The sequence below is a fragment of the Luteibacter sp. genome (assembly GCF_036500425.1).
Classification (GTDB): Bacteria; Pseudomonadota; Gammaproteobacteria; order Xanthomonadales; family Rhodanobacteraceae; genus Luteibacter.
On sequence record NZ_DASYCB010000020.1, the window covers coordinates 114737 to 230079 of the forward strand.

General features: G+C 65.2%; 106 protein-coding genes and 1 riboswitch (2 of these 107 running past the window's edge). Of the genes, 52 read left to right on the forward strand and 54 right to left on the reverse strand.

All coding sequences use genetic code 11. From position 1 onward, the window contains the following. The 14 genes from rbsB to VGN46_RS04805 all read right to left on the reverse strand — a co-directional run. Positions 1–887: the 5' portion of a ribose ABC transporter substrate-binding protein RbsB gene (gene rbsB / locus VGN46_RS04740; RefSeq protein ID WP_331641170.1), read on the reverse strand. The gene continues 49 nt to the left of window position 1, outside the view; only the first 887 of its 936 coding nucleotides appear in the window; it begins with the start codon at positions 885–887; its stop codon lies off the left edge, out of view. 20 nt (positions 888–907) lie between these two features. Then, positions 908–1852, reverse strand: a complete 945-nt coding sequence (locus VGN46_RS04745) for an ABC transporter permease (RefSeq protein WP_331641172.1) — start codon at positions 1850–1852, stop codon at positions 908–910. 1 nt (position 1853) lies between these two features. Next, entirely contained in the window at positions 1854–3335 is a 1482-nt protein-coding gene (locus VGN46_RS04750) for a sugar ABC transporter ATP-binding protein (protein WP_331641174.1), read from the reverse strand. Next, on the reverse strand, positions 3335–3733 hold the full coding sequence (rbsD, locus tag VGN46_RS04755) for a D-ribose pyranase (RefSeq protein ID WP_331641176.1): 399 nt from the start codon (positions 3731–3733) through the stop codon (positions 3335–3337). The genes VGN46_RS04750 and rbsD overlap by 1 nt, the downstream gene beginning before the upstream one ends. Continuing rightward, complete coding sequence (gene rbsK, locus VGN46_RS04760) at positions 3730–4626, reverse strand: ribokinase (protein WP_331641178.1); 897 nt, start codon at positions 4624–4626, stop codon at positions 3730–3732. The genes rbsD and rbsK overlap by 4 nt, the downstream gene beginning before the upstream one ends. A gap of 90 nt (positions 4627–4716) precedes the next feature. Next, the gene (locus VGN46_RS04765; RefSeq protein ID WP_331641180.1) at positions 4717–5070 is read right to left on the reverse strand and encodes a DUF971 domain-containing protein; all 354 of its coding nucleotides are present in this window, start codon (positions 5068–5070) and stop codon (positions 4717–4719) included. An 88-nt stretch (positions 5071–5158) separates the two neighbouring features. Next, on the reverse strand, positions 5159–5776 hold the full coding sequence (locus VGN46_RS04770) for a hypothetical protein (RefSeq protein WP_331641182.1): 618 nt from the start codon (positions 5774–5776) through the stop codon (positions 5159–5161). A gap of 54 nt (positions 5777–5830) precedes the next feature. Beyond that, positions 5831–7171 carry an ATP-dependent protease ATPase subunit HslU gene (hslU, locus tag VGN46_RS04775; RefSeq protein ID WP_331641184.1) on the reverse strand — a complete coding sequence of 447 codons (1341 nt, stop codon included), beginning with the start codon at positions 7169–7171 and terminating at the stop codon, positions 5831–5833. 5 nt (positions 7172–7176) lie between these two features. After that, positions 7177–7710: an ATP-dependent protease subunit HslV gene (gene hslV / locus VGN46_RS04780; protein ID WP_414675220.1), complete on the reverse strand. Its 534-nt coding sequence runs from the start codon at positions 7708–7710 to the stop codon at positions 7177–7179. Between the two features lie 79 nt (positions 7711–7789). After that, the gene (locus VGN46_RS04785) at positions 7790–8701 is read right to left on the reverse strand and encodes a tyrosine recombinase XerC (RefSeq protein WP_331641188.1); all 912 of its coding nucleotides are present in this window, start codon (positions 8699–8701) and stop codon (positions 7790–7792) included. After that, positions 8698–9384 (reverse strand): DUF484 family protein, encoded by a 687-nt coding sequence (locus VGN46_RS04790; protein WP_331641190.1) that lies wholly within the window; start codon positions 9382–9384, stop codon positions 8698–8700. Before VGN46_RS04790 ends, VGN46_RS04785 begins: the two co-directional genes overlap by 4 nt. 58 nt (positions 9385–9442) lie before the next feature. Then, on the reverse strand, positions 9443–10270 hold the full coding sequence (dapF, locus tag VGN46_RS04795; protein WP_331641192.1) for a diaminopimelate epimerase: 828 nt from the start codon (positions 10268–10270) through the stop codon (positions 9443–9445). A gap of 7 nt (positions 10271–10277) precedes the next feature. Continuing rightward, positions 10278–10544 (reverse strand): LPS translocon maturation chaperone LptM, encoded by a 267-nt coding sequence (lptM, locus tag VGN46_RS04800; protein WP_331641194.1) that lies wholly within the window; start codon positions 10542–10544, stop codon positions 10278–10280. Positions 10545–10587: 43 nt separating this feature from the next. Then, positions 10588–11058, reverse strand: coding sequence for an N-acetyltransferase (locus tag VGN46_RS04805; protein ID WP_331641196.1), 471 nt, complete (start codon positions 11056–11058; stop codon positions 10588–10590). A 218-nt stretch (positions 11059–11276) separates the two neighbouring features. Here VGN46_RS04805 and VGN46_RS04810 point away from each other — a divergent pair, with 218 nt between their 5' ends. Then, positions 11277–12761 (forward strand): RimK family protein, encoded by a 1485-nt coding sequence (locus VGN46_RS04810; protein ID WP_331641198.1) that lies wholly within the window; start codon positions 11277–11279, stop codon positions 12759–12761. A 35-nt stretch (positions 12762–12796) separates the two neighbouring features. Here the strand turns inward: VGN46_RS04810 and VGN46_RS04815 are convergent, their stop codons facing one another. Then, entirely contained in the window at positions 12797–13039 is a 243-nt protein-coding gene (locus VGN46_RS04815; protein ID WP_331641200.1) for a hypothetical protein, read from the reverse strand. A gap of 120 nt (positions 13040–13159) precedes the next feature. Here VGN46_RS04815 and aroE point away from each other — a divergent pair, with 120 nt between their 5' ends. Both aroE and VGN46_RS04825 read left to right on the forward strand, forming a co-directional pair. Continuing rightward, positions 13160–13996, forward strand: a complete 837-nt coding sequence (gene aroE / locus VGN46_RS04820; RefSeq protein ID WP_331641202.1) for a shikimate dehydrogenase — start codon at positions 13160–13162, stop codon at positions 13994–13996. Continuing rightward, positions 13996–14256 (forward strand): YkgJ family cysteine cluster protein, encoded by a 261-nt coding sequence (locus VGN46_RS04825; protein ID WP_331641204.1) that lies wholly within the window; start codon positions 13996–13998, stop codon positions 14254–14256. The genes aroE and VGN46_RS04825 overlap by 1 nt, the downstream gene beginning before the upstream one ends. A 2-nt stretch (positions 14257–14258) precedes the next feature. On the opposite strand, the gene VGN46_RS04830 is transcribed toward VGN46_RS04825, so the two are convergent. The 3 genes from VGN46_RS04830 to VGN46_RS04840 all read right to left on the reverse strand — a co-directional run bounded on the left by VGN46_RS04830 (position 14259) and on the right by VGN46_RS04840 (position 15777). Next, positions 14259–14624, reverse strand: a complete 366-nt coding sequence (locus tag VGN46_RS04830) for a VOC family protein (protein WP_331641206.1) — start codon at positions 14622–14624, stop codon at positions 14259–14261. Positions 14625–14694: 70 nt separating this feature from the next. Continuing rightward, positions 14695–15309 (reverse strand): LysE family translocator, encoded by a 615-nt coding sequence (locus VGN46_RS04835; protein WP_331641208.1) that lies wholly within the window; start codon positions 15307–15309, stop codon positions 14695–14697. Positions 15310–15318: 9 nt separating this feature from the next. Then, entirely contained in the window at positions 15319–15777 is a 459-nt protein-coding gene (locus tag VGN46_RS04840) for a DUF4126 family protein (RefSeq protein WP_331641210.1), read from the reverse strand. Positions 15778–15972: 195 nt separating this feature from the next. Here VGN46_RS04840 and VGN46_RS04845 point away from each other — a divergent pair, with 195 nt between their 5' ends. The 9 genes from VGN46_RS04845 to VGN46_RS04885 all read left to right on the forward strand — a co-directional run bounded on the left by VGN46_RS04845 (position 15973) and on the right by VGN46_RS04885 (position 23141). Next, entirely contained in the window at positions 15973–16506 is a 534-nt protein-coding gene (locus VGN46_RS04845; RefSeq protein ID WP_331641212.1) for an energy transducer TonB, read from the forward strand. Positions 16507–16592: 86 nt separating this feature from the next. Continuing rightward, positions 16593–16880: a hypothetical protein gene (locus VGN46_RS04850; protein ID WP_331641214.1), complete on the forward strand. Its 288-nt coding sequence runs from the start codon at positions 16593–16595 to the stop codon at positions 16878–16880. A 108-nt stretch (positions 16881–16988) separates the two neighbouring features. Beyond that, positions 16989–17294, forward strand: coding sequence for a hypothetical protein (locus VGN46_RS04855; protein WP_331641216.1), 306 nt, complete (start codon positions 16989–16991; stop codon positions 17292–17294). A gap of 29 nt (positions 17295–17323) precedes the next feature. Continuing rightward, positions 17324–17866: a gamma carbonic anhydrase family protein gene (locus VGN46_RS04860; protein ID WP_331641218.1), complete on the forward strand. Its 543-nt coding sequence runs from the start codon at positions 17324–17326 to the stop codon at positions 17864–17866. A 121-nt stretch (positions 17867–17987) separates the two neighbouring features. Further along, entirely contained in the window at positions 17988–20036 is a 2049-nt protein-coding gene (locus VGN46_RS04865; protein WP_331641220.1) for a M3 family metallopeptidase, read from the forward strand. Between the two features lie 60 nt (positions 20037–20096). Beyond that, positions 20097–20864: an exodeoxyribonuclease III gene (gene xth, locus VGN46_RS04870; protein WP_331641222.1), complete on the forward strand. Its 768-nt coding sequence runs from the start codon at positions 20097–20099 to the stop codon at positions 20862–20864. Next, complete coding sequence (locus VGN46_RS04875; protein ID WP_331641224.1) at positions 20861–21532, forward strand: YecA family protein; 672 nt, start codon at positions 20861–20863, stop codon at positions 21530–21532. The genes xth and VGN46_RS04875 overlap by 4 nt, the downstream gene beginning before the upstream one ends. Positions 21533–21743: 211 nt before the next feature. Then, positions 21744–22574: a pirin family protein gene (locus VGN46_RS04880; RefSeq protein ID WP_331641226.1), complete on the forward strand. Its 831-nt coding sequence runs from the start codon at positions 21744–21746 to the stop codon at positions 22572–22574. A gap of 150 nt (positions 22575–22724) precedes the next feature. Next, positions 22725–23141 (forward strand): hypothetical protein, encoded by a 417-nt coding sequence (locus VGN46_RS04885; RefSeq protein ID WP_331641228.1) that lies wholly within the window; start codon positions 22725–22727, stop codon positions 23139–23141. Between the two features lie 65 nt (positions 23142–23206). Here VGN46_RS04885 and VGN46_RS04890 read toward each other — a convergent pair whose 3' ends face one another. From VGN46_RS04890 to VGN46_RS04930, 9 genes are all read right to left on the reverse strand, one after another. Beyond that, the gene (locus tag VGN46_RS04890; protein WP_331641230.1) at positions 23207–25939 is read right to left on the reverse strand and encodes a discoidin domain-containing protein; all 2733 of its coding nucleotides are present in this window, start codon (positions 25937–25939) and stop codon (positions 23207–23209) included. 153 nt (positions 25940–26092) lie between these two features. Then, on the reverse strand, positions 26093–26914 hold the full coding sequence (locus VGN46_RS04895; protein WP_331641232.1) for a carbohydrate ABC transporter permease: 822 nt from the start codon (positions 26912–26914) through the stop codon (positions 26093–26095). Beyond that, positions 26911–27789: a sugar ABC transporter permease gene (locus tag VGN46_RS04900; RefSeq protein ID WP_331641234.1), complete on the reverse strand. Its 879-nt coding sequence runs from the start codon at positions 27787–27789 to the stop codon at positions 26911–26913. Before VGN46_RS04900 ends, VGN46_RS04895 begins: the two co-directional genes overlap by 4 nt. Next, positions 27786–29072 carry a sugar ABC transporter substrate-binding protein gene (locus VGN46_RS04905; protein WP_414675221.1) on the reverse strand — a complete coding sequence of 429 codons (1287 nt, stop codon included), beginning with the start codon at positions 29070–29072 and terminating at the stop codon, positions 27786–27788. The genes VGN46_RS04900 and VGN46_RS04905 overlap by 4 nt, the downstream gene beginning before the upstream one ends. Next, positions 29069–30559: a glucoamylase family protein gene (locus VGN46_RS04910; RefSeq protein ID WP_414675222.1), complete on the reverse strand. Its 1491-nt coding sequence runs from the start codon at positions 30557–30559 to the stop codon at positions 29069–29071. Before VGN46_RS04910 ends, VGN46_RS04905 begins: the two co-directional genes overlap by 4 nt. A gap of 160 nt (positions 30560–30719) precedes the next feature. Next, positions 30720–32240, reverse strand: a complete 1521-nt coding sequence (locus tag VGN46_RS04915) for a tryptophan halogenase family protein (RefSeq protein WP_331641236.1) — start codon at positions 32238–32240, stop codon at positions 30720–30722. Between the two features lie 109 nt (positions 32241–32349). Continuing rightward, positions 32350–35373: a TonB-dependent receptor gene (locus VGN46_RS04920; RefSeq protein ID WP_331641238.1), complete on the reverse strand. Its 3024-nt coding sequence runs from the start codon at positions 35371–35373 to the stop codon at positions 32350–32352. Between the two features lie 231 nt (positions 35374–35604). Continuing rightward, positions 35605–36627 carry a LacI family DNA-binding transcriptional regulator gene (locus VGN46_RS04925; RefSeq protein ID WP_331641240.1) on the reverse strand — a complete coding sequence of 341 codons (1023 nt, stop codon included), beginning with the start codon at positions 36625–36627 and terminating at the stop codon, positions 35605–35607. A gap of 345 nt (positions 36628–36972) precedes the next feature. Next, positions 36973–37554, reverse strand: a complete 582-nt coding sequence (locus tag VGN46_RS04930; RefSeq protein WP_331641242.1) for a TetR/AcrR family transcriptional regulator — start codon at positions 37552–37554, stop codon at positions 36973–36975. A 92-nt stretch (positions 37555–37646) separates the two neighbouring features. Between VGN46_RS04930 and VGN46_RS04935 the strand changes: the two genes are divergently transcribed. Continuing rightward, positions 37647–38834 carry an MFS transporter gene (locus VGN46_RS04935; protein ID WP_331641244.1) on the forward strand — a complete coding sequence of 396 codons (1188 nt, stop codon included), beginning with the start codon at positions 37647–37649 and terminating at the stop codon, positions 38832–38834. An 18-nt stretch (positions 38835–38852) separates the two neighbouring features. Here the strand turns inward: VGN46_RS04935 and VGN46_RS04940 are convergent, their stop codons facing one another. The 5 genes from VGN46_RS04940 to VGN46_RS04960 are packed head-to-tail and all read right to left on the reverse strand — an operon-like array spanning position 38853 to position 42759. Beyond that, positions 38853–39779, reverse strand: a complete 927-nt coding sequence (locus tag VGN46_RS04940; protein WP_331641246.1) for a M14 family metallocarboxypeptidase — start codon at positions 39777–39779, stop codon at positions 38853–38855. A 52-nt stretch (positions 39780–39831) separates the two neighbouring features. Beyond that, positions 39832–40578, reverse strand: coding sequence for a GNAT family N-acetyltransferase (locus VGN46_RS04945; protein WP_331641248.1), 747 nt, complete (start codon positions 40576–40578; stop codon positions 39832–39834). A 16-nt stretch (positions 40579–40594) separates the two neighbouring features. After that, on the reverse strand, positions 40595–42223 hold the full coding sequence (locus VGN46_RS04950; protein WP_331641250.1) for a PepSY-associated TM helix domain-containing protein: 1629 nt from the start codon (positions 42221–42223) through the stop codon (positions 40595–40597). A gap of 3 nt (positions 42224–42226) precedes the next feature. Further along, complete coding sequence (locus VGN46_RS04955; RefSeq protein WP_331641252.1) at positions 42227–42490, reverse strand: hypothetical protein; 264 nt, start codon at positions 42488–42490, stop codon at positions 42227–42229. Next, positions 42490–42759, reverse strand: coding sequence for a hypothetical protein (locus tag VGN46_RS04960; RefSeq protein WP_331641254.1), 270 nt, complete (start codon positions 42757–42759; stop codon positions 42490–42492). Before VGN46_RS04960 ends, VGN46_RS04955 begins: the two co-directional genes overlap by 1 nt. A 355-nt stretch (positions 42760–43114) precedes the next feature. On the opposite strand from VGN46_RS04960, the gene VGN46_RS04965 reads away from it, so the two are divergent. From VGN46_RS04965 to VGN46_RS04995, 7 genes are all read left to right on the forward strand, one after another. Further along, positions 43115–43549 (forward strand): hypothetical protein, encoded by a 435-nt coding sequence (locus VGN46_RS04965; protein WP_331641256.1) that lies wholly within the window; start codon positions 43115–43117, stop codon positions 43547–43549. A 136-nt stretch (positions 43550–43685) separates the two neighbouring features. Next, entirely contained in the window at positions 43686–44315 is a 630-nt protein-coding gene (rsmG, locus tag VGN46_RS04970; protein ID WP_331641258.1) for a 16S rRNA (guanine(527)-N(7))-methyltransferase RsmG, read from the forward strand. 142 nt (positions 44316–44457) lie between these two features. Next, the gene (locus tag VGN46_RS04975) at positions 44458–45291 is read left to right on the forward strand and encodes a ParA family protein (RefSeq protein WP_331641260.1); all 834 of its coding nucleotides are present in this window, start codon (positions 44458–44460) and stop codon (positions 45289–45291) included. A 9-nt stretch (positions 45292–45300) separates the two neighbouring features. Beyond that, entirely contained in the window at positions 45301–46176 is an 876-nt protein-coding gene (locus VGN46_RS04980) for a ParB/RepB/Spo0J family partition protein (protein ID WP_331641262.1), read from the forward strand. 20 nt (positions 46177–46196) lie between these two features. Continuing rightward, a complete protein-coding gene (locus VGN46_RS04985) occupies positions 46197–46736 on the forward strand; it encodes a sigma-70 family RNA polymerase sigma factor (protein WP_331641264.1) in 540 nt (179 codons plus the stop codon). Next, entirely contained in the window at positions 46733–47461 is a 729-nt protein-coding gene (locus VGN46_RS04990; RefSeq protein ID WP_331641267.1) for a DUF3379 family protein, read from the forward strand. Before VGN46_RS04985 ends, VGN46_RS04990 begins: the two co-directional genes overlap by 4 nt. Before the next feature lie 104 nt (positions 47462–47565). Continuing rightward, positions 47566–48282, forward strand: coding sequence for a glycosyltransferase (locus VGN46_RS04995; RefSeq protein WP_331641269.1), 717 nt, complete (start codon positions 47566–47568; stop codon positions 48280–48282). A 79-nt stretch (positions 48283–48361) separates the two neighbouring features. Here the strand turns inward: VGN46_RS04995 and VGN46_RS05000 are convergent, their stop codons facing one another. Beyond that, a complete protein-coding gene (locus VGN46_RS05000; RefSeq protein ID WP_331641271.1) occupies positions 48362–49312 on the reverse strand; it encodes a patatin-like phospholipase family protein in 951 nt (316 codons plus the stop codon). A 16-nt stretch (positions 49313–49328) separates the two neighbouring features. After that, the gene (locus tag VGN46_RS05005; protein ID WP_331641273.1) at positions 49329–50321 is read right to left on the reverse strand and encodes a YafY family protein; all 993 of its coding nucleotides are present in this window, start codon (positions 50319–50321) and stop codon (positions 49329–49331) included. A 212-nt stretch (positions 50322–50533) separates the two neighbouring features. On the opposite strand from VGN46_RS05005, the gene VGN46_RS05010 reads away from it, so the two are divergent. Both VGN46_RS05010 and VGN46_RS05015 read left to right on the forward strand, forming a co-directional pair. Beyond that, positions 50534–51463 carry a hypothetical protein gene (locus tag VGN46_RS05010; protein WP_331641275.1) on the forward strand — a complete coding sequence of 310 codons (930 nt, stop codon included), beginning with the start codon at positions 50534–50536 and terminating at the stop codon, positions 51461–51463. An 84-nt stretch (positions 51464–51547) separates the two neighbouring features. Then, positions 51548–52405 (forward strand): DUF481 domain-containing protein, encoded by an 858-nt coding sequence (locus tag VGN46_RS05015; RefSeq protein WP_331641277.1) that lies wholly within the window; start codon positions 51548–51550, stop codon positions 52403–52405. A 143-nt stretch (positions 52406–52548) separates the two neighbouring features. Here the strand turns inward: VGN46_RS05015 and hemC are convergent, their stop codons facing one another. The 8 genes from hemC to VGN46_RS05055 form a co-directional block, all read right to left on the reverse strand. Then, on the reverse strand, positions 52549–53469 hold the full coding sequence (gene hemC, locus VGN46_RS05020) for a hydroxymethylbilane synthase (RefSeq protein ID WP_331641280.1): 921 nt from the start codon (positions 53467–53469) through the stop codon (positions 52549–52551). 85 nt (positions 53470–53554) lie between these two features. Further along, complete coding sequence (locus tag VGN46_RS05025) at positions 53555–54265, reverse strand: LytTR family DNA-binding domain-containing protein (protein WP_331641283.1); 711 nt, start codon at positions 54263–54265, stop codon at positions 53555–53557. Next, the gene (locus VGN46_RS05030) at positions 54243–55355 is read right to left on the reverse strand and encodes a sensor histidine kinase (protein ID WP_331641286.1); all 1113 of its coding nucleotides are present in this window, start codon (positions 55353–55355) and stop codon (positions 54243–54245) included. The genes VGN46_RS05025 and VGN46_RS05030 overlap by 23 nt, the downstream gene beginning before the upstream one ends. Further along, positions 55352–56020 (reverse strand): alpha/beta hydrolase, encoded by a 669-nt coding sequence (locus VGN46_RS05035; protein WP_331641288.1) that lies wholly within the window; start codon positions 56018–56020, stop codon positions 55352–55354. The genes VGN46_RS05030 and VGN46_RS05035 overlap by 4 nt, the downstream gene beginning before the upstream one ends. 55 nt (positions 56021–56075) lie before the next feature. After that, a complete protein-coding gene (locus VGN46_RS05040) occupies positions 56076–57176 on the reverse strand; it encodes a glutathionylspermidine synthase family protein (RefSeq protein WP_331641290.1) in 1101 nt (366 codons plus the stop codon). Continuing rightward, on the reverse strand, positions 57176–57688 hold the full coding sequence (locus VGN46_RS05045) for a hypothetical protein (protein WP_331641291.1): 513 nt from the start codon (positions 57686–57688) through the stop codon (positions 57176–57178). The genes VGN46_RS05040 and VGN46_RS05045 overlap by 1 nt, the downstream gene beginning before the upstream one ends. Before the next feature lie 10 nt (positions 57689–57698). After that, positions 57699–58103, reverse strand: a complete 405-nt coding sequence (locus VGN46_RS05050; protein WP_331641293.1) for a DUF350 domain-containing protein — start codon at positions 58101–58103, stop codon at positions 57699–57701. Between the two features lie 93 nt (positions 58104–58196). After that, positions 58197–60296, reverse strand: coding sequence for a prolyl oligopeptidase family serine peptidase (locus VGN46_RS05055; RefSeq protein ID WP_331641295.1), 2100 nt, complete (start codon positions 60294–60296; stop codon positions 58197–58199). 119 nt (positions 60297–60415) lie between these two features. Here VGN46_RS05055 and VGN46_RS05060 point away from each other — a divergent pair, with 119 nt between their 5' ends. From VGN46_RS05060 to VGN46_RS05105, 10 genes are all read left to right on the forward strand, one after another. Further along, a complete protein-coding gene (locus VGN46_RS05060; protein WP_331641297.1) occupies positions 60416–62818 on the forward strand; it encodes a S9 family peptidase in 2403 nt (800 codons plus the stop codon). A gap of 285 nt (positions 62819–63103) precedes the next feature. Then, positions 63104–63196, forward strand: coding sequence for a K(+)-transporting ATPase subunit F (kdpF, locus tag VGN46_RS05065; protein ID WP_331641299.1), 93 nt, complete (start codon positions 63104–63106; stop codon positions 63194–63196). Continuing rightward, the gene (kdpA, locus tag VGN46_RS05070) at positions 63193–64914 is read left to right on the forward strand and encodes a potassium-transporting ATPase subunit KdpA (RefSeq protein ID WP_331641301.1); all 1722 of its coding nucleotides are present in this window, start codon (positions 63193–63195) and stop codon (positions 64912–64914) included. The genes kdpF and kdpA overlap by 4 nt, the downstream gene beginning before the upstream one ends. A 3-nt stretch (positions 64915–64917) precedes the next feature. After that, positions 64918–66996 carry a potassium-transporting ATPase subunit KdpB gene (gene kdpB, locus VGN46_RS05075; protein ID WP_331641304.1) on the forward strand — a complete coding sequence of 693 codons (2079 nt, stop codon included), beginning with the start codon at positions 64918–64920 and terminating at the stop codon, positions 66994–66996. 12 nt (positions 66997–67008) lie between these two features. Then, complete coding sequence (locus tag VGN46_RS05080; protein ID WP_107913593.1) at positions 67009–67197, forward strand: hypothetical protein; 189 nt, start codon at positions 67009–67011, stop codon at positions 67195–67197. Between the two features lie 74 nt (positions 67198–67271). After that, positions 67272–68696 (forward strand): outer membrane beta-barrel protein, encoded by a 1425-nt coding sequence (locus tag VGN46_RS05085; RefSeq protein ID WP_331641308.1) that lies wholly within the window; start codon positions 67272–67274, stop codon positions 68694–68696. A 10-nt stretch (positions 68697–68706) separates the two neighbouring features. After that, positions 68707–69282, forward strand: a complete 576-nt coding sequence (gene kdpC / locus VGN46_RS05090) for a potassium-transporting ATPase subunit KdpC (RefSeq protein WP_331641310.1) — start codon at positions 68707–68709, stop codon at positions 69280–69282. A 157-nt stretch (positions 69283–69439) separates the two neighbouring features. Next, positions 69440–72100, forward strand: coding sequence for a sensor histidine kinase KdpD (locus tag VGN46_RS05095; protein WP_331641312.1), 2661 nt, complete (start codon positions 69440–69442; stop codon positions 72098–72100). Then, positions 72097–72795: a response regulator transcription factor gene (locus VGN46_RS05100; protein WP_331641314.1), complete on the forward strand. Its 699-nt coding sequence runs from the start codon at positions 72097–72099 to the stop codon at positions 72793–72795. The genes VGN46_RS05095 and VGN46_RS05100 overlap by 4 nt, the downstream gene beginning before the upstream one ends. 278 nt (positions 72796–73073) lie before the next feature. Next, entirely contained in the window at positions 73074–73469 is a 396-nt protein-coding gene (locus tag VGN46_RS05105) for a hypothetical protein (protein ID WP_331641316.1), read from the forward strand. Positions 73470–73550: 81 nt separating this feature from the next. On the opposite strand, the gene VGN46_RS05110 is transcribed toward VGN46_RS05105, so the two are convergent. Further along, a complete protein-coding gene (locus VGN46_RS05110; protein ID WP_331641318.1) occupies positions 73551–74351 on the reverse strand; it encodes a helix-turn-helix transcriptional regulator in 801 nt (266 codons plus the stop codon). 142 nt (positions 74352–74493) lie between these two features. Between VGN46_RS05110 and VGN46_RS05115 the strand changes: the two genes are divergently transcribed. The 5 genes from VGN46_RS05115 to VGN46_RS05135 all read left to right on the forward strand — a co-directional run bounded on the left by VGN46_RS05115 (position 74494) and on the right by VGN46_RS05135 (position 79532). Next, positions 74494–74736, forward strand: coding sequence for a hypothetical protein (locus tag VGN46_RS05115; RefSeq protein WP_107913586.1), 243 nt, complete (start codon positions 74494–74496; stop codon positions 74734–74736). 78 nt (positions 74737–74814) lie between these two features. Further along, positions 74815–75273, forward strand: coding sequence for a MarR family winged helix-turn-helix transcriptional regulator (locus VGN46_RS05120; RefSeq protein WP_107913585.1), 459 nt, complete (start codon positions 74815–74817; stop codon positions 75271–75273). 23 nt (positions 75274–75296) lie between these two features. Next, entirely contained in the window at positions 75297–76757 is a 1461-nt protein-coding gene (locus VGN46_RS05125) for an efflux transporter outer membrane subunit (RefSeq protein ID WP_331641321.1), read from the forward strand. A gap of 24 nt (positions 76758–76781) precedes the next feature. Beyond that, positions 76782–77993 carry an efflux RND transporter periplasmic adaptor subunit gene (locus tag VGN46_RS05130; protein ID WP_107913583.1) on the forward strand — a complete coding sequence of 404 codons (1212 nt, stop codon included), beginning with the start codon at positions 76782–76784 and terminating at the stop codon, positions 77991–77993. Between the two features lie 12 nt (positions 77994–78005). After that, positions 78006–79532: a DHA2 family efflux MFS transporter permease subunit gene (locus VGN46_RS05135; protein ID WP_107913582.1), complete on the forward strand. Its 1527-nt coding sequence runs from the start codon at positions 78006–78008 to the stop codon at positions 79530–79532. A 163-nt stretch (positions 79533–79695) separates the two neighbouring features. Here VGN46_RS05135 and VGN46_RS05140 read toward each other — a convergent pair whose 3' ends face one another. Continuing rightward, the gene (locus VGN46_RS05140; RefSeq protein WP_331641325.1) at positions 79696–80229 is read right to left on the reverse strand and encodes an acyloxyacyl hydrolase; all 534 of its coding nucleotides are present in this window, start codon (positions 80227–80229) and stop codon (positions 79696–79698) included. Between the two features lie 245 nt (positions 80230–80474). Between VGN46_RS05140 and VGN46_RS05145 the strand changes: the two genes are divergently transcribed. Together VGN46_RS05145 and VGN46_RS05150 are read left to right on the forward strand one after the other, a co-directional pair. Then, entirely contained in the window at positions 80475–83081 is a 2607-nt protein-coding gene (locus tag VGN46_RS05145; RefSeq protein ID WP_331641327.1) for an EAL domain-containing protein, read from the forward strand. 132 nt (positions 83082–83213) lie between these two features. Then, positions 83214–83987, forward strand: a complete 774-nt coding sequence (locus VGN46_RS05150) for a class III extradiol ring-cleavage dioxygenase (protein WP_331641329.1) — start codon at positions 83214–83216, stop codon at positions 83985–83987. Positions 83988–84114: 127 nt separating this feature from the next. Here VGN46_RS05150 and VGN46_RS05155 read toward each other — a convergent pair whose 3' ends face one another. Next, positions 84115–84891 carry an SDR family oxidoreductase gene (locus tag VGN46_RS05155; protein ID WP_331641331.1) on the reverse strand — a complete coding sequence of 259 codons (777 nt, stop codon included), beginning with the start codon at positions 84889–84891 and terminating at the stop codon, positions 84115–84117. A 110-nt stretch (positions 84892–85001) separates the two neighbouring features. Between VGN46_RS05155 and VGN46_RS05160 the strand changes: the two genes are divergently transcribed. From VGN46_RS05160 to VGN46_RS05170, 3 genes are read left to right on the forward strand one after another with little or no spacing between them, the layout of a single operon-like run. Then, positions 85002–85904, forward strand: a complete 903-nt coding sequence (locus VGN46_RS05160; protein WP_331641333.1) for a LysR family transcriptional regulator — start codon at positions 85002–85004, stop codon at positions 85902–85904. Positions 85905–85959: 55 nt separating this feature from the next. Then, positions 85960–86520: a DUF2239 family protein gene (locus tag VGN46_RS05165; RefSeq protein ID WP_107913577.1), complete on the forward strand. Its 561-nt coding sequence runs from the start codon at positions 85960–85962 to the stop codon at positions 86518–86520. Then, positions 86517–87929 carry an MATE family efflux transporter gene (locus tag VGN46_RS05170; protein ID WP_331641336.1) on the forward strand — a complete coding sequence of 471 codons (1413 nt, stop codon included), beginning with the start codon at positions 86517–86519 and terminating at the stop codon, positions 87927–87929. The genes VGN46_RS05165 and VGN46_RS05170 overlap by 4 nt, the downstream gene beginning before the upstream one ends. Positions 87930–88136: 207 nt before the next feature. On the opposite strand, the gene VGN46_RS05175 is transcribed toward VGN46_RS05170, so the two are convergent. From VGN46_RS05175 to VGN46_RS05195, 5 genes are all read right to left on the reverse strand, one after another. Then, positions 88137–91337, reverse strand: a complete 3201-nt coding sequence (locus tag VGN46_RS05175) for an efflux RND transporter permease subunit (RefSeq protein ID WP_331641338.1) — start codon at positions 91335–91337, stop codon at positions 88137–88139. A 243-nt stretch (positions 91338–91580) separates the two neighbouring features. Then, positions 91581–93464 (reverse strand): TonB-dependent receptor domain-containing protein, encoded by a 1884-nt coding sequence (locus VGN46_RS05180; protein ID WP_331641341.1) that lies wholly within the window; start codon positions 93462–93464, stop codon positions 91581–91583. A gap of 137 nt (positions 93465–93601) precedes the next feature. Next, positions 93602–93838, reverse strand: a riboswitch (cobalamin riboswitch). Positions 93839–93884: 46 nt separating this feature from the next. Beyond that, positions 93885–95030, reverse strand: a complete 1146-nt coding sequence (gene nagA / locus VGN46_RS05185; RefSeq protein WP_331641343.1) for an N-acetylglucosamine-6-phosphate deacetylase — start codon at positions 95028–95030, stop codon at positions 93885–93887. A gap of 18 nt (positions 95031–95048) precedes the next feature. Beyond that, a complete protein-coding gene (locus VGN46_RS05190) occupies positions 95049–96083 on the reverse strand; it encodes an SIS domain-containing protein (RefSeq protein ID WP_107913572.1) in 1035 nt (344 codons plus the stop codon). Positions 96084–96098: 15 nt separating this feature from the next. After that, positions 96099–96851: a GntR family transcriptional regulator gene (locus VGN46_RS05195; protein WP_046969563.1), complete on the reverse strand. Its 753-nt coding sequence runs from the start codon at positions 96849–96851 to the stop codon at positions 96099–96101. Positions 96852–97089: 238 nt separating this feature from the next. Here VGN46_RS05195 and zwf point away from each other — a divergent pair, with 238 nt between their 5' ends. The 5 genes from zwf (at position 97090) to VGN46_RS05220 (ending at position 102844) form a co-directional block, all read left to right on the forward strand. Continuing rightward, positions 97090–98562 carry a glucose-6-phosphate dehydrogenase gene (gene zwf / locus VGN46_RS05200; RefSeq protein WP_331641397.1) on the forward strand — a complete coding sequence of 491 codons (1473 nt, stop codon included), beginning with the start codon at positions 97090–97092 and terminating at the stop codon, positions 98560–98562. Beyond that, positions 98562–99263, forward strand: a complete 702-nt coding sequence (gene pgl, locus VGN46_RS05205; protein WP_331641350.1) for a 6-phosphogluconolactonase — start codon at positions 98562–98564, stop codon at positions 99261–99263. The genes zwf and pgl overlap by 1 nt, the downstream gene beginning before the upstream one ends. Positions 99264–99372: 109 nt before the next feature. Continuing rightward, positions 99373–101184, forward strand: coding sequence for a phosphogluconate dehydratase (gene edd / locus VGN46_RS05210; RefSeq protein ID WP_331641352.1), 1812 nt, complete (start codon positions 99373–99375; stop codon positions 101182–101184). Positions 101185–101203: 19 nt separating this feature from the next. Further along, positions 101204–101848 carry a bifunctional 4-hydroxy-2-oxoglutarate aldolase/2-dehydro-3-deoxy-phosphogluconate aldolase gene (gene eda, locus VGN46_RS05215; RefSeq protein WP_331641354.1) on the forward strand — a complete coding sequence of 215 codons (645 nt, stop codon included), beginning with the start codon at positions 101204–101206 and terminating at the stop codon, positions 101846–101848. A 153-nt stretch (positions 101849–102001) separates the two neighbouring features. Further along, on the forward strand, positions 102002–102844 hold the full coding sequence (locus VGN46_RS05220) for a DMT family transporter (protein ID WP_107913568.1): 843 nt from the start codon (positions 102002–102004) through the stop codon (positions 102842–102844). An 11-nt stretch (positions 102845–102855) separates the two neighbouring features. Here VGN46_RS05220 and VGN46_RS05225 read toward each other — a convergent pair whose 3' ends face one another. From VGN46_RS05225 to VGN46_RS05235, 3 genes are all read right to left on the reverse strand, one after another. After that, positions 102856–103518, reverse strand: coding sequence for an NYN domain-containing protein (locus VGN46_RS05225; protein ID WP_331641357.1), 663 nt, complete (start codon positions 103516–103518; stop codon positions 102856–102858). A 253-nt stretch (positions 103519–103771) separates the two neighbouring features. Next, the gene (locus VGN46_RS05230) at positions 103772–104800 is read right to left on the reverse strand and encodes a LacI family DNA-binding transcriptional regulator (RefSeq protein WP_107913566.1); all 1029 of its coding nucleotides are present in this window, start codon (positions 104798–104800) and stop codon (positions 103772–103774) included. 64 nt (positions 104801–104864) lie between these two features. Beyond that, positions 104865–106154 (reverse strand): sugar MFS transporter, encoded by a 1290-nt coding sequence (locus VGN46_RS05235; protein WP_107913565.1) that lies wholly within the window; start codon positions 106152–106154, stop codon positions 104865–104867. Positions 106155–106551: 397 nt separating this feature from the next. Between VGN46_RS05235 and glk the strand changes: the two genes are divergently transcribed. Beyond that, positions 106552–107577, forward strand: coding sequence for a glucokinase (glk, locus tag VGN46_RS05240; protein WP_414675223.1), 1026 nt, complete (start codon positions 106552–106554; stop codon positions 107575–107577). Positions 107578–107696: 119 nt separating this feature from the next. Beyond that, positions 107697–110429, forward strand: a complete 2733-nt coding sequence (locus VGN46_RS05245) for a TonB-dependent receptor (RefSeq protein WP_331641361.1) — start codon at positions 107697–107699, stop codon at positions 110427–110429. 617 nt (positions 110430–111046) lie between these two features. On the opposite strand, the gene radC is transcribed toward VGN46_RS05245, so the two are convergent. Further along, positions 111047–111742: a RadC family protein gene (gene radC / locus VGN46_RS05250; RefSeq protein WP_331641363.1), complete on the reverse strand. Its 696-nt coding sequence runs from the start codon at positions 111740–111742 to the stop codon at positions 111047–111049. 150 nt (positions 111743–111892) lie between these two features. Here radC and coaBC point away from each other — a divergent pair, with 150 nt between their 5' ends. The 3 genes from coaBC to VGN46_RS05265 form a co-directional block, all read left to right on the forward strand. Beyond that, positions 111893–113098 carry a bifunctional phosphopantothenoylcysteine decarboxylase/phosphopantothenate--cysteine ligase CoaBC gene (gene coaBC, locus VGN46_RS05255; RefSeq protein WP_331641365.1) on the forward strand — a complete coding sequence of 402 codons (1206 nt, stop codon included), beginning with the start codon at positions 111893–111895 and terminating at the stop codon, positions 113096–113098. Positions 113099–113101: 3 nt separating this feature from the next. After that, positions 113102–113557: a dUTP diphosphatase gene (dut, locus tag VGN46_RS05260; RefSeq protein WP_331641367.1), complete on the forward strand. Its 456-nt coding sequence runs from the start codon at positions 113102–113104 to the stop codon at positions 113555–113557. Between the two features lie 69 nt (positions 113558–113626). Further along, positions 113627–115343: the 5' portion of a phosphomannomutase/phosphoglucomutase gene (locus tag VGN46_RS05265; RefSeq protein WP_331641369.1), read on the forward strand. The gene runs 572 nt beyond the window's last position; only the first 1717 of its 2289 coding nucleotides appear in the window; the start codon lies at positions 113627–113629; the stop codon falls past the right edge of the window.

Here is a 115343-nt window from a genome sequence, read left to right on the forward strand (position 1 = left end):
GGCTGCTTGTCGATCAGCTTCTTCGCGGTCTCGATGCCGAGGCGGCCGATCTCTTCCGGCTGCTGGGCGACCGTGGCGGCCATGTTGCCATCCTGCACGGCCTTCTTGCCGTCCGGCGTGCCGTCGAAGCCGACGACCAGCACCTTCTTGCTCTTGCCGGCCAGGGCCTGCACCGCGCCGAGGGCCATCTCGTCGTTCTGCGCGAAGATGGCCTGGACGTCGCTGTTACCCTGCAGCAGGTTCTCGGAGACCGACAGGCCCTGCGCGCGGTCGAAGTTCGCTGGCTGCTGCGCGACGACCTTCATGCCGGTGGTGGCGATCTCGTCGTCAAAGCCCTTGCCGCGCTCGCGTGCCGCGGAGGTACCGGCCACACCCTGCAGTTCGATGATGTTGCCTTTGCCACCGAGCTGCTTGGCGAGGTAATCCGCGGCCATCTTGCCGCCGGCAATATTGTCGGAGGCGATATGCGAAGCGACTTCGGCGCCATCGACGCCGCGATCGAGCGTGATCACCGGGATATTCGCACGCTGCGCGGACTGCACTGCACCGGCGAGCGCTGAGGAATCCGTCGGGTTCAACAAGATCACCGAAACACGCTTCTGGATCAGGTCTTCGACGCTGGAGATCTGCCGCGCCGGATCATCCTGCGCGTCGACCACGACCAGCTGCACGCCAGCCGCGTCGGCCGCCTTCTGCGCGCCATCCTTCAGCTCAACGAAGAACGGGTTGTTCTGGGTGGACAGCGCGAGGCCGATCACCGCTTTGCCGCCCGCCGCGGCGCCGCCTGCGGTGGACGCTGCTGAAGGTGCAGATTCGCCCGGACCTTGCTGCGAGCACGCGGCAAGGAGGGTAGCCGCTGCCGCGGCGAGGAAAGTAAGTTTGCGCATGGTGTGTTCCCTCGTGGTGTTCACTGCCGCCTGTCGAGCAGGACGGCGATCAGGATGACGATGCCTTTAACCACCTGCTGGTAGAACGAGCTTACGCCCAGCAGGTTGAGGCCGTTGTTCAGGAATCCGATAAGCAGCGCACCGATCAGCGTGCCGAAGAGCCAGCCGCGACCGCCCGCCAGGCTGGTGCCCCCGAGCACGACGGCGGCGATCGCATCCAGCTCGTAGCCCTGGCCGGCCGTCGCCTGCGCCGAGTACAGGCGCGAAGTGAGCACGATGCCCGCAAAGGCGGAGAGCAAGCCGGAGAGGCCGTAGATCGCGACTTTCATCGGCGCGATACGCACGCCCGAAAGGCGGGCCGCTTCCTCGTTACCGCCGATGGCGACGAGGTGGCGGCCGAACACCGTGCCGCGCAGCAGGAATCCGCAGACGACGAAGGCGATGAACATCCAGATCACCGGCAGCGGGATCAGGTTGGCGATATAGCCGCCACCGATCAGCGCGAAGCCCGGGTTGCTCACCGGGATAGGGCTGCCCTGCGTGTACGAAAGCGTGAGGCCGCGCAACAGCGTGAGCGTACCCAGCGTGGCGATGAACGGCGCCACCTTGCCCCACGAGACCAACGCACCATTGACCATGCCAAGGATGAGGCCCAGGCCCAGGCCCGCGCCGGCGCTCAGCACGATGCCATGCCCCGCGGCCATGAGCCCCGCGGTAATCGCACCGGTGAAAGCGAGAATCGCACCGACGGAAAGATCGATGCCACCGGCGAGGATCACGAAGGTCATACCGAAGGCGATCAGCGCGTTGATCGAGACCTGGCGCAACACGGTGAGCAGGTTGCCCGTGGTGAGGAAGTCCGGGCTCATCACCGAAAGCACGATGAAGAGCAGCACAAGGCCGATCACCGATCCGAGGCGCTGGAGCAACGTGCTTGCCCGGCTCCAGTTCATTTGCAGGGTCATGTCACTTGCCTCCGGTCGCGGCGGTCATCACGGTCTCCTGGGTGGCGCCGTGGGCATCCAGCAGGGCGGTCGCGTTGCCCTCATGCATCACCAGGATACGGTCACTCATGGCGAGCACCTCCGGCAATTCCGACGAGATCATGAGGATGGCCACGCCCTGCTCCGCGAGTTGATTGATGATGTGATAAATCTCGGCTTTGCCGCCCACGTCCACGCCGCGAGTCGGTTCGTCGAGGATAAGCACGCGCGGCTTGAGGGCCAGCCACTTGGCCAGGACGACCTTCTGCTGATTGCCGCCCGATAGCGCACGCACATCCAGCTCCATGTCCCGCGTACGGATCTTCAGCGCGTCGATAAGGCTTGCGGTCTGCTTCTTCTCGGTGCCGCGATCGACCAGGCCGGCATGCGCGGGGACGCGCGGCAAGCTCACGTTTTCGCGCAGGCTCATGTCGAGCACGAGTCCCTGGGCCTTGCGATCTTCCGTGACGAAACCGAAACCGGCGTGGATCGCCTCGGTGGGCGTCTTCGGCGTCACCGCCTTGCCATCCAGGGTGACCTTGCCGGTCTCGAGCTTGTCCAGGCCAAACAGCAGGCGCGCCATCTCGGTGCGGCCCGCGCCCAGCAGGCCGGCCACGCCGAGCACTTCGCCCGCGTGTAGATCGAAGCTGATGTCCTTCACCATGCCGCCGCCGAGGTGTTCCACCTTCAGGCGAACATCGCCGATATGTGGCGTACGGACGGGATAGCGCGCATCGAGCGTGCGACCCACCATCATCTTCACCACTTCGTCGAAGGCGAGGCCTGGTACGTCGCGCGTACCGACGAACTGGCCATCGCGCAGGATCGAGATGCGATCGCACAGCGCGAAGATCTCTTCCATACGGTGGGAGACGTAGACGATGCCGGTGCCCTGCTCGCGCAGTTCGCGGATGAGCTTGAACAGCGTCGTCGTTTCGCTTTCGGTGAGCGCCGCCGTCGGCTCGTCCATGATCAGCACGCGGGCTTTCTGACCGAGCGCGCGGGCGATTTCCACCATCTGCTGCTGGCCCACGGAAAGTCGCTCGACGCGCGTGGTGGGGTCGAGCCGGGTCATACCGACGCGATCGAGCCACTCCTTCGCGCGGGTTTCCATGGCCTTGCGGTTGAGCAAGCCGAAGCGATGGACTTCGCGGCCGAGGAACAGGTTATCCGCGATGCTAAGCGCCGGGATGAGGTTCAGTTCCTGGTGGATGATCGCGATGCCGTACTTCTCGGCGTCGGCGGGCGAGTTAATCGAAGCGGCCTGGCCGTCGACTTCAATGGAGCCTTCATCGGGCGCGTAGATGCCCGTCAGGATCTTCATCAACGTGGACTTGCCGGCGCCGTTCTCGCCCATGAGCGCGTGCACTTCACCGGCGAGCAGCTCGAAATCCACGCCTTCGAGCACCTTCACCGGACCGAAGGCCTTGTGGATGTTGTGCATCCTGACCAGTGGCGCGGCCATCAGAAGGTCACGCCGGCGTGCAGGATGATGTTCGCGTAGGGCGAGGTCTCGCCGGTTCGAACGACGGCGACCGCGCGACGCGTGGCTGCCTTGAAATCGTCGTGGTGAAGTTCGTCGACCGGCACACCGCCCGATTCAAGCCGCGCTTTCAACGCGACCATGGCAGGGTTATGCGCGTGAATCTCGCTGGCGACGGTCGCATGCTCAACAGCGAGTTCAGCGAACACCGCATCGAACACGGTGGCAAACGCGGGCGTGCCGGGCAGCACGGCCAGGTCGATGCAGGGCACGCCATGCGGTACCGGCAGGCCGACATCGCCGATCACCAGGGTATCGGTGTGGCCCATGGCGGCGACGATACGATTCAGCTCTGCATGAAGCAGGCCGCTACGTTTCATGGATGGCTCTCCAGGAATGCCGTGACCTCATCAGCGCGCGGCATACCGCCCTGGGCGCCTAGCCGCGAGACGGCGATCGCCGCGGTCGCGCACGCTTTGCGCACGGCCACGTCGAGCCCTTCGGCGAGATACACCGCGAGGGCGGCATTGAACGTGTCTCCGGCGCCGGTGCTATCCACCGCGTCGACCTTGAAGCCGGCCTGGTGGCGCGGCTCGTCGTCCTTGTCACGGAACCATGCACCATCCTCGCCGCGGGTCAGCACGACCGGGCAGGGCGACTGGCGCATGAGTTCACGGAAATCGGTATCCGCCGATGCGCCGAGCACCATCGCAAGCTCATGCTGGTTCGGCGTGATGAAGCGAACGCGCTCCAGCCATGCGAGCGGCAGCTTCTGTGCGGGTGCGGGATTCAGGATGACCGGCACGCCCTCTTCGTGCGCGATACGCAGCGTGGCATCCACGGCATCGAGGGGAATTTCGAGTTGCACCAATACGGCGTCCGCGCTGCGGATCACCTCGCGCGCCGCTTCCACCTGCGCTGGCGTGACACGGCCATTGGCTGCAGGGATCACGACGATCGCGTTTTCGCCACCCGCGACCGTGATGCTGGCGGTACCGCTGCCGATGCCTTTAACACGCGTGACGTGGCTGACATCGATGCCTTCAGCTTTCAGGCCTTCATACAACGACTGGCCGAAGGCGTCGTCACCGACGTTGCCGACCATGGCCACCTGCGCGCCGAGCCGTGCGGCGGCGACGGCCTGGTTCGCACCTTTGCCGCCGGGAATGGTGAGGAAGCGATCACCGGTGATGGTCTCGCCTGGGCCGGCGAAGCGCGGGGCCAGGGTGACGAGATCCATATTGATGCTGCCGACGACAACAATTCGCGTCATGCCACGAAGCTCCGTTGGGGTGACCGGAATGGGGATGGCGCGCAAATATACGCCCTGGCTGCGCACGATGCTTTCATGCGCATGCTTTCATCAGCGGGAAAGGCCCTTGGCCTCGAGCTCGGTGAGGTAGGCAGGCCAGGCGCTGTCGTAGGCGCGGCCAAGGTCGTGCAAGGTGTCCCAGCCGAAGATGCCACTGGCGTGGCCATCGTCGAAGCGGATGAGGATGCCGTAGTGGCCGGTGGGTTCGATCGCCTCGATGCCCACGTTGCGCTTGCCCGATACCAGAACTTTCTGACCCTTGCCGTGGCCTTGCACCTCGGCGCTGGGTGAGTTCACCCGCAGGTATTCGTAGGGCAGGCGGAACTGCTCACCGTTATCGAAACTGACCTCGAGGACGCGCGAGGCCTGGTGCAGGGTGATATCGAGGGGGCGCGGGCGGTTCATTGGAGCCTTGGTGCGGGGGACCTGTAGGAGCGCGCTTGCGCGCGATGGGAGTTACGGCAGACCCATCGCGCGCAAGCGCGCTCCTACGTCAGGTTGCGTGGCCGACGCCGCCGCCGGTGCCCTGTTCCAGCGGCGGCGGATCGCCGGCCACGGCCAGGAGGGAGGTCGCGTAAGCGTCTTCCATGCTTACCGTGGAGACTTCATCCCAGCTGAAAAACGACGGCTCGCGCAGCCATTCCGCATCCGGGGTGATCTCCTGCATGTTGAAGCCATCGTCTTCGACGTTGATGAGGCGGCCGATGTAGCAGACCTCGGCCTCATCCTCGCTATCCACGTGCACGCCAATCACCGGCGCGTGCGCGGCGGCGGCTTTCACCACCTGGGTGATTTCGTCCAAGGGGAAGTCGGCCGGCGGCGTGGGCGTGATGCCCTTCAGCGCGAGCGCCTTCTCCAGGAAGATCGCGTGCTTGTCCGGGGCCTCGAATTCGGAGATGTCGCGGTGCCGCATGATGTACATGCCGTCGTAGCTGACACCGTCGCCGATGACCCACAAAAGGAAGTATTCGCGACCGACCCCGCCCACGTAGCCACAGAAGCTGCCGTGTTCGAGTTCGCCGCGCCAGATGCGAACGAGCTGGCCGCTGTCCTGCGCTTCACGCAAGGACGCCCGCTGGCCGTTCGTTTTGAGTTGGATAACCTTGCCCATAGTCGTCAGTAGTTTACCGGAGGGGAGGCCCTCCGGTGTTCAGAGGATGTAAGTTCAGAGGATGTAGCGGCTGAGATCTTCGTCCTGCACAAGCGATGAGAGGTTTTTATCGACATATTCGGCGTCGATCACATACTTTTCGCCGGATTTGTCAGCAGCCTCGAATGAGATTCGCTCCAGCAGGCGCTCCATCACCGTGTGCAGGCGGCGGGCACCGATGTTCTCGGTCCGCTCGTTCACCTGGAAGGCCACGTCGGCCAGGCGATCGATGCCGGTGTCCGTGAAGTCCAGGGTGACGCCCTCGGTATTGAGCAGCGCAACATATTGCTTGGTCAGCGCGTTGTTCGGCTCGCGCAGGATCCGCTTGAAATCGTCCACCGACAGGGCGTTCAGTTCGACCCGGATCGGCAGGCGACCCTGCAGTTCCGGGATCAGGTCGGACGGCTTGGCCAGCGAAAACGCACCGGAAGCGATGAACAGGACGTGGTCGGTCTTGATCGGGCCGTACTTGGTCGAGACGGTCGAACCTTCCACCAGCGGGAGCAGGTCGCGCTGCACGCCTTCGCGGCTCACGCCGGCGCCGCCCCACTCGGAGCGCTGGGCCACCTTGTCGATCTCGTCGATGAAGACGATACCGTTCTGCTCGGCGCTATCGACAGCGCGGGCGCGCAGCTCATCGTCATTCATCAGCTTGCCAGCCTCTTCCTCGACGAGGAGCGGCCGCGCCTGGCGGATGGTCATCTTGCGCTTCTGCGACTTCTGGCCGCCGAGGTTCTGGAACATCTTGCCCAGCTGCTGGCTCATCTCCTCCATGCCCGGTGGGGTCATGATCTCGACGCCCACGTTCGTGGCGAAATCGAGCTCGATCTCGCGATCGTCCAGCGCACCTTCGCGCAACTGCTTGCGCATCTTCTGGCGGGTCTCGCTGTCGATGGCCGGTGCGCTGGTACCGGTATCGTCCCAGCCCGTGGCCTGCTGGCGCCGTGGCAGCAGGGCGTCGAGCAGGCGATCCTCTGCGGCATCTTCGGCCTGGCTCTTGACCCGGGTCTTGGCCTGCTCACGGACCAGCTTGTACGAGACATCGGCCAGGTCGCGGACGATCGATTCCACGTCCTTGCCGACATAGCCGACCTCGGTGAACTTGGTGGCTTCCACCTTCACGAACGGCGCATTGGCCAGGGTGGCCAGGCGGCGGGCGATCTCGGTCTTGCCGACGCCAGTGGGGCCGATCATCAGGATGTTTTTCGGGGTGACCTCGTCGCGCATGCCCAGGTCGAGCTGCATGCGGCGCCACCGGTTGCGCAGGGCGATGGCCACGGCGCGCTTGGCATCCTGTTGGCCGACAATGAACCGGTCGAGTTCGTTGACGATTTCGCGGGGAGTCAGTTCGGACATCGGGCTCAGAGCTCTTCGATCGAAACGTTGTGGTTGGTATAGATGCAGATATCACCGGCGATCTTGAGCGCTTTTTCGGCGATTGTGCGTGCATCCATCTCGGTATTTTCCAGCAGGGCCAGCGCAGCGGACTGCGCATAGGGGCCGCCGGAACCGATGGCGATGAGGCCGTGCTCGGGATCAAGCACGTCGCCATTGCCGGAAATAATCAGCGAAGCGTCCTTGTCAGCCACGGCTAGCATGGCTTCCAGACGGCCGAGCCTGCGGTCGGTGCGCCATTCCTTGGCCATTTCCACGGCAGCGCGGGTGAGGTTGTAACCGTGCTTGACCAGCTTCTCCTCGAACAGCTCGAAGAGGGTGAAGGCGTCGGCCGTCGCGCCGGCGAACCCGGCGAGGACGTCGCCACGGCCCAGGCGGCGCACCTTGCGGGCGTTGGCCTTCATCACCGTATTGCCGAGCGTGACCTGGCCGTCGCTGCCGATGACGACCTTGTCGCCGCGGCGGACGCAGACGATGGTCGTTGCGTGCATCGATTCCATGGGGGATTCCTTGGGGGAGACCGCAAACATGGGGCCGCCTGGGCCAGTGACCAAGCCCGGCGACGCCGGGGCGGATGCCTCAGGGCTTCGTGGCCTTGCGCTTCGCCCGCGGGTGGGCGGCGTCATACACCTTGGCCAGATGCTGGAAGTCCAGGTGCGTGTAGATCTGGGTTGTGGCGATATCCGCATGGCCCAGCAGCTCTTGCACTGAGCGAAGGTCGCCCGAGGACTCCAGCATGTGGCTCGCGAAAGTGTGACGAAGCATGTGCGGGTGGACCCGCTTGGCGTGGCCGCTGGATAACTTGGCCAGCCGGGCCTGGATGGTGCGCGGGCTGATCGTTCCGCCATCCCGGCCCTTGAATACGGCCTGCTCCGGCGTGGCGCCGCCTAGCGCGGCGAGGCCATGCAAGGCCGCTACGGCGAACCGACCCACCGGAAGGATGCGGGTTTTGTTGCCCTTGCCGAGTACCCGGACCATGCCCTCGTCCAGGTCAAGGTCGCCCCAGTGCAGGCCGCAAAGCTCGGAGAGGCGCAGGCCGCTGGAATAAAACAGTTCCATCATGGCGCTGTCGCGGGGCGCCAGGGTGCCGCCCAGGTTGGTTTCCACCAGCTCCTTCGCCTCATCGGCGTCAAGCACCATGGGCAACTTGCGGCGGACCTTCGGCCCACGCACGGCCGCCGCCGGGTCGTGGGCAAGCTGGCCCTCGCGGCTCAGGTAGCGGAACAGGGTGCGACAGGCGGAAAGCAGCCGCTGAAGGCTGGCCGGCTGGAGGCCGTCGTCCTTGCCCTTGCCGCTGCCGCGGTGCGCGCGGGCGATCATCGTGCGCAGGCGCTCCGGGCTCAGCTCGTCGAATGAGCCAAGGCGCTCGGCCTCCATGAACGCGAGCAGTTTCTCAAGGTCGCGCCGGTAGGCGGCCAGCGTGTGCGCGGAAGGCGCCCGCTCGGCGGCGAAGTGGCGCAGGAAGGCCTCGACGGCCTCACGCGGGTTCACGCGGCCTTCCGGGCCCGTTCGATCGCCGAGCCGACGGTGGTGGAGATCATGTCGAGGAACAGCGTGCCCATGCCCGGGTGGAAGCGATCGGCATCGGCGCTGCCGATGGCCAGCAAGGCATCCGGGCCGATCCGCATCAGCGCGGCCGAGCGCACGTCGGGTGCGGCATCACCGAACAGTCGGTGCAGCTTGTCGGGAGCCAGGCGCCCCGCCACGGGATCGGCGTGTTGCAGGAACGAAGTGAATTCAGGGAGGCCCGCCGTGCCGCGCGGTTCGCGCAATAGCCAGGGCTCATCCGGCAAGCCAGCCAGGTCGCCGAAGAACACCAGGCGAACCCGCTCGGACTGGAAATCGTCAGTGAGGCGGCGTACGACGCTGCGTACGGTCTCTTCCATGCTGCCGGCGCCCAGCAAGGCCAGCATCAGGCCATGGACCCGGCGCATCAGGCCTTCGTTATCGCCGGCGATGGCTGCGAGGTCGCGCAGGCGCGTTTCCAGTTCGGCGTTCTTCTCGCGCAGCGTGCGCAGCTGGTGCACAGCCAGCGACGCCGCGGGGCCGTTGGCGCTGGGCAGGGTCAGCTCGTTGGCCAGCTCAGGGTAGTCCGCGAGGAACGTGGGATGCCGGCGCAGGTACGACGCTACGGTGGCTGGCTTGATGTCGCCGTCGATCGCGGTGTCGGTCATGGCGCGGGTGTCCTTCGAAATGCTTATGCGTCGAGTGTGCCGTGTTCGCGCGCCCGCGTCACACTTCGCCTTCGAACACGAAGGCCGCCGGGCCGGTCATCCACAACGTGTGGCCCGGGCCGTGCCATTCAATGCGCAGCGTGCCGCCGGGCAACTCGACCGCCACGACAGGTGCGGCGAGGCCCAGGGCCTGGGATACCGCGGCGGCGGCACAAGCGCCGGTGCCGCAGGCCTGGGTCCAGCCACTGCCGCGCTCGTGCACGCGCAACTTCAGCCGATCCACGGCCACGCGTTCCACGAAACCGATGTTCGCGCCCTGTGGGAAGATCGCGTGGCGGCTAAGCACGGGGCCCAGCGCGTCGACGCGGGGATCGGCGATGTCGTCGACGAACACCACGCCGTGCGGGTTGCCCATGGAGACGGCGCCGAAGCTCACTTCCTCGCTGCCGACACGCAGCGTGTAGGTGGCATGCGCGACATGATCGAGCGGGATATGGGCGGGATCGAAGTCGGGCTCGCCCATGTCGACGGTTACCATGCCCTCATCGAGCACGCGTACCACGACCGGGCCCGACGGGCTTTCCAGGCGAACCGGCACGTCGCGTTCGATGACGCCGTCGCGGTACAACCACGCGGCGACGCAGCGCACACCGTTGCCGCACTGGCCTGACGGCGTGCCGTCCGCATTCCAGATGCCGTAGTAGAACGCACAGGAAGGGTCCCGGGCCGGCTCGATGCTGATGAGCTGGTCGAAACCGACGCCGGTGTGACGATCGGCCAGCGACGTGATGCGGGCGGCATTCGGCACGCGCCCCGCATCTTCGCGCCAATCGACGATCACGAAGTCGTTTCCGATCCCGTGCATCTTGGTGAAGCGGGAGGGCATGCTGGCGTTACTGGTGGATGATCGGGTTGTACGGCGACATCGAGGTGCTCACCGGAGCCGGTGAATCGACCGTGGACGCCCGGGCCGGCTGCACCGCGGGGCTCGTGGCCTCTTGCAGCGACTGGCCCTGGTGGCCCTGCGGTGCGGCGGCGGGCTTCGTTGTGGTGCCGGGTGCCGGCGGGGGCGGCAGGAACAGGTCGCCCTTCTGGCCACAGCCTTCAAGGCTGGCAGCAGCGGCGCAGGCGAGGACGAGGGGCAGGATCAGTCGGCGCATGGGCGTCTTCCCGGAAACGGCGGCCAGTATAGCCCCGGGGGCATCAAAGCGCCTTCTCCAGGCGCAGGGCATCCCCGCCATCACCGTAGTACTTCACGTATTCCCCAATGCGGTGGTAGCCCATGCGCTCATACAAGCGAATCGCCACGCCGTTGTCTTTCCGCACTTCCAGGCGCAACGCGCGGCAGCCGCGCGCGCGGGCGGCGTCCTCGGCCGCCTCGATCAGTGCCGAACCGACGCCCTTGCCACGCGCCTGGGGTTTCGTGGCGATCGAATACAGCCGGGCCACGGAGGTGCCCTTGCGATAGAACACAACGGCGGTGCCGAGGAAGCGGCGGTGGTTTGCGCTGGCGACGAGCACCTGCGCGGTTTCGCTATCGAGATGCTTGCGGTACTGGGCGCGGCTCAGCCGGTCCGTGTCGAAGGTCGCTTCTTCGAGGGCGACCAGGTCATCGAGGTCGCTGACCTCGGCACGACGAACGCGTACCGCGGCGGTTACCGGGGGTGGACGCATGCGCTTTAAAGACTCCGGCGCGAGGGATGGGGGCGGGGCAAGCGCGGCACTGTAGACCCGTGGCGGCGACGGATCAATGACTTTTTCCTAAATCCCGCGCGAAAGTCCCTGCACCCTGCCTTGTGTGCCGCGACGTCGCGGAACACACTGCGCCACCGGCGAACATCCGGCCCCGGGCGGGGTCGATGCAAAGGTATCCGCCGTGGAATCGAGGTCACATGAGCCGGCTTGTCATCGTCGTGGAAAAAGCCTCGGACTGGGGCTCGTATTACCCCTCCGCCGATGTCGTCAGCGCCATGGATTACCTCCGCGAGCCGGTCGGTAGCGACGACGAGCGCACCCACGTCATCAACCTGTGCCGTAGCTACAAGTACCTGGGTACGGGGTACTACGTCTCGCTGCTGGCCGAGGCGCGCGGGCACAAGGTGATTCCTTCCGTCCGCACGGTGAACGATTTGCGCCGCCGTTCGCTCTATGGCCTGCAGATCGACGACCTCAACGAGAAGCTCGAGAACTTCCTGCCCGCCGGGGGACGCGACACCACCGACTTTGGCGTGCTGATGTATTTCGGCGAAACCGCCTTCCCCGACCTGCAAGATCTTGCGAGACAGATCTTCGACCACTTCCCCTGCCCGCTCATGCGCATCGAATTCGAGCGCGAGCGCATCTGGCAGATCTCGGCGGTGAAGCCGGTGGGGCTGCATACCCTGGACGACGCGCAGGAAGACGCGTTCGCCGCCGCTTTGGAGAAGTTCTCGCGGAAGATCTGGCGACGCCCGCGCGCACGAAAGCAGTACCGCTATGACATCGCGATGCTGGTCGATCCGAATGAGGCTATGCCGCCATCGAACAAGAAGGCGCTGAAGCAGTTCATCGAAGCCGGCAAGCACCTCGGTATCGAGGTCGATCCGATCGGCAAGAACGATTACCAGCGCCTGGCTGAATACGACGGCCTGTTCATTCGCGAAACGACGGCGAGCGACAACCACACCTACCGCTTCGCGCATCGCGCGGAACGCGAGGGCATGGTGGTGATGGATGATCCCACCTCGATCCTGCGCTGCACGAACAAAATCTTCCTTAACGATCTGATGGTGGCGCGCAAGCTCGCGACGCCGAAGACAGAAATCCTTTACCGCGACGACATCCGCCGCCTGCGCGACCTGCCTGACCGCTTGGGCCTGCCGATCGTGCTGAAGATTCCGGATGGTTCGTTTTCTCGCGGCGTTGTAAAAGTTGAGTCGCCCGAAGCCCTGGAGAAGGCCGCCACGGAACTCTTCTCACACAGCGCCCTGCTCATCGCCCAGGAATACCTGTACACGGAATTCGACTGGCGCATCGGCGTGCTCAATCACGAAGCGCTGTATGCGTGCCAGTACTACATGTCGCGTGGCCACTGGCAGATCTACAACCACGGCGCGAAGGGCACAGCGAAATCCGGTGGCTTCCGCACCGTGCCCGTGCGCGAAGCGCCTTCCGATGTGGTGAAGCTGGCGCTGAAAGCGACCCAGCACATCGGCGATGGCTTGTACGGTGTGGATCTGAAGCAGGTCAACGATCGACCGGTGGTGATCGAGGTCAACGACAATCCCTCGATCGACGCGGGCGTCGAAGATGCCTACCTCGGCGAAGACCTCTACCTGCGCATCATGCAGGAGTTCCTCCGCCGGCTTGAGATGAAGCGGCTGGGTATTCAGCCGTAAGGCGACGCTCGCGGCGCTTGCGCGCGATCGGCCACTCAGCGCCGAAACACGGCCCCAAGCAACTCCAACGGAAGCCGCGGCCTCAAAGTGATCAAAACACTCGCTGGCGCAATCACCAGCCAGAACACAGGCGTCCACCCCAACGTCTCGCTGCGCCCCGACAACGGCGTTAGCAACAGCAGCAACATCCCACCGGCCAGCCAGGCCAGGGCAATCAGGGCAACGGTACGGCGTGGGGTCAGCGTGTCGTGCATGGCGGGCTCCTTGGGGGATGGCATGGACCGATCCTGATCCGCCCCTGTCTCAGGGATAGCGACTGTCTGCGAAGCGGATGACCTCAAGGGCTTGATAGAATCACCCCACCGGGCACGGGGCCCGGCGTCGAGCCAGGAGACTCCATGAGCGCTGAAGCGCAACGTTTCGCCGTATTCGGTCACCCCATCGCGCATTCCGTATCGCCTGAGATCCACGCGGCGTTTGCGAAGCAGTTGGGCATCCGGCTGGAATACACGACGATCGACGCCGCGCCGGCCGATTTCGAGGCCGCTGTGCGCCGCTTCTTTGCCGAGGGCGGCGTAGGCGCCAACGTGACCCTGCCGCATAAGCACGCGGCATTCGCCCTGGCCAACGAACACAGTGAGGCCGCCCTGCGCACCGGCGTGGCCAACACCCTCACCCGCCTGCCCGGGGGTGGCATCGCCGCGCACAACACCGACGGCGGTGGCTTCGTCCGCGACATTACCGAGCGCCATCGCTTCGATCTGCGCGGCCACGATGCACTGCTGCTGGGTGCCGGCGGCGCCGCCAAGGCCGTGGCCTGGGCCCTGATGGATGCCGGGGTCCAGTCGCTGACCATCGTGAACCGTACGCCGGAGCGTGCCGACGAGATCGCCGACGCCATCGGCGAGCCGGCCCGCTGCCATACCCGCTACTGGGATGGCCTCGAGGGCGAGTGCTTCGATCTGGTCGTCAACGCCACCTCCATCGGTGTCACCGGTGGCACCTTCGACCTGCCGATGTCGATCGTGCAGGATCATTCCACGGCCTACGACCTCTGCTACGGCGCCGCCGCGGCAGGCTTCAAGGGCTGGGCGGTCGCCGCAGGCGTGCGCCCCGACTGGTTCCGCGATGGCCTGGGCATGCTCGTCGAGCAGGCCGCCGACGCCTTCGAACGCTGGCACGGCCAGCGCCCGGACACCGACCCGGTGTACCGCGAGCTGCGCAAACGCTACTGATGGCCCTGGCCTGCCGCCCCGGCTGTGGCGCGTGCTGCATCGCTCCGTCGATCAGCTCGCCCATCCCCGGTATGCCGAACGGCAAACCGGCAGGCGTTCGCTGCATTCAGCTAAGCGACGATAACCGCTGCAAGATCTTCGGCCAGCCGGAACGGCCGAAGGTCTGCGCCGGCCTCCAGCCCGAGGCCACTATGTGTGGCCCGAACCGCGAACACGCGATGACCTGGCTGGCCGCGCTTGAACACGCGACCGCCGCCTGACCTTATTTCACCGCGGCAGGATCAAAATGCGGGTTCTCGATGATCCCGAAGCGATTGCCGAACGGATCGGTCACGGCCGCCACCTTGATGCCGCCGCCAACTTCGGTCACAGGGTCGAGTGAGCTGGCGCCCGCGGCGAGAAGCCGTGCGAACACCGCATCGATATCACGGACGCCCCACAGCGCTTGCGAACCCGACGTCCCCGGGGTGCCGTCCGGGATCAAACCCAGCTCAAAACCACCGACGTTGAAGCCCACGTAGAACGGTTCGTCAAAGTAGGGTTGCGCGGCGAGCACATCCGCATACCACCGCTTCGCCGTCGACAAATCGCTGACCGGATAAATGGCCGTGCGTAGACCGAGAATCATGCTGATATCCCTGAGGTGCGCGGTGCGCTTGAAAGAAGAAGCATAGGTGATTCGAAAGCGCGCCGACGTATTAACGAACCAACTGACGAATCCCCAGCGCGACGATCACCGACCCGCAGACCTGGTCGATACCTTTCTTCCAATGCCGGTAGCGCGAGGCGACCCGGGGCGTGGCGAACAGCACGGCGACCGTGGCGTACCAGGTCGAGGAGACCACGGCCACGGTGGCGAGCATGCCAAGGAAGGTGGGTGGGTTGACGTGCGCTGGCGCCGCGGCGGCGAACACCGCGGCGAAGAACGCCATGGACTTCGGGTTGGCGATATTGGTGGCGACGCCGGCGCGGAACGATTGCCAGATCGTTGGTCCGCCTTCGTCCAGCCGCGCCGCACTAACGGCGCCGGCCTTGGCGATCAGGCGCCCGCCGAACCAGATCAGGTAGGCGGCGCCGGCGATCTTCACCGCCAGGGCGATCCACGGGAACGTCGCAAAGACGATGCCCACCCCCAGGATCGAGCAGGTCGCCCAGAACAGGTTTACCACCACGATCCCGGCCACCAGGGCCAGTGCATCGCCCGTGTTGGTCGAGGCCGCCTTGTGCGCGACCGCTACGAAGTTCGGGCCCGGGATCACCACGCCGACGATATAGACGGAGAAAACGACGGCGACGGCGTGGATATCGAGCATTAGGCGATCTTACGCCATGCTCACCGCGATCCAGGCGAGCACGATGGCGACGACATCCTCGATCAAGGCACCCGGGCGATCGGATGTGAACGACCGCGCCATGGCTCCGCGTGCGGCCGCGCCGCCGTAGGTGCCGACCACGGCACCTAAGATACCTGCGACAAGACCGCCGACAAGCATGCCGTGGGCGGCCCCGATGCACGCGCCGCTGAGGGCGCCCGTGACGATACGGGTACCGAACTGCACGGGGATCTTGCGGCTGGGGGTGGAGGGCAACTGATCGGTCACCAGCTCGGCGAGCGCGGCGATACCGAAAATCCATGGGGTCCAGGCGTAACCCATGAAGGCCAGCGGGGTGCCAGCCAGGGCCAGGCCGCCAAAGCGGGCGGCGAAGGCCACGGCGGCGGGGGCCAGCATCGCGCGCAGGCCCGCGACGATGCCGATGAGTAGGGCAAACAACAGGATCATGGCGGCGCTCCTTGGTCGTGCTGGCATTCCAAGCCGCCGCATGGGCTGCTGGCTTGTGTGAAACCACCGCCATGACATGTGAGCTGGCGCACGCTTGTCGCCAGCCTGCAACAATCGGCGGGGAAGATGGCCCGTCCACAGGGGCCGTCCGACAGGGGGCCGGTCTGGTTGTGGGCAGCGTTACGGAACTCCCCCATGAACTCCGCTTCCCGTATCGCCGCGGTTCCCCGCCGCGCGATCATCGTCGTTGCCGTCACGGCCGTGCTGCTCGTGGCGGCGCTTGTGCTCGGTCTTCGCCAGCAGCACCAGCTGGCTGATGCCGACGCCCCGGCCAAACTCCCTGAGCCGGCGGTCACCGCGGGCGCCTCGCCCGAGATCGACATCTTGCTCGGCCTGGCGCGCGATGCGACCAAGGAGGGCCGGCTGGTGGCACCGCAAGGCAATAACGCCTACGAGTACTACCTCAGCATCCTGCAGCTCGATGCCAAGAACGCCACCGCCACCGATGCGCTGCGCGAAACCTTGCCGTTCGCCTCACAGACGATCGAACGCCAGATCAACCGCCGCGACCTGGAAGAGGCGCGGCGCGAGATCGCCCTGCTTCGCGATTTCGATCCGACCAACTACACGCTGATCATCCTCGGCGCCAAGCTCGACGCTCAGCAGCAGGTTGTGACTACAGAGGATGAGGCGAAAGCTGACACGATGCGTAGGCGGAACGGAAGCTGAAATTCAGGGAACAGTCGACGAGTCAGTAGCATCCTGCGCTGGTGTCCCATGAAGGGCACACTGACACCAAGGCAAGGAGCCTACCCATGAAACGTAACGTACTTGGCCTGCTGGCCCTCATCGCGGGCGCCGGTCCGGCCGTTGCTTCCGCTACCGCCGGTCCTTTCGTTTGCGACCGTGCCAAACCGGAAGCGATGCTCCAGTACCTGCAAAAGCACAAGCCGACCCTGGAGCAGGCGCGCATCGCCCTTTCCTGCACCTACGTGGTCGGCCCGCGTGACATCACCACCGCCGAAATCCGCACGGATAATAGCCGCCTGTACCCTCGCTACGACGAGAAGCGCGAGCGTATCGTCACCGGCACCTTCCACTAAGCAGGGCGGGTCGTACCCGGCGGGTTCTCCCCGCCGGGTACTGGTTCATGATCTGTGACGTGGCACTGGCCTATGATCTGCGCTCCCCCAAGGCAAGGAGCCTGCCCCATGTCCCGCATCGGCACACTGTTTTTCATGGCCATCCTCGGCGGCGCCGCGCTCAGCGCGTGCCAGACCGCCCCGGCCTCCGCGCCATCCGCGCCCGCCCCGGTCAAGGGCTATGTCACCGACATGAAGGCCTTCGACGCCTTTATCGCTACCCGGCCAAACGCCCGTGATTTCCAGGCCGCCTATCCCGATGTCCAGCTGGTGATGCCCGACTCGATCACCACCATGGATTTCCGGATGAACAACAGCCGCTACTTCCCGGAATGGGACAGTACCGGTCGCATCATTGGCGGCAAGTTCCAGTAGCCATCTAACGCGCGGGCTACACTACCGGCATGGCTCATAACATCCGCCCTTTCAAGGGCACCCTTCCGCGCCTTGGCGCCCGCGTGTATGTCGATCCGGCCGCCACGGTCATCGGCGATGTCGAACTGGCCGACGATGCATCGATCTGGCCCGGCGCCGTGGCCCGTGGCGACGTGCACCATATCCGCATAGGTGCCCGCAGCAACCTCCAGGACGGTGCGGTCATCCACGTCACCCACGATGGTCCGTATACCCCAGGCGGCTTTCCCACGCTGATCGGTGCGGACGTCACCATCGGCCACGGTGCGGTGATCCATGCCTGCACCATCGAGGATGCCTGCCTCATCGGCATGCACGCCACGGTGCTCGACGGCGCTATCGTGAAGAAGAACGCCTTTGTCGCCGCCGGGGCCGTGGTGCCTCCCGGCAAAGTGGTTGGCGAGCGCGAGCTGTGGGTCGGTAACCCGGCGAAAATGGTGCGCTTGCTGAGTGACGTGCAGGTTGCGCAGCTTTATTACTCGGCGGCTAATTACGTGAAGTTGAAGGACGTGTACCTGGCGGAGCCCGGCTAGGTCGGTCGCGCGCAAGCGCGCTCCTACATGGGGCTTGGGCGGCCGGCCAGCGGTTTGACGCTGCGCCGCTTGATTTGGACTCGCGAGAGCACCACGCTGGGTGTCGAACGAGGAGACACCCATGGATAGCACCACCAACCCCCTTCTGGACCCCAGCGGCGAGCTGCCGGCGTTTTCGGCGATCCGGCCGGAGCATGTCGAACCCGCGATCGACCGGCTGATCGCTAACGAGCGCGCCGGCATCGACGAAATCACCGCCGCAGGCACGCCGCGAGACTTCGCACACGTGATCCTGGCCCAGGAACGCCTGGACCAGGCGATGTCGCGCGCCTGGTCGCCGGTAAGCCACCTGCATTCCGTGGCCGATAGCGAAGCGCTACGCAAGGTCCACGGCGCTGCCGAAGAAAAGCTGACCGAGCACGGCATGGAAGTGGGCCAGAACCGTGAGCTGTACGCCGCGACCCAGGCGGTCGCCGATCGCAGCGACTTCGCCGGCCTGCCCGTGGCCGCACGCGCCGCGGTTGAGCATGCCCTGCGTGATTTCCGCCTTTCCGGCGTGGCGCTCGAAGAGCCCGCGCGTACGCGTTTCCGCGAGATCGGCGTGGAACTCTCGCGCCTGACCACCGAGTTCTCAAACGCCGTGCTCGATGCGAGCGAGGCGTGGCACAAGCACATCACGGACGAGCGCGACCTCGCCGGGGTTCCCGCCTCTGGCCGCGCCGTCTTGCGTGAATATGCGCGCGAGGAAAATCTCGATGGCTTCCTGGTGACGCTGAAACAGCCCAGCGTGCAGGCGGTGCTTACCTACGCGGAAAACCGCGACCTGCGTTTCGATGTGTACTACGCGTACCAGACGCGTGCCTCGGACCAGGGCCCGAACAAGGGCAAGTTCGACAACTCCGAACGCATCGAAAAGATCGTCGCCCTGCGCCACGAAGCCGCGCAGCTGCTCGGCTTCGCGAACGCCGCGGAAGAGTCACTGGCGACGAAGATGGCCGCCTCACCGGAAGAGGTGCTCGCGTTCCTGCGTGACCTCGCCGCCAAGGCGCGTCCGCGTGCTCGCGAAGAGCTGGCCGAACTCCGCCGCTTCGCCACGGAAACGCTGAAGATCGACAACCTGGAACCATGGGACGTAGGTTTTGCCGCCGAACGCTTGCGCCAGGAGCGCTATGCGCTGGACGAAGAACAGCTGAAGCCGTATTTCCCGGCCTTGCAGGTCGTGCAAGGCCTGTTCGACGTGGTCGAGCGCCTGTACGGCGTCACGTTCACCCAGCGCAAGGACGTGGATACCTGGAACAAGGACGTCTGCTATTACGACCTCAGCAATGCCGATGGCAGCGTATTCGCCGGTGCCTACGTGGATCTGTATGCGCGGTCGGGTAAGCGCGGCGGCGCCTGGATGGATGTGTGCGAAGCGCGCTTCCGCGATGGGGATCGCGTGCAATTGCCGGTCGCCTTCCTGACCTGCAACTTCCCGCCGCCGACCGATGGCGCGCCGGCCCTGCTTACTCACGATGACGTGCTGACGCTGTTCCACGAATTCGGTCATGGGCTGCACCACATGCTGACCGAGGTGGATATCCCCTCGGTGGGTGGCATCGAGGGCGTGGAATGGGATGCGGTGGAGTTGCCCAGCCAGTTCATGGAGAACTTCGCATGGGATCGCGACGCCCTGGGACTGTTTGCGAAGCATTACCAGACAGGTGAAGCACTGCCCGACGAACTCTATGAGCGCATGCTCAAGGCGCGCCACTTCCATACCGGCATGTTCCTCGTCCGCCAGCTGGAATTCGGCCTGTTCGATTTCCGCCTGCACCTGGAATACGACCCGGTGAAGGGCGCGCGGCCCATGGAGGTGCTGGAAGAGGTGCGCAAGGAGGTTTCCGTTCTCCATCCGCCGGTGTGGCAGCGTTTCCCGCATGCGTTCACCCACATCTTTGCCGGCGGCTATTCGGCCGGTTATTACAGCTACCTGTGGGCCGAAGTGCTTTCGGCCGATGCCTTCGAACCCTTTGAAGCCGCAGGTGTCCTTGACCGTGCGACGGGGGAGCGCTTCCGGAAAGAAGTGCTCGCCGTCGGCGCCACCCGTCCCGCCCTGGCCTCGTTCACGGCCTTCCGTGGCCGCACGCCCGAGCCCGAGGCCCTGCTGAAGAGCTACGGCCTGGCCTGACGGGGGCCGGAAACCTGCGTGACGCCGGGTGGTCACGCAGGTTTCCATTACAATGGGCCCATGAAGATCGCGTCGTGGAACGTCAATTCGCTGAAAGTCCGCCTGCCCCATCTCCAGCAGTGGCTGGGTGAGGCCGCGCCGGACATCGTGGCGCTGCAGGAAACCAAGCTCACCGACGACAAGTTCCCTGTCGATGAGATCGCCGCCATGGGTTATCGCGTGGTGTACTCGGGGCAGAAGACCTACAACGGCGTGGCGATTCTCGCAAAGGACGAACTCTCCGATGTCGTGACCGATATCGAGGGCCTGGACGATCCACAACGGCGCATCCTGGCGGCTACCGTCGGCGATGTGCGCGTGATCAATCTCTACGTCGTGAACGGCAAGGCACTGGACGACGAGAAGTACACCTACAAGCTGCACTGGCTGAAACATGTCCGCGCCTTCATCGCGCAGGAAGTGGCGAAGCATCCGAAGCTGGTGGTGCTCGGCGATTTCAACATCTGCCGCGACGACCGTGATGTCTATGATCCTGTCGCATGGGGCGAGGATATTTTCTGCTCACCCCCCGAACGTGCAGCCCTGCAGGCCATCCTCGATATCGGCCTGCACGATAGCTTCCGCATGTTCTCCGAGGAAGCCGGTCTCTTCAGCTGGTGGGACTACCGCCAGGCCGCGTTCCGGCGCAACATGGGGCTGCGGATCGACCTTATCCTGATCAGCGATGCCCTCAAGGCCGTGGCCACCTCGTCCATCATCGACAAGGCACCGCGGAAGTGGGAGCAACCGTCCGACCACGCGCCCGTCGCGCTGGAGTTAACGCTTTGAACGTACCCAAATCCGACTGGCCCAGCTCCCTGGACGACAAGGAACTGGAAGAGCTCGATACGTACCTGCGCGTGCACGGTAACGATGGCGATCTCATGCTCGATGGCGTGCATGGGCTGCTCTCGGCCGTGGTGGTGGGCCCGCTTGAGGTAAAGCCGGAAGAGTGGCTGCACGAAGTGCTCCACGACGCGTTCGAGGATGAGGACCAGGGCAACCGTGTGCTGGCGCTGCTGGCCAAGTTGAGCGATTCCGTCAACGTCGAGCTCGATGTTGACGCCTACGAGCCGATCCTCGGCGAAATCGACACGGAAGAAGGCCCGATGCTTTCCGCCGCCGGCTGGTGCGAAGGTTTCAGTCGCGGCATCGACATGCGCGCGGCGCTTTGGGAGGCACGCCTGGCCGAAGACCCGGAGTTGATGCAGCTGCTCGGCCCGATCATGGCCCTGGCCGTGGATGAAGGTGTGCTGCAGGCCGACGCCGAGTTCGAAAAGCTCACCGACGAGGAATACGACGAGTGCCTGGGTCAGTTGCCGCAGGTGCTGAGCGCCGTCGGCACGTACTGGCTGGATAACCCGCCGAAGCCCGAAGAGTTGGCGTCGATGGCGCAACCGCGCGTTGACGGCGATGAACACCCGCCGCGCCACCGTGCGGGCCATTGGGTGCACTGAAGGGCTGAGGGGCCGGGAATCGCGCGCAAGCGCGCTCCTACAACGTCCCCGCAGCGTGGCCCTGCGCGCATCGCCCGCGATGCCCCCGCCCTGTAGGAGCGCGCTTGCGCGCGACAGGTCGCCCCGGAACGCATCGTTCACCGCACGAGTCTTCCCGGCCGCCAACGGAAGCGCCATCTTGTGCGCTTCAACGAACGAACCGGAGCCCACCATGACCTACCGAAGCATTGTCCGCCGCGTCCGCGGCATGGATACCTCCGATGGCGCCGGCGTAAAGCTCAAGCGCGTGATCGGCCAGCCTGCCCTCGACATGCTGGATCCCTTCCTCATGCTCGACGAGTTCCGCTCGGACGAGGCCGGCGACTACATCGAAGGCTTCCCCGATCATCCGCACCGCGGGTTTGAAACCGTGACCTATATGCTCGCCGGGCGTATGCGCCACGGTGATAACCAGGGCAACACCGGCGACCTCGGCCCCGGTAGCGTGCAGTGGATGACCGCGGGTAGCGGCCTGACCCACTCGGAGATGCCGCAGCAGGAAGAAGGCCTCATGTGGGGCTTCCAGCTGTGGGTGAACCTCCCGGCCGCGGACAAGATGACCGCGCCGCGTTACCAGGACATCCCGCCCGCCGATATCCCGGTCGTGCAACCGGTCGCCGGTGTCACGGTGAAGGTGGTGGCCGGCGAGCTGGCCGGTGCGAAAGGCCCGGTTTCCGGGATCGCCACGGAGCCGGTGTATCTGGATATCACCCTGGGGGCGGGTGCGCAGTTCGAGCTGGCGCTTCCCGAGGGCCACAGCGCCTTTGCTTACGTTTTCGACGGTAAGGCAGTCAACGTGGCTGGCCAGTCGCTGGCCCGGGGTGAGCTGGCCGTGCTGTCGACCGGGGAGAAGGTGGCCCTGGCCGCCGCGGAGCCCGCACGGGTCCTCCTCGTCGCCGGCAAGCCGCTGAACGAGCCGGTCGCCCGCTACGGCCCGTTCGTGATGAATACCCCAGCCCAGATCCACGAGGCCATCGCCGACTACCGCGCCGGCAAGTTCTAACCACCCTGTAGGAGCGCGCTTGCGCGCGACAGGTGCTCGCGATAACCCCATCGCGCGCAAACGCGCTCCTACGTGAGACGGGATGAAGCTGAACAGGATGAAGAAGTTCCCTTGGGCGTTTAAGTGGAGGACCGGAAAGGGTTTGTAGGCTTGGCACCATCCGCATTCGCCAGGTCGTCATCGCCCATGCGCTTTTTCCTCACCGTCGCGCCCTTAACGGCCGCCCTGATCATCGCCGCCTGTTCGCCGTCCGCTCCACCGGCGCCGCAGGCGGCTGCGCCGGCCTCTGCCAGCACGTCGGCCACGCCGGCAAGCCCGGATGCGGAGGCCGCTCCTGGCCGTGCCGCACCTGGCCCGGCCGCCCTCGGTACGCCCGAATGGTATGCCTGGGTCGACAAGACCCTGGCCGTCAGCGACGACGGCCACGGCCCGCAGCTGAACACTCCCGCCTGGGATCAGGCTGTGAACGCCAAGCTGGGCGAGGAAGCCCCGCAGGCCGCCCCGGGTTCCCCCGAATGGCAGCAGGCCGTCGACGCGCTACTGCGCACCCGCGTCATAACCCATTGATCTGTAGGAGCACGCTTGCGCGCGATCGGTTGTGCCGCAAGCCCCCATCGCGCGCAAGCGCGCTCCTACAGGGGGATTTCTATCGTCGTCTTGCCCTTGGCGATCTTTGTTTCGCCAGAGGGTAGCGAGAGCACCAGGCCACCGGGTGGATCGATCGGCTGGGTGAGGGTCAGCACCGCTTTCCCACGCTTCGCTTTCAGCGTGTAGCCGAGGCGCCCGTAGGGCGTGCGCAGGTCGTGGAGGGTGATGCCCTCGCCCGCGAGCCACGCCGGTTGCACGCCGGCGGCCAGGACCATGGCCTGGTCGGCCTCGCGCTCGTAGGCGAACAGATCGAGCGCGGAGCGAACGTAATCCGAGGCGATCCAGGCGTGCGGCATGTCGCCTACGAAGCGCGGCTTGCGGGGGTCGTGACCGACGACTTCGGCCCACTGGTTCCATGCAGCGGGCCGCCGGTCGGCAAAGAAGAACACGATCAGGTCGTTGACGCGGTCACGCCAGCCCAGGCGCACAAAGGTTGCGATGGTGCGCAGTTCGTAGGGGGTGTAGTCCTCCCACGCCACCTTGCCATCGCGCCGTGCAACGAAGGTCTGCCAGTACTTCTCAAACGTGCCGTCGACCAACGCCTTGGGAAGCCGCGAGCCTTCGCCGCCGGGTGAAAGCGCGATCGTCGTGGATGTCGCATCGAAATCACCCAGCTCGGCCGAGCCGGGGATGAAGCTAAGGCCCTTCGCCTTAACGGCGGCCGCGATAGAGGCATGCAGATCATCGCGGAATTGATCGCGTGAGGCACCGAACGATGACGCATCATCGGCATGGCCGAGTGCCGAGGCCAGCTCCGCCGCGTCGTCGTAACCCTTCAGGGCCCAGAAGTCATCCCAGTACGAATGCATCGGCTTCGCCGAATACCCTTCGTGGCTGATCGATGCCGGCATCAAACCGTACAGCGCTCGATCCGGACCCTTCAGCCGCGCTGGCACGCGTTCGCTGGCACACAACCCATCCATATAGGTCACGGCCCTGCGTACATGGGGATACAACGCGTCCACCGTCGCTCGGTCGTGTGTATAGCGCCACAGTTCTGCGACGCTGAAGATCAGCTCGCCATGGCTGTCGTTCTCCGGCACGGGATCGGAGCCACGCGCGTCGACACAGCACGGCACTTTCCCATTCGAAAACTGGTGCGGCGCGTACCAGCGAATGAAGTCACGGGCCACGTCGTCATGGCCGGTGCGCAGCAGCCCTTCGAGCATCATGGCGCCGTCACGTACCCAGGTGCGCGAGTACGAGCGCGTCCCCGGCTGCAAGGCAGGGCCATCGCGCGAGATAAGGATCTGCGCGACACCACTCTTCATCGTATCGACGATCGGCTGCACCGCCGGAGGCACGCGTATATCCACCCGATCGAGCTTATCGCGCCACTCCGCCGCCACCGCATCCTCATGCGAAGACAACCATGCCGACACATCGCCGGGCACACTCACCACATCATCCTGCTTCACGGGTACCACAAGGCCAAGATCCACATGCCCATGCGCCGGCACATGCACCGGATACACAAACGCACCCTGCGCAAATCCCGACCCATCATGCAGCCCCACCACCTCCATGGCAGGAGCGCGCTTGCGCGCGATGGGTGCTAGCGAAAGCCCCCCAAGTGCCTCCCGACCCTCCACCCGCTCCATCAACATCGCCGGCTCATTCACCGACCCAATGACCGCATCGGTCTTTTGCAACGGAACAACCTTGCGCGCCCCATCGACCGTCAGCGCCTTCCCATCCCAGGCAAGATCACGAATCGTCGCGATCCCACCGGGCGCATTAAGAAACTGCGTCGGTGGATTCACCTGAAACGGCCGCGCGGCCAGCATCAGCGTCACATCACGCGCCGCGTCGCTCTCGTTGTATATGCGGTAGGAAAGAACCAGTTGCGAAGCGCCCGGTTTTCCCTGCGCAAACGCCGTGGTCCTCAGGCCAAGGCCGTCTTTCTGCCACGTCACCGAAGGGATCGGGAGGTAGCGATCTCGCAGCGACTGCGTGGTGGCCACGTCCGCCCAGGTGACCAGCTTGCCCTGCTCGATCAGGAACGGCTCGATCGAGAAGCCACCACGCACGATCTCGACCGCGCCATCTTCGGACATCAGCGCCGAATCGCGGCTCCCGCCATCCACCCCGACAATCGTCCAGTACGATTGCTCGCCGGAGAATCCGCGGGGATACAAGCCACGACGAACCGCCTTCGCGCGCTGTTCAAACACCGCATTCGGCGTCGGCGGTGGCACCGGTACGGCTTCGGGCTTTTGGGGTACCAGGGTGAGGTTGTCGAAACACACCTCGCCTTTGTCAGGCCCGCTGTTCGGTTGGGCCTCTTTGTACACCACGAACTCCACCTCACGCGTATGGCGCAAGGTGCGGTCTTTGGTCGGCCCCCAGGCGAACTCGACCTGCCGGCTGCTGGCTTTAATGGTCTGCCATGGCTTGGAGGGAACGAAAGCGGCCTTCTGGTACCACCAGACGTTATCGCCGCTGTCATCGATCAGCTTTAGCTGCAGTGTGTTTGCAGGCATGTCCCCGCGAACGTCGAAGCTAAGCGCGAAACCGTCGGGGAAGTCGATGGGCAGCGTCTTCTTGATCGACGCCGCACCCGAGACGCCGTTGAAGTCGAAGGCGAGGCATACGGCTTGCCCCTTCGTGCCCGGGACCGCATGCCGCGATGCGGAGACATCATCAGTATGCGTCGCCTGCCAGCCTGAAGTGGAGTCGAAGGCATCGAGCGTAGTCGCCTGCGAAGCGCCCGCCACAAGAAACAGCAACCCCTGTAGGAGCGCGCTTGCGCCCGACCACTTTCGCCTCACCGCCGCAGGGCCTCTTGCTTTCTCGCGAAAGATATCGCGCGCAAGCGCGCTCCTACAAGGTGCTGTCGCGATCTTGCGCGGGTGTTTCGCCATCATGGGTTAGCCTTTGACGCTGCCTAGCAGGAGGCCTTCGAGGTAGTAGCGCTGCAGCGCGAGGAATAAAACCAGCACAGGGAGGATCGTGACGACCGAGCCGGCCATCATCAGCTCGCTGTCCTGCACGTGTTCGCGTGAGAGCGAAGCCAACGCGATCGGCAGCGTGTAGTGTTCCTGGCCGGTCAGCGCGATCAGCGGCCACATGAAATCGTTCCACGCGGCGAGGAAGGTGAAGATCGCGAGCGTCACCATGATCGGCTTCAGCAGCGGCATGATGATGGTCGCGAAGATCCGGAACTCGCCGGCACCATCGATGCGCGCGGCTTCCATCAGGTCATCGGGGATGCCGCTCGCGTACTGGCGCACCAGGAAGATGCCAAAGATCGTGGCCAGCGCGGGCACGATCACCGCGCCATAGGTGTTCACCAGGCCCATGTATTTCAGCAACAGGAACAACGGCAGCATGGCGACCTGCGCCGGGATCACCAGCGCACCGAGCAGCAGCTGGAACAGGCGCGCGCGGCCCTTGAACTCGAGCTTTGCAAAGGCGTAGCCGGCCATCAGGTTGAACGCCAGCGAGATCAGCGTGATCGCGGTGGAAATAAGCAGGCTGTTGAACAGGTAACGGCCCATGCCGGCGTTCATGAACAGCTGGCGGTAGTTATCCAGCGTGGCATGCGTGGGGAAGATCGGCGGCGGCAAGGCGCTCGCCTCACCCTGGGTCATGAACGACACCGACACCATGTACAGCAGCGGCGCGATGGCGATGGCCGCCGCGGCGAACAGCAGGCCGTTGATGATGGCCTTGGCCATGCGCGGGCTCATGCCGGCTCTCCCCGCTTCGACAAGCGAAGCATCGCAGCGGTCACCGCGAACATGATCACGAACAGGATGAAGGCCACGGCCGAGGCCGAGCCGAGGTTCCACCACTTGAAGCCTTCTTCGTACATCAGGTACAGCACCGAGGTTGTGCTTTGCAGCGGGCCTCCTTCCGTCATCACGTAAGGCTCCGCGAACAGCTGGAAGTAACCCGACACCGTAAGGATGCTGACCATCAGCATCGTCGGCTTGAGCATCGGCAGCGTGATGTGGCGGAACTGCGCCCACGGCGATGCGCCATCGATGCGCGCGGCCTCGTAGAGATCGCCCGGGATCGCCTGCAGGCCAGCCATGAAGATGATCATGTTGTAACCGAAGTTCTTCCACACCGCGAACAGGATGATCGTCGGCATCGCCCAGTGGGGATCGCCAAGCCAGTCAACGGTCGGGAAGTGCATCGAATCGAGCACGTAGTTGATCAGGCCGTACTTGGTGTTGAACAGGTAACGCCAGATCACCGCGACCGCCACGACCGTCGTCACCACCGGCGCAAACAAGGCCGTGCGAAAGAACGGTTTGAACCGGGCCAGTGGCGAATTGAGCAGCATGGCCGCACCGAGCGAGGCGAACAGCGAGAGCGGCACGCCGACGGCCACGAAGTACACGGTATGGCCGAGCGCCGACCAGAATAGCGGGCGCTGCAATAGCGACCAGTAATTCTGTAGCGCCACGAAACGCAGGTTGCGGATATCGGCCAGGGCGTACAGATCGAAATCGGTGACCGACAGAACCAGCGCCGCGACCACAGGCAGCAGGAAGAACAGGCCGAGGATGATCAGTGCGGGCGTGATGAAAAGCCAGGCGGCGCGGGAGGTCTTCATGGCGATGCCTTGTGGCCGTGGTCGAGCATCCAGCGGCGCTTCTCGAGGAGGCGATCGGCGCGGCGGTTGATCTCCGCTGCGGCCTGGTCGATCGTGAGATCGCCATGCGCGGCCTGGGCGGCGACCAGCTGCATCTCGGTGACAATGCGTTCCCACTCCGCTACCGGCGGCGTGGCCTTCACCCGCTCCAGCTGGTCACGGAACGCCGTGGCCTTGTCATCATCACGCAGCGCGGGCGCGCTCCACGACGAGCGGCGTGGCGGCATGTCGCCGAGGATCTGGTAGAAGCGCTCCTGGATGTCGGGGCGCGAGAGGAATTCGACCAGGGCCCACGCATCGTCTTTGTGCTTCGACGCGCGGTAGATCACGAGGCTCGAGCCGCCGGCGTTCGACGCACCCGGGCCATCGGGACCGGGCAGCGGCGTCGTGCCCCAGTCGCCCTGCTGTTCCGGCGGCAGGCGCTTACGGAATTCGCCGATGTTCCATGGCCCGGAGAGATAGAACGCATAGAAGCCCTGGCCAAACGCCGCCCACGGGTTGCCGATGCCGACATTGGTCATCATCGGCGCCTGCTGTTCCTTGAACAACGAGACATAGAAGGCCAGCGCCTTCTTGAAGCCGGCACTCTGGAAGTTGCCGTAGCGGCCGCCGTCACGCAGCAGCGGCTCAGGCTGTTGGAGAGCCAGCGCGAGCAACTGCTCGAACTCGTTGGTCGGTAGCAGCACGCCATAGGCCTTGCCCCGCGGCTGGGCCAGCTTCGCCATCATCGCCTGCCACTCGGCCCAGTCACGCGGCGGGTGGTCGTAGCCCGCTTTGGCGAGCAGGTCCTTGCGGTAGAACAGCAGGCGCGTATCCACGTACCAGGGCACGCCATACAGCGTGCCATCGATGACGTTCGTGGACCAGATCGCCGGGAAATAGTCTTTCTCGTCGACCACCTTCGAAGCGCGGACGCGCGCATCCAGCGGCTCGAGCGCGCCGAGTGCCACCATCTCGGGAATCCACGTATTGCCGAGCTGGGTGATGTCCGGCGTGGAATCGCCCGCGTAGGCGGTCAGCAGCTTCTGATGCGCGGCGGTCAACGGCAGTTGTTGTACCGCGACATGCAGGCCGGGGTGCTCACGCTCGAACTCGGGCAACAACTTCAGAACGGCTTCGCCTTCGCGGCCGATCGTCCAGAACTCAAGCGTCCGCGTGCCCGCCGCTTCCTTCGCACATGAGGACAACGCCGCGCAGGCGAAAGCCAGCGCGGCGATCACGCCAAGGCGGGCGACGCCAGTCACCACAGGCTGGTAGCCGTCTCGGCATCCAGCCAGCCACCGGTGAAACCAGCACGCTGCAGGCCTTTGCGGATGTACGGGTTCTTCTTCATCACGTTCCAGACGAACTCGCTGCGGTAGTTCTCGATCATGAGCACGATCGGGCCCTGGTCGATGCCGAGGTGCACGGTATCGGCCCAGCCGAAGCCCGGCACCAACTGGCCGGTGCGCAGGTCGGTGCGCGTATCGAAGCTGAGGTTAAATGCGTCGACGAAGCCGTACTTCGAATAGATGTACTGGCCGTACTTCTTCTTCATTTCTTCGAGCGCCGGGATCACGATCTCCGGTGCAAAGGCGATGGAGCCACCGGCAGCCATGGGTACGATCGTGCCATCGTCCGAGATGTAGTCAAGGCCGGCGCCGCGGGCGGTGTAACCCTGGAATGTGCGTTCCTTGTCGCCCTGCCTGATGATCAGGCCGCCCGGGCCGTTCGAGGCGGAGAGGCCCCAGATGTTCTTGCCGTAACCGGTCCAGCCACCAGGGTTGGCGATCGCGTAGGCCTGTTGCGAGTACGTAGCGCGGCGGCTGTTCTCGAAGTAATCCAGGCCCTTCTCGCGGTTCCAGGCATCCTCGATACCGCGGAAATCAACCCAGGTGTGGCTGAACTGGTGGCCGAACAGCGGCGCGAAGTTCAGGAAGGTCTGGCCGTGGAACTCGCCCCAGGTCTTGTCATAGGTCTTGGTCCAGGCCGCCCAGGCATCCTCGCCCACCGGGTGCGTGGGCGAGCCCAGCGCCAGGATGTAGACGAGCATGCCTTCGTTATAGCCCTGCCAGTCATGCGGAATCATCTTGCCGCCGGGGGTCCAGCCCATGCTGATCAGCGGTGCGTTGTGCTGCAGCCAGGTCCAGTCCACGCGCCGGTAGATCTGGTCGGCCAGGTCACGGATTTCCTTTTCCTTCGGCGTGTCGTGGTCGAAGTAGCTCTGCGAGAACAGCACGCCGCCGAGCAGCAGGGTGGTATCCACCGACGACACTTCCACCCAGCGCGCAAAGCGCTTGCCGGTCTTCATGTCGAGGAAGTGGTAGTAGAAACCGTGGTAGCCGGTGGCGCCGTCTTCGGAATCGTTCTGCGTCGAATCGTTGAAGAACTTCAGCGTGGTCAGGGTGCGATCGATGGCCTGGTCACGGGTGATATAGCCGCGCTCCACGCCGACGCCATACGCGGTCAGGCCGAAGCCGACGGAGGCGATCGAAGCGAAGGAATCGGTCGGATAGTGATCGGGGATCAGGCCGTTGTCCGGGTTGGCGCTATCCCAGAACCACTGGAAGGTGCGCTTTTCCAGGTCGGCGATCATCGGTGGGACGGGGTGCAGGTCCTTCGAAGGCATCGCGGCGACGGCGGGTTTGGCCTTGGCGGCCTTCGTGCTCTCGCGGGCCATGGCCAGCGGTGCGGCGCAGGCCAGCAGGGTGGCAAGGGCGAGGGTAAGGCGCTTGATCGTGGAGGCTTTCATGGAGGTGTTCCCTGGATCAGTGAGGCTAACGCGGTCGTCGTGGGGACGGCGCCTGCGTAAACGTTTACGTCGCGAGGCCAGAATAAGGCCCCTGGGGGGCCTTCGTCGAAGCCAAAACCATACGGGGAGCCACCCCCGCTGTCCATGGCGAATCCCCTGGTCATACCGTGACCTGAGGGGCGGGGCATTCCCGTGCGATGAACTGCTCGTGGGCCGGCATGAGATCGACGTTCTTCGCGACGACCTCACGCACGCCGGCGAGGAACCGTAGGAGATCTTCCTCCGGCATCTGGTCCACCAAGGGGTGGTAGCCGGTCGGCATGATCCCCTGGCCGATCATGACCTGGACCCAGCTGACCACCGCGAACATCTCTTCGGCATTGCGGAAAAAGCGGCCGCTATGGCGAAACAGGTCAATGTTCGCCTGCAGGGACCCGGGGATCGGCATATTCCGGCAGTGGTTCCAGAACGGCGTGTCGTCGCGCTCGGTTGCCTTGTAGTGCAGAACGAGGAAGTCGCGGATGCGCTCAGCCTCAAAACGGGCCTGTTCGTTGTAGCGTTCCACGAGGACCGGATCGATATCGCCGGTCGCTGGCAATAGCTGCAGCAGGCGTGAAATGCCCGACTGGATCATATGGATCGACGTGGATTCCAGTGGCTCCATGAAGCCGCTGGCGAGCCCCAGCGAGACGACGTTACCGATCCACGGCTTGCGCCGCACGCCGGTTACGAAACGCAGGGGCTTGGGATCCGCGAGCGCGGGGCCATCCAGGTTGCCGAGCACCGTCGCCGCCGCCTCATCGTCGCTGATGTACTGGCTGGAATACACATAACCATTGCCCGTACGGTGCTGCAGCGGAATACGCCACTGCCAGCCGGCACCGCGTGCCGTGCAGCGTGTGTAAGGCGTGGGCGGGCCCACTTTCGCGCACGGCACGGCCATGGCGCGATCGCACGGTAGCCACTGACTCCAGTCCTCGTAGCCGGACTTGCAGGTGCCCTCGATGAGCAAGCCGCGGAAGCCAGTGCAATCGATGAACAGATCACCGGCCACCCGTTCACCACTTTCCAGGCGAACCGCGGTGACATGCCCATTCTCGGGGTTCGTTTCCACCTCACGCACCTTGCCTTCGATGCGCTGGATCCCGCGCTCTTCCGCGAACGCGCGCAGAAACCGCGCATAGAGCGCAGCATCGAAGTGGTATGCGTACGCGATGCTGCCGAGCGGATTGCTCGCGGGTACATCGACCGGTGCCGGCATGAACTTGCCACGCATGGCGGCCACCGTATTGACCGAATAGTCGAGCAGGTCGCCTGCCTTGCCTAGCAGGCGCCCCTTGATCCAGTACTGATGGAACGGCAGCAGGCCGACATCGTGGCCCATCGTGCCAAACCCGTGGACGTAACTGTCACCCACACGCCGCCAGTCGCGGAACTCGATGCCGAGCTTGAACGTGCCCTGGGTGCGGGCGACGAACTGGGCCTCGTTCAGACCAAGCAGCTGGTTGAACGCCTTGATGTGCGGAACGGTGGCTTCACCCACCCCCACGATGCCGATCTCATCGGATTCGACGAGACGAATACGGGCTTGCCGGTTCAGTGTGCGCGCAAAAGCGGACGCGGCCATCCAGCCCGCCGTGCCGCCGCCGACAATGACGATGTCAATGTTGCCGTTGCTCATGGGCGTGAACCACCAGGCCAGGAATAGAAAGGCGCCCGCGGGGAGACTCGCGGGCGCGAAGAGGTGCATCCGGTCATGCCAGCCGGATGCACCCGTACCACGTACGCGTTTAGAACTTGAAGCCGGCGGTGATCTTGGCCGTGCGCGGCACACCGGTGATGTTGCCGTTCTTGTTGTAGACGACCGGTGCGCCCACGGCGCCTGCACCCGAGTTGGAGGTGTAGTCCGCGAAGTTCTTCCAGTTGAACACGTTGAGCAGGTCGATACGAAGGTAGAACTTGGTCTGGTCGTTTGCGTCGACCACAAAGTCCTTCGTGGCCTGCAGGTCGATCTCGCGGTAGCCCCAGATCTTGCCACCCACCAGGAATTTCGACGCGGCCGGCACGGCGGCGATCGGATGCGACGACTCACCCTGCGAGTAGTAGCACCCCGTACCGCAGCTTTCGAAGCCGTTCCAGGGCAGCGGCGTCGCGATGATCAGCTTGCCTGAGAAGGTGAAGCCCCACGGGCCATCCAGCGAGCCGGTCGCCACGAAACGATGTTTCGCGGCCGCGTTCGAAGTGATGAACGGATAGTTGCTGATCGAGCCGTAGTCGAACGAGTAGTGCTCGTTGATATCGCGGTTCTGCTTGGCGTGGCTGTAGGTGTACGCGAAGTTCGCGCTCCAGCCGGAGTCGCGGGTGTACGGCTTGTCGGCGGACAGCAGCACCTGGGTGGTAGCGGTACGGATACCGTTATCACCGCGGATCATCGAGCCGAAGCCCGGGATACCGTTGTTCCAGGGTTGGCTACCGTTCTGGAAGAACGAGCCATCCGGGTAGCGGTTACCCAGGGTGAACGCGAAGCCGTCATACGACAGCACGCGGGTCACCGTCGCGTCGGTGTTCCAGTCACCCAGCTTGTTCGACATACCGATGCTGAACTGGTCCGAGTACGGTGCCTTCAGATCGTTGTTGAGGATGTCGACTTCCTGGCCCAGATTCGTGCCATTCACCAGGCCCTGGAGGACCGGCAAGCCGTTCATGTAAGCCGGATCCCACGCGAAGCAGCTGTTCACGCCCGGCACGCAGGGATGGCTGGCCGTGTTGATGTTGATCTGCTGGTACGGGAGCGCCGACTTGGTCTGCTCGAGCTGCAGGTAATCGTAGAGGTTGCGGTCATACGAACGGCCGGCGCCACCATGGATCACATGCTCTTCGTCAGCGAACAAGTCATACGAGAAGCCGAGGCGCGGCGCCCACTGGTTCTGGGCGTGGCGGTTCTTGCCGTTGCTGATGTAGTCCTGGGTGTTGATGCCGCCCTTCGCCAGGGTTTGCGCGTAGGTCTGGCCCGGGAACAGGGCCTGGGCGTTCGGATCGAGCGAGTTAAACGCGTTGACGACGCTTTCCGGCGTGACCCAGTCGAGGTACGACGGCGTCTTTTCCTTATCCCAGCGCACGCCGAGGTTCAGGGTCAGGTGATCATTCACCGACCAGTCGTCCTGAAGGTACGCGCCGTACTGCTTGTCGTTCGTTTCGGAGACCGAGTTGAGGCCGGCGACGGGGTTAGAGAACTGAATCTTGTACGGGATCGCCTCGGTACCGGTATCGTCCACGCTGTAGGTGTACTGCGGATTCACGTTCTGGGCGTCCTGCGCGTGCAGGGTCACTTCCTTGTACTTCCAGCCCATCTTCAGCACGTGGTCGCCGTACCAGGTCAGGTCGTTGAAGGTGAAGTCGTCCGAGATCATCGGACCTTCCTGGCCCTTGATCTGCGTGGCCAGCGGCGACGCGGCGCCGATACCGATAATCGTGGCGTCGTTCGCCGGCTTGTACGTGTAATTGAGGCCGTTGGCGTAGTTGACCGGCAACGGATCGTTCGACGAGTTCTCGTACGAAGCCTTGAACTCGTTGAAGTACCAGTCGCCACTATGCTGCCAGCGGAAGGTGCCGCGAGTGTCGTGGTTCTCGGTAAAGATGGACTGCGAGACCGACTGGCCCTGGCCGATGTTGTCGGCCTGGGTTTCGCGACGGACCTGCGTGCTGATCTCGATGCGGTCGCGGTCGGTGAATTCCCAGTCGATCTTGCCGAAGTACAGCTTCTCGTCGAACGGCAGGCTCGCGGAACCGAACGCATTCTGTGCAGCGGTCGGCAGCAGGCCGATCGCACTGGCCGGTGCGTCGGAGCCCGGGCTCACGGTGATCGGCGTATCGAACTTCTTCTGCTCAAACGTCACGAAGAAGTGCATCTGGTCCTTGATGATCGGGCCGCCCAGCGCGAAGCCGTATTCCTTCTCGAACGAGCGCGCCTTGTCGCCATCCTCTTCAGCCGGCGTGCGGCTGCGGTATTTGTCCGAGGTGTAGGTATCGAACACTTCGCCGTGGAACTCGTTCGTGCCGGACTTGGTCTCGGCGGTAATCGCCGCCGACGACACCTGGTCGTACTCGGCCTTGTAGTTCGAGGTAATGACCTTGTACTCGCCGATCGCGAGCTGCGGGAACGGGTTGCCCTGGCTGTTGACCTGCCCGGACACGCCGCCTTCTTTCACGTAACTCTTCTGGCCCACGCCGTCGATGAAGACATTGACCGAGCTATCGTTCTGCGCGCCGCCGCGCAGCGAGGTGTGGCCCTGCGCGTCCACGCTGAAGACCATGCCCGGCACGGTATCGGCGAACTCGAGGAAGTTGCGCGAGACCTGCGGGATGGTCTGGATCTGGCGCAGCGAAATGGTCTTGGCCACTTCCGGCGTCTTCACCTCGGTCAGGGTCGAGGCGCTGACGGTGACCCCTTCCATCGCGGTGGCGTTCGCCGCACTAGCCGCGGGTGCTGCCGCCGCTGCGGCGGTCAGGTTCAACGTGGCCGTGGACGCGACAGTCAGCGTCACGTTCTGCTGGGTGCCCGGGCCTGCGTCGACCTGGTAAGTCGCGGCCGGCAGGCCGTTGATGATGTACGAGCCATCCGCGCCTGCGGTGGCCTTGCGCGACAGGCCCGTCTGCGGGTTGAACGCGGTGACCTGCGTACCCGGCGCGGCCTTGCCCTTCAGTGTCGCGGTGACGGTCTGCGCCAGCGTGGCGGTCGGTGCAACGACCGCGGCGATGCTGGCGGCGATCACGCCGCACAGCAGTTTCTTCTTCATCTGCTTCGAAGCTTTCATGGTACCCCTCTCTCCCAATCCTGTTCTGTGTGTATGACCCGGTCCGGCAGGGCATGGGTACGACGGTCGACCTGGTGGTCGTGTCGCGGTGGTCTACGCCACTCTGCAAAGGCGATCTGCCACGTACCCCCGCCCGTCCCGCATGCGGACCGGATGGTTCTCGCTATCCATCAATGACGCCGTCCAGGGATCCAGCCACGGCCCGGCAAGCCGCGTAGTGCCGACGACGGCTTAGTGCCGCCGCCCTGCCTTGTCGCTGGCGCCACAGGAGGCGCGTACGACGAGTTCGGTGCTGACGACGACGCGCGGTTCGGGCGCGGCATCCTCGGGTGCTTCGATCATTCGGCCCAGGCGGTCCATCGCCGCCTCGCCCAGCTCGGCGATGCGCACGCGCACCGTGGTCAGTGGCGGCGTGACGTAACGCGCCATCGGGATATCGTCGAAGCCGGTGACGGCGATCTCGTCGGGCACGCGTACGCCGGCGTCGGCGAGCGCGGAAAGCGCGCCGATCGCCATCATGTCGTTCGCGGCGAAGATGGCATCGGGACGCGGCGACATCGCCAGCGCTTCCTTCGCCATCCGGTAACCGGATTCTTCGGTGAAATCGCCCTGCAGCACTACGGCGGTATCGCCCAGGCCCGCAGCGGCGAGGCCTTCGCGGTAACCGCGGCAGCGTTCTTCGACGTCGTGGTTCACCGCGGGACCCGCGATGAACACGATGCGCTTGCGGCCGCTGGCGAGCAGGTGTTCGACCATGACCTTCGCGCCGCCGAAATCATCGACATCGAGGGCCGCATGGCGCTCGGAACGCACATGGCTGTTGATCAGCACGGTCGGCAGCACGATCGGCAGGTTCTCATCGAGGAACGCGGCGTCTGCATGCGGGGACATCACCAGCAGGCCATCGACGCGACCCTGCATGGCGCGCAGCGCGATCGCGGCTTCGGTGGCATCGCCATGCGAGCTGGAGACCAGCAGGTAGAGGCCGCGGGCCCGTGCGGCCAGGTCGATGCCGCGGATCAATTCGGAGAAGAACGCACCATGTAGGTCGGGCAGCAAAGCGCCGATCGTCTGGGTGCGGCGGGTGATCAGGCTGCGCGCCGCGCTATGCGGTACGTAACGCAGGCGCGTGGCCACTTCGCGGATGCGCTTTTGCGTTTCCGCGGTCACCCCGCCATGCCCATTTAGTGCTCGCGAAACGGAGGCCACCGATACGTTGGCCATCCTCGCGACGTCTTTGATAGTCACACTCACGTGGTCTTCGCCCTACGTCCCCGGCCCCACCGGGGTTCGACGGCGCGGAACGTAAACGTTTTCATCATCCGTGTAAAGTCTGTTAAATCAAGGGCTTGTTGCAGTGCACGAGTAAACGTTATTACGTGCAATACCACTTGATATGGCTATGTAAAAAAGTATTTAGATTCGCAGGGTTGGGTGGTCTTGCCCGCGCTTTTGCGGCGCAGCACGAATCTTTGCGATTCCTTCACCTTTTTGAATGGCTGCCACGGCTAGTAAGTGCCGTGCCGAGGCGCCTTCTGGAGGGTCGTCGTACCCCCTACGGTAGGGGCTTGCTCTCGAACACCGCCTTGCGGTCCGAGCTCAGCCCTGCCGTTCGATCAAGTCATCCAGCCAGCGACTGACGTCTGCGGCGGAAGGCGTCTTCGCCGCAAAAAGCAGGTGATACATCATCGGCGCGACGATGCCATCGATGACCGCGGCGGTCGCCAGCGGCCGCTCACCGCGTGCCAGGGCGCGTTCGTGGATCATGTCGATCTGGGTCGTGCAATAGAGCAGGCACTTACCGGTGTTTTCCGCGCGCGCCACGCTGAGCACGTCGCGCAGCATGGTCCGGCCGGGGGCGGAGGACATCTCATCCCGGTACTGCTCAAGCCATAGGGCCAGATCGCCGCGGTATGTTCCGGTGTCGACCGGTGCGCCTTCCGGCCGAAGCTGTTCCACGGCGACGTCCGCCAGGAGCTGGGAAAGATCGCCCCAGCGCCGGTAGATCGTCGAGGGAGTCACGCCGGCGCGTGTCGCGATGGCCGGCACGGTGACGGATTCGCGCGGGCCTTCGGCCAGTAGTTCGCGAACCGCCTGATGGATAGCGGCCTGCACGCGTGCGCTGCGGCCGCCCGGTCGGGGGCCGGTGGCGCGGGGGCTCGGGGGTGCAATGTCATTCATGGCTGCCTATCATACTCCTAAACGCTAAATAGTTGCTTTAGTGCCGGAGCGGCGTAGACTAACGCGCATTCTTTGCTTTTAGGCAGACGCCCATGAGCGCCCCCGCTATCCACCGGCCGCTGGCCGTGCATACCTTCACCCTGATCAGCTTTGTCGCGGCGTCCACGGCACCGACCCCGCTCTATCGGCTCTACCAGGCGGCATGGCACTTCACGCCGACCCTGCTCACCGTGATCTTCGCGGTGTACGCGTTCGCGTTGCTGCTCGCCCTGCTGGTTGCGGGTCGCCTCTCTGATCATCTCGGCCGGCGTCCTGTGATCGCGGCGGCGATCATCCTCGACGTCCTCGCCATGCTGGTGTTCTTCAGCGCGGATAGCCCGACATGGCTTGTGGTCGCGCGTACGCTGCAAGGCGTGGCGACGGGCGTGGGTATGTCGACGCTGGCCGCGGCGCTCCTCGATCTCGACCGCCAGCGCGGCGCCACGGTGAACAGTCTCGCCCCCTTGATCGGCCTGGCGGCGGGTGCGCTGGGCAGCACTGCGCTCGTGGTGCTCGCGCCTGCGCCGCTGCAAACCGTTTACCTCGTCGTGGGGGGCTTGCTGCTGCTCGCCCTGGCGTTGACGCGGGCCACGCCGGAGACGGCGGCGAGCAAGGCGGGCGCGTGGGCAAGTCTTCGCCCGCACATGGCGGTACCGGAGCGCGCCCGCCCCGCCCTGGTGGCGGTGACGCCGTTGAACGTCGCGCTGTGGATGTTGGGTGGCTTTTATCTTTCGCTGATGCCATCGCTAGTCGCCAAGACGACGCACTCGGCGTCGCCATGGATCGGTGGCCTCGTGGTCACAGCATTGATGCTTAGTGGCGCGGTCGCCGTGCTGCAGGGCCTTCGTCACCCGGCGATCCGCTCGTTAAAGCGCGGCGCCCTCTTGCTCGCAGGCGGCCTGGTGCTTGTCCTGGTTGGCGCGGCGCTCGGCTCCGGTGGATTCCTGATCGGCGCGTCCGTGGTTGCCGGTGCGGGCTTCGGTGCCTCATTCCTCGGCGCGGTGCGTAGCGTGCTGCCGTTGGCCGAGCCGCATGAGCGGAGCCGGCTGATGGCCGCCTTCTACATCCAGAGCTACCTCGCCTTCAGCCTGCCGACCATCGCCGTGGGTTATATCGCGCAGCACTACGGCTTGCTCACCGCGATCAATCTCTACGGCGGCATCATCATCGCGTTGAGCCTTGCCGCGCTGGCGTGGATCGCCGCGCGTGCGCACCATGTGCACGCGCCGGCCATGCCTTGATCGACTGACGCGCCTCGCTTAGCCAGCGGGATGCGCGAGCGCGTAATCGATCGACGCACGGACCGCCGCGACCTGCGCGTCGTTGCATTCCTTCGGCGTCGCCCGCGGGCTATCCGGATACACCTCGGTGGTGGTGCAGTAACGCGCCGGCGTGATCCCGGCGCAGAGGCCGAGCGATTTCAGCGCGTACTCGATGACGCCGTGCGCTACCTCGGGTGAACCGATGATTTCGCCGTTCGCATCGGCGGGTGCGATATGGGTGACCTTAGCCACCGCCTCGATCACCGCTTTCTGGAAGGCCGGTTGCGGCTTGTCGGCGTCGTCGACCAGATAGAAGCCATCCGGTACTTCGCCGGGTTCGTAGTCCTTGCCGTCGCGAGCCGACAATGCGGGGCGAAACTCGGATTCATCGGTGTCGGTGGTCTCGTGCAGGTCGATGTGCATCAGGACCTTGTCGCCAAGCGGCGCAAGCAGGCGCACGAGCGCGGCGGATTCAGCGGCCGGGCTACCTTCGCGGAAGTTGCGGTTCGGATCGATCGCGTCGAAGTTCCAGCGGTGGATGCGCTCGTAGGCCCAGGGGCTCACGCAGGGTACGACCAGCACGTTCGCGTGGCCGACATAGTCGTTACCGTGCTCGCGCAGGAACTGCAGTGCGCCGTGTACGCCGCTGGTTTCGTAACCATGCACGCCGCCGGTTACCACCATCACGGGAAGATCGTCGCGCCAGGCGCGCGTGCGTAATGCATAGAACGCATAGCGTTCACCGGCGTACTCGACATCGCCGTACGTCTCGACATCGTACGAGGCCTTCAGCGGCTCGATCGCTGCAAGCACTTCATCGGCGTAGCTACGTCGTTTCACCTGCGTCGCACGCCACGCATCGATCTCGGCGGGGCCCCAGGGCTGGCCGAGAGTACCGATGGGATAAGGCGTGGTGTGCGTCATGGCGTTGGCTTCGAGGATTACGGGAACCTCGATTGTATACGCCGGGCGCGGCTCAGTTGCCGTGCAATGGCCTACCCGTGGTGGCGTCGGTCGAATCCGCGCGGGTGATCTGATTGAGCATGAAGATACGGCTCAGGCGGAAGCCGAGCCGTTCATACAGCGCAATCGCCGAGTGGTTGCCACCGAACACATGCAGGAACGGGATCTCACCGCGGCGTTCGATATCGGTGCGCACCACGTTGATCAGCAAGGCGGCAAGGCCCTTGCCACGCCACGCCGGGTCGACGCATACCGCGCTCACTTCCGTGTAGCCCGGCACGCGCATCCGCTCGCCGGCCATGGCGATGAGCTTGCCGTTGTCGCGGATGCCGATGTATCGGCCCATCACGTGGGTGCGGCGGACAAAAGGGCCGGGTTGGGTGAGTTGCGTCAGCGCGATCATCTCGTCGACATCGTCATCGCCGAGATCAAGGAAGTCGGCGTCGAAGCCGGCTTGCTCCAGGTGTGCGTCGGCGACCATCTGGTGCACGGCGCCCAGCGTCGTCGAACGCAGGATCGGCGGCACAGCCACGGGTTCGCGCGAAAGCACGGCGGCGACCTCACCGGGTCGCATCAGCCCATGCAGGGCTTCGAACGCGGCGGGGAGCTCATCCGCCACGGCGGCGAACGGCGCGACATCCGGTTGATAGCGCCGGGCCAGCACATCGGCGTCGCCAAGATGTGCCTGCCGGGTGCCCAGGGCCGTCCAGATCGGGGTGGAAAGCTCGCCATGGGGTTCGTTGCCAGGGTCGCCCACCATCCACCTCCTCGATCAGTTAGCCATCATGCACAGGTGTCGTCGAAGCGGCCACCCGCGGTGCGTTTGCCGCCCATACGCTACACGGATCGCCGGCCACCGCGCGACGGCGCGTGGCGACCGCCAGCCAGCCGAAACCGGCACCCATCGCGATCGCGACCAGGTCGACACCGAGCACATCGTAGCGACCCTCGGCTACCGTGCGGGCGAGACGATCGCCATGCAAGGCCATGTCGAGCAGGCCGACCGCGACCGAGGCCGCTGCCGTGGCCCAGAGCAGATCCACCGCTGCCCTGGCCGGGCGCCGCCAGAAGGTCCAGGCAATCGCGGCGAAGAAGGTGATGAAGCACACCGGCTGGACCACGTGCGTCGGCTCGGCCCCGACATAGGGGGCCAGGTGGTTGGCGATGAAGGTCACCGAGATGGCCAGGCAGCTGCCGAGGCATACGCCGACCGTCGCGGTGGCCATGGCGCGCACTTTCAGCGGTTGATCCGCCTGACGGCGTTTGCGCCGGGTTTCGATGTAGAGCAGGTTGCCCGAATAAAACAGGAAGGCACCGGCCAGGCCCAGGATGAAATACAGCCAGCGCAGCGACAGGCTGCCGAAGGTGCCGAAGTGCAGGCCGAAGATCGCCGAGTACGTCGCATGGTTTGCATCACGCACACCGGTGAGCTGCATGTGCGTGACCCGGCCAGTGCTGGCATCGAGCGCGACCATGCCGTACTCGCCCAGGGTCTTCGTCGACGTGCCGCGTACTTCGGCCGCCGCACCGGGTTGGCCGTAGTGCACGTAACGCATGTAATCAGGCTCGAAGTTGGCAGCGCCTGCCTCCAGGGCCGCCTTGCGCGCCAGAGCGCCTAGCGCCGCAGGCGGCAGCATGGTGACGTTCATTTCCGCATCAGCCTTGGGCGCGGTCGCGGACATCGTCGCGGTATCCGGCAATGCACTGGTCATGCGCTCAAACGCGCTCATCAGCTTGCCGTCGAAGATCACGGTGTTGAACGCCATCAGCGCGACCAGGGTCAGGCACAGCAAGGCGCCGGTGACCGCGAAGATGATATGGAAAGGCAGGCTGAGGATGCCGATCACGTTATGCGCGTCCTGCCACAACCGCTTCAGGTTATGGCCCGGGCGCAGCGCGAAAAGTTCACGCACCAGGTTGGGTAGGTGGATCAGCACGCCGGTCAGCAATGCCAGCCCATAGATGATGCTGACGATACCCATGAGGTAAATGCCGATCTCGGGAATACCGAGGTCGTAGTGCAACTCATAGACGAAATCCGCGAGGCCATGCTCGTGGTCCTCCGCATCGTGGGCACCGGGATCATCGATCGCCTGGGTCATCCACGTGCCGTCCTTCTCCATCCAGTACGCCGCCACCTCGTGCGAGGGATGGCCCGCCGCATAGGTCACGCCGATCGATTCGCGCGCCGCCGGATGCTTCGCCACGATGTCGGCCATCATCGCGCCCGCCTGGTCCATCACGCGCGCATCGGCCAGCTCGGCCTTCGGCAGTGCCCAGATATCGATCGGATCGTGGAACATGGTGATCGCGCCGGCGTAGAACGCGATGAACAGTGCAAAGCCGGCGAGCAGGCCGGTCCAGGTGTGCACGGTGGTGAAGGTGCGGATCGTGCTGGACTTCATGGCTCAGATACCGGGCAGGGTGTGCTTGGCGAGGAACAGCGCGGCGAACGCGCCCACGTTGGCGATGGCCAGCCAGGCCCAGGCACGGACCCCGGTGCGGAACATATAGGTCGCCGCGATGACCACCGTCCACAACGGGAAAAACGCCACGAACCAGGGGATGAGTACCGATTCGGTCGGGCCGGGCCACAGGTACGCCGCTAGCCCGACGATGGCCATGCACAGCGGCAAGCCCAGCAGGATCCCGGCGAAGGTCTTGGCGAGCATCAACGTGCCTTCTTGTAGGCAATCGGCTTGAGCAGCCAGACCACGTAGGGGAATACCACGGCACCGAGCATCAGCGCGGTCAGCGTTGAGAAAATTCCCGGAAGGGTCGTTTCGCCGACCACCCAGCAAGCCAGCGCCAACGCCGAGAGGACGCTCGCCGCCACCTTGCCGCCACGGCCCAAAGGCCGCGCCAGCACGCGCTGGTTACGGGAAGAGAGGTAGGCAAGCGCCATGGCGACGAACGCCACCAGGCAGCCAAGGACGTTCATGGGCGCGGCCGATCGTGAGTGATTGATAATTGTTATCATTTACACGCAGCGGGTCAAACCCGACCCACGCCATATCCCACCGGCCGCCTTTCCCGGATCCCCCCATGCCCTCTTCTGACCGGCTCACCCCGGCACTACGCCGCGGCACGTGTAGGAGCGCGCTTGCGCGCGACCCCTCTTCGCCCCAGTGCTCAAGTTTTGACCAACCCAACCGCTAACTGAATATGGGGGTTTGGTAAAACTAGCGTTAACCCCACTCGTTAGATTAGAGTTAACCCCTCGACCGATCAGCGTGGTGCGTCATCTCGTTGCACCACGAGACAGGAACAAAGCGTAACTATCTGAAGTAACAGCCATGTTGACCATCGCCCTCCTCAGCACCGTCCTTGTCGCCAGCGTCCTCGCGGTCGCCTCGTTCAAACGCGTGCCGGAAAACCAGGTCTACAGCGTGCGCCGCTTCGGTCGTACCCCCGCTCTCCTGCCGGCCGGCACCCACGTGATGCTGCCGTTGCTCGATCGCATCACCCACAAGATCGACCTCGGCGGCCAGGTGCTGCATTTCGAGGGTGGCACCGTCTACTGGCAGGTGCTGGAGCCGGAAGCGGCCGATCCGGTGATCGAAGAAGCCCCGGAACTCATTCGCAGCAACGTCGTGGCCGCGCTGCGTGATGCCTCGACGGCACACGCCGCGGACCGCCGCATGGTAGGTACCCAGCTCAAGCACGCCGTGAACGGCTCGCTGCGTTCGCGCGGCATGCTGATCACCCGCGTTGAGCTCGACGCCGCATAAGAAGAGAAAGCGTGTGTGCGTTTAAGAGGCGACGGAAACGTCGCCTTTTTTTATGTGCCGGTTCTCTGGGCGCGAACCGTGGTGCAGGCCAGTGCTTACGGCGATAATTCCCACTTTCACGACGATTCCCAACGCAATGACCGCACGCGACGACCTCAAATCCCTGCTCGAGCGCGGCATTGCCAAGCTGGACGTGTCCTTGCCTGAGGGCGCCGTTGAGCGTTTGCTCGACTACCGTGAGCTGCTCGAGCGCTGGAATTCGGCTTACAACCTGACCGCGATCCGCGAGGACCGCGCCCAGGTGAACCTGCACCTGCTCGATTCGCTGGCCATCCTTCCCTATGTGCACGGCCGTTCGCTGGCGGACCTGGGCACCGGCCCGGGGTTGCCTGGCATTCCGTTGGCGCTGGCCGAACCGGCCCGCGAAGTGCTGATGGTGGATTCGAACGGGAAGAAAGTGCGCTTTCTGCGCGAGGCCATCCGTTCGCTGAAGCTAGGTAATGCCAAGGCGTTGCAGAGCCGCGTGGAGGAGGTCGAAGGGACCTTTGAATGCATCACCGCGCGTGCCTTTGCCTCATTGGCGGATATGCTGGGCTGGGGTGGGCATCTGCTCGCGCCGGGCGGGACGTGGCTGGCGATGAAAGGGAAGCATCCGGAGGATGAGCTGGCTGGGGTGCCGGCAGGGTTCTCGGTGGAGAAGATCCACACCTTGTCGGTCCCTGGGGTTGAGGGGGAGCGGCATCTGGTGGTGATTCGGCGGGATTGAGCGGCGGCGCAGGTCCGATCGCGCGCGAGCGCGCTCCTACAAAGGACCGCAGGCGAGCCAGCGGTGGTGGGGTGGTCTGCAGGCTTTGGGCGCTAGATGCTACGCTAGCGCCCCTTCCGTGCACGGTAGCTAGCGACTTTCCATGGCCCGCATTATCGCAGTCGCCAACCAGAAGGGCGGCGTCGGCAAGACCACCACTTCCGTGAACCTCGCCGCGGCCCTGGCCGCCGCGAAGCGCAAGGTGCTGCTTGTCGACTTCGATCCCCAGGGCAACGCCACCATGGCGTCGGGTGTGGATAAGCACGAGGCTAAGCCGAACGGCTGCGAAGTGCTGCTGGGGGAGGTCGGGATCGCCGATGTGCTGGTCCGCACCGAGGCGGGCTACGACCTGCTGCCGGGCAATGGTGACCTGACCGCCGCCGAGCTCAAGCTCATGGACGGCATGGCCCGCGAGCAGCGCCTGAAAGAGCAGCTCGCGAAGATCGCCGACCGTTACGACACCATCCTCATTGATTGCCCGCCGTCGCTGCACCTGCTGACGCTCAACGCACTCACCGCGGCCGATGGGGTGTTGATCCCCGTGCAGTGCGAATATTTCGCGCTCGAAGGGCTTTCCAGCCTGCTCGATACGATTTCGGCCGTGCGCCAGCGCCTGAACCCGGCGCTGGAAGTGGAAGGCCTGCTGCGCACCATGTACGACGTGCGCAACAACCTCGGAAACGAGGTCTCGGCCCAGCTCACCACGCATTTCGGCGACAAGGTCCTGCGCTCGATCATCCCGCGCAACGTGCGCCTTGCCGAGGCGCCCAGCCACGGCCAGCCGATCCACCTTTACGACCGCGGCTCGCGCGGCGCCATCGCCTATATCGGCCTCGCTGGCGAAATGATCCGCCGCGAGCGCAACCTGGCGGGCGCCTCTGCCGGTGGCGCCGATGCTGGCGAGACCGCCGCAGACGCCACCCCGACCACGCCTTAAGGAGCCCCCATGGCAGCAGCGAAGAAACGTGGACTCGGCCGTGGCCTGGATGCCCTGCTGGGCGGCGGTGCCGGCCCCGAAGCCGCGCCGTCGGTGATCGAGCAGGAAGGCGAGCTGCGCACGCTGCCCATCCACCATATCCAGGCCGGCAAGTACCAGCCGCGCCGCCACTGGAACGACGAGGCGCTCGATGAGCTCGCTGCGTCGATCAAGGCCCAGGGCCTGATCCAGCCCGTGGTGGTCCGTTCCATCGGCAAGAACAGCTACGAACTCATCGCCGGCGAACGCCGCTGGCGCGCTGCCCAGCGCGCGCAGATGAGCGAGATTCCCGCGTTGGTGAAGGATGTGCCCGAGCAGTCCGTGCTCGCCATGGCCCTCATCGAGAACATCCAGCGCCAGGAGCTCACCCCGCTTGAGGAAGCCCAGGCACTCCAGCGCCTGGTCGATGAATTCGACCTCACTCACCAGCAAGCCGCCGATGCGGTCGGCCGTTCGCGCGCGTCGGTATCCAACCTGCTACGCCTCAACGAGCTGCCGGCCTCCATCAAGCAGTTGCTGGACGAGAGCAAGCTCGAGATGGGTCACGCCCGCGCCCTGCTGACCCTGCCTTCGACTATCGCCGAGACACTGGCGCGCGAAGCCGCGCGCAACGGCTGGACGGTGCGCGAACTGGAAGAGGCCGCGCGCAAGGCCCAGCTGGAACCCAAGGGCAAAGCCAAATCGGCCGGCCCCATGGATCCGAACGTCGCCAACCTGGAGCGCGAGCTGGCCGAACGCTTCGCCACCCGTGTCGAAGTGGCGCAGGGCCGTGGTGGCAAAGGCAAGCTCGTCATCCACTATCACAGCAATGACGAGCTGGACGGCATCCTCAGCAAGATCCGCTGACCCCGGGCTGGTGTAAGGAAATGCCTAAGCCCCCGGTCCATGAGGATGTGAACCCGAAGCAGCGCCAGTACGAAGCCATGGTGCGCGCCCTCTCGGCCGACCTTTACCGGTTTGCCTGGTGGCTGACGCGCTCCGAGAGCGTGGCCCAGGACCTGGTCCAGGAGACCTTCCTTCGTGCGTGGAAGAACCTCGACGCCCTGCGTGACGCCGAGTCCACCAAGTCGTGGCTATTCACCATCCTGCGCCGGGAACATGCCCGGCTGTATGAGCGCAAGCGGCTGGAAGTCGTCGAACTGGATGACAACATCGCCGAAGATGCGGCCTTCGCCAGCCCCGAGCGCAGCAGCGATGCCGCGCAGGTGCGCGACGCGATCGGCCGTTTGCCCGACAAATACCGTGAGCCGTTGGCGATGCAGGTTCTCGCCGGCATGAGCGCCGACGAGATCGCCGCCAGCACCGGGCAGAAGCCCGGCGCGGTCATGACCCAGTTGTTCCGTGCCCGCCAGCAGCTGAAACGCCTGCTCGGTGGCCGCGCCGCGGCCGAAGGGAGCCGGACATGAACTGCCTCGACTTTCGCCGCCGGGTCGGCGCTGAACCGCGCTCGCGCGATCCCGAACTGCTCGCTCACCGTGATAGCTGCCGCGACGGCTGCGCCGCATTCTGGCAGCGTGCACAGCGCTTCGAGGATGACCTTGAAGCCGGCATGGCGATCCCGGTGCCGGATGGCCTTGCCGATCGCATCCTGCTGGCCCAGGCCACCGGTGAACGCCGCACGCAGATCGGCCGTCGGCGTGCCTGGATGGCTATGGCCGCCTCGGTACTGATCGCCTTCGCCGGTGTCGGCATGCTCTGGCGCTATACCGACCAGCATTCGCTCGAAGCCATGGCCGTGGCGCACATGCCTGGCGAGATGGATGCCCTGGCCCTGACCCGTCCGATGACCGACGATGACGTGGCGGCGGGCTTTATCGGTCGCGCAACGCAGCTCAAGGGACCGGCGCCAGCCATGGTGACCTACGTGCACGATTGCGTGGTGGGCCAGTACCCCGTGGTGCATGCCGTGACCCGCATGGACGACGAGCCCGTGGTGGCGCTCTACATGCCGGGCAAGATGGACGGCAAACCAGGCACCTTCCACCGCGATGGCTGGGATGGCCGCGAAGTGCAGCTGCGCGGCGGCACCCTGCTGCTGCTCGCCCAGGGCCCAAGCCACAAAGCCATGGATACCGCCGAACGCGGCTGGCGCGCCGCCATCGACGGCTCCAACCTCACCGTCTCCCTGTAGGACCGCGCGCCCACGGAACTGAACGGATGCCGCGGGTGCGGCCTTTTGCAACGCGGCATGGGCGATAATGCCGCCCGACTCCCGCTACCTGTCCCGGAACCACGATGACCGACCTCGCCGTGGTCGTGCCTGTCTTCAACGAGCGCGACAATATCCCACCCCTCCTCGCCGAGATCGCCGCGGCCCTGCGTGGGCGGATCGACTTCGAGATCATCTACGTCGACGACGACAGCTCCGATGACAGCGTGGCCGTGCTGAAGGCGGCGCAGAAGGATTACCCGGAACTGCGGATCATCCACCACGTAAGCCGCAGCGGGCAGAGTACGGCGGTGTGGAACGGCGTGCGCGCCGCGCGCGCACCGTGGATCGCGACGCTCGATGGCGACGGCCAGAACGACCCGGCGGATATCCCGAAGCTGCTGGACGCCCGCGCAGGCGCCGCAGCCGATCTCAAGCTGTTCGCTGGCTGGCGCGTCACACGCCGCGATAGCTTCAATAAGCGCATCTCGTCGAAGGTCGCCAACGCCGTGCGTTCGCGCATGCTCCAGGACAGCACGCCGGATACCGGCTGCGGCCTCAAGTTGTTTGAACGCGAGACGTTCCTGCGCCTGCCCTACTTCGACCACATGCATCGCTACCTGCCGGCGTTGGTCAAACGCGCGGGCTACACCAGCCAGAGCGTGCCGGTGGGCCACCGCCCACGCACGGCGGGCACCTCGAAATACGGCATGCTCGATCGCCTGTGGGTCGGCCTGGCCGACCTGCGCGGCGTGGCCTGGCTCATGCGCCGCGCCAAGGTCACCAAGACCGAAGAAATCTGATCGGAGAGCATCGCGCGCAAGCGCGCTCCTACATGAGACCTGCGAAGATTCTTGTAGGAGTGCGCTTGCGCGCGATCCCTCAGCGCGGGGTTAACTCACGAGGCACCCACGTATCGAGCTTCGCATGCGTCCGCTCGCGTCCCAGTTCGATAAGCTCGCGGGCGCGATAGAACTCATACACCGCCGACACATTCCGTGGCAGCTCGATCAACAGGTCGGGCGGATACGCCGCGATGCGCAGGCGCGACAGGTTCGCCTGCATCAGGTCCATCGCCTGGGTCATCAGCTCGAACGCGCCGGGATCGCGGCGCAGCTTCGATTCCGCCGAACCCGGCATCACCTTGCCAAGCAACCGGCCCAGCTTCGCCGCGTAGCCTTCATCCGGTACGGCAGTGACATCCTTCTCCGGCGCCTTCTGCAATTCCGCGGCGCCATCCACGCTCACCGCCACCACGTAGTCGACGTCTTCGCGCATCAGTGGCAGCACCGGCAGCGGATTCAACAGCGCGCCATCCACAAGGCGGCGGCCCGCATGTGCGTACGGGCGAAACAAGGTCGGGATCGCGATAGAAGCGCGGATCGCGTCGAACAGCGGACCCCGCGTAAGCCACACCTCACGCTCCCGATCGATATCGGTGGCCACCGCGGTGTACGCGATCGGCAACTCCTCGATATTCACCTCACCGATCAGCTCGCGCAGCGCCGCCATGATCCGGTCGCCCTTGATGAAGCCGCCACCGGAAAAACTCCAGTCGACCAGGCGCAGCACGTCGAAACGCGCAAGCGTCGACACCCAGTCGCGGTACACATCGAGTTTGCCCATCGCATAGACGCCACCGATCAGCGCACCCATGGAGGTGCCGGCCACCGCGACGATCTCGAAACCGCGATCTTCCAGCGCCTCGATGGCGCCGATGTGGGCCAGCCCCTTCGCGGCACCGGCGCCCAGGGCGAGTGCCACGCGGGGTTTACGAGGTTGTCCGATCGTGGCGGGCAACGCGCCGGGGTCAGCGATATCGAGGTCGGTCATGGAGCCTTGCGCAGGATCAGTGGTGGTTACCGTTGCCGTTCTGGTAGCCGGAGAGCGCCAGTTGCAGCAGGATCTTCATCTCTTCGCGCAGCGGCAGCGGCCCCACGATCTCCGCATCCGGGCCGTACTTGAGCACGTCCATCAACAGCTCGCGCGAATTGGAATACGGGACCTTCAGCTCATAGCGGCCATCCGGCAGCCAGTCGCCCTTCTGCTGCGAGTGCCAGTGCTCGTCCGCGACCCAGCGGGCGGCGTGCGAGGAGAAACGAATGATTGCCCACGCCTTCGGCTTGCCGGCGAAGATGCCGTAGCTGGAGGCGAGCAGCTCGTTGAGTTCGGTGTCCTCGACATCCTTCGCCCGCGCATCCTGCGCTTGCGGGTCAGCAATGCGATCGACGGCGAAGCTACGAAGGGCTTCGCGATCGTGGTCCCACACATCCAGGTACCAGTTATCGCGGTAGTGGGTAAGGCGCTGCGGCGATACCGTGCGGCGGGTGTCTGAGTTGGTGGTGCGTGCGCGGTAGCGAAAGGTCACCTGGCGGCGCTCGAGCACGGCGCCGGCCACGATGCGGAACACTTGCTGGTCGAGCTTGCGCGCACCCCAGGAGATGACCCGGATCCGGTCCACCGGCAACGCCTTGCCGCTCCCATGGTCTGAAAGCAGGCGCTCGATCCGCGCCTTGAATGGCGCCAGGGCGCCAGCGAGGACACCGGGGTCGGAACGACCGATGAGTTCGTTGAGCGCCATGAGGGCGGCCAGCTCGTCGCTGGTCAGCCAAAGACCGGGGAGCTCGAAGCTATCGGCCTCGGCCGCTTCATAGCGGAAGGAGGCCTGGTCGCCGGCCACGCTCTGCACCGGGGCGCCCAGGGCATCGCGGAGGAAGGCGACGTCGCGGTAAAGGGTGGCGCGCGAGCATTCCAGCTCATCCATGAGCCGCGAAAGCGGGACCGGATAATGCGCGGACTTCAGCAGTCGGTGCAGGGTGAGAATGCGCTCGTAGCGGTCCATGGGTCTCGCCGGCAGGTGGAGCTGTGCAAAGTGTGTCCGCGCGGGCGTGACGCCCGTATCTACGCACAACAAGCATGGCGTTGGGCGGGGCCGTCCGCAAGGGTTGTCGCACTACGCCTGACGGCCAGGTGGGGTGGGCCGGGTCTGCAAGGTTTGCGCCCGGGGCGAATCGGCGCAAAAATGGCTCTTTGCCATCGCCGAAGCCCCCGACCATGGCGCAACCCGACGACGCACCCGCCGTCGTGCTGGACCCCAAAGGCCAGCCGGATGGTGGTTCGCGCGCCCAACGCCTGTTCTCCCTTCCTGCCGTGGTCATCCAGACCGCGACCGCGGCTGGGTATGGCCTATGGATGGTGCTGGGCACCGCCGTGGCCCTGGGCTCCTATCCGGATGGCCGGGGTGACGTGCTGGTACCCCTCTCGTTCGGGCTGGTGCTGGTAAGCCTGGGCCTGGTCGCGACCTGCCTTCGCCTGCGCTTTGCCCGTGAGTGGCATGGCTGGGACCCGTTCAGGCGCATGTTGCCCACCACGGAAGGCATGGTGGCCATGGCGAACTACCTGCCGATGCTGGCACTGGGCGGGCTGGCGCGGGGGGAAAATGATTTCTGGGCCACGCGACTGGCGGGCGCGGCCCTGATGATCTGCAGCCTGGCGACGTTGATCTATACAGCGCGGGGCGTGGCGCGCGATATGCCGGCGCCATTGGCCTCGATGGCCAACGCGCAGCCGCTGGGGCGCGCGGTATCGGCGGTATTCGCCGGTGGGCTATGGTTCTGGCTGTGCGTCGCACTACAGAGTGAGACGGTGGTCGGGCCGCTAAACCCATGGCGGCTCAGTATGTTAGCCTTCGGGCTGGTCCTCGGCGTGATCGAAGGCATGCGCTGGCGGGCCCTGCGCCAACTGGCCGAAGAGCGCGGCGCTGGTGCGTTCTTCGCCCCGGAGCGCGGTGCCGGTACGCTGCTCGCCTGGTGCTTCGGCATCGCCGTGTTATCGGTGGGCCTGCCCTGCATCCTGCTGGTCTCACACCCTACGGGACCGCTGGTGGCGGTAGCCGCCGGTCTGGCCGCGTTAAGCTGCGTTATCGGTCAATGTCTGGAACAAAGGCTCTACGGACGCGCCTGGGCGCAGTTCGGTGGGCACTGAGCTAGCAGTCCCCGGCGCGTGGGTGCGCCACGGGCCGTCCCCACGGCCCACCCAATACATTTCCTTCCACATCCCGGGTAGACGATGAAAAAGATCCTCCTCGCCTCGCTTGTCCTTGCCGCGCTGCCTTTTGCCGCGCAGGCCCAGGACGCCTTCGCCACTGACAATCCCAACGCCGGCCCTGCGCCGAGCTCCGACGCTTCCAAGAATGGCGGCTGGACCGGTTCGGGTGAATTCGGTTTCGCTTCGTCGCGCGGTAACTCGCGCACGGAGAACGCCAACGCCAAGCTCGGCCTCTCGCAGGAAAACGAGGTGTGGAAGAACAGCTTCTACCTCAACGGCCTGCGCTCGAAGGGCGACGTGACGGTAACGGACGCCAACGGCAACGACATTGAGCGCTTCAGCACCACCGCCAACCGTTACGACAGCGGCGCGTCGGTCGGCTACAAGTTCGATCCGCGCAGCTACGTCGTGACCGCGGCGCGTTACGAGCATGACGACTTCGGCGCCAACCTCTGGCAGGGCATCATCTCGGTCGGCTACGGTTATATCGCGCTGAAGAACGAGCGTGCCGAGCTGTCCTTCGAAATCGGTCCCGGTTTCAAGCGCTACCAGCCCGCCACCACCACCGAAGACGTGACCCAGCCGGATGGCACGGTCGTCCAGGTGGTGACCAAGCCCAATGCCGAAAGCGAAGTGGTCGGCCGTGGCCTGGTCAACGGCAAGTACCGCCTTACCGATAACACCGCGCTGGAAGATACGTTCCTGGTCGAAGCGGGTTCGAAGAACCAGTACTACCAGAACGATATCGGCCTCTCAGTCAGCATGACCAAGAAGATGGCGCTGAAGCTCGGCTACCAGATCCGCTACAACAGCGATGTGCAGCCGGGTACCGTGAGCACCGACAAGCTGATGACTACCAACCTGGTTTACAACTTCTAAGGGTTGAAGCTACGCCGCCACGTTCGAATCGCGTGCAAGCGCGCTCCTACAACCGCTGCGTTGTAGGGGCGCCCGCGTGACATGCGCCATCGCCGCGCGACGCGCCCCCACCCCTGTAGGAGCGCGCTTGCGCGCGATCGGTTCTAGCGCTGCGGCTTGAGCAATTCGTCGGCCCCCTGCTCAAGCAGCATCGCCGCCACGGTGTGACCCAGCTCCACCGGCTTGTCCGCCCGCATATCCGCCTGCGCGCGAATCAGCTCACCGGTATGCGCATCCCCAACCAGGCCATGCAAGGTCAGCCCGAACTCGGCGACGACGCACATCGCGCCAATCGCCACCGCGCAGCTACCGCCCAATCGTTCGTTCAATGCCCGCTCGGCATCGATCGCCAGGCGCGTGTCGGCGTCGTCGAGCGGGGCGAGCAGTTCAGCCACGCGCGTATCACCATCGCGAATCTCTACCGCAATCGCACCCTGCCCAGGGGCAGGCAGCCAGTCCGGGCCGGCCAGGCGGCTGCGTACGCGACCACCCAGGCCCAGGCGGTCCACGCCGGCACAAGCCAGCACGATGGCTTCGTAGTGACCATCATCCAGCTTTGCCAGACGCGTATTCACGTTGCCGCGCAGGTCGAGCAATTGCAGGTCCGGGCGCAGCGCCCGCAACTGGGCCTGCCGGCGCAGTGATGACGTGCCTACGCGGGCGCCATTCGGCAGGTCGGCGATCGTCGCGTAATCGTTGCTGATAAAGCCATCGGCGGCGTCAGCACGCGGCAGGATCGCGGAAAGCGCGAAGCCGGGCTCCAGCACCGCCGGCACATCCTTCAGCGAATGCACCGCGATGTCGGCGCGGCCTTCCTCCATCGCGATTTCCAGTTCCTTGAGGAACAGCCCCTTGCCGCCAATCGTCGCCAGCGAGCGATCGAGCACTTCGTCGCCACGGGTGGAAAGCGGGACCAGCTCCACGACCAGGCCGGGGTGCGCCTGGCGCAACAAGGCGGCGACGTGTTCGGCCTGCCAGAGGGCGAGCGCGCTCTTGCGGGTGGCGATGCGAAGCGGTGCAGTCATGGGGCGTCCGGGGGCACGTAGGGCAATACCCGGATTGTCCCGTAAAACACTAGCCGAGCGCATCGCGGCCTGAGGCCGCAAGCGCTCAGGATTCGGCGCGAAGCAGCTGGCGGATGGCGGCCAGGTTGCGCCGGCTCACCTCAGGGGCGCTCTCGGTACCGGCCAGCCGCGCCAGCACGCGGCCATCGGCCAGGGTTCGCAGCCCGACCAGCCGGTCGCGCGGTACCAGGCAATTGCGGTGTAGGCGGATCACCCGCTCGCCCAGGGCGACCTCGAGCTGGCGCAGCGAATCATCGATGAGGCGCGAGCCCCCCGTGTGTTCCACGGTCACGTACTTCTCGCCCGCGGTGAGCAGCAGGACATCGGCAAGTGGAATGCGCACCTCATCGCCGCCACTGCGCGCGCGCAGCCAGGTGCCGCGTACGGGCGGCGCCGCGACCAGCCGGGCCGCCGCGCGGTCCAGCGCCTCGTCCAGGCGCTCGGCGCGCACCGGCTTCAGCAGGTAGTCGGTCGCGCCCAGGTCGAACGCACTGAGCGCGTGCTGTTCGTAGGCAGTGCAGAACACCACCAGCGGACGCACCGGCAGGCTGGCCAGCTTCGCCGCGACCGCGGTGCCGGAGAGACCGGGCATCTCGACGTCGAGTAGCAGCACGTCCGGCCGGTCGCTGGCGCATGCGGCCAGCGCGGCCTCGCCATCGGCCACGCTGCCGATCAGCTCGACATCGCCACGCCGGGCCAGCAAGGTGGCCATGCGAGCACGAGCCAGCGGTTCGTCATCGGCGACCAGGACGCGCACGCGCTACCTCCGGCAGGAACAAGGTGACTATGAAACGGCCATCACGCGCTTCGGCCTTCACCGATGCACGCTCGCCGAAGTGCAGGCGCACGCGCTCGCGCACGCTGCGCAGGCCGTGGCCGGTGCCCGGTATCGAAGGCCCATCGGAAAGCGGGTTGTCCACGGTAAGCGTCACCCCGCCCATATCCTGCCGGCCGCCCAGGCGCAACACGCCACCCTGGCGCGACGGCTGGATACCATGGCGGATGGCGTTCTCGACCAGCGGCTGCAACAGCAGGCGCGGCATCGGCAGCGCCTCGGGCACGTCGATATCGCGTTCCACGCGCAGGCGATCGCCGAGGCGCAGGGTCTCGATATCCAGGTAGTGATCGACCAGCCGCCACTCTTCGCCCAGCGTGCCCTGCGCGCTGCCCTCGCTGCCCAGCGCGGCGCGGAACAGCTCGGCCAGGTTCTCCACCGTGCGTTCGGCGGCGTCCGGATCGACCGGGATCAACGCAGCGACCGCATTCATGCTGTTGAAAAGGAAATGCGGGCGGATCCGCGCCTGCAACGCCGCGACCTGCGCCTGCGCGGCCGCTTCGACACGGAACTGCCACTGCGCCACGACATAGAAGTAGCGCAGCAAGGCGGCGCCGAGCAGGCCGGTGGCCAGCAAGGTATCGCGCACGAAGCGCGCGGTGGAAACCGGGGTCAGTCCGGAGCCGAGGTTATGGTCGATCCAGGCGATGGCCAGGCTGGTGACACCGACCATCGCCATGAGCACCAGCCAGACGCACGCATACGGCAGCATGCCGGGCAGGCGTTGCATGAGTGGGCGTGCCTTGCACAGCACGACGGTGAGCAGCACGGAAAGCCACGTTGTATACAGCACGCCGACCGATAACGAACGGAGCTGGAGCTCGCCGCCCGGTGCCAGCCACATCAGGCAGGAAGTGATCGTGCCTACGACCAGCAACGCGAACAGCGTCGGCAGGCTGCAGAAGTCCGGCAGCGGGGCAGACGCGCGAGGCGAAGCAGGCAGATCGGTAGGCACCATGGGCATGCGGCGAGTATGCCGGATGCCCATGGCGGACGCCGCGCGTAGCGTCACGCGTCGGCGAAGATCCCGCTCATCCAGCTACGGATATCGTTGATCTCCGGCAGGCTCACCTGGTGGCCCATCGGGTAGGTATGCCACTCGATGCGGTGGCCGAGGCTTTCGAGCAGCTGGCGCGATTGCTCACCGAGGGCGAGCGGCACCACCGGATCGGCCACGCCGTGGCCCCAGAACATCGGCGTGGCGTGGTTGGCACCGCTGCGTTCGGCTTCGATCGTCTCGTGCATGGGCAGATAGGCCGAGAGCACCAGCAGGCCGGCCAGCGCTTCCTTATGACGCAGCCCGGCGGCGAGGGTCATGGCGCCACCCTGCGAGAACCCGGCAAGGATGATCCGTCTGGCCGGCACGCCGCGAGCTTCCTCCTGCGCGATCAGCTGTTCCACTTCGCCGATGGACAGGCGGATGCCTTCCGCATCCTGCTTGTCGGCGAGCGCCAGGCCCTTGATGTCGTACCACGCCCGCATCGGCACGCTGTTGTTGATCGTGACCGGGCGCACCGGCGCGTGCGGGAAGACAAAGCGGATCGCAGGCCATGAGGGATCGACCAGCTCCGGCACGATCGGCGCGAAGTCGTTGCCATCGGCACCCAGGCCGTGCAGCCAGATCACCGACCACGTGGGCGACGGGCGGGTTTCGTGTTCGACGGTGGGCAAAGGCATAGGGATCGGTCCGGCTGAAGGAATCCGTTGAATCCTAACAGCCCGGCCACGCGCGCTAGCGAAACAGGTGTGGCACGAAGCAACTGGTGTTCCGGGTGATCCGGTCGTTGTCTTCGCGGATGCCGATGCCAGCGGGTTGGTCGCCGATGATCCACGACCCGACCAGGGCGTGGCGACCCGCAAACACGGGCAGCGGTGCGAGAGCCTGGTAAATGCGATGGGGCGCGACGACCGCGCCCTGGTGTGCATCGAGGATCGCGATACCCTCGCCTTCGCGGCCCCAGAACGGTTTCGCGACGACGGGGCCGGCGATGTCCTTGCGATGAAGGCTCGCGGGAAGCAGGTTCGGGTGATTCGGAAACCAATCCCAAAGCAACGGCAGGATCGCCTTGTTCGAAAGCAGCATCTTCCACGCCGGTTCGATGAAACGGGTACGTGAGGTGGCGATGTGTTGTGAGAACGCTTCATCGAGCATCCATTCCCACGGGTACAGCTTGAACAGCCTATCGATCGGCCGGTCGGCCAGGTCGATGAAAGCGCGGCCGTTCCAGCCGATCTCTTCGATGTCGAGTGCCTGCACGTCGTGGCCGGCTTGCATGCAGGTATCCAGCAAGTAATCGGTCGTGGTGCCGTCCTCGGGATTGTCGTAGCACGCCGCGAAATGCACGCGGTTGCCGCCGCCGACCTGCGGCCAGCATTCGATCAGCTTCTCGTGGATCGAGTTGAACTGGTCGGCCTCGGGATAGCAGGCTTCAAGCCAATACCACTGCACCACCGAGGCTTCGAACAGCGAGGTGGGTGTATCCGCGTTGTACTCAAGCAGCTTCGGTGGTGAGACGCCGTCCCACGACAGATCCATGCGGCCGTAGAGCGAAGGTTCGCGATCGAACCAGCTGCGTTCGGCGAGGCGTGCAGCATCTTCACTGATACCGAGCGCGTCGTAACGCCCATCGCAGACGATGCGGTCCACCGCTTCCAGGCACATCGCATGCAGTTCGCCGGTCGCGGCTTCGACCTCATCGATGGCATCGGCTTCGAACACGTAGCACGCGTCTTCGCGCCAGTACGGCTGGCCATCGATCGTGTGGAAACCGAAGCCAATCGCTTCGACGTCGGCCTGCCAGTTTGGACGAGGCGTGATGGACTCACGGCGCATCAGCCACCTCTCGCACCCACTCGACTACTGGAACCGAAACCACCACGCGATCCGAAGTCGAAGCCGTTGGGGCCGTGACTGGAGAAGCCGCTGGCGCCGCTCGCAGCGGAGCGTGCATACGAGCGACCCGGGCCGGGATCGCTGGCTACCGTGTTCGTCCGCCAGTCGCTGCGATACCAGGGGCCGTAGTAGTGGTAACCGCCCCCGCCGTAATGGCCGCCTCCGGTCGACTGCTCATACGAACACTGCCCGGTCACGTAATCCTGCTCGCAGTCTTCCTTGTTCGCATAGCTATTGCGCTGCACATCCGTGCGCGGCCATGCGGCGTAGCCGAACAACCCCATGATCCCGACCACCACCGCGGCCGAACGCATGCGCTTGCCGCGTTCGCCGATATGGAATAACGGCTCGGCCTTCCCTACGGGGTAAAACGAAGGGTGCCTGTAGTTCGGCGGCAGATTGAATTTCGCATCGGGCTTGCCGCCGAGGGACTTCTTGTCCTTGTTCGCCATGCCCGCCGCCTCAGTAGGTCATGGCGGCGGCGTTGAGTGCGCCGACGCAGGTAGCGACCATGGCCACGAACAACGCGACGGAACACAGGTTCGCTTCGATCTTGCCGCGCAGGTCGCGCACAACCAGGCGCAGCACCAGGTGGGTCAGCAACTGCACCACCCACGCGACACCGCCCCACAACGCGAGGTCGAGCAGGTTGACGCTATGCGCGATCGCACTCGCCAGCGGAAGCACAAAGCCAATGGCGGCACCGCTCAGGCTGATCGCCGCCGCGAGGTTGCCATCGCTGATCAAGGCCATCTCACGCTGCGGCGTGATCCAGATGTAAGTGACGATGAACGCGATGAAATACAGGATGCCCAGGCCGAGGTAGGCCACGAAGGCGGGCAGGGTAAACAGGTCCGGCAGGATCACGAACGCTTCCTTGTAGAGCGCGGCTCCCCATGGCCGCCCCGCCACTATAAGGCGGAGCGGCCGTTCCGTGGGTGAGAAAAATGACCGATTTTGTTACTCGCCGAGGCCCAGCTCGTTCGCAAAGAACGTCATCGACAGTGCCGCATTGCCGACGCGCTGGCTGAAGGGTGCGCCGATGCCGTGGCCGGCGTTCATGCGGGTAAGCAGCAGCACCGGGTTACCCGAGCTGGAGGCGTCCTGCAGGCTGGCCGCGAACTTGCGCGACTGCCACGGGGCGACGCGCGGATCGTTGGCGCCGGTGGTGAGCAGCACCGAAGGGTAAGCCGTGCCCTTCTTCACGTTGTACAGCGGGCCGTAGGCGCGCATGGCCTTGGCGATGGCCGGATCCTTGACCGAGCCGTACTCGCTCTTGTTGTAAGGACCATTGGCAAACGCGGTTTCGTGGCGGGCGATATCGTAGATGCCGACCATGGCGACCACAGCGCGGAACTGCTCCGGGTGCTGGGTGAGCGACGCACCCATCAGCAGGCCGCCGTTGCTGCCACCGAGGATGCCGAGGTGCTTCGTATCGGTCCACTTCGTATCCAGCAGCGCCTGCGAGGCCGCGTAGAAATCATCGAACACGTTCTGCTTGCGCGTGCCCTGGCCCTGCTCGTGCCACTGCTCACCAAACTCGTTGCCGCCGCGGATGTTGGCGTAGGCGAGCACACCGCCGCGCTCCAGCCACGCCAGGTTCGGGCCGATGAAGGAAGGGGTGACCGGGATGTCGAAGCCACCGTAGCTGTACAGGATGGTCGGGCGCTTGCCGTTCGGGGTGATGCCGTCCATCGAGATCACGGTGACCGGGATCTTCGTGCCGTCCTTCGACGTGCCTTCGACACGGGTTACGCGCACCTTCGAGTAGTCGGCCGCTGGCTTCACCTCGAACACGGTCTTCAACGTGCCGCTGGCGCCATCGTATTCCGCCCAGCGGGTCGGCTGGGTCCAGCCGCCGTAGGTGATCAACGCCTTGTCCTGGCCTTTCTCCGCGGCGATACCGCCGATGGTGATGCCAGTCGCCGGCAGCGGCAGGCGGCGCACGAACGTGGCCTTGGCGTCGTACTGGTCAGCCCACCAGTCCGGACCGGCGCTGCGCACGACCAGGAAACCGGTGCCAATCGGGGTGACGCGCTGGATAGCGCCTTCGCCCTGCGGCAGCACGTCCGACGCCTTACCCGTGGCATCGAGCGCGATCACCTTGCCGCGCGGTGCGCCGGCGAACGTTACGACGTAGAGACGATCGCCCACCCAATGTGCGGAGCGCACGTCGGCGTCGTGACCAAGCGCCTTCTTGAAGGCGCCGTTGCCTTCACGCATGAACACCTCGGCCGGGCCGCCGTCGCCTTCGTTCGCGAGAAGCGCGGTAGCCTTGCCGCCTTCCCCTTCGAGCAGGATGTACTCGGCGATAGGCGAGTAGCCCTTGCCGAATACCACCGTATCCTTGTCCTGGGCCTGGCCGATCACGTGGTGCGCGAGGTACGCGTCGAACTCACGCAACGGCTTGTCCTTGGTCGGCGCATCGAAGCGCGCGTAGATCACGCCCTTCTCGTCCGCATCCCAGGCCAGCGCCTGCGGGGTCGTGCCGCCGCCCGCCCAGGCCAGGCTGTCAGAGAGTGGCTTGCCGGTCTGCGTATCGAGGATATGGATCGTGGTCAGCTCGCTGCCGCCCTCGGCAGTGCCATAGGCCAGGTAGCGGCCGCTCGGCGAGGGCCAGTACTCGGTGATCGCGGTGTTGCCTTCGCCCTTGTTCAGATCGACCAGCGTGCGCACCGGGCCGTCCGGCCACGCCTTCGCGACAAGCACCGGCTGCGGCTGCGGCGGGGTGTTTTCGAAGTAGAACAGCGTGCCGCCGGCGAGCACGGGCGACGAGCGCGTGGTCGAGGTGATCGCCAGTTCACGGATCCGCGCGGTCAGTTCCTTGCCCAGCGGCATCTTGCCGATGGTGGCTTCCGTGAAGGCGTTCTGCGCTTCGACCCACTGCGCGACGCCCTGGCCCTCCGGGTTCTCGAGCCAGCGGTAGGCGTCCGGCCGCGGCTGGCCACCCAAGGTGTCCTGAACTTCATGCTTCGGCGTGGGTGGTGGCGTGGTTGCGGCGTTCGCCGAACAGGCGGCGAACAGGCTCAGGGCAAGCAAGCGGGGGACGAAGGGGCGCATGGGACAACCTCGTGGGCGGGATCGCCCGAGCGTAGCAAACCCATGACGCCTGGCACCCCTGCCGCTAGTTGGGTGGCGCTCCGGTTATTCTCGCGGGATTTGCCGCTGCTGGAACGCCCATGCGCACCCTCGTCACCGCCCTCCTTACCGCCCTGGCCGCCGCGCCGGCCTTCGCCGCGCCCCCGCCGCTGGACATGGAAACGATCATGGCCGACCCGGACTGGATCGGGCAGGCGGTGGAAGACCCGTACTGGAGCGTCGATGGCACCCAGGTCTATTACTCGCTGAAGCGCGATGGCAGCCCGGTGCGCGACCTCTACCGGGTGCCGGCCGCCGGGGGTGCGGCCGTGAAGCTGGATGCAGCAGCCGTCACGACGGCCGACGGGACGAAGCAAGTCTTCGATCGTGAGCACCGCCACGCCGCCTTTATCCGCCACGGCGACGTGTTCCTGCGTGATCTGGGCACTGGCACCACCGTGCAGGTCACCCGCTCGGCCGAGGCGGAGACCTCGCTGCGCCTTTCCGCCGATGGCCGCCTGCTGACCTGGCGCTCGGGTGACGACTGGTTCGCCTACGCCACCTCGGGTGGCCCGGCCTGGCAGGCTGCCGTGGTCGAAGCCAAGGATGATCCGAAGACGGACAAGACCTCGGACCTGCAAGACCAGCAGCAGGCGTTGTTCTCGACCCTGCGCGGGCTGAAGAGCGACGAGAAGGCGATGAAGGCCGATGCCGACGCGCTCGCCGCCGCCGATCCAGGCCACGCACCGGCGGCGTTCTACCTCGGCAAGGATGTGTCCATCGTCGATACCTCGCTGTCGCCGGATGGCCGCTACATGTTGGTGGTGACCAAGGCCAAGGCCGCCGATGCCGGCAAGATCGCCGACCTGACCCACTACGTCACCGACTCCGGCTATGCCGAAGCCGAGGCGACCCGCTCCTACGTGGGCCGCAATGACCCAACCCCGCAGGCGCTGAAGCTGCTCGACCTGCGCGCGCACGCCGTCTACAACCTCGATACGGCCGCCCTGCCCGGTATCCACGATGATCCGCTCGCGGCCATCCGCGCGAAAACCGTGGCCGACCTGCGCAAGGCCGGCAAGGACGACCGCGCCGATGCCCTGGCCGCGCCGAAGACCCGCCCGGTTATCGTCAACGCGGAATACAGCCCGGGTATCGTGTGGAGCGACGATGGCCACGAGGCCGCCGTGCAGCTGACTTCGGTCGACAGCAAGGATCGCTGGATCACCACCGTCGACTTCAACCAGCACGCGCTGGTAACCCAGCACCGCCTGAGCGACAAGGCCTGGATCAACTGGGACAACAACGAATTCGGCTGGCTGCGTGATGGCCGCACGCTGTGGTACCAGAGCGAAGAGAGCGGCTACGCGCACCTCTACACCCGCGCGCTGGGTGGCAAGGCGACCGCATTGACGTCGGGTCGTTTCGAAGTGGATCACCCGGTGCTAAGCGCCGACGGCAAGACGTTCTATGTGCGCAGCAACCAGGTGGCGCCGTATAGCTACGACATCTACAAGGTCGCCGTGTCTGGCGGCCCGCTCACCCGCGTGACGAAGTACGAAAGCCTGGATGATTTCGCGCTGTCGCCGGATGGTCGCCAGCTAGCCGTGCTGCACTCCGCGCCGTACGTGCCGCCACAGCTCTCGACGATCTCCACCGATGGCGGCGCCGCGCGTGAGCTGACGAATACGGTCAAGCCGGGCTTCGCCGCGCACGTGTGGATCGCCCCGAAGATCATCCAGGTGCCATCCAGCCACGGCGCCGGCACCATCTATGCGAAGTTCTACGGCCCGGCCGATGCGGCACAGGCCGCGTCACGTCCCGCGGTGATCTTCGTGCATGGCGCCGGTTACCTGCAGAACGTGCACCTCTCGTATCCGTCGTACTTCCGCGAGCAGATGTTCCACAACCTGCTGGTGCAGCGTGGTTACGTCGTGCTCGATATGGATTACCGCGCCTCGAAGGGCTACGGGCGTGACTGGCGCACCGCGATCTACCGCAACATGGGCCACCCGGAGCTGGAAGACCTGCTGGATGGCAAGGCCTGGCTGGTGAAGAACCAGGGTGTGGACCCGAAGCGCGTGGGTATCTACGGCGGCAGCTATGGCGGCTTCATGACCCTGATGGCCCTGCTCCGCGCACCAGGTGAATTTGCCGCCGGTGCCGCGCTGCGCCCGGTGACCGACTGGACCTCGTACAACCACGAGTACACCGCCGCGATCCTCAATGATCCGCAGCTCGACCCGGAAGCCTATGCCACCAGCTCGCCGATCCAGTACGCCGACAAGTTGCAGGATTCGCTGCTGATCGAGCACGGCCTGATCGACGACAACGTGCTGGCCAGCGATTCGATCCGCCTGTACCAGCGCTTCATCGAGCTGCACAAGAAGAACTTCTGGATGTCGCTGTACCCGATGGAGCGCCACGGCTTCGTCCACCCTGATTCATGGCACGACGAATACCGCCGCATCGACGAACTGTTCCACGACAAGCTAGGCCAGTAACGCAGCCGTTGTAGGAGCGCGCTTGCGCGCGATGGGTGCTCGCGGCAACCCCATCGCGTGCAAGCACGCTCCTACAGCAGGACCGGAAATTTACGCAGACGTTACGCGGTCCCCTGCGGCCCTTACACCGTAAATATCTACGCGGGATAAAAATACGTACCGTCCTTTCTTGACGGAACGCACCCGTGGAACTCCTGTACGTCCTCCTCATCGTCGTGCTCACGGCGGTGACGATCGGCTTCCTGATGATCTGCGACCGCCTGGGTCGCCGTTAAGGAAGCCGCCATGTCCATCGTCTATATCATCGCCACCGCCATTGCGGTGCTGCTGTGCGGCTACCTTTGCGTGGCCTTGTTGAAGCCGGAGTGGTTCGAATGACCGCGAACGACTTCTTCCAGATTGGCTTGTTCCTCGCGGTGCTGCTGGCGCTGGTGAAGCCCGTGGGTCATTACATGGCCCTGGTCTTCGCTGACGACGGCAATCGCGTCACCCGCTTCGGTGCGCCGGTGGAGCGGGTGCTCTACCGACTGGCAGGTATCCGCCGCGATGAAGACATGGGCTGGAAGCGCTACGCGCTGGCCATGCTCGTGTTCAACGTGGCCGGCCTCGCCGTCGTGTACCTCTTGCAGCGCACCCAGCAATGGCTACCGCTCAACCCGCAGCATCTGGGTGCGATCACGCCGGATTCGGCGATGAACACGGCCATCAGCTTCGCCAGCAACACCAACTGGCAGGGCTACGCGGGCGAATCCACCATGAGCTACCTGACCCAGATGCTAGGGCTCGCGGTGCAGAACTTCCTTTCCGCCGCCACCGGCATCGCGGTGCTGATCGCGGTCGTCCGTGGCTTCGTGCGTCGGGGCGCCGGCGCGGTTGGCAATTTCTGGGTCGATGTCACGCGCACCACGCTCTATATCCTGGTCCCGCTCGCTATCGTCGTTGCGCTGCTGCTGATCTCGCAGGGCGTGGTGCAGACGCTGTCGCCCTATGTTGATGCGGCGACGCTGCAGCACGGTACGCAGAACCTGCCGTTGGGCCCGGTCGCCTCGCAGGAAGCGATCAAGATGCTCGGCACCAACGGTGGCGGCTTCTTCAATGCGAACTCCGCGCATCCGTTCGAAAACCCCACGCCGTTCTCCAACTTCGTGGAGATGTTGTCGATCTTCGTTATCCCTGCGGCACTTTGCTACACGTTTGGCAGCATGGTCGGTGACCGCCGCCAGGGTTGGGCGATCCTTGCGACCATGCTGCTTATTTTCGTGCCTCTCACCGTTGGCCTCGTCGCCGCAGAGCAAGCGGGTAACCCGGCGCTGCATGGCCTTGCCATCGATGCACAGGCCTCGGCCTTGCAGAGTGGCGGCAACATGGAAGGCAAGGAAACCCGCTTTGGCATCGTCTCTTCGGGGCTATTCGCGGCGATCACCACGGCGGCCTCGTGTGGCGCGGTCAATGCGATGCACGACTCGCTCACGCCCTTGGGCGGCCTGGTGCCGATGTGGCTGATGCAGCTGGGTGAAGTGATCTTCGGCGGCGTGGGCTCCGGTCTTTACGGCATGCTTGCCTTCGCCGTGGTCGCGGTGTTTATCGCCGGGCTCATGGTGGGGCGCACCCCGGAATACCTCGGCAAGAAGATCGAAGCGCACGAAATGAAGATGGCCAGCCTGGCCGTACTGATTCCTTGCGCACTCGTCGTCGTGGGTACGGCGGTCGCCGTGATGGCCCCGGGGGGCAGGGCGGGTATCGCCAACCCCGGTGCGCACGGCTTCAGCGAGATGCTCTATGCGGTGACCTCGGCGGCCAATAATAACGGCAGCGCGTTCGCCGGCCTCTCCGCCAACACGCCGTTCTGGAACGTCCTGCTTGGCATCTGCATGTTCCTGGCCCGCTTCCCGCTTGCCATCGCCATGCTCGCCATGTCTGGCTCGCTCGCTGCGAAACGCCACGTACCGCCTTCGGCCGGCACCCTGCCGACGCATACGCCGCTGTTCGTCACCTTGCTGGCTTGCGTCGTCATCGTCGTCGGCGCGCTTACCTTCCTCCCGGCGCTGGCCCTCGGGCCGATCGTCGAGCACCTCACGTCCGCTACGGGCCACTGATCCATGACTTCTCACGCCCACGCCCCGCGCGGTTTCGATCGCGCGCTGGTGACCCGCGCCCTCCGTGACGCCTTCACCAAGCTCAATCCCCGCCTGCAGTTCCGTAACCCGGTCATGTTCGTCGTGTTTGTGTGCAGCGTCCTGACCACCCTGCTCTGGGTCCAGGCGCTCACCGGCCACGGCGAGGCCCCGGCGGGTTTCATCTTCCAGGTCTGCCTGTGGCTTTGGTTCACCCTGTTGTTCGCCAACTTCGCCGAGGCCCTGGCCGAAGGCCGCGGGAAGGCGCAGGCCGATGCGCTGCGCGGTTCGCGCCGCGATGTGCTGGCCAAGAAGCTGGTCGTGCCGCGCCGCGATTCGCAGATCGTGTTCACGCCCTCCAGTGACCTGCGTACCGGCCACCATGTGCTGGTGGAAGCGGGCGATATAGTGCCCGGCGATGGTGAGATCGTCATCGGTGCCGCCAGCGTGGACGAGAGCGCGATCACCGGCGAATCCGCACCGGTGATCCGGGAGGCCGGCGGCGATCGAAGCGCCGTGACCGGCGGTACCCGCGTGCTCTCCGACTGGCTGGTCGTTCGTATCACCAGCAACCCGGGCGAGAGCTTCCTCGACCGGATGATCGCGATGGTCGAAGGCGCCTCGCGGCGCAAGACGCCCAACGAGATCGCGCTCACGATCCTGCTGGCGAAGTTCACCCTGATCTTCCTGCTTGCCTGCGCCACCCTGCTGCCGTACTCGATCTATAGCGTGGAAGCCGCGGGCAGCGGTAACCCGATCACCCTCACCGTGCTTGTCGCCCTGCTGGTCTGCCTGATCCCCACGACGATCGGTGCGCTGCTCTCGGCCATCGGCATCGCCGGCATGGACCGGATGATCCGCGCCAACGTGATCGCCACCTCGGGCCGTGCGGTGGAAGCCGCCGGTGACGTAGACGTGCTGCTGCTCGACAAGACCGGCACGATCACCCTGGGCAATCGCCAGGCCGTAGCCTTCTACCCGGCGCCGGGCATCGAAGAGCGCGAACTCGCCGAAGCCGCCGAGCTCGCCTCGCGCGCCGATGAAACGCCCGAAGGCCGCAGTATCGTCACCCTGGCCGCGAGGTACATCAGCGTCAGCGTGAGCGAGCGCCGCCACGACGACCGTCGCGCCGAGTTCGTGCCGTTCACCGCGCAGACGCGCATGAGTGGCGTGGACGTCGGCACCCGCCACATCCGCAAGGGCGCGATGGATGCCGTCGAGCGCTATCTCGACGCGCAGGACAGTCACCTTCCGCCGCTGGTCCGTCGCATGGCCGAGGACGTTGCCCGTCGTGGCGCGACGCCGCTGATCGTGGTCGACGGCTCGCTGACCCTGGGCGTGGTCGAACTCAAGGACATCGTCAAGGACGGGATCAAGGAGCGCTTCGCCGAGATGCGCAAGATGGGCATCCGTACCATCATGATCACCGGCGACAACCCGCTCACCGCGGCCGCGATCGCCGCCGAAGCCGGCGTGGACGACTTCCTCGCCGAGGCCACGCCGGAAGCCAAGCTCAAGCTCATCCGCGACATGCAGGCCGAGAACCGCCTGGTGGCGATGTGCGGCGACGGCACCAACGATGCGCCGGCGCTGGCCCAGGCCGACGTGGCCGTGGCCATGAACAGTGGCACGCAGGCGGCGAAAGAAGCCGGCAACATGGTCGACCTGGATTCCAATCCGACCAAGCTGATCGAGGTCGTGGCCATCGGCAAGCAGATGCTGATCACCCGCGGCGCGCTGACTACGTTCTCCATCGCCAACGATATCGCCAAGTACTTCGCGATCATCCCGGCGGCATTCGCCACGACGTATCCGGCGCTCAACGCGCTCAATGTGATGCACCTGGCCACGCCGCGCAGCGCGATCCTGTCGGCGGTGATCTTCAACGCCCTGATCATCATCTGTCTCATTCCGCTCGCGCTCAAGGGCGTGGCGTATCGCGCGCTCGGTGCCGGTGCGCTGCTACGCCGCAACCTGCTCGTCTACGGACTCGGCGGCATCGTCGTGCCCTTCATCGGCATCAAGTTGATCGACATGTTGCTGGTCCTGCTCGGACTGGCCTGACCGAGGCTCCCCATGCATTCCGTGAAGCTCACCGTTTTCATCGAAGACCACGCCGACCTGGACATGGAAGTCCGGGTGGTCGCCCCGGAACACGGAGCGGCCGTTGCAGCCGCGCCGGTCGCGACGATCAAGCCGCGCATCGTTCCGGTCACGCCACCCAACGACGACGAATACACGCTCGGCGGCTACGCCGGCATCTGAAACACCCGCTCCTGATAGGCACAACCCACTAACTCCACCGATAAAGGGGTCCCGAGAGGGATCGGTCAAACGCCATGCGTACCACTCGTTATGCTCTCCTCGCCGCTATCTGCGCTCTCGCACCTGTCACCAAGGCCATGGCCTCGGGCAGTGACGATTGCTCCAGGGGTTTCGTTTCGCGTTTCGCCGCGGCTTACCGCGAAGACGCGCAGCCTGCCGATCCGAATGCGCCGGCGCCGGCGCGTCGCGGCATGGATTCTCCCTTCGATTCGATGCCGTTCCCGTCCTCCGAGTGGCAGCTCGGCGGCGTCGATAATCCGATTGGCGTGCCTGACACAGACGCGCAGTATCCCCTGGAGAAAGCGCTCGCCTGTACCAGCGTTGGCCACTGGATGCAGGACAACCGTATCGAGGTTTATGGCTGGATCAATCCGTCAGCCAACCTGAGCTCGTCGAGTTTCTCCAACTATCCGCTTTCCTACGCCTCGCGTCCCAATCGCGTCGAGTTCAATCAGGCGCTGTTGCGTATCGAGCGTTTACCCGACACGGTTCAGACCGACCATCTTGACTGGGGTTTTCATTTCGACGACCTGTATGGTTACGACTACCACTTCACCACCATGAAGGGTGTCACCAGCGACCAGTTGCTCAATCATCCTAATTCCAACAGTCCGTTGGGCGGCAAGCTGTACGGCAACGATCCGATGATCTGGTATGTCGACCTGTACATCCCCTGGGTAGCGCAGGGCATGCAGGTCACCCTGGGCCGTTATCTGTCCATACCGGATATCGAAGCGCAGTTCTCGCCGCAGAACTATCTTCTGACGCACTCCATTCTCTACACGGTCGATGCGTATACCAATACCGGCATCATCACCACAACCAAGCTAAACGATCAGTGGACGGTGCAGCTTGGCTTGCACGGCGGTGATGATTCGGCCTTCTGGGACAGCACCAGTCGTTTGAGCGTGCAAGGTTGTGTCCGTTGGGTGTCGAAGTCCAACAACGACATGCTGTATCCCTGCGTGGAGTCGTACAACAAATCCAAGCAGACCTACAACAATCTGCAGGAGTTCGTGCTTACCTGGGGCCATCGTTTCAGCCACAACGTGCACATGCTGACCGAGGCCTATCGCATCTACGTGCGTGATCAACAGGGCGCGCCCGCTGGCGTACCCGGTTACCCGCTGGGCCAGGCACCGAACTTCCCGAGCGGCCATAACCCGGCGTTCGGCATCGTCAACTACTTCAATATCGAGCTCAATCCGCACAACATGATCTCGATTCGCAATGAGTTCTACAACGACGAGCAGGGCCAACGCACCGGATACGCGACGCGGTATTCCAGCCATACGATTGGTTTAACGCATTGGGTATCGCAGGACCTGGAGATTCGCCCGGAGCTTCGCTACGAGCACGCGTATGATTTTCCCGCCTACAACGCCGGCGAAAAGAGCAGTCAGGTGACTGCGCTGGTCGACGCCATTCTGCATTACTGAGGCAAGTATCATGAGCAGGCTTATTCGCAACGCGTTGGTCATGCTGTTGTTGATGACCGTGACCACCGGCATCGCGTATCCATTGGTGGTGACGGGTCTGGCGCAGGTACTGTTCCCGTCACAGGCCCATGGCAGCCTGATCGTGACGAACGGCAAACCGGTCGGCTCCGAGCTGATCGGCCAGTCGTTCACGGCGCCCGGTTACTTCTGGGGCCGCCCGTCGGCGACGACGCCGGCCCCGAACAATGGCGCGGCGTCCACCCCGTCGAACCTTGGCCCGACCAACCCTGCCCTGACCAAGGCGGCGAACGATCGCATCGCCGCGCTGCGTGAGGTTGATCCGGCCAACAAGGGCGCCGTACCGGTGGACCTGGTGACGGCTTCGGGCAGCGGGCTGGATCCGGAAATCAGCCCGGCTGCAGCCGAGTACCAACTGGCTCGCGTTGCTCGCGCGCGCCATCTCGACCCGGCGAAGCTGCGGGAGCTTGTTGCGGCGAGTACAGCCGGTCGCCAGCTTGGCGTGCTTGGCGAGCCGCGGGTGAATGTCTTGAAGCTGAATCTGGCGGTTGATGAGGCGGCGCGGTAATTCCGTTGTCCGGGCAATCCCATCGCCGCTGAAGCGGCTCCCACAGTGAGCATCGGCACCGGCTCTTCTGTGGGAGCCGATTCATCGGCGAAAACCAGTTCGCCGCACGCCATCCGCTACCCTTGCCCCATGCTCCCCACTGCCCCCGGCCACCCTCATGACTGACGACCGCGACGCCCGCGCCAACGCGCTGCTCAGTGCCGCCAGGGAAGAGGATGGCCAGCGGCTCAAGGTCTTCCTTGGCGCCGCGCCAGGCGTCGGCAAGACGTTCGCCATGCTTTCCGCGGCTCGTGACCTCAAGCGCCAGGGTATCGACGTGGTCGTCGGCCTGGTCGAAACCCACGGCCGCGCGGACACGGCCGCCTTGCTCGAAGGCCTCGAAGTACTTCCGACGCGCCCTGTGCGCTATGCCGGCCGCGACTTTCGCGAGTTCGACCTCGAAGCCGCGCTACTCCGCCGTCCGGCCGTGTTGCTGGTGGACGAGCTCGCTCACACCAATCTCCCCGGTGGTCGTCACACGCGCCGCTGGCAGGACATCGCCGAACTTCTCGACGCGGATATCGAGGTCTACACGGCCCTCAACGTCCAGCACCTCGAAAGCCTCAACGACCAGATCCGGCGGATCACCGGCGTGGCCGTGCGCGAAACCGTGCCTGATGCCTTTCTCGATCGCGCCCGCGACATCGTGCTGGTCGACCTGCCACCGCGCGAACTGATCGGTCGGCTCAAGCAGGGCAAGGTGTACGTGCCGGAAACCGCGGCCGTTGCGCTGGATGCCTACTTCTCGCCGACCAACCTCGCCGCCCTGCGCGAGCTCGCGGTCGAAACCGTGGCCTCCCACGTCGACAGCGATCTTCGCGAGCACATGCTTGCCCGCGGTGACGCCATGCCGGTGCGCCGCCGCTGCATGGCGGCTATCGACGGCCAGGGCCAGAGCGAGTACCTGGTCCGCATCACGCGGCGTATCGCCGAGCGGCGCGGCGCACCGTGGAGTGTCGTGTTCGTCGACCGCGGCGGCCTCGATGCCGAGCGTCGCGAGCGCGTGGATTCGGCGATGCGCCTTGCCCGCCGTCTCGGTGGCGAGGGTGTGATCCTGCGCGGTCATGCCGTGGCCGATGAGCTGCTCGCCTGGGCCGATCGCGAAGGCGTGGGCCAGATCATCGTCGGACGGACACGCGAGCGGCCGATCGCGCGGCGCCTGGGCTTCTCGCTCACCCAGCAGCTTCTGCGTCGCGGCGCCCACCTCGAGCTGACCATCGTCGCCACGCCCGCCGAGCGTGCCCGGGCGCGTCGACGCCTGCGTTTCAAGGATGGCAACGGATCACGCCGCGAGTACGCTTTCGCCACGGGTGCGACCGCCATCGCGATGGCGTTGTCGTTTGTTGCCGACCGTTTTCTCTCGGTGGCCAACCTCTCGCTGATCTTCCTCACCGCCGTGCTCGTCGTCGCGGTGCGCACGCGCATGGCCGTCGCGGTGTATACCGCGCTGCTGTGCTTCCTTGGCTACAACTTCTTCTTCGCCCCGCCGCGCTACACGCTGGCCATCGCCAATGCTGACGACGTCCTGGCGGTGATCCTGTTCCTTGTCGTCGCACTGGTCTGCAGTCGCCTGGCGACGCGACTCGCCGGGCAGGTGACCTCGTTGCGAGCGGGACAGGTGCGTGCCCGCGCGCTGGTGGCGCTGGGCCAGCAACTGGCGACCAGCGCCGACGCCGATAGCATCCGCAAGGCCGGCGCGGCGGCGCTCGCGCGCGCGCTGTCCATCGAGATCGCGATGCTCGCGCGCGATGTGAGTGGCCACCTTAAGGTGGTCAATTCGGTGCCCGACGCCTTTGCGCTCTCCACACAGGACCTCGCTGCGGCCGACTGGTGCGAAGGCCACGCCGAACCCGCGGGCCGTTATACCGATACGCTGCACGCCGCCTCCTGCTGGATGCTGCCGCTCGGCGCCGAGCATCAGCACGCCGGTGTCGTTGCCCTGCGTTTTCCGCTCGGCACCCGCGAGCCCGATGCCGATGGGCGCAGTCTCGCCATGGCGATGGTGCAGGACATCGGCCAGGCACTCGATCGCGCACGCCTCGCGCACGAACTGGAAGGTGCGCGCGTGCAGGGTGAAACCGAACGCCTGCGCAGTGCCCTCCTCTCGTCGGTGTCGCACGATCTCCGCTCGCCACTGGCTTCGATGATCGGCTCCGCGGGCACCCTGCTCAGTTACGACGCGCAGCTGCCCGCCAATGAACGGCATGAGCTGCTCCAGGCCATCCTCGGTGAAGGCCAGCGTCTGGATCGCTACATCCAGAACCTGCTCGACATGACCCGCCTCGGCCATGGCACGCTGCAGCTCCATCGTGACTGGGTGGACGCGGGCGAGATCGTGGCCGCCGCCGTATCGCGCATGCACAAGCTTTTCCCCGAGGTGCGGATCGACGTGCACCTGCCGGCCGAGACCGTGCTGCTGCATGTGCATCCGGCGCTGATCGAGCAGGCGCTGTTCAATATCCTCGAGAACGCGGGCCGCTTCACACCACCGGAGGAGCCGATTCGCGTCACGGTCCGCTCCGAGGCCGGCCGACTGCTGGTGGACGTGGCCGATCGCGGTCCGGGCATCCCGGAGGACGAGCGAGCTCGGATCTTCGACATGTTCTATTCGGTAACGCGTGGCGATCGCGGCGGCAAGGGCACCGGACTGGGCCTGGCCATCTGCCGCGGCATGATCGGCGCGCACGGCGGTAGCGTGGAGGCCTTGCCCCACGCGGGCGGAGGCACGACCATCCGGGTCTCGCTGCCCCTGCCGCCGCCGCCCGCCGAGAACGCATGAACCCTACCGCTCCACGAGTGCTGGTGATCGACGACGAGGCGCAGATTCGCCGCTTCCTCGACATCGGGCTGCGTGCCGAAGGCTACCAGGTGCTGCTCGCCGCGACAGGCCAGGAAGGCCTGGGCCTGGCGGCGACGCAATCGCCCGACGTGGTCGTTCTCGACATCGGGCTACCGGACATGGAAGGCCACGACGTGCTTCGTGAGATCCGCACCTGGAGCGAGGTGCCCGTGCTGATGCTCTCCGTGCGCGATTCGGAAACGGAGAAAGTCCGCGCGCTCGACCACGGCGCGAACGACTACGTGACCAAGCCCTTCGGCATCCAGGAACTGATGGCGCGCTTGCGCGTGTTGCTACGACAGGGAGCCAAAGGTGGGCAGGCCGACGCTCCGGTGCGCTATGACGATGGCAGCCTCGTGATCGACCTGGCTCGCCGCGAGGTGCTGCTCGACGGCGCCCCTGTCGCCTTGACGCGCAAGGAGTTCGCTGTGCTCTCGCTCCTCGTGCGTCACCCCGGCCGCGTCGTCAGCCAGCAACAGATCCTGCGCGAAGTCTGGGGCGCCACCCACACGCAGGACACGCACTACCTGCGCATCGTCATGGGAAAGCTCCGCCTGAAATTAGGCGACGATCCGTCCACACCGCGCTGGCTGAAAACCGAACCCGGCGTCGGCTACCGCTTCCCCGCCGCCTGACATCTTGAAACCTGCACGCTCCCTGTGGGAGCCGCTTCAGCGGCGAAAGCATGCCCGCAAAATCGGCACCTGAAACCTGTAGGAGCCGATTCATCGGCGAACGGCTGCTCGCAAAAACGGCACAGGCATACGCGACGACATCCTCAAAGCTCCCGCCGGGATCGCCCAACCGTGACGCAGACCACACCCCGGCAAATCCGCCGGTTTTTTCAGACTATTCTGATTCCCACCCCACGATGAACCCATGACCTTCCGCCCCTCTCACCAAGGAGCAAGGCATGAAACCGTTCCGTACCCACGCAGCGATCCGACGCATCTCGGCAGCCGCCAGCCTGCTCTCGGGTCTGGTCACTGCGACTCCTGCATTCGCCGGTTCCCCCGCCTGCACCAGCGAACATTTCAGAACCGGCAAGCTCACCCTGCCGAGCTACGACGAAGCGATGGCCGATTGCATCACGCAAGAAACATCGATGACGAATACGGCATCCGGCACGTTCGAGCCGCTGCGGTCTTGCCACGACATCGGACCGCGAGGCAACCATGGCCCATGGATACATGGTCGCATCGGTGTCGACGTCGTCGAGCGAAGCAGTGGCGATCGCTACACGTTCGAAGGATTGTGGATGTGCAAGCCGGTCGCCGAGGCTGCCTTCGACGGCCCCTCGAGTCGCTGACCGCTTCCTGTGGGAGCCGCTTCAGCGGCGATGCTTTCGCGAGCACCCATCGCCGATGAATCGGCTCCTACAGGTCAAGGCTCAGGCGCCGCTGGCTTGTCGCGCGAGATAACGGCCTGGCGAATCGCCGAAGGCGCGGCGGAACATCGCCACGAAGGCACTCGGCGTGGCGTAGCCAAGGGCGTCGGAGACGACCGAGACGGCCTCGCCGTGGGCCAGCCGTTCGAGCCCACGAGCCAGCCGCGCCTGTTGCCGCCATTGCGCCACGCTGCACTGGGTTTCCTGGCGGAACAGGCGTGTGAGCGTGCGCGAGGACATACCTGCCCAGCTGGCCCATTCTTCGATCCCGCGCGTGTCGTGTGGACTCTCGTACATGGCCATGGCCACGCGGCGAAGGCGGCGATCCACCGGCATCGGCAGGTGCAGCGACTCCACCGGGGCACGACGCAGTTCGTCCAGAAGCACGGCGAACAGGCGTTCGCGCTCGGGGTCGGTCTCCGTGGTAACGACATCGACCGGCCAGGTGGCGGCGCGCTTGACGATGGCGCGGAACAGGTCGTTTACGCCGACCACGCAAGGGCGGTCCGGCAGGCAGGCGGCAGCGCAGGGGGCGATGAAGACGCCCCATGCGTGACTCGGACCCGCGATGCTCACCGTGTGCATCATTCCCGGCGGCATCCAGCCGGCGCGGTGCGGCGGCAGCAGGTAGGAGCCGTGCTCGGTACGACTGATGAAAAGCCCCTGTTCCACATAGAAAAACTGACCACGCACATGGCTGTGCCAGTCGGTTTCGCGCAGCGGCAGCTCGCCTCGGGCCTCGTAAGCGATCAGTGGCGGGCCGTCCGCGCTCTCGAGTAATCGATGTAGGACTTCGTCGTGCATTTGGCCGAATCTCGACATAAGTTGGCCCACTAACGATATCAGGCCGATAGCTTCCATAGCTATCATTTGCAACCCCAAGCAAATGTCCCTGCGCACGGCATCCGTCGACACCTGCGCCCGTGACCCTGAAGCGGAGATCCCTATGATCCGTCTCGTCACTACCGATTTAACCGATTTGAGCGAGGGCCAGGAGGCCGGCGACGCTCTGGTGACCTTCGTCGCCTGCGCCCACGCCATGCTCGATCCGACCACCCCTGAAGAGCAGGTTCGCCGCCTGGAACCCCGCTTGCTGGCTCAGTTGCCGACCCTCAGGGCACTGGGTGTCTTCGACCTGTTCGAGGTGCGTGACCCGGCTCTGGCGGCGTTGCTGGCCGACGAAGGATGAATATCCGAGAAACCTGAACTATCCGCCTAGCGTATATTTGCCTTGACAACTATCTTCGAGGCAATAGAATGCACGTCCATGAACAACCACCTGTGCCTTTCCTACGACGGTCGCGACACCCTCGGTGCCCTCATCGGCATGGTGCGTAGCGAAATCGTCCGCGCCATCGAGGCAGATCTCGCCGCGCTGGGCGCGGACCTCAAGTTCACCCAGTTCCATGTACTAAAGCGTCTGGCCACCCACGGTGCGATGACGGCGACGGAGCTGGCACGGGCGGTGGATCTCGACGGCGGCGCCATGACGCGCCAGCTCGACCAGCTGGAGTCCAAGGGCTACCTGCGGCGCAAACAGCACGAGCAGGATCGCCGTGCATTGCGCATCGAGCTGACCGAAGCCGGTGAGGCGCTCTGGAAGCATCTGTACGAAAGCAACATCGCGACGCTGGATCGGGCCCAGAAGGACCTCTCCAAGACCGAGCGCGATCAGTTGCACGATTACCTGGAACGCGTGCTCAACGCGCTCCGCGACAAAGACTGAACTAAACGTCCGAGGCAAAACGCATGCGTCTGCACACTCTCGTGGCGGCCGTCGGGGCCGCGTTGATTCTTTCCGGCTGTGTCACCAGCCGTGGACTGGATCCGCAGGGTCAGCTCACCGACCCGACCACCCTTCACGCCGACCGTACCTTGTCGAAGGTGGCCGTCTCCCCGGCCGGCTGGCCGTCGGCTGACTGGTGGACCGGTCTGGGCGACAGCCAGCTCGCATCGCTGATCGAGGAGGCGCTGAAGGACAATCCGGATCTGGCTACCGCCGACGCACGTGTGCGCCAGGCACAGGCACAGACCAACGGGGCCGATGCCGCGCGCGATCCGACCTTCAGCGTCGGCGCTGGCGCCGCTGGCGCGCACCTGCCGGGTTCGCTGCTGCCGTCGCCGCCGGGTAACCACTTCTCGTGGACGAAGTTCGGCTACGGCAACTTCAGCTGGGACCTCGACTTGTGGGGCGGCAAGCGTGCCGCGTGGGAAGCCGCCCTCGGCAGCCAGCGTGCCACGGAGATCGACGCCCGCGCCGCGCGTATCGAGATCTCGACGAATGTCGCCCGCGCCTATGTGCAGCTCGGCTACGCGTTCACCCAGCTGGACGTGGCCAAGGCCGAGCTCGATCGCAGTAACGCCTCGCAGAAGCTGACCGTGCAGCGCGTGGCCGCTGGCGTCGACAACCAGACGCAGGTAAAACAGGCCGACAGCGAAGTGGCCTCGGCCGAGCGCGAGATCGCCGTGTCGGAACGTGCCATCGATACCGCGCGCATCCAGCTCAGCATGCTGCTGGGCAAGGGTCCCGACCGCGGCATCGACATTAGTCGCCCCGCCGCGTTGACCCCATCGGCGGTAGCGATTCCGGCGAACCTTCCGGCCGACCTGCTCGGTCATCGTGCCGATCTGGTCGCCGCTCGCTGGCGTGTCGAGGCGGCATCGAAGGACATCGTCTCGGCAAAGACGGAGTTCCTGCCCAACGTATCGCTCGGCATCCTCGCCGCGCAGGCGGCCAGTGGTTCGGACAACCTGTTCTCGTCGCGCGCGCGCTTCTGGCAGGTGCTGCCGGCGGTGAGCCTGCCGATCTTCGACGGCGGTCGCCTTCGCGCCAACCTGTCGGGCAAGGACGCCGAGTACGACCTCGCCGTCGCGCAGTACAACAAGACGCTGGTGGGTGCGCTCAACGAAGTGGCCGACGACCTCTCGGGTCTCGACTCGCTGGGCACGCAGATCCAGGCACAGCAGCGCGCGCAGGACGCGGCACAGCAGGCATACGACCTCTCGCAGCTGCGTTACAAGGCGGGTGTCGGTAGCTACCTGGAGTCGCTCGCGGTGCGTCAGCAGTTGCTGGAAGCCCAGCAGCGCATGGCCTCCCTGAAGGCGCAGCAGGTCGACACGTCCGTCCAACTCATTCAGGCGCTCGGCGGCGGTTTCCGCCCTGAGGCCGACGACCAGCCGGTCGTCGCCGCCACGCCCGCAACCCACTAAAAAATCGCACCGAGGCAGCTTCCGATGTCACAAGAAACCATTGCCCCATCCGGCGCCGTCGTTGCGCCGCCCCCGAAGAGCCGTCGCGGCTTCTTCCTCAAGCTCCTGGTTGCCGTGATCGTGCTCGCCGCGATCGGCTGGACCGTCTGGTACTTCGTGGACGGCCGCTGGGAAGAGGACACCGACGACGCTTACGTCAACGGCAACGTCGTGCAGATCACCCCGCAGATCGCCGGCACCGTCACCTCCATCGGTGCCGATGACGGCGACCTCGTCCATCAGGGCGACGTGCTGGTCAAGCTCGATCCGAGCGACGCCGAAGTCGCCCTGGAGAGTGCGCGCGCCAACCTCGCCAACACGGTGCGCAAGGTACGTGGCCTCTACAACAACGTGACCTCGTCGCAAGCCGATGTCGCCGTGCGCCAGACCGCGGTCGATCGCGCTCGCCAGGACTACAACCGTCGCCGCGATCTCGCCAAGTCCGGCGCGATCTCCGCCGAGGAGCTCTCGCACGCTTCCGATACGCTGACCTCCGCCGAGAGCAGCCTTGCTTCCGCGAAGCAGGCATACAGCAGCAACAAGGTGCTGGTCGACGATACCGTCGTCGCCTCGCATCCGGACGTCCGCGCCGCGGCCGCCAAACTGCGTTCCGCTTACCTCGACGACGTTCGCGCCACCCTGGTCGCGCCGGTGGACGGTTACGTCGCCAAGCGCACGGTGCAGGTCGGCCAGCGCGTGCAGCCGGGCGCCGCCCTGATGGCCGTCGTGCCGCTCCACGAGGTGTGGATCGACGCGAACTTCAAGGAGACCCAGCTCAACAAGATGCGCATCGGTCAGCCGGTGGAAGTGACGGCGGACGTATACGGCGGCAAGACCGTCTACAAGGCGAAGATCCGTAGCCTGGGTATCGGCAGCGGTAGTGCGTTCTCGATCCTGCCGGCGCAGAACGCGACCGGTAACTGGATCAAGATCGTCCAGCGCGTGCCCGTACGCGTGGTCTTTACCGAACCCCGGCAGCTCGAAGAGAAGCCGCTTCGCCTGGGCCTGTCGACCAAGGTCACCGTGAACCTGCACGACCAGAGCGGCCCGCTGCTCTCGACGCAGGCGCCGACCAAGGCCGAGTTCTCCACGCCGATCTACGACAAGCAGCTTGCCGATGCCGACAAGGACATTGCGCGCGTCATCCACGAGAACGCATCGGCGGGTGAAGGCGAGCAGCAGAAGGCTCCGAAGTAAGGAGGCCGCGCAATGAGCACCGAATTTCGACCGCCAAACCTGGCGCTGTCCACGATCGGCCTGTCGCTTGCGACCTTCATGCAGGTGCTCGACACGACGATCGCGAACGTGTCGCTGCCGACCATCGCGGGCAACCTGGGTGTCAGTTCCAACCAGAGCACGTGGGTGATCACCTCGTTCGCGGTCAGCAACGCGATCGCGCTGCCGCTGACCGGCTTCCTGACGCGCCGCTTCGGTGAAACGAAGCTGTTCGTCATGGCCACGCTGTTGTTCTCGCTGGCATCCTTCCTGTGCGGTATCGCGCAGAGCATGACCATGCTCATCGTGTTCCGCGCTATCCAGGGCGCGGTGGCCGGACCGATGTATCCGATCACGCAGAGCCTGCTGATCTCGATCTATCCACCGGCCAAACGAGGCATGGCCCTGGCCCTGCTGGCGATGGTCACCGTCGTCGCGCCCATCGCAGGTCCGATCCTCGGTGGCTGGATCACGGACAACTACACCTGGCCGTGGATTTTCTTCATCAATGTGCCGATCGGCATCTTCGCCAGCTTCGTCGTGGCGAACCAGATGAAGGGACGCCCGGAGGTCACCGAGAAGCCCAAGGTGGATTACGTGGGCCTGATCACGCTGATCATCGGCGTGGGTGCACTGCAGGTGGTGCTCGACAAGGGCAACGACGAGGACTGGTTCTCGTCGCCCTTCATCATCGTTACCGCGATCATCGCGGTGATCGGCCTGGCCGTGTTCCTGATCTGGGAACTCACCGACAAAGACCCGATCGTGAACCTGAAGCTGTTCCGGCATCGCAACTTCGCCATGGGCACGTTATGTCTCGTGCTGGCTTACGCGGCGTTCTTCGCCATCGGCCTGCTGGTGCCGCAGTGGTTGCAACGCAACGTGGGGTACACGTCTACGTGGGCGGGCCTGGCCGCCGCGCCGCTGGGTATCATTCCGGTGATCCTCACCCCCTTCGTCGGTCGCTACGCGCATAAGTTCGACCTGCGCGTGCTGGCCTCGGGCGCGTTCCTGGTGATGGGCGCGACATGCTTCATGCGCTCGGAGTTCTATCTCGACATCGATTTCTACAGTGTCGCGATGGTGCAGCTGATCCAGGGCCTGGGCGTGGCGTTGTTCTTCATGCCGATCCTCAGCATCCTGCTGTCCGACCTGCAACCGCGCGAGATCGCGGCAGGCTCCGGCCTCGCCACCTTCCTGCGTACGTTGGGCGGCAGTTTCGCGGCGTCGCTGACCACGTTCCTGTGGGATCGACGGGCGATCGTGCACCACGAGCGGCTGACCGAAACGATCACGCCGTTCGATCCGACGGCCCAGCAGGCGCTGACCACGATCGGCCACGGCGATTCGCAGTACGCCACCTCGGCGTTGAACGCGATGATTACCAACCAGGGGTATCAGATCTCGTTCAACGAGGTCTTCCACCTGCTGGGGTATGTGTTCATCGCCCTGGTGTTCATTGTCTGGCTGGCGAAGCCACCGTTCGCGGCAAAGGCCGGCCCGGCGGCTGCAGGCCACTAAGGCCAGATGTATGTGGGAGCCGCTTCAGCGGCGATGCCCTTCGACGAGAAAGCCGGCGCATCACAGCGCCGGCTTTTTGTCTTTTGTGGGAGCCGGCAACGCCGGCAACGGCGTTACGGCACCCCGGCTTTTCGCCGCTGAAGCGGCTCCCACATTTCCTTGATCAGAGATTGAAGCCGATACCCACCAAAGCCATCGTCTCGCCGCGGTTCGGCTCGTGGAAGCTGCCGTTCGAGATATGGCGGATCTGGAAGCTGACGTTCTTCATCTGCCAGCCGAGTGTGCTGACGAACTCGTAGTCGCTGGATAAGGCCTGGGTGTGACCACCGGCCGTGCCCGCCACCTGGAAGCTGAAGAACAGCGGCTGGTACCAGTCTGTGTCGTTACCGTAGTGGAAGCGGGCGCCGGCGGCGCCGACCCATACGTTATTGGTGACGCCGGGGTGGTAGTCGGCGTAGCGCCCGATGTGGCGACCGTCGATATAGCCGATGGAGACATCCGGCGACCAGGTGAAGCGGCTCTGGCCCATGGGATGGGCATCGAACACGGACTCGATGAAGAAAGCGCTGGTGCCGTGGGTGTCCATGTAGCTACGGCCGCCCTGGAGTTCCAGGTGGGTTTCGGCGGCGGCGGGGATGGCGACAGCGGACAACGAAAGGGCGGTAATGGCGCCAAGTGCAAAGCGGGACGAGCGCATGGGGGAACTGGTCCTTGTGGTGGGACGTTTTGTTTGTAAACCGGATCGTTCGGTAAATAGTGTTCAGCAAACGTGAATGAAAGAGGGTACATAAGAATATTCGTGCCGATATTGCATCTCCCTTTCGCGCGCGCGACTTGCTCGCCGTGGCGATCAAGACGACGGGCCGCCTGCCGTTACAGATGCACAGGGCCCCGCCGCCGACCGGCCGCGGGAATAGGATCGGCGTTGCGGCGCAAGGGGGCGTGACGGTGGAAGGCGCGATGGACAAGGGCGCGGCGAAGCTGCGCACCCGGCGTATCCGTCTGGCCACCTGGGGCGTCTCGCTCGGCCTCAGCGTGGGTCTGGTCACGCTGGTCGCCTTCCTGCAGATCGATGCCTACCGCGGCATGCTCGCGAACGGGCGCCGTCAGCTCGCCGGCTCGGCCAGTGGCACGGTACGCATGGTCGACCAGGACATCGACGCCAGCCTCGGGCCGCTGCTCGCGCTGCGCAATGCAAGCGACACCGCCGAGTCCGGTTCCCTGCACATGCGCCTGGCCGAAGTGCAGGCGCGCCACCCCGAGCTGCCCACGTTTGTCGCCCTGGATGCCGAAGGCGGCGTGCTCGCCTGTACCAGCGTGCCCCTGCTGAACTGGCGCGAGGGCCTGGACGCTCCCCGGCGCGAAGCGCTCGGCGCCAGCGTGCGCGTCCTCGTGGCCGACGGACAGAACGGGGCGCCACCGACCATTCGCATTCTGGTCGACTCGCGTGTGTCTGAGCCGGCGGCCTTCGGCACCGTGATCGACGAGGCGCGCGTGCGCGATGGAATGAGTCGCTCGATCATGGGCGGCACCGCGGACATGACCGTTTTCTCGCTGGATGGGCGTCGCTTCGCCAGCAGTCGTGCCGACCGTGTTTCATCCTGGAGCGGTCCCGTGCCGACGCCCGGAACGAGTGGCCAGCATGCCGACGACCTCCGGATCTACGCGTGGGCCGCATCGGCGCATTATCCGTTCGCCGTGCAGGTCGGCCTCGAACGTGCGGGCATCTTCGACGAATGGTTCCGCCAGGCTCGCTCGTCGATGCTGGCGACCTTCGCCCTGGTCCTCCTGCTCAATGCCTTTGCCGCCGCGTTCGACCGTGCCTATCGTCGGCAGAGCCACCTCATCCGGGCCCTGTCGCTCAGCACGCTTCATCAGCGCGACACCGACCGCGACCTCGCTGCAAGCGAGGCCGCCTACCGCCAGTTGATGACGCGTATGCCATTGCCCGTGATCATCGTGCGCAACGACCGCATCGAGTACGCCAACCTGCTCGCCGAGGAGCGCCTCGGTCACGACGGCGCGACCCTGGTCGGCCGTCACGCGGCGGAGTTCATGGATGCCGATGCGCTCGAGGCGATGCGCGGTGGAACGCCCGAAGGCACCAGTGTGACCGCGTGGCTGAACCCCGAAGAGGGCATGCCGTTCGAGGCCGAGCTGGCGCTCTCGGACTACCGCGATTCCCGCGGACGCGGCACGCTGGCGATCGTGCGCGACGTGACGCAGCAGCGCCGCTACGAAGAACGACTGAACCACCAGGCGACGCACGACGAGCTCACCGGCCTGCCCAACCGTCGCGCGCTGCGCGAGAAGCTGGAGCATCTGATCCGGCAATCTCAGCGCGACGGCTCGGGCCTCATGGTGCTGTTCATCGACCTGGATCATTTCAAGTTCATCAACGACGCGCTCGGCCACGCGCTGGGTGACCAGGTGCTGCGCGACGTGACACTCAAGCTGGGCGACGTGCTCGACGGCCTCGGTCACATCGGCCGCTTCGGCGGCGACGAGTTCGTCGCGATGCTGCCCTTCAGCTGTTCGCCGGCACGCGCACTCGACGTGCTGCCGCGCATCCAGAGCGCCATTGAAGAGCCCCTGGAAGTGGGCGGTTCGGTGCAACGCCTGAAGTGCAGTATCGGTGTCGCCTTCGCCACGCGCGATGGTTCGGATGCGGACACGCTTATTCGTAACGCCGACACGGCCATGTACGACGCGAAGCGGTCGGGGCGACATACATGGAAGCGTTATTCCGCCGACATGCATGCAACGGCCATGGCCCGCCTGACCGTGTTGTCGCGCTTATCCGGCGCCAATCTCGACAATGAGCTCGCGCTGGCGTGGCAGACCCAGCACGCCGGCGACGACGGCCGCGTCATCGGTGTGGAGGCCCTGCTGCGCTGGCCGTCCGCGCCGGGAGATCTCGGCACGCCTGACAAGCTGGTGCCCTTGCTGGAAGAAACCGGCGCCATCGTGCAGATCGGTCAGTGGGTCTTGCGCGAGGCATGCCGGCAACAACGTCGCATCGCGGGATTGCTGGGTGCCGACTGCCGGATCGCGGTGAATATCTCGGCGCAGCAACTGGTACACGTCGATCTCGTGGCTGAAGTGCGGCAGGCGCTGGCGGAGACGGGCGCGAGTGCGTCGCTGCTGGAACTGGAGCTGACCGAAAGCGCCTTCATGAATGAGCCTGCGCGGGCCATTCGCACCTTGCATGAGCTGCGCGCGATGGGTGTGAGCATCGCGCTGGACGACTTCGGTACCGGCTACTCGAACCTGACGTATCTGTCGCGGTTGCCGCTGGACAAGATCAAGATCGACAGGCACTTCACCAGCGCGCTCCTGCAGGACGACGTGGACGCCTCCATCTGCCGCTCGATCGTCTTCCTCGCCCGCAGCCTCAACCTCGAGGTGGTCGCCGAGGGCGTGGAGACCGACCGTCAGCGTCGCTGGCTGCTCGACGAGGAGTGCACGTCGATGCAGGGCTTCTTCTTCTCCCGGCCGGTACCGATCGACGAATTGGGTCCGGCGACACACGAACTCCGTTTGACCTGACGCTGGCAGGTCGCGATGGCCGGTTGTTCCCCGGGAGAGCCAATGTGTTCTTCCCACGGCGATTTATCCCCCGGGTCACACCCCTTACATTGCTAAGAGGAGGCAGCCGCTTCCGCTTTTCAGGTATTCGCCATGCCCCGCGCGCCCGCTCTCTTCATTTCCCACGGTGCCCCGACATTTGCGCTGGAGCCGGGTCTGCTCGGCCCGCGCCTGACCGACATCGGAGAGCGCCTGGCCAACGCCATGGCCATCGTGGTGGTCTCGCCGCACTGGCAGACGGGCGGTATCCGGGTGACCGGCGCAGCCACGCCGGGAACGATCCACGACTTCGGCGGCTTCCCGCCGCCGCTCTACGCGCTGACGTATCCCTCGCTGGGCTCGCCGGGGCTGGCGTGCGAGACGGCGTCGCTATTGATCGACGCAGGTTTCGTCGCGATCGTCGATCCCGAGCGCGGGTATGACCACGGCGCGTGGGTGCCACTGCGTTACCTGCGTCCGGATGCGGACATTCCGGTGATCCAGGTGTCGATGCCGCACAACCTCGACACCGCCGGGGCGCTGCGCCTGGGCAAGGCGCTGGCGCCGTTGCGTGAGCAGGGGGTCGTCATCGTCGGTTCGGGGAGCCTTACGCATAACCTGTACGAAGTGCGGCGCGCCGGCGAGAACGCCGCATATGCCAGCGACTTCGCGGCCTGGAGTCGCAGGGCCGTGCTCGAGCGCAATACCGACGCGCTGCTCGATTACCGCCGGCTCGCGCCCAGCGCCATCCGCGCGCATCCCACCGAGGAGCATTACCTCCCGCTCCTCGTCGCTGCCGGTGCGGCAGGGAACGACGCCCCCACCGCCATCGATGGGGGCATCACCTATGGCGTCCTCTCCATGGACTCCTACGCCTGGGGTTTGTAGGTCTTTGTGGGAGCCGGCTATGCCGGCGATGGATCCCGACTAAACCGCCCCGTTGGCTTGGCGATAGACCTCGGCTACACCGCTTCGTTGGCCTTTCGCCGCTGAAGCGGCTCCCACATTGTTCTTTTCAGATCTGGGCCTGGCCGCCATCGACGAACAGTTCGATGCCGGTGATGTAGCTGGCTTCGTCGGAGGCGAGGAACGAGACGGCCTTGGCGATCTCGTCCGGCGTGCCGGTACGGCCCAGCGGCGTGATGCTTTCCACGTAGGCGCTGTAGTCGGCGATCTGCTGTTCGCTCATGCCGAGTTCCGATGTGTAGGCCGGCGTGACGACGGTGCCGGGGGCGACGACATTGACGCGGATGTCGCGACCCTTCAGGTCGCTGGCCCAGGTGCGCGCAAACGAGCGGAGCGCCGCTTTCGTGGCTGCATACACGCCGAAAGCCGGCGCGCCCTTGATCGATACCATGGAACCGTTGAGTACGATGGCCGAGCCCGGGCCCATCAGTCCCAGCGCTTTCTGCACGGTGAACAGGGTGCCCTTCACGTTGATGCCGAAGTACTTGTCGAACTGCGCTTCGTTGATCTGGCCGAGCGGCGCGAACTCACCGCCGCCAGCGTTCGCGAAGAGGATGTCGAGGCGGCCACTCGCTTCTTGGATGGTGGCGAAGATGCGGTCCAGGTCGGCGGCGCTGGCGATGTCGCCCTGGATAGCGGTGGCACCGATGGACGCGGCGGCGGCATCGAGTTCCGCCTGGCGGCGGCCGGTGATATAGACGGTGGCGCCTTCGCGGACGAAACGCTCCGCCGTGGCCAGGCCGAGGCCAGAGCTGCCGCCGGTGACGAGGACGATCTTGCCGGCATGGCGAGTGGTGTGGATGTTGCTGGTGGCAAGGGTGTGCATGGTCTTCGGCTCCGATAACCGCGGTGCGGTCGATACGCACAAGATGGTTATTCGGCGTTCGTGGATAAATAATGGAATCGCGATTTCATTATTCATGCCGGGAAACAGCCATGGACCATCTGCTTGCCATCCGCGTCTTTGGTCGGCTCGTCGAGACCGGCGGCTTTGGCCGCGCGGCGGATGCCCTGCGCATGCCCAAGTCCACGGTGACCAAACTCATCCAGGGTCTGGAGGCCGAACTGGGCGTGCGCCTGCTCGAACGGACTACCCGGCGTGTCACGGTGACCGCGCACGGGGCGGCGTACTACGAGCGCACCCGTCAGTGGCTGGCGGAGCTGGACGAGTTCGAGACGACACTGGCACGCGGCCGCAACAGTCCCATAGGCAACCTGCGTATCGACACCGGGGGATCGGTCGCGGCCGGCCTGATTATTCCGGCGCTACCGGCATTCCGGGCGCGCTATCCGGGCATTCACATACAACTCGGAGTGACGGACCGGACCGTCGACCTGATCAGCGAAGGTATCGACTGCGCCATTCGCAGCACGGGGGACGACCCCAACCTGGTCACGCGACAGATCGGCGAGCTGTCCTGGACGCTTTGCGCAACGCCAGACTATCTTGCCCGGCGCGGCACACCCGCGGTGCCGGACGATATCGTCCGCGACGGCCACGACGTGGTCGGCTATTTTTCCGCCCGCAGTGGTCGCATGCATCCGTTGCGCTTTCGCGAGGGCGAGCGAACGTTCGAGATCGAGTTCACGGCCTCGATCGAGGTCAATGAAAGCAATGCGCATACCGCCGCGGCGATCGCTGGCCTCGGGCTCGCCCAGGCCCTCGACTTTACCGTCGCCGATCGCGTCGCCAAGGGAGAACTACTGCCTGTGCTGGCGGCATGGCAGCCCGCCCCACTGCCGGTCTATCTCGTCTACCCGCCCGATCGACGGCACAATGCGCGCCTGCATGCCTTCGCTGAGTGGCTCGCCGTCGAGGGTTTTACCCGGAAGTATTGACGAAGTATTTAATCCGGGTAATATCGCGGCATCGCACCGGATTATCGAGACACCCATGACTACCTTTATCGCCTTCGACGGCATGACGCGCCTTGCCGCGGGCTCGCTCGCGGCCGTTGTCGAGCGCTGCAAGCACCTGCTCGACGCCCAACCGGATGCCTCGCCCATCATCTATGACGACAGTAGCGGCCGCCCCGTCGATGTCGATTACCGCGGTACGACTCACGACGTGCTGGCCAGGCTCCCGGGCAACGAGGCGCCGGCCAAGCGTGGACCCGGGCGGCCGAAGCTCGGCGTGGTGGCACGCGAGGTGACGCTCCTGCCTCGGCACTGGGGCTGGCTTGCGGCACAGCCTGGCGGGGCATCCGTCGCCCTGCGCCGGCTGGTCGAAACCGCAAGTCGCGAACGCGCACCGGCCGATCGCCTGCGCCAGGCCAGCGAAGCGGTGGATCGCGTGATGATGGCGCTGGCCGGCAACCTGCCCGACTACGAAGAAGCCTCGCGCGCCTTCCATCGGAACGACCGCGAGCGATTCGACGTACTCACCGACGCGTGGCCAGCGGATATCCGCGATTACGTGCGCCATCTCGCCGCGCGTGCCGGCGGTGAAGCATGACGTCGCCGGCATCACGTATCGCGCTGACCGAAGGCCCGATCGCCCGCACGTTGTTGCTGTTCTCGCTGCCGATCCTCGGCGCGAACGTGCTGCAGTCGCTGAACGCATCGATCAATGCGGTATGGGTCGGGCACTTCCTCGGGGAGTCCGCCTTCGCCGCTACATCCAACGCCAACCTGATCCTGTTCTTCCTGCTGGGCGTGGTTTTCGGCATCGGCATGGCGACGACGATCATGGTCGGACAGACCGTCGGCGCGCATGACATTCCCGAAGCGCGGCGCGTGGTCGGCACGGGCCTGGGCTTTTTCGTCGCGATCTCGCTGCTGGTCGCGATCGGTGGCTTCATCGCCACCCCGGCGATGCTTCGCGGCATGGGCACACCGCACGATGCGCAGCCCTACGCCATCGAGTACCTGCGGATCATCTTCGTCGCGCTGCCGGCGATGTACCTCTATACGTTTCTCGGCATGACGCTGCGTGGCGCGGGTGATTCGCGCACGCCCTTCGTCTTCATGCTGGTCTCGGTGATCCTCGACATCGCGCTCAATCCGCTCTTCATTTTCGGTCTGGGGCCCATACCGCGCATGGGTATCGCCGGCTCCGCCGTGGCGACGCTGATCGCACAGACCAGCACCTTGCTGGCCCTGCTCGTCTGGCTGTACCGGAAGAAGTATTTCCTCTGCATCCATCGCAACGAGCTGCGCTTGCTGGTGCCCGATGTCACCCTCCTGAAGAGCCTGATCGCAAAGGGACTGCCGATGGGTGCGCAGATGGTCGTGATCTCGTCGTCGGCGATCATCATGATGTCCCTGGTCAACCGGCATGGTTCCCAGACAACCGCCGCTTTCGGTGCCGCCTCGCAACTGTGGACCTATATCCAGATGCCCGCACTGGCGATCGGCTCCGCCGTGTCGTCGATGGTGGCGCAGAACGTCGGGGCGAAACGCTGGGATCGTGTCGCCGGCATAGGCCGCGCGGGGGTGCTGACCAACTTCGCGCTCACCGGCACGCTGGTGCTCATCATCTACCTGTTCAACCGTGCCGCACTCGCGTTATTCCTTGGCAGTGACAGCTCGGCGATCGGTATCGCGCAGCACCTCAACCACATCGTGGTCTGGTCGTTCCTGCTGTTCGGTGTGACCTTCGTGATGTTCGGCGTGGTGCGCGCCACGGGCGCAGTGATGCTGCCGCTGGTCGTGCTGATCATCTCGATGTGGCTGGTGCGCTTCCCGTTCGCCGCCCTGCTGGGGCCGGTCATGGGTGCGGATGCGATCTGGTGGAGCTTTCCGGTGGGATCGCTCGTGTCGCTTGCGATCACGACGGTGTACTACCGCCGTGGCACCTGGAAGAAGGCGCATATGTTACCGGCCACACCCCCGGTCATAGCCGAGGTCGAGCCGGTCGTGTAATCCCTGCTCTCCGTACTCTCCGTACTCTCCGTAGGAGCCGATTCATCGGCGATCCCGCGGCAGCGGGCAAGGGTGTGGCAAGCACCCAATCGCCGATGAATCGGCTCCCACAAGGAGCCCGGCTCATGCCGTGAGCCTGCGCGTGCCTTATTGAGCCTGCGCGTGCCTTATTGAGCCCGCGCGTGCCTTATTGAGCCTGCGCGTGCCTTATGTGGGAGCCGCTTCAGCGGCGATGCCCGGATGTCCGCCGGCCTTCCTGATCTTCAACCAGACCTTATAGCGACGCTTCAACATACGACGATGCTTGCGCCGTGCCACGCGGATCTTGCGGTCGTGGTTCCACAGGTAGATGGCCGGGGTGCTGAGCAGGGTCAACAGCTGCGATACCAGCAGGCCGCCGACGATGGCGATACCCAGTGGGCGACGCATCTCCGAGCCCACGCCGAAGCCGATGGCCAGCGGCAGCGCGGCGCCCATCGCCACCAGGGTGGTCATGGTGATGGGGCGGAAGCGCACCAGTGCGGCCTGTCGGATTGCCTCCACCGGCGTCATGCCGTACTCGCGTTGGGCGACGAGCGCGAAGTCGACCATCAGGATAGCGTTCTTCTTCACGATGCCGATCAAGAGCAGCACCGCGATGATCGTCATCAGCGTGAGTTGCTGCTGCGTGATCAACATGGCGAGGAAGGCGCCCGCGCCCGCGGCCGGCAGCGTCGAGATGATCGTCAACGGATGCCCGAGGCTCTCGTAGAGGATGCCGAGCACGATATAGACGGCGAGGATCGCACCGATAAGCAACACCATGCCGTTGGACTGGGCGTCTTTCAGCCGCTGGTTCGTGCCGGTGAAGTCCATGCGGATCCCCTCGGGCAGGTTGAGCTGGCGCACGGCCTCCTCGACCATGGTGTTGCCCTTGTCCGGGGTGACCTTCGGCGGAAGGTTGTAGGTGATGTCGGCCGATTCGAGCTGGTTCTGGTGAGTGATCGTGGTGGGCGTCGCGACCGGTGCGATTTTTGCAAGCGCGGACAGCGGCACCATTACGCCTGTGGCGCTCTTCACGTAGGTATTCAGCAGGGCGTCGGGGCTCAACGTTTGCGCCGCGGCTGCCGTGAGCACCACCCAGTACTGGTTGATGTCGGAGTAGATGATCGACACCTGACGCTGGCCGAAGGCGTTATAGAGGGCGGAATCGACCATGCCCATGCCAACCGACAGGCGCCCCGCCGAATCGCGGTCCACCTGGAGCATCTGCTGCTTGCCCACCACGTCGAAGTCGCTGCCGACATCCTTGAATTCGGGAATGGTGCGCATCTTGCGCACCAGCTTCATCACCCAGGGCTGGAGGTTCTCGCCGCCGGTACTGATCAACTGGAACGAATACTGCCCACGGTTGCCGTTGTTGCCACCGCCGCCGAGGAACTGCACGGGACTCATGAACACCTGGACACCGGAGAGCTTCTCGTAGTCCTTGCCCAGTCGCTCCATGATCTCCTTGATCGACTCCTCGCGATATCCCGGCCCGCTGCCCTTCGGCTTGAGGTCGACGAACATCAGGCCGGAATTGCCGACGGCCGCACCGTCGTTGCCGCTGCCAAGAATGGTATTCACGTCGGCGACGGAGGGATCGTTCTGCATCATGTCGCCGACCCGCTTGAGGCGGCGCGACATTTCGTCGGGCGAGATGTTCGCGTCCGCTGTCACCTCGGCCTGCAGCATGCCGGTGTCTTCGTCAGGCATGAAATTGCCGCCGGCGGTCTTCACCACGGCGAAGCCAAGAGCAAACGTCGCGAACAGAAGGATCAGCGGCTGCCAGCGCATCACCCGCCGATGCCGCATGGCCCAGTCGAGCGCGCGCTCGTAGGTGCCCAGAAGGCCACGATCGAAGCGCTCGAGCGCACGCTCCCAGCGGCTTACCTTGCGATCGGCTTCGTCGTGCTTGAGATACCGGGCGCACAGCGCCGGCGTCAGGGTCAACGAGACGACGGCCGAGATCACCACGGCGGCGGCGAGCGTCACCGAGAACTCGCGCAGCAGCTTGGTGATCATGTTGTTGCCGAACAGCAGCGGAGCGAACACGGCGATCAGCGATAGCGTGATCGAGACGACGGTGAAGCCGATCTCGCGTACGCCTTCCAGCGAGGCCGGCATCGGGCCCGTTCCATTCTCCATGTGGCGAACGATGTTCTCGATGACCACGATGGCATCGTCCACGACGAAGCCGATGCAAAGCACCAGCGCCATCAAAGACATGGTGTTGAGCGTGTAGCCGAGTGTCCACATCACCACGAATGCACCGGCCAGCGAGAGCGGCACGCTGAGCGTGGCGATCAGGGTGGGGCCGAGGCGGCGCAGGAACACCATCATCACCAGCACCACCATCACGATGCTGATGAGCAGCGCGACCTTCACTTCGTGCAGGGCCGACTGGGTGGTCTGCGTGAGATCGAAGATCGGGGTGACCACGGCATCGGCCGGCAACGACGACTGGAACCGCGGCAACGCAGCCCGGATCGCCTCGGCGGTCGCGATGGAGTTGGCTTCCGGCCGCTTGCTGATCTGCATGGTGACCGAGCGTTCGCCCTGGAACCACGCTGCCTGGTACTGATCCTGCTCGCCGCTGGTCACCTTGGCGATGTCCGACAGGCGCACCGGCACGTTGTTGCGCACGGCGATCAGGATCTTGGCGAAATCTTCCGGTTCACGCAGGCCATCGTTGGCCGTCACCGTCATCTGCGTGGCGCCGTCGGACAGCACGCCCTGCGGGGAATTCACGTTGGCCGCGTTCAGCGCATTGGAGACATCGTTGGCCGTGAGCTGCTTGGAGGAGAGTGCGTTGGTATCGAGCTCGATACGCACGGCATGCGGCGTGCCGCCGAACACCTGTACGCGCGACACGCCGTCGATCTGCTTCACGCTCGGCATGATCAGCGTATTGACCACGTCGAACAGCTTGTCCGGTGGCATCGTCTTCGAGGTGAAGGCCACAAGCAGGACGGGGATCTGGCCGGTGTCGAACTTGAAGTACTGGGGCGGCGTCGGCATGCCGGCCGGGAGGTCGGCCGCGGCCGCATTGATGGCCGCCTGCACGTCGCGCGCGGCGGCGTCGGTGCTGCGGTCCATGGTGAAACGGACACGAACGAAACCAGCCCCTTCAGAGCTGTTCGAGTACATCTGGTCGACGCCTGGAATCTGGCCGAGGTGGCGTTCCAGGGGCGCGACGATGGTCGACGCCATGGTCTGCGCGTTGGCGCCCGGCATCTGCGTCTGGATGAATACCGCCGGCACCTCGATCGAGGGCAGCGCCGCCACGCCCAGCAGCATGTACGCGATAGCACCGGCAAGGGTCAGCCCCGCCGCAAGCAGCGACGTACCGATCGGCCGGCGAATGAATGGTGCAAAAAAGTTCACGACACTTCCTGTGATCGCGGGAAGCATACCCGCGCCCGTGGACTTTATGACGGCAGCGCGACGGTGTCGCGTGTGCCTTTAGTGGGGGCCCTGCCGGAAGGCAGGGGTGCCTTGTTCATTTAGATCGAGGGAATCGCCGATGAAGCGGCTCCCACAAAAAGCCCGGTACTTATCAGGCCCAGGCAGGTCTTTTTGTGGGAGCCGCTTCAGCGGCGATGGCATCGCCTCAACGACAAACCCGCCTCAACGCGCCGGCGAATACCGCACGGTCAGGTAATACGTCCGGCCCAGCTGGTTGTAATACGCAGCAGTTTCATAGTGACGGTCGAACGCATTGGCCAGGCGACCCTGAACGCTCCAGTCGCTATCGACGTGCCACGTAGCACGCACATCGGCCGTGGCGTAACCACCAAGGCGCGTCGTATTGGCCGCATCGTCGTAGCTGTAGCCAGCCGCGTAGACCGAGCCGCCGACCGTGAAGGAGCCCAGGTCGCGGTCCACGTCGACACGCGCCGTGCGCTTGGGACGACGGGCGAGCAGGTTGTTGTACTCGTCGCCGCTGTCGCGGTCCTTCGGCTGCTGCAAGGTGGCGTAGCCACGCAGGTGCCAGCCGTCCACGTCCGCGCCCAGCTGCCCTTCCAGGCCGCGAATGCGCGCCTGGCTGACATTGATCGGCAGGAAGTTCGCGTCGAAGCCGATCAGGTCGTCCACCTTGGTCTGGTAGGCGTTGACCGCCCAGTTCCAGATGCCCGGGCGGGCCGACAGGCCGATCTCGGCGGTGCGCGACTTCTCGGGGCTCAGGTTCACCGGGGCGCCGTACGGGTAGTACTCGTCGTTGAAGGTCGGCGCATGGAATGCCGTGCCGTAGGAGGCGGTGACCTTCATGCCGTTGTCGAAGCGGAAGCCGTAAGCCGCCTGACCGGTGGTGTGGTTGCCGAACTGCGTGTTGTGGTCGTGGCGTGCCGAGAGCTGGATCTCATTGGCGCCGAAGATGCCCTGGTACAGCGCGAACACGCCGGTGTTGTTGCGGGTGTCCTTGAGGTAATCCGTGTCGCTCTTCAGCTTCTCCTGCTGGTAGTCGACGCCGACGCTCAGGGTCTGGCCTGTCGCGAGGGTGATGTCGTTCTGCCAGGACGCCTGGTTGCGCTTGGAGTACAGGTAACCCACACGTGCCTTGTCCACGCCGTAGTTCACGAAGTCCAGGGTCTTGTCGGCGCCGTTGAGGTAGTTGTCGGCACGGTCCTGGTTCTGGCCCAGGCTGATCGACATGCGCCAGTTCTCAAGCGCGTTGAAGGCGAGCTTGGTGCCGGCGACCTGCTGCGAGCGGCGGGTCAGGTTCTGGAAGTCGCCGTCGTATTCGATGTCGCCCTTGCTGCGCAGCCAGCTCCCGGTGAGCTCGGTGCCGTCGTCCCAGCGGTAGCCGCCGGAGAGTGCGCCGTTGTAGGTGCGGTAGGCATCGTGATCGGGCTCGTTGGTGAAGCAGCCCTTGAACACGTCGCCCGCGCCGACGCGGCAGGCATTGATACCCGAGGTGTACTGGCCGCCGAGGCTGGCGTTGTACCAGCTGTGCTGGGTGCCACCGGACAGACCGAACTGGCCGTCGGTGTAGCCATGGCTGCCACCGGTGACCGAAAGCGACGGGGTCGGCGCTTCGCCGGCCTGGCCGTGGCGGGTGAAGATCTGGATGACGCCGCCGATGGCGTCTGAGCCGTAAAGGCTCGACTGCGGGCCGCGGACGATCTCGATGTGGTCGATCTGGTCCACCGGCAGTTGCTCGTAGGCCGGGATGCCGGCACCGACGGTGCCGACGCGCACGCCATCGAGCAGGACCAGGGTGTGCGAGGAGTTGGTGCCGCGCATGAACAGCGAGGTCTGCTGGCCGATGCCGCCTGCGTTGGCGATGACGATGCCCGGCAGGCCGGTGAGCAGGTCCTGCACGCTGACCGGCTGCAGGCGCTCGATGTCCTCGCGGGTGATCAGCGTGACCGGGGCGAGCACTTCATCGAGCGGCGTGGCCGCACGATTGGCGGTAACGACCACCGGGTCGAGCCGGTCGGCGGGAGCGTCGGCCGCGTGGGCGGCGGCGATGGACGACAGCAAGGCCATCGCGAGCAGGGTCTTCTTCATGGAGCCGTTTCCTTATTGCGTCGCTAAAGGCGACACGGAGGACAAACGGCGAACGGCATGCGGGCACGGATCGACCCGGAACGCTGTCCGGATCCGCCCTCCGCGAATCGCCCAACATAAAACGCCCCGCGATAGTCGCGAGGCGAATGCATCGGGCCGGTCTCCGGACTCACTTCAGCCACCTGCCGTGGCGGAACCCGGCGCCTTCCCGCTTTCGCAGTGGCGTATGGCCGGTTTCCGTAAAGACCTTCAGGTCTTCCTGTCGCTTACCGTTGCGGGGGCAGTGCCGGAATAGTCGCGAGGCGACGCACCGGCTTCCCGTTTCATCCCGCTGGCCTCAGGCCAGTCGGGACACCCGAACCGCGCCACTTTAGCGGGCCGTCGGGTTGGTGTCACGCGGATTTAACAACCGTATCGTCGTCAGCCGACCACGCGTACGCCGGCGATCCAGGTCTCCACGACGTCGTGGTTGTCGTCCATCACGACCAGGTCGGCGCGGTAACCGGCGGCGATGTGGCCATGGGTGGCGCCAAGACCGAGGAAGGCCGCGGGGTAGGTCGAAGCCATGCGAGCCGCTTCGTCGTAAGGCACGCCGACCATGTTGATCGTGTTGCGCACAGCCGTGGCCATGTCCAGCGCAGAGCCGGCCAGCGTGCCGTCGGCGGTCTGGCAGACGCCGTCTTTCACCGTGATCGTCTCGCCCTTGAGCACGAAGGTGGGATCGTCCGAGCCCACCGGCGGCATGGCGTCGGTCACCAGCATCATCTTCTCGCGCGCCTTCGCCGCGATGGCGACGCGCAAGGAAGCCGGGTGTACATGATGGCCGTCGACGATCAGGCCGCACCAGCTGGCCGGGTCCTCAAGTGCCGCGCCGACCACGCCGGGTTCGCGACTGGTGAACGGCGTCATCGCGTTGAACAGGTGCGTGAAGCCGCGAATACCCGTGGCCAGTGCGTTGCGTGTGGTGTCGTAATCCGCTGCGGTGTGGCCGGCGGCGACGATCACGCCGTTGGCGACCAGCTCCTGCAGCACGGCGGCGCTGGCGCGCTCCGGCGCGAGAGTGAGCAGGGTCACGCCACCATGGCGGCGGGCGACCATCGCCACGTCACTCGCATCGGCGATGCGGAACTTGGCCGCATCGTGCACGCCCTTGCGCTCGGGCGCGATGAACGGGCCCTCGAGATGGATGCCGAGCACGCCCGGTACGCCCTGCGCCACGGCGTCGTTCACGGCGTCGATGGCCTTCGCCATCACCTCGACATCGTCGCTGATGAGGGTCGGCAGGAAGCCGGTGGTACCGAACTTCGCGTGTGCCTGGCCGATGGTACGAATCGCATCGACGGTGGGCACGTCGTTGAACAGCACGCCACCGCCACCGTTGACCTGGCAGTCGATGAAGCCCGGTAGCAGGGTGCGGCCACCGAGGTCGTGGCGGTCGGCCGCGCGCACGCGAGGATCGGACGGCAGAGCGAGACCGGTAATCTTTCCATCGTCGATCAGGACGGCGAAGCCACCCTGGAATCCGTTATCGGTAAGGACGCGGCCGTTGACGAGGGCGAGGGTCATACGAGGAAACTCCGTAAATCAGACGGTTTCCGTCACCTTGTTCAGGTGCGGCGGGACGTCGGGATTGAAACCACGGCGCAGCGCGAGAGCGGCGGTGGCGCGATAGAAACTCTGGACGGTGACCAGCACCGCGGCGATGGGCGCGGTGGCGACCAGCGGGAGGATGTCGTCGCCTGTGGCGCCCGGCGCGGCTACCCAGACCCTGGCGCCGCGCTTGCGGAACTCGGCGGCGACGTCGAGAACGCCGGGCAGCGTGTCGTCGTTCTGCGCGAAGAACAGCACGGGGAAGTCCGGACCGACCAGAGCCATCGGGCCGTGCTTCACTTCGGCCGCACTGAATGCCTCGGCGTGCAGGCCGCAGGTTTCCTTGAACTTCAGTGCCGCCTCGAGCGCACCGGCGAAGCCGAAACCGCGACCGACGACGAACAGGTTATGCGCATCCACCAGGCCATCGGTGAGCGCCGACCAGTCGGCGTTCCAGCCATGGCGGAGCTGGGCAGGCAGCGCGGTGATCGCGTCGGCGATCTCGGGCTTACCACTCCAGCGCGCGGCGATATGCAGGATCGCGAACAGCGCGCCGAGGTAGCTCTTGGTCGCGGCGACGCTGGTTTCCGGGCCGGCATGCAGCGGCACGACCACATCGGCGACAGCGGCCAGCGGCGAGTCCACGACGTTGACCAGGGCGACCACATAGGCGCCGGCCTTCTTTGCGGCCTCGGCATTACGGACCAGGTCGGGGCTCTTGCCGGACTGCGATATGGCGACGTAGAGCGCGCCATCGAGGCGCTGCGCCGCGTGGTAGATCGAGGTGACCGACGGCGAGGCCGAGGCGGTGACGACACCGAGCTGGGTCTCGAACACGTACTTGGCGTACATGGCCGCGTGATCCGAGCTGCCGCGTGCGCAGGTGATGACCATGCGCGGCGGTGTGGCGCGCAGGCGTTCGGCCAGGGCACCGATCACGGCTTCGTTGTTGGCGAGTTGCCGCTCGACGACCTCGGCGGTCTCGTGCGCTTCGCGGAACATCAGGGTGTCTTGCGGCTGGATCGTCATGGTCTGGTTGGCTCGTTAGTCGCTTTGCAGCTCGGCGACGAAGTCATAGATGTCCCCGCGGTACCAGGAACAGGTGAATTCGACGATCCGGCCGTCGTCGAGGAAGCTGCGGCGTTCGATGCTGAGGCCCGCACTGCCCGCGCTCAGACGCAGCAAGCGGGTCTGCGCCGGACCGAGCACTACCGCGCGCAGGCGCTGCAAGGCGCGAAGCGGACGGTTGCCCAGTTTGTCGAGGGCCTCGTAGAGGGAGTCCTCGACCAGGTTCGGATCGGGCAGGAGCGACAGCGGCACGGCGCTGCGCTCGATGGCCAGCGGTTCGTCGCCGGCGTAGCGCAGGCGGTGCAGGCGGACCACCTGGGTGCCCGGCGACAGGTTCATCGCCATGGACTCCTCGGGAGTGACTTCACCGATCGCGCGCTCGAAAAACTCCGAGCGCGGGTTGAGGCCGCGGGCACGAAGGTCTTCGGTGAAACTGGTCATCCGCGAGAGCGGCTTGACGATGCGCTCGGAGACGAAGGTGCCGGCACCGTGCCGCTGCGTGAGCAGGCCGTCCTCGACAAGGCCACCGATGGCCTTGCGCACGGTGACCCGGGACAGGGTGAGGGCCCGGGCCAGGTCGCGTTCGCTAGGCAGCGCATGGCCGACCTGCACCTCGCCGTTCTCGATCACGTTGCGGATCGCCCGGCGCAGGCGCATGTACGCCAGCGGCAGCCGGGCGGCCGGGTCGTGCTGGAGGCGCTGGTATTCGGCGACGAGGGCGATTTCCATTTCCTGAAGATACCAATACCTGACCACTGGGGCAAGCGCGTGCAAGTTCGCCCATACCACCGGGGGATTCAAACATTCGTTTGCACGATCCAAATGGGCCGTGGAAACGTTTCCGTTGGGTATTCATGCCGTCAATGGCGGCGAAACGCCGCGGCGATTGGTACGGGGCTGGTATGACCTGGTATGTCACTGGTACGATCCGGTGGCATCTTCCCTCGACTTTGAACAGGCCACTGTCGTGAGCGCACAACTCCTGCCGATCGAGCCATTCGATCTGGTCATTTTCGGCGGCACCGGCGACCTCGCCGTCCGCAAGCTCCTTCCCGCCATGTACCACCGCTTCGTCGACGGCCAGATCCAGCCGAGCAGCCGGATCATCGGTGTGGCTCGCGAAGGACTGGACGACGCCGGGTACCGCGAGCAGGTTCGCGGCGCCATCGAGAAGGGCGTGGCCCATGTCGCCAAGGCCCAGCTCGACGCCTTCATCGCGATGATCGGCTACCGCTCCCTGGACGCCCGCAAGCCCGACGGCTGGGACGAGTTCTCGGCCCTCATGGCGGCGCAGCCCACGCACATCCGCGTGTTCTACCTGTCGACCTCGCCGGACATCTTCACCGACATCTGCCAGCGCCTGGGCTCGCTTGAACTCAACGGCGAACGCTCGCGCGTGGTTCTGGAGAAGCCCATCGGCCGCGATCTCCAGAGCGCCAATGCGATCAACGACGCCGTAGCCGGTTACTTCACCGAATCGCAGACCTACCGCATCGACCATTACCTCGGTAAGGAAACGGTGCAGAACCTGTTGGCGCTGCGCTTCGGCAACGCCTTGTTCGAGCCGCTGTGGAATGCGCAGCACATCGACCATGTGCAGATCACCGTCGCCGAAACGGTCGGTGTCGGCCATCGCGCCGGCTACTACGACCGTGCGGGCGCGCTGCGCGACATGGTCCAGAACCATATCCTCCAGCTCCTTTGCATGCTCGCCATGGAGCCGCCGTCGTCGCTGGCGCCGGATGCCGTGCGCGACGAGAAACTCAAGGTGCTCCGGTCGCTGCGTCCCATCGACGCCAGTAACGCCGGCCAGCTCACCGTGCGCGGGCAGTACCGCGCCGGTGCGGCCGAAGGGCAGAGTGTCCCGGGCTACCTGGACGAACTGGGCAGCGACCAGTCCAAGACCGAAACCTTCGTCGCCCTCAAGGCGGAGATCGGTAACTGGCGCTGGGCCGGTGTCCCGTTCTATCTGCGCACCGGCAAGCGCCTCCCCAGTCGCGTGTCGGAGATCGTCGTGACGTTCCGTGCGTTGCCGCATTCCATCTTCGACCCCGCCAATGGCCCGCTGTTACCCAACCGCCTCACGCTGCGCCTGCAGCCCGACGAGGGCGTGAAGCTGTGGCTGACCATCAAGCATCCGGGCCCGGGTGGCCTGCGCCTGCGCCACGTGCCGCTCGACATGAGCTTCGCGGCGGCGTTCGGCATCCAGCAGCCCGATGCCTACGAGCGCCTGATCCTCGATGTGGTTCGTGGTAACCCGACCCTCTTCATGCGTCGCGACGAAGTCGAGGCGGCATGGAACTGGGCCGGCCCCATCCTCCAGGCGTGGGAGGCCGGCGGTGACACGCCGAAGCCGTATACCGCGGGTACTTGGGGTCCGAGCGCCGCCGTGGCGCTCATCGAACGCGATGGCCGTACCTGGGCCGAGGACGCTGCCTGATGAACGCAAAAGTGAATCGTCATGAATTCGCCGATCGCCTGACCCTTGGCGACATGCTGGCCCGCGACATCGCGAGCAAGCTCGACGCCGCCATCAAGGCGCGCGGCAAGGCCAGTCTCGTCGTCAGTGGCGGCAGCACGCCGAAGCTGATGTTCGCCGTGCTGGCAGAACAGGAAATCGACTGGTCGAAGGTCACCATCACCCTGGTCGACGAGCGCTGGGTGGACGAAGACAACGAGCGTTCCAACGCGCGCCTCGTCAAGAAAACGCTGATCGCACACGAAGCGCATGTCGCGGGCTTCCAGCCACTGTTCGACAAGGCGCATGCGGATGACGTCGACGCCGCGCTCGCCGGCGTCGGCGAAAAGGTCGATGCCCTCGGCAAGCCCTTCGATGTCGTGGTCCTTGGCATGGGTCCGGACGGCCATACCGCTTCGTTCTTCCCGGGCGGCGATCATCTCGCCCAGGCGCTCGATCTCGACGGCAAGCAAAGCGTCCTGTCGATGCGTGCCGAAGGCGCCGGTGAGCCGCGCATCACGCTCAGCCTGCCCCGTGTACTCGATACGCGTGCGCTCTACCTGCACATCGAAGGCAACGACAAGAAAGAGGTTCTCGGCAAGGCGCTTGCCGGCGAAGATTTCCCGATTGCCTCGGTGTTGAAGCAGGAACGCGTCCCCGTCGACGTGTACTGGTCGCCCTGAGACCGACTGTCCCAACGCTGTTAAAGCCATCGTGCCGCGCGGGATACGCGCGGCACGGGTCGCCCCGGCGGGGGCCGGCGACCCCACTACGTAGCCACGCGGAACTGCCATGACCATTCACCCCATCCTCGCCGAGGTGACTCAGCGAATCGTCGAGCGTAGCCACGCCTCGCGCGCCGCCTTCCTGGCGAAGATCGAAGGCGCGCGCGGCAAGGGTGCGAAGCGACACCATTTGTCGTGCGGCAACCTTGCCCATGGTTTCGCCGCCTGCGGCGAGAACGACAAGGAGGCGCTGCGCAACGGCCACGCCGCGAACATCGCCATTGTCACCTCGTACAACGACATGCTTTCCGCGCACCAGCCGTACGAAAGCTACCCGGAGCGCATCCGTGCCACCGCGCGCACGTTCGGCGCCACGGCGCAGGTCGCCGGTGGCGTGCCGGCGATGTGCGACGGCGTCACCCAGGGGCGCCCGGGTATGGAGCTGTCGCTGTTTTCGCGCGACCTCATCGCCATGGCCACCGCGGTGTCGCTGTCGCACGACATGTACGAAGGTGCGCTCTACCTGGGCATCTGCGACAAGATCGTGCCCGGCATGCTGATCGGTGCGCTGAGCTTCGGCCATCTCGCCAGCGCCTTCGTGCCGTCGGGCCCGATGCCCTCGGGCATTCCCAACGAAGAGAAGTCCAAGGTCCGCCAGGCCTTCGCCGCCGGCAAGGCCTCTCGCGCCGAACTCCTCGATGCGGAGGCACGTTCGTACCACGGTTCCGGCACCTGCACGTTCTATGGCACCGCGAACTCCAACCAGATGCTGATGGAGATCATGGGTCTGCATATTCCGGGTGCCAGCTTCGAAGCACCGGACACGCCATTGCGCGAAGCGCTCACCGCGGCTGCCGTCGAACGCGTGCTGGCGACGGACTGCCTTGGCGATCACTACATGCCGATCGGTCGCATCGTCGACGAGCGCGCCATCGTCAACGGCGTGGTCGGCCTGCATGCGACCGGTGGTTCGACCAACCACCTGCTGCATCTGGTTGCCATCGCGCGGGCTGCCGGCATCGAGCTGCGCTGGGATGATTTCGACGCACTCTCGGCGGTCGTACCTCTGCTGGCGCGCGTGTATCCGAATGGCTACGCGGACGTGAACCACTTCCACGAAGCCGGCGGCATGGCCTTCCTGATGGACCAGCTCCTGGACGGCGGCCTGCTGCACGGCGACGTGAACAGCATCATGGGTCATGGCCTGGAAGCGTATCGCCATGTGCCCCGGCTTGAAGGCGAGAGCCTCGCTTGGCAGCGCGTTTCCAAGGAGAGCGGCAACCGCGGCGTGCTCCGTTCGATCGCCGAACCGTTCCGCCAGGACGGTGGCTTGCGCATGCTCTCGGGCAATGTCGGCCGCGCCGTGATCAAGGTCTCTTCCGTGCCCGACGATCGCATGATCGTCGAAGCACCGGCCATCGTCTTCGACGAACAGGATGACGTGAAGGCGGCCTTCGATCGCGGCGAGCTCAATCGCGACTTCGTCGCCGTCGTGCGTTTCCAGGGGCCGCGCGCGCGCGGCATGCCCGAGCTGCACAAGCTCACGCCGACCCTGAGCCTGCTGCAGGACCGTGGGCACCGCGTCGCCCTGCTTACCGATGGCCGTATGTCCGGTGCGTCGGGCCGTGTGCCAGCGGCCATCCACGTCACCCCGGAAGCCGAAGCCGGTGGTCCCATCGCGCGCATTCGCACCGGTGACCTCGTGCGCCTGGACGCGCTCGCCGGCACGATCGAAGTGCTGGTCGACGCCGAAGACTGGAACAGCCGCATTCCCGACAACATCGACCTGGCCGTGCACCACACCGGCATGGGTCGCGAACTTTTCGCCATGTTCCGCCAGTCCGCCGTCACGGCCGACCTCGGTGCGGGCGTCTTTTGATATTCCGGAGCCGTACCTGATGAGCAACGAAGCCAAGCAACAACTCGTCGAATCCACCCTGCGCCTGGCGCCGGTGGTTCCCGTGGTGATCATCGAAGACGCCTCCAGAGCCGTAGGCATGGCGCGTGCGCTGGCGGCCGGTGGCATTCGCGCCATCGAGGTGACCCTGCGTACGCCGGCCGCGCTCGACGCTGTGCGTGCGATCGCCGCGGAAGTCGAAGGCGCCTTCGTCGGCGTCGGCACGGTGCTGACCGCGCGCGACCTCGAGGCGGCATACAAGGCCGGCGCGAAGTTCGCCGTGTCGCCGGGCAGCTCGCCGCGCCTGCTCGACGCCGCCGCCGACCACGACCTGCCATTGCTGCCGGGCGCCGCCACCTCCAGCGAGGCGATGAACCTGCTCGAGCGCGGTTACCGCTTCCAGAAGTTCTTCCCGGCGGTGCCGGCCGGCGGCAGCAAGCTGATCGGCGCCTGGGCCAGCCCGTTGCCGCAGATCACCTTCTGCCCCACCGGGGGCATCAGCCTGGCCAACGCCGCCGAGTTCCTCGCGCTGCCGAACGTGGTTTGCGTGGGCGGCTCGTGGCTGACCCCGGCGAACCTGCTGGCTGCTGGCGATTACGCCGCGATTGAAGCGCTGGCGCGCGAGGCTTCGCAGCTCGGTCGCTAGTACCCATCGCCGCTGAAGCGGCTCCCACAGGGACAGCTGCTCCTTGTGGGAGCCGCTTCAGCGGCGATGCTCTGTGCTCTCTGTGGGAGCCGCTTCAGCGGCGATGCTTCGTGCGAAACTCCCCAGCTTCGCCCCACCGCGACATCCCCGCCCATGATCTACATCCTCCTCGCCGTCGCCTTCAGCGTTACCGTCTCGGTCCTGCTGAAGCTCGCGCGCCGCGCGAACGTCGACATCGTCCAGGCGGTTGCCACCAACTACATCGTGGCCGCGGGACTCGCCGTATGGCTGCTCGGCGCGACGCCACAGGCGGCGCTCCAGTCCGATGCACGCACCCCGCTGATCCTGCTCGGCATCCTGCTGCCGGCGATCTTCGTCATGCTCGCCCGCTCGGTCAGCAGCGCCGGCATCGTCCGCACCGACGTAGCCCAGCGCCTGTCCTTGTTCCTGTCGCTGGCGGCCGCCTTCCTCCTGTTCGGCGAGGTACTGGTTCCGCTGAAGATCCTCGGCATCGTCCTCGCACTCGTCGCCGTGGCCTGCATTCTCTGGCGCAAGGAGCGCACCGAACGCGCAGGCTGGCTCGCACCGCTGGCCGTGTTCGCCGGCTTCGGCGCCATCGACATCTGTTTCAAGCTGATCGCGCAGGCGCATGCGCCCTTTCCCAGCGCCCTGCTCGCTTCGTTCCTCATTGCATTGGTGCTCTGCTGGATCGCCGTCTTCGCCCGTGCTCTGACCCGCCAGGCGGCGCTGTCCTTGCGCAGCATCGGTTTCGGTGCGGTGCTCGGCGCGGCGAACTTCGCCAACATCCTCTTCTACGTCCGCGGCCATCAAGCGCTGCCGAACGATCCTTCGTTGGTGTTCGCGTCGATGAATCTCGGTGTCGTGCTGCTTGGCGCGCTTGTCGGCGCGCTGGCGTTCCGCGAGAAGCTCTCGTGGCTTAACTGGCTTGGCCTTGCGATCGCCGTTGCGGCCATCGGGGTCATGACGGTAGCCTGACCTCGCGTCGATCAGGCCTGGGCGGGACTCGTTGCCGCCAGTCGTGCGAACCACTCAGCCACACCGCTCGGCAGGACGACGTCAGCGTGGTGACGCATAGGCTCCTTGACGCCATGTCCAAGCGTGACAAGGACAAGTTGCGTGCCTTCTCGGCGCGCGAACTTCATGGCAGGAACAAAATCACTGTCGCCCGTCACGAGCACGATCAGCGACGAAAGCTTCTTTAGCGTGAGACTCGCCATGTCGAGTCCGATGCGCATGTCAACGCCCTTCTGACCGACTATCGGTTTGATGTCGTCGGAGCGAAGCGTGAGACTTTCCTCGGTCACCTTGCGGAGATCCTTCTTCGGCGTCCAGCCCTCGACAGACAGCTCACCGAGTCGGTTTGCAAAGAAGTCCTCGCATGCCAGTTGGTTGTGCATGACCTCACTGGCTCGATAAGCCCTGGTCGTACCGAAATCGAGTCGTTCCCCGGAAAAGGGATTCTCGATGATCTCGGAAGACGGTGCCGCATCGTAGAAATAGATGCGGTGCAAGCGGTGAGAAAGGAGGAGCGGGTGGCTTCGAATGGCCGCCGACAGTCGGACAATGTCGTCAGACGTGGCAGGTTTCGTTGCGCTGCCGGTCTTCCGCCTGACAAAGCCACCATCGAGCATGATGGAATAGGTGAGCATCCATTCTCCAAGTTAGCCGCCAAGCAGGTGGAGGACGAACCTCGCTTATATGTCACCCGCAGGGCAGCCGTTTCTTGTGTCAAAGGTTCGGTGTCTTGAACCGTCGTCACGACACAGGTGGAGGACGAACCTCGCTTATATGTCACCTGCCGCGCAGCACTTCTTGTGCCGCAAGTTCTACGTGAACCGCCGCCATTATCGCCGCCTTAAGCTCTCCGTCAATGTCGCCCCGACCGATAAGTTCTGTAGGCGCTCACAACCGCCGAGGCGCTGTCGAACCGCGAACGACGAGGTCCGGGCTGAAGCCCTCGTTCTCGATGATGTGCTCATCACCGTCCCGCTCGAGTTCAGCGATGAGCCGCTGCGCCGCATGACGACCGATTTCTTCCGTGTTCTGCCGCGCGGTGGTAAGCGCCGGCCACGACTGCTTCGAGAACGGACTGTCCTCGAAGCCGGCGATGGAAAGCTCCCATGGCACGTCGACACCACCGGACCGGGCGGCCGCGAGGACACCTGCGGCGATCTCGTCGTTCGAGCCGAAGATGGCGGTTGGCGGTTCCTTCAGTGCGAGCAGCTTGCGCGCACCGCGGAAGCCATCGTCGAAGGAGTAATCGCCTTCGACCACCAGTTTCTTGTCGACCGGTAGACCGTACTCGCGCAGCGCATCCTCGTAGCCCTGGTAGCGCTCGGGACTGGACCGATGCTCCTTGCCACCCCAGAGAAAGCCGATGCGATGGTGTCCGAGCTGGATCAGGTGCTCGGTGATCGCATAGGCGGCGTCGCGGTCGTCGACGAAGACGCAGGGCCAACCGTCCTTCGGATCCTGCCGTGCGGAGATGATCCGGACGAAGGGAATCTTGTGCTCGGTCAGCGTGGCCAGCAGCCGTGGCTGCTCGGACATGGGCGGGGCGAGCACGAGGCCGGCAAGGCGGTTACGCCGCACCAGGTCGCTCAGCTGCTCGGCCAGCTTGGGGGCCGACGAGTCACAGGGGTGGATCTGCAGGCCGAAGCCACGCTCGCGGCATACCGACAGCACGCCGTTCTGCATGGCGATGACGTAGTGGGCGTTCGGGTTGTCGTACACGAGGCCCAGCGCGTAGGTCCGGGCGCTGCGCAAGCTGCGCGCCGCCTGGTCCGGCTGGTAGTCGAGGGCGTCGATGGCACGCTGCACCTTGTCGCGGGTGCGCGCATGAACGGATGGCTCGTGGTTGATGACGCGGGAGACGGTCTTGAGTGACACGCCGGCCCGCTCGGCCACGTCCTTGATGGTAGGGCTACGCAATCTCGGACCCTCAATAGCAAGACGGCCATCCTAGCGGATGGCCGTTACGTAGCGAAGGCGGACGTTAGTCCTTGATGTGCTGACCGACCCGATGGCCGGCCGCGCCGTAGTACAGGATGTACAGATAGCAGGGGACCATCAGGCAGAGGAACACGGCCTGGAAGTCATGGCTCTGCTTCAGGTGGGCGAAGAGCACCGGGATGATCGCGCCACCGGCGATGCCCATGATCAGGAAGGCCGAGCCGAACTCGGTCAGCGCGCCCAGGCCCTTGATCGCCAGCGGGAAGATCGCCGGCCACATCATGGCGTTGGCGAAGCCCAGCGCGGCGACGAAGCCCACGGCGGCATATCCGCTGGTCATATAGGTGCCGATCGAGAAGATCACGCCGAGCACGGCCGAGAACGCCAGGTACTTCTGCTGCGAGACGAACTTCGGAATCAGCAGGAGGCCGGCGATGTAGCCGAGCAACATGGCGAACAGGGTGTACGAGGTGAAGTGCTTGGTGTCTTCCGGGGTCATGCCGAAGCCCTGGCCGTAAGTACCGATAGCGTCACCGGCCATTACTTCCACGCCCACGTAGACAAAGAGGCAGAGCACGCCGAGCCACAGGTGCGGGAAGCTGAAGATGCTGCCCTTGGCGTGGCCGATGGCGCGCTCGGAATTCGCACCGGAAGGCTTGATTTCAGGCAGCGAGGAGCGAACCACCCAGACGGCGAGTACAACCAGCAGGCCGGCCATGACCATGTACGGCAGGTGCACCTTGGCGGCGAATGCGGCGAGCAGGGCATCCTTCTCGCCCGGCGATCCGGCGGCGGCGATCTGCTTGTCGAACGTGCCGATATTGCTCATCACCACGGCGCCGAAGACGAACGGTGCGAGTGCGCCGGCCACCTTGTTGCAGATGCCCATGAAGGCGATGCGCTGCGCGGCGCTGTCGATCGGGCCGAGGATGGAGATGTACGGATTGGACGCCGTCTGCAGCAGCGAAAGGCCGGCACCGATGACGAACAGGCCGGTCAGCGCGCCCGGGTAGATACGCATGGTGACGAACTGGCCGAACAGCACGGCGCCGATCGCCATGACGAACAGACCCAGGCCCATGCCCTTCTTCATGCCGGTCTTCTTCAGGATGAAGGACGAGGGCAGGGCGAGGAAGAAATACGACAGGTAGAACGCCATCGGGACCAGGAAGGCATTCACGTCGTCCAGGTTGAAAGCGAGCTTCACGAACGTGATCAACGGGCCATTGAGCCACGTGACGAAGCCGAAAATGAAGAACAGGACGCCGATGATGATCATCGGAACCAGACTGGAATGTCGTGTCTCGTCGACGCCGACCGCGGTGGATGACATGGGTGTTTCCCCTCGTGTTGTTTTCGGTATCCAGGCGGCGGCACCGCCGGATACGCCCCGATTTGTCGCCTTTATTGACTCGTGTGCGTAACGTTGTCAATTGGCTTTTTACGCGGCCCCGCCCCATCCGGCCCCGTTTTCGACTTTCGATGTCGCGCCGCGTCAAATGCCCGATCGACCATGCATTCGCCGTGCCGCACGCCGCGCCATGCCGCGAACTGGACGAGAACGAGGGTGTCCGCAAACGTTTCCTGCTGCGGCGCAGGATGGAATGGTGGATGTCCTAGCCATTTGTCCTGTTGACAACGTTGTCATTCGACTCACAGACTCCGCCTCAATCAGGGGCGTCACAGAAAGTTCATGTGACGACGAACGCATTAGTCATAAGGGGCGGGGCGTGGGCGAATCGGCCAAACAACGGGAAATCGTGCGTGCTTCGCGTTCCGGGGCGTTCATCGCCGCCGACGTGGGCGGGACGCATGCCCGTATCGGCCTGGTGCGTCGTGCCGCCGGCTCGACCGCCATCGACGTGCTCCGCTACGAGCGTTACGCCTGTGCCGACTGGCCCAGCCTGACCGCCGTGCTGCAGGACTTCGTCAGCCGCCTGGATGGCCAGCACCACATCGAACATTGCGCCGTGGCGAGCGCGGGCTACGTGCTAGGCGACGCTATCGTCAACGAAAACCTGCCCTGGCCGGTCTCGATCGGCGATATCCGCGAGACCCTCGGGCTGCTCGGCCTGGCCGTGGTCAACGACTTTGAAGCCGTGGCTTACGCCTGCCAGTTCCTCGAGAACCACCAGACCACGCCGATCATCGAGACCGCCGCCGCACCGGCCGTGGGTCCGATCCTCGTCATGGGACCCGGTACGGGCCTGGGTTCGGCTGTACTCCTGCCGGGTTCGCCGCATGCCACCGTGCTGCCGACCGAAGCCGGTCAGATTTCCCTCGCGCCGGGCAACCCGCGCGAGGTCGCGATCCTCGGCGAGCTCGCCCGCGGCCGCGACTACGTTTCCTACGAGACCGCCCTGTCGGGACCGGGTCTTGTCCACCTCTATGAAGCCATTTCGACGCTGCGCGGCACGCCCGCGACGCTGACCGAGCCCGCCGAAGTCACGCGCGCCGCCCTGGACGGGAACGATCCCGCCGCGGTGGAAGCGCTGGACGTTTTCTGCGGCCTGCTCGGCAGCTTCGTCGGCGATCTCGCCCTTCTCTACGGCGCCCGCGGCGGCGTGTTCCTTGCGGGCGGCATCCTGCCCCAGGTTCGCGACCGCCTGCTCGCCAGCAGCTTCGCCTCCAGGTTCTTCAACAAGGGCGTTATGCGCGCCTTTCTCCAGCAAGTACCGGTACGTCTGATGGACCACGGGCAGTTGGGTGTGATCGGTGCCGCCGGTCTCTACCTGCACGGTTCGAACGCTCACTGAAGAGCGGGAAAGGAACGCAGGCTCAGTACAACAACCGGGTCGAAAGACCCTTCGATAGCAACGAAGCATGACGCGGCCGCGAAACCCGTCACTGCTACATCCTCTGAGGGGAGGACACCATGTCGCATCGTAGAAACCTGCTGACGGCGAGCATCATCGCCGGACTCTGTTGTGTTACCAGCATCGCCGCCGCGCAAGACGCGACGCCGCCGCCGGCAAAGCCGCAGACCGCCCAGCAAAAAGCTGAAGCCGCCAAGGCCCAGCAGCTCGAGGGCATCACCGTTACCGGTATCCGCGCCAGTCTCGAGAAGTCTCTCGATACCAAGCGCAATGCCGATGCCATTGTCGAGGCGGTCACCGCTGAGGACATCGGCAAGTTCCCGAACACCAACGTCGCCGAAGCGATGACGCAGATCCCGGGCGTCACGATCGACCGTCAGTTCGGCCAGGGCGACCGCGTCTCCGTCGACGGCACCGATCCCAGCCTCAACCTTACCTTCCTCAACGGCCAGGCGATCTCGCAGACGCCGTGGCAGTACGGTGCGCAGCCGAACCGCGGCTTCGATTTCACCATGCTCGCGCCGGAAATCATCGGTCGCCTGGAAGTCTACAAGTCGCCCGAAGCGCGCCTGACCGAAGGCAGCCTCGGCGGTACGATCCTGCTGCATACGCTGGAACCGCTCGACCTGCCGGCCAACACGGTGCGCGGTTCGTTCGGCCTGAACTACAACGACCAGGGCAGTGGCGGCTCGCGCCCCACCGCGTCGGCGTTGTACAGCTGGAAGAACACGTCCAACACCTTCGGTGTGATCGCTTCGGCGCAGCATTACGAAGAGAAGATCGACCGCCAGGGCCTGGAAATCTTCAGCTACAGCCCTGTCTCGAAGTGGGCGTCGAGCCCCGCCGTCGCCGCAGGCATCGCCAACGGTTCGCTCAATCCGAACGCCAAGGTGCCCGACGAGGTCAACTCCGCCTGGTTCCAGCAGAACCGCAAGCGCGATACCGCGACTCTCGGTTTCCAGCTGCGTCCGACGGATAACTGGGATATCAATCTCAACAGCCTGTTCATCCGCGAGAACTTCGACAACTGGAACCAGTCGATGTACCCGTTCACGGGTAATGCGCCTGGCAACGTGACCAGCTTCACCCAGGGGCCGAATGGCGTCGTCACCGGCGGCCATGTCTGCGGTAACGACAATCCGGGTTGCCCGGCCATCGGCCCGACCCTGATGGACAGCAACGTCCGCAAGTCCGTGGTCCGCACGGCGGCGTTCGACCTGAAGTCGACGTATCACGGCGACGGTTGGAGCCTGGGCGGCGCGGCTGGCTACAGCAAGGCCCGCAATGACAATATCTCGCAGGCGGTGATCGAACCGCAGTACGCGGGCGGCTATACGTGGGACATCAACCACGGCTTCAACTTCGACAGCCCCGCGGCGGCAAAGAATCCGGCCAACTGGCACATGGGTGACGCGGACGGCCTTGGTGGCTGGCCGGGTAACTACGGCTCCTACAGCGCGGATTCGCGTGACACGTATGCCCAGCTCGATTTCAGCAAGGACTTCGACAACTTCTTCAACGAGTTGCAGGTCGGCTATCGTTGGAACCGCCACGAAGAAGGCATGAACGCGCACGTCTACGGCGGTAATGGTCCGATCTCGCTCGCGGATCTCGGCACCGACGGTCTCACCAATGTCCTCGGCAGCGTGGGTGGCTGGGATGGCTCCTCGCAGCACGTCAGCGCCGATCCCAACGCGCAGTACGCCTGGGTTCGCGGCACCAATGGCGGTAACGAAGATCCGGGTACGTTCCTCAACGGCACGTACAAGCTCATCGAGAAGACCAACGCGGCCTACGCACAGCTGAACTTCGCCGGTGGCGATTTCCACGGCAACCTGGGCATGCGTTACGTCGATACCAAGACCGACGGCTTCGGCTACAACTACTCGGGCGCCCCGGTGCTTCCCGCTCCCGTTGGCAGCTACCAGCAGGCGTCGCAGACCAGCAAGAACTGGCTGCCGTCGCTCAACGTAGCCTATGACGTGGCCGAGGACGTGATCCTGCGCTTCGCCGCCGCCAAGGTCATCGCTCGCGCGCCTTACAACATGCAGGTCAACAACCTGTTCCTCAACGACACCGTGCTGACTGGCTCCGGCGGCACGCCGGACCTCAAGCCGTTCAAGTCGAAGAACTTCTCGCTTTCCGGCGAATGGTACTTCGCACCGCAGTCGTACTTCGCGATCACCGGCTTCTACAAGAAGATCGACGATTACGTCTTCCAGGACGTGGTCCAGGAACAGCACTTCAACTCGGCGACCTCCACCGATCCCGTCCAGTTCGCCAAGGAACTCGCGGCGGGCCTGTGCACGGCTGACGGCTTCTGTACCTACGACATCTCCCGCCCGGCCAACGTCGGCTCCGGCAAGGTCAGGGGCGGCAACGCCAGCTTCCAGCAGGCCTTCTGGGATACCGGTTTCGGCGTCACGGCGAACTACACGTACGCCAAGGGCACGCTCGATTCGGGTGGCCAGCTGCCGTACAACTCGAAGAATGCGTACTCCATCAGCCCGTACTACGAGTTCGGCCCGTTCAGTGCCCGCATCAACTACAACTGGCGTAGCGCGTACCTCGCCGGTGGCTACGTGGCCGGTGCGCCGCCCGCAACCACCGAGGCTTACGCCGATCTCGGCGCAACGCTGGGCTGGAAGCTCAACAAGCAGGTGTCGTTCACGCTCTCGGGCATGAACCTCGCCAACGAACAGTACAAGCAGTACATCGGCACGAAGGACTTGCCGGTTGCGAAGTACACCACGGGTCGCCGCTACATGGCCTCGGTGCATTTCGACCTCTGATAAAGCGTCATGGATCAGCGGCCAGGGAAGGCCGCAAACCCCTCGAAGCTTCATTCCCCACGGGCCCGACTAATCATTATCGGGCCCGCTTTTTTTGGTTCTTCGCGGATTACCGGGGACCGCGCGCGCTCGGCTTCACCGTCGCTCTCTACACCTGGGCGTCTCGCGGGGGAGACCTTGGTGCCCACCCTCGCTGCTCAGACAGTCCTCCGCGTTCGACAAGGAAAGGCCGCTCACGCGGCCCATGTATCTATCTGGCCTACGGCCGCTCCACTTGTGCGGAACTCGCCTCGAGGGTGGACACCAAGGTCTCTCACGACGATACGGTGGAGTGGAAGGAGAGCCGTCACGTGGCGCCGTCGTCGGCCCCGACCGACGATGCTGCCGCGCGCTTTGGCTCGGCCCACGCGAACCTCAGCGCTCGGGAGAGTCTTCGGTGCCCACCCTCGAGGCGAGTTCCGCACAAGTGGAGCGGCCGTAGGCCAATGAGAACACGGGCCGCGCAGCGGCCTTTCCGGTACGAAACGCGGAGGACTGTCTGAGCAGCGAGGGTGGGCACCGAAGGCTCTGCACCGGTACGTCCCCTGAATTCCGTGAAGAACCTTTTTTTGGGGCTGTCAGAGCAAACCCAGGTTGGCCATCGACGTGGGCTCGCCATGGCCGATCACGAGGTGGTCGAGCACGCGGATGTCCATCAGGCGCAGCGCGTCCACCAGTACCCGCGTGATTTCACGATCGGCCCGGCTGGGCTCGGCCACCCCCGACGGGTGATTGTGAGCAAGGATGACCGCACTTGCCCGGTGACGAAGGCAGGCCCTGACCACCTCCCGCGGATACACGCTGGCACCGTCGATCGTGCCGCGGAAAAGTTCTTCATAGGCCAGCACGCGGTGGCGGGTATCCAGGAACAGGCAGGCAAACACCTCGTGAGGGAGATGACGCAGCCGCGCCCGGAAGTACTCCGCGCTGTCGGTAGGGCTCTCGATATGCGGAAGCTCGGCGAGGCTTTCACCCAGCGAGCGCCGTGCAAGTTCCAGCGCGGCGACGATGCGCGCCCGCTTGGCGGGGCCGACTCCACTGACACGAGGCAGGTGGTCAGGATCGGCGAGCAGTCGCCCAAGGCTGCCGGCCTGACCGAGCAGGGCCCGGCCGGTGGCGACGGCGTCGCAGCCCGCCGTGCCGTGACCAAGCAGCACGGCAATGAGTTCGGCGTCGGACAAGGCGGCCACACCGTGGGCCAGCAGGCGCTCGCGCGGCCGCTCGCTTTCCGGCCACTGATGGATCGGCCGTGGCCGGTATGTCCCCCGCTTCATAAGATCGTGCTTCCTGTCCTGCCCCATGTGTGGAGCCCGACGACCAACTTAGGGTTGTGGGTGTTGCCTTGGCGATAGAACGATTCTGAAAAAAAGGGCTGCCTGAAATCCGTTAAGCTAACTGGCCCCCCGAAGCAGTGTCGTTCCGCCATGAGTCTTCGCCAGCGTCGCATCCTGATTGGCGTAACCGGTGGTATCGCCGCTTACAAGATCTGCGAGCTCGTTCGTCGCCTTCGCGATCTCGACGCCGACGTGCGCGTCGTCATGACCGAAGGGGCGACCCATTTCGTCACCCCTACGACCTTCCAGGCGCTCTCGGGACAACCGGTGCGCGTCAGCCTGTGGGACGAGGCCGGCGAAGCCGCGATGGGTCATATCGAACTGGCGAAGTGGGCGGAGCGCGTACTCATCGCACCGGCCAGTGCCGACACCATCGCGCGGCTCGCGCACGGCTTCGCCGACGACCTGCTATCGACGGTCGTGCTCGCCACCGCGGCACCGGTCTACATCGCCCCTGCCATGAACCAGCAGATGTGGGCGAACCTGGCGGTGCAGGCGAACGTCGGCACGTTGCGTGTCCGCGGCGTGGGGATCCTTGGGCCGGCTGATGGTGACCAGGCCTGCGGGGATATCGGCTCCGGGCGAATGCTCGAGCCCCACGAGTTGCGCGACATCCTGGTCGCTTCGTTCGGTGAGCAGCCGCTCCGCGGCCGCCGGGTGCTGGTCAGCGCCGGCCCCACGTACGAGGACATCGACCCCGTACGCTTTATCGGCAACCGCAGTTCCGGACGCATGGGGTTTGCCGTCGCCATGGCCGCTCGCGATGCGGGTGCCGAGGTTACCCTGGTGGCTGGCCCGGTTTCGCTTCCGACGCCCGCGGGCGTGAACCGGATCGACGTGCGTAGCGCCCGCCAGATGCAGGAGATCCTGCTCAAGGCCGCCGCCGGCACCGATATCTACATTGGCGCGGCGGCCGTCGGCGATTACCGCCCGGTGGACACCGCCGACCACAAGCTGAAGAAGACCGACGGTAGCCCGCTTCGCCTCGACCTGGCGGAGAACCCCGACATCATCGCGTCGCTGGCGGCGCTCCCCGATCGCCCGTACCTGGTCGGCTTCGCGGCAGAGACGAACGAGCTCGCCGCATACGCGCAGGACAAACTGCGTCGCAAGGGCATCGACATGATCGCGGCCAACGAGGTTGGCCCGGGACGCGGTTTCGAAGTGGCGGAGAACGCGTTGCAGTTGTACTGGCGCGACGGCGGCGCCGCACTGCCCCATATGCCCAAGACCGAGCTGGCGCGCCAGCTGGTCGCGCACATCGCGCAACATTTTCTCGCAGGCATCGGAACCTGAGCCTTGATCGACATTGAACTGAAGATTCTCGACGCCCGCCTGGGCGACACCATTCCCCTGCCTGAGCCCGCCACCGACGGTAGCGCGGGCATGGACCTGCGGGCGGCGGTCGACGTGCCGGTGACGCTGGCGCCGGGCGACAGCCTGCTGGTGCCGACGGGTCTTGCCATCCATATTGGTGACCCGGCCTGGTGTGCGCTGATCGTGCCGCGGTCCGGCCTGGGCCATAAACAGGGCCTGGTCATGGGCAACCTGGTCGGCGTTATCGACGCCGATTACCAGGGACCCCTGATGATTTCGTGCTGGAATCGCGGAAACGCGGTATTGACCATCACACCGGGTGACCGGATTGCGCAATTATTGCTGGTGCCGGTGGGACGGGCACGTTTGCGCGTCGTCGACGGGTTCACCCCTTCGCTGCGGGGCGAGGGTGGATTCGGTTCGACGGGCATTGGCTGACAGGCGACGGGAGCAAGGGGCAGCATGGGGCGTAACGAGGGAGGGGCGAAGCGGGGGCTTCGCATCGATATGCGACGTCTGCTGCCGTTGATCGGCGCCACGTTGCTGATCGTCGGCGGCGCGTTCTGTGCCTGGCAGGCATGGCTGATCGCCGACGAAACCGACGCGGCGGAGCGCACGCGCGCGGCGCAGCGCCAGGCCGTGCACGACCTCGGCGAGGCGTATGCCGCGCGGCACAACCAGCTCATGCGGGCCCTGGCCGATCCGGACGTCGCGACGGGCATCGACGACCATGTCGCCGCTGCCGCGCGCCTGCGTACGCTGCTTCCGGCCACGTCCGCTATCGAAATCTTCAGTGGTGGCCTGGACGAGGTGGTACGGGCCAACTACCGCGAGTTTGGCTACGCCAAGGCCGCCCAGCTGATGGCGGCGCTCGGCGAGACCGGCGCGCCGCTGGCGTCGAGTTCCATGCACGGTGGTGAGCGTCGGCTTACCGTGGCCGAGCCGGTAAACGTCAGCGGCTCGGTTCGCGCATGGGTCTGGCTCGAATACCCCTTCGACGACATCCACCAGAAGTTCGTGGCATCGTCACCTCCCAGTGGTCGCCTCGAACTACGCCAGGGCAGCGGCCGGGACAGCCTCATGCTGGATGCGGTCGGTTCCCTGGCGGGCGAGATCACGCCGGAAGGCCAGCAGGTTCCCGGAACCTCGCTCTATGTCTTCGCCGCCATGCCGAAGGCCTTCATCGTCATTCCGCACTCCGAGATACTCGCGGTCGTCCTTACCCTGATCGGCATCGGCGGCGGCGTCCTGTTGCTCTGGGCGCGGCGGCGACCCCAGCCCGTGGTCGAAACGGAGCCCGACGAAGTCCTCCTGGTCGACGTGGAACGTAAGCCGCGCTTGCCGCCGGCATCCGGTCCGACCGAGACGAAAGTACCCGCGGCGAAGCCGGTGGCACGCGCGGCGGCGGTGACGCTCGATCCGGCCATCTTCCGCGCTTACGACATCCGCGGCATCGTGGGCACCCAGCTGACCGCCGATATCGCGCGTCGTATCGGCCAGGCCATCGGCGGCCTGATGAACGAACGTGGCCTGCGCGAAATGGTGGTCGGCCGTGACGGTCGCCTGTCGGGCCCCGAGCTTGCGGGGGCCCTGTCGGACGGCCTGCGCGCGGCCGGTATCGACGTGATCGATCTTGGCGCAGTGCCGACGCCCGTGGCTTACTTCGCCGCATTCCACCTCGGTACGGGATGCGCTGTATCGGTCACGGGAAGCCACAACCCTCCGGATCACAACGGCTTCAAGATCGTGGTCGGCGGGGAGACGCTGGCTGAGGGCGCTATTGCCGACCTCCACCGTCGCATCGTCGAGGGCCGTCTCGAGGAAGACGGCCTGGGCACCTGGCGGGAACAGCCGGTCGTCGACGCCTACGTGGCGAAGATTGCCGGCGACGTCTCTGCCGAACGTCGCCTCAAGGTGGTCGTCGATGCCGGCAATGGCGTGGCCGGCGCCGTCGCGCCTCGCGTTCTCGAGGAGATCGGCTGCGAAGTGGTGCCGTTGTACTGCGACGTGGACGGCACGTTCCCGAACCACCACCCCGATCCGTCCGATCCTCGCAACCTCGGCGACCTGATCGCCGCCGTCCATACCATCGGTGCCGATATCGGCATCGCGTTCGACGGAGACGGCGATCGCCTGGGTGTGGTGACAGCCAGTGGCGAGATCATCTACGCCGATCGCTTGCTGATGCTGTTCGCCCAGGACGTGCTTGCACGCAATCCGGGCG

Coding starts and splice junctions, on each gene's coding strand:
- VGN46_RS04745 (WP_331641172.1), bottom strand. CDS start 1,852: ATGACCCTGCAAATGAACTGGAGCCGGGCAAGCACGTTGCTCCAGCGC.
- VGN46_RS04750 (WP_331641174.1), bottom strand. CDS start 3,335: ATGGCCGCGCCACTGGTCAGGATGCACAACATCCACAAGGCCTTCGGT.
- rbsD (WP_331641176.1), bottom strand. CDS start 3,733: ATGAAACGTAGCGGCCTGCTTCATGCAGAGCTGAATCGTATCGTCGCC.
- rbsK (WP_331641178.1), bottom strand. CDS start 4,626: ATGACGCGAATTGTTGTCGTCGGCAGCATCAATATGGATCTCGTCACC.
- VGN46_RS04765 (WP_331641180.1), bottom strand. CDS start 5,070: ATGAACCGCCCGCGCCCCCTCGATATCACCCTGCACCAGGCCTCGCGC.
- VGN46_RS04770 (WP_331641182.1), bottom strand. CDS start 5,776: ATGGGCAAGGTTATCCAACTCAAAACGAACGGCCAGCGGGCGTCCTTG.
- hslU (WP_331641184.1), bottom strand. CDS start 7,171: ATGTCCGAACTGACTCCCCGCGAAATCGTCAACGAACTCGACCGGTTC.
- hslV (WP_414675220.1), bottom strand. CDS start 7,710: ATGGAATCGATGCACGCAACGACCATCGTCTGCGTCCGCCGCGGCGAC.
- VGN46_RS04790 (WP_331641190.1), bottom strand. CDS start 9,384: ATGACCGACACCGCGATCGACGGCGACATCAAGCCAGCCACCGTAGCG.
- dapF (WP_331641192.1), bottom strand. CDS start 10,270: ATGCCCTCCCGCTTCACCAAGATGCACGGGATCGGAAACGACTTCGTG.
- lptM (WP_331641194.1), bottom strand. CDS start 10,544: ATGCGCCGACTGATCCTGCCCCTCGTCCTCGCCTGCGCCGCTGCTGCC.
- VGN46_RS04805 (WP_331641196.1), bottom strand. CDS start 11,058: ATGCGTCCACCCCCGGTAACCGCCGCGGTACGCGTTCGTCGTGCCGAG.
- VGN46_RS04810 (WP_331641198.1), top strand. CDS start 11,277: ATGAGCCGGCTTGTCATCGTCGTGGAAAAAGCCTCGGACTGGGGCTCG.
- VGN46_RS04815 (WP_331641200.1), bottom strand. CDS start 13,039: ATGCCATCCCCCAAGGAGCCCGCCATGCACGACACGCTGACCCCACGC.
- aroE (WP_331641202.1), top strand. CDS start 13,160: ATGAGCGCTGAAGCGCAACGTTTCGCCGTATTCGGTCACCCCATCGCG.
- VGN46_RS04825 (WP_331641204.1), top strand. CDS start 13,996: ATGGCCCTGGCCTGCCGCCCCGGCTGTGGCGCGTGCTGCATCGCTCCG.
- VGN46_RS04830 (WP_331641206.1), bottom strand. CDS start 14,624: ATGATTCTCGGTCTACGCACGGCCATTTATCCGGTCAGCGATTTGTCG.
- VGN46_RS04835 (WP_331641208.1), bottom strand. CDS start 15,309: ATGCTCGATATCCACGCCGTCGCCGTCGTTTTCTCCGTCTATATCGTC.
- VGN46_RS04840 (WP_331641210.1), bottom strand. CDS start 15,777: ATGATCCTGTTGTTTGCCCTACTCATCGGCATCGTCGCGGGCCTGCGC.
- VGN46_RS04845 (WP_331641212.1), top strand. CDS start 15,973: ATGAACTCCGCTTCCCGTATCGCCGCGGTTCCCCGCCGCGCGATCATC.
- VGN46_RS04850 (WP_331641214.1), top strand. CDS start 16,593: ATGAAACGTAACGTACTTGGCCTGCTGGCCCTCATCGCGGGCGCCGGT.
- VGN46_RS04855 (WP_331641216.1), top strand. CDS start 16,989: ATGTCCCGCATCGGCACACTGTTTTTCATGGCCATCCTCGGCGGCGCC.
- VGN46_RS04860 (WP_331641218.1), top strand. CDS start 17,324: ATGGCTCATAACATCCGCCCTTTCAAGGGCACCCTTCCGCGCCTTGGC.
- VGN46_RS04865 (WP_331641220.1), top strand. CDS start 17,988: ATGGATAGCACCACCAACCCCCTTCTGGACCCCAGCGGCGAGCTGCCG.
- xth (WP_331641222.1), top strand. CDS start 20,097: ATGAAGATCGCGTCGTGGAACGTCAATTCGCTGAAAGTCCGCCTGCCC.
- VGN46_RS04880 (WP_331641226.1), top strand. CDS start 21,744: ATGACCTACCGAAGCATTGTCCGCCGCGTCCGCGGCATGGATACCTCC.
- VGN46_RS04895 (WP_331641232.1), bottom strand. CDS start 26,914: ATGAGCCCGCGCATGGCCAAGGCCATCATCAACGGCCTGCTGTTCGCC.
- VGN46_RS04900 (WP_331641234.1), bottom strand. CDS start 27,789: ATGAAGACCTCCCGCGCCGCCTGGCTTTTCATCACGCCCGCACTGATC.
- VGN46_RS04910 (WP_414675222.1), bottom strand. CDS start 30,559: ATGAAAGCCTCCACGATCAAGCGCCTTACCCTCGCCCTTGCCACCCTG.
- VGN46_RS04915 (WP_331641236.1), bottom strand. CDS start 32,240: ATGAGCAACGGCAACATTGACATCGTCATTGTCGGCGGCGGCACGGCG.
- VGN46_RS04920 (WP_331641238.1), bottom strand. CDS start 35,373: ATGAAAGCTTCGAAGCAGATGAAGAAGAAACTGCTGTGCGGCGTGATC.
- VGN46_RS04930 (WP_331641242.1), bottom strand. CDS start 37,554: ATGAATGACATTGCACCCCCGAGCCCCCGCGCCACCGGCCCCCGACCG.
- VGN46_RS04935 (WP_331641244.1), top strand. CDS start 37,647: ATGAGCGCCCCCGCTATCCACCGGCCGCTGGCCGTGCATACCTTCACC.
- VGN46_RS04940 (WP_331641246.1), bottom strand. CDS start 39,779: ATGACGCACACCACGCCTTATCCCATCGGTACTCTCGGCCAGCCCTGG.
- VGN46_RS04945 (WP_331641248.1), bottom strand. CDS start 40,578: ATGGTGGGCGACCCTGGCAACGAACCCCATGGCGAGCTTTCCACCCCG.
- VGN46_RS04950 (WP_331641250.1), bottom strand. CDS start 42,223: ATGAAGTCCAGCACGATCCGCACCTTCACCACCGTGCACACCTGGACC.
- VGN46_RS04955 (WP_331641252.1), bottom strand. CDS start 42,490: ATGCTCGCCAAGACCTTCGCCGGGATCCTGCTGGGCTTGCCGCTGTGC.
- VGN46_RS04960 (WP_331641254.1), bottom strand. CDS start 42,759: ATGAACGTCCTTGGCTGCCTGGTGGCGTTCGTCGCCATGGCGCTTGCC.
- VGN46_RS04965 (WP_331641256.1), top strand. CDS start 43,115: ATGTTGACCATCGCCCTCCTCAGCACCGTCCTTGTCGCCAGCGTCCTC.
- rsmG (WP_331641258.1), top strand. CDS start 43,686: ATGACCGCACGCGACGACCTCAAATCCCTGCTCGAGCGCGGCATTGCC.
- VGN46_RS04975 (WP_331641260.1), top strand. CDS start 44,458: ATGGCCCGCATTATCGCAGTCGCCAACCAGAAGGGCGGCGTCGGCAAG.
- VGN46_RS04980 (WP_331641262.1), top strand. CDS start 45,301: ATGGCAGCAGCGAAGAAACGTGGACTCGGCCGTGGCCTGGATGCCCTG.
- VGN46_RS04985 (WP_331641264.1), top strand. CDS start 46,197: ATGCCTAAGCCCCCGGTCCATGAGGATGTGAACCCGAAGCAGCGCCAG.
- VGN46_RS04990 (WP_331641267.1), top strand. CDS start 46,733: ATGAACTGCCTCGACTTTCGCCGCCGGGTCGGCGCTGAACCGCGCTCG.
- VGN46_RS04995 (WP_331641269.1), top strand. CDS start 47,566: ATGACCGACCTCGCCGTGGTCGTGCCTGTCTTCAACGAGCGCGACAAT.
- VGN46_RS05000 (WP_331641271.1), bottom strand. CDS start 49,312: ATGACCGACCTCGATATCGCTGACCCCGGCGCGTTGCCCGCCACGATC.
- VGN46_RS05005 (WP_331641273.1), bottom strand. CDS start 50,321: ATGGACCGCTACGAGCGCATTCTCACCCTGCACCGACTGCTGAAGTCC.
- VGN46_RS05010 (WP_331641275.1), top strand. CDS start 50,534: ATGGCGCAACCCGACGACGCACCCGCCGTCGTGCTGGACCCCAAAGGC.
- VGN46_RS05015 (WP_331641277.1), top strand. CDS start 51,548: ATGAAAAAGATCCTCCTCGCCTCGCTTGTCCTTGCCGCGCTGCCTTTT.
- hemC (WP_331641280.1), bottom strand. CDS start 53,469: ATGACTGCACCGCTTCGCATCGCCACCCGCAAGAGCGCGCTCGCCCTC.
- VGN46_RS05035 (WP_331641288.1), bottom strand. CDS start 56,020: ATGCCTTTGCCCACCGTCGAACACGAAACCCGCCCGTCGCCCACGTGG.
- VGN46_RS05040 (WP_331641290.1), bottom strand. CDS start 57,176: ATGCGCCGTGAGTCCATCACGCCTCGTCCAAACTGGCAGGCCGACGTC.
- VGN46_RS05045 (WP_331641291.1), bottom strand. CDS start 57,688: ATGGCGAACAAGGACAAGAAGTCCCTCGGCGGCAAGCCCGATGCGAAA.
- VGN46_RS05055 (WP_331641295.1), bottom strand. CDS start 60,296: ATGCGCCCCTTCGTCCCCCGCTTGCTTGCCCTGAGCCTGTTCGCCGCC.
- VGN46_RS05060 (WP_331641297.1), top strand. CDS start 60,416: ATGCGCACCCTCGTCACCGCCCTCCTTACCGCCCTGGCCGCCGCGCCG.
- kdpF (WP_331641299.1), top strand. CDS start 63,104: ATGTCCATCGTCTATATCATCGCCACCGCCATTGCGGTGCTGCTGTGC.
- kdpA (WP_331641301.1), top strand. CDS start 63,193: ATGACCGCGAACGACTTCTTCCAGATTGGCTTGTTCCTCGCGGTGCTG.
- kdpB (WP_331641304.1), top strand. CDS start 64,918: ATGACTTCTCACGCCCACGCCCCGCGCGGTTTCGATCGCGCGCTGGTG.
- VGN46_RS05080 (WP_107913593.1), top strand. CDS start 67,009: ATGCATTCCGTGAAGCTCACCGTTTTCATCGAAGACCACGCCGACCTG.
- VGN46_RS05085 (WP_331641308.1), top strand. CDS start 67,272: ATGCGTACCACTCGTTATGCTCTCCTCGCCGCTATCTGCGCTCTCGCA.
- kdpC (WP_331641310.1), top strand. CDS start 68,707: ATGAGCAGGCTTATTCGCAACGCGTTGGTCATGCTGTTGTTGATGACC.
- VGN46_RS05095 (WP_331641312.1), top strand. CDS start 69,440: ATGACTGACGACCGCGACGCCCGCGCCAACGCGCTGCTCAGTGCCGCC.
- VGN46_RS05100 (WP_331641314.1), top strand. CDS start 72,097: ATGAACCCTACCGCTCCACGAGTGCTGGTGATCGACGACGAGGCGCAG.
- VGN46_RS05105 (WP_331641316.1), top strand. CDS start 73,074: ATGAAACCGTTCCGTACCCACGCAGCGATCCGACGCATCTCGGCAGCC.
- VGN46_RS05110 (WP_331641318.1), bottom strand. CDS start 74,351: ATGCACGACGAAGTCCTACATCGATTACTCGAGAGCGCGGACGGCCCG.
- VGN46_RS05115 (WP_107913586.1), top strand. CDS start 74,494: ATGATCCGTCTCGTCACTACCGATTTAACCGATTTGAGCGAGGGCCAG.
- VGN46_RS05120 (WP_107913585.1), top strand. CDS start 74,815: ATGAACAACCACCTGTGCCTTTCCTACGACGGTCGCGACACCCTCGGT.
- VGN46_RS05125 (WP_331641321.1), top strand. CDS start 75,297: ATGCGTCTGCACACTCTCGTGGCGGCCGTCGGGGCCGCGTTGATTCTT.
- VGN46_RS05130 (WP_107913583.1), top strand. CDS start 76,782: ATGTCACAAGAAACCATTGCCCCATCCGGCGCCGTCGTTGCGCCGCCC.
- VGN46_RS05135 (WP_107913582.1), top strand. CDS start 78,006: ATGAGCACCGAATTTCGACCGCCAAACCTGGCGCTGTCCACGATCGGC.
- VGN46_RS05140 (WP_331641325.1), bottom strand. CDS start 80,229: ATGCGCTCGTCCCGCTTTGCACTTGGCGCCATTACCGCCCTTTCGTTG.
- VGN46_RS05150 (WP_331641329.1), top strand. CDS start 83,214: ATGCCCCGCGCGCCCGCTCTCTTCATTTCCCACGGTGCCCCGACATTT.
- VGN46_RS05155 (WP_331641331.1), bottom strand. CDS start 84,891: ATGCACACCCTTGCCACCAGCAACATCCACACCACTCGCCATGCCGGC.
- VGN46_RS05160 (WP_331641333.1), top strand. CDS start 85,002: ATGGACCATCTGCTTGCCATCCGCGTCTTTGGTCGGCTCGTCGAGACC.
- VGN46_RS05165 (WP_107913577.1), top strand. CDS start 85,960: ATGACTACCTTTATCGCCTTCGACGGCATGACGCGCCTTGCCGCGGGC.
- VGN46_RS05170 (WP_331641336.1), top strand. CDS start 86,517: ATGACGTCGCCGGCATCACGTATCGCGCTGACCGAAGGCCCGATCGCC.
- VGN46_RS05180 (WP_331641341.1), bottom strand. CDS start 93,464: ATGAAGAAGACCCTGCTCGCGATGGCCTTGCTGTCGTCCATCGCCGCC.
- nagA (WP_331641343.1), bottom strand. CDS start 95,030: ATGACCCTCGCCCTCGTCAACGGCCGCGTCCTTACCGATAACGGATTC.
- VGN46_RS05190 (WP_107913572.1), bottom strand. CDS start 96,083: ATGACGATCCAGCCGCAAGACACCCTGATGTTCCGCGAAGCGCACGAG.
- VGN46_RS05195 (WP_046969563.1), bottom strand. CDS start 96,851: ATGGAAATCGCCCTCGTCGCCGAATACCAGCGCCTCCAGCACGACCCG.
- pgl (WP_331641350.1), top strand. CDS start 98,562: ATGAACGCAAAAGTGAATCGTCATGAATTCGCCGATCGCCTGACCCTT.
- edd (WP_331641352.1), top strand. CDS start 99,373: ATGACCATTCACCCCATCCTCGCCGAGGTGACTCAGCGAATCGTCGAG.
- eda (WP_331641354.1), top strand. CDS start 101,204: ATGAGCAACGAAGCCAAGCAACAACTCGTCGAATCCACCCTGCGCCTG.
- VGN46_RS05220 (WP_107913568.1), top strand. CDS start 102,002: ATGATCTACATCCTCCTCGCCGTCGCCTTCAGCGTTACCGTCTCGGTC.
- VGN46_RS05225 (WP_331641357.1), bottom strand. CDS start 103,518: ATGCTCACCTATTCCATCATGCTCGATGGTGGCTTTGTCAGGCGGAAG.
- VGN46_RS05235 (WP_107913565.1), bottom strand. CDS start 106,154: ATGTCATCCACCGCGGTCGGCGTCGACGAGACACGACATTCCAGTCTG.
- VGN46_RS05245 (WP_331641361.1), top strand. CDS start 107,697: ATGTCGCATCGTAGAAACCTGCTGACGGCGAGCATCATCGCCGGACTC.
- radC (WP_331641363.1), bottom strand. CDS start 111,742: ATGAAGCGGGGGACATACCGGCCACGGCCGATCCATCAGTGGCCGGAA.
- coaBC (WP_331641365.1), top strand. CDS start 111,893: ATGAGTCTTCGCCAGCGTCGCATCCTGATTGGCGTAACCGGTGGTATC.